This is a genomic window from Corynebacterium ulceribovis DSM 45146, assembly GCF_000372445.1.
Lineage (GTDB): Bacteria > Actinomycetota > Actinomycetes > Mycobacteriales > Mycobacteriaceae > Corynebacterium > Corynebacterium ulceribovis.
Genome location: NZ_AQUY01000001.1, coordinates 1 through 114,843, shown reverse-complemented (window position 1 = coordinate 114,843; position 114,843 = coordinate 1). Strand labels below are relative to the sequence as shown.

The 114,843-nt window shown below is 59.4% G+C and carries 107 protein-coding genes, 2 tRNA genes, 1 other RNA gene and 2 pseudogenes (1 of these 112 only partly in view); 47 read left to right on the top strand and 65 right to left on the bottom strand.

The window, feature by feature from the left end; all coding sequences use genetic code 11:
* The 6 genes from A3EC_RS10785 to A3EC_RS0100535 all read right to left on the bottom strand — a co-directional run.
* A protein-coding gene (locus A3EC_RS10785; RefSeq protein ID WP_018023206.1) for a catalase crosses the window boundary here: on the bottom strand, window positions 1–1,437 show its 5' portion. The gene continues 540 nt to the left of window position 1, outside the view; only the first 1,437 of its 1,977 coding nucleotides appear in the window; the start codon lies at window positions 1,435–1,437; the stop codon falls past the left edge of the window.
* Between the two features lie 187 nt (window positions 1,438–1,624).
* On the bottom strand, window positions 1,625–1,726 hold the full coding sequence (locus A3EC_RS12640; RefSeq protein ID WP_003855542.1) for a 30S ribosomal protein bS22: 102 nt from the start codon (window positions 1,724–1,726) through the stop codon (window positions 1,625–1,627).
* 183 nt (window positions 1,727–1,909) lie between these two features.
* Window positions 1,910–2,101, bottom strand: a complete 192-nt coding sequence (locus tag A3EC_RS0100550; RefSeq protein ID WP_018023205.1) for a helix-turn-helix domain-containing protein — start codon at window positions 2,099–2,101, stop codon at window positions 1,910–1,912.
* Window positions 2,102–2,412: 311 nt separating this feature from the next.
* The gene (proC, locus tag A3EC_RS0100545; RefSeq protein WP_018023204.1) at window positions 2,413–3,213 is read right to left on the bottom strand and encodes a pyrroline-5-carboxylate reductase; all 801 of its coding nucleotides are present in this window, start codon (window positions 3,211–3,213) and stop codon (window positions 2,413–2,415) included.
* Window positions 3,214–3,294: 81 nt separating this feature from the next.
* A complete protein-coding gene (locus A3EC_RS12240; protein ID WP_018023203.1) occupies window positions 3,295–4,515 on the bottom strand; it encodes a hypothetical protein in 1,221 nt (406 codons plus the stop codon).
* A 57-nt stretch (window positions 4,516–4,572) separates the two neighbouring features.
* Window positions 4,573–5,499 (bottom strand): Ppx/GppA family phosphatase, encoded by a 927-nt coding sequence (locus tag A3EC_RS0100535; protein WP_083879954.1) that lies wholly within the window; start codon window positions 5,497–5,499, stop codon window positions 4,573–4,575.
* 34 nt (window positions 5,500–5,533) lie between these two features.
* Here A3EC_RS0100535 and A3EC_RS0100530 point away from each other — a divergent pair, with 34 nt between their 5' ends.
* Entirely contained in the window at window positions 5,534–6,550 is a 1,017-nt protein-coding gene (locus A3EC_RS0100530; protein ID WP_018023201.1) for a DUF3109 family protein, read from the top strand.
* Here A3EC_RS0100530 and A3EC_RS0100525 read toward each other — a convergent pair.
* The 5 genes and pseudogenes from A3EC_RS0100525 to mshA form a co-directional block, all read right to left on the bottom strand.
* On the bottom strand, window positions 6,532–7,221 hold the full coding sequence (locus A3EC_RS0100525; protein WP_018023200.1) for a response regulator transcription factor: 690 nt from the start codon (window positions 7,219–7,221) through the stop codon (window positions 6,532–6,534). The two genes, A3EC_RS0100530 and A3EC_RS0100525, sit on opposite strands and share 19 nt — an antisense overlap.
* 7 nt (window positions 7,222–7,228) lie before the next feature.
* The gene (locus A3EC_RS0100520; RefSeq protein ID WP_425386765.1) at window positions 7,229–8,392 is read right to left on the bottom strand and encodes a sensor histidine kinase; all 1,164 of its coding nucleotides are present in this window, start codon (window positions 8,390–8,392) and stop codon (window positions 7,229–7,231) included.
* 115 nt (window positions 8,393–8,507) lie between these two features.
* Window positions 8,508–9,260: a phosphoglyceromutase gene (locus A3EC_RS13125; protein ID WP_026162034.1), complete on the bottom strand. Its 753-nt coding sequence runs from the start codon at window positions 9,258–9,260 to the stop codon at window positions 8,508–8,510.
* Between the two features lie 147 nt (window positions 9,261–9,407).
* A pseudogene (locus A3EC_RS13120) lies at window positions 9,408–9,794 on the bottom strand (type III secretion system chaperone family protein); the annotation flags it as partial.
* Window positions 9,795–9,796: 2 nt separating this feature from the next.
* Entirely contained in the window at window positions 9,797–11,086 is a 1,290-nt protein-coding gene (gene mshA, locus A3EC_RS0100510; RefSeq protein WP_018023197.1) for a D-inositol-3-phosphate glycosyltransferase, read from the bottom strand.
* A gap of 94 nt (window positions 11,087–11,180) precedes the next feature.
* Here mshA and A3EC_RS0100505 point away from each other — a divergent pair, with 94 nt between their 5' ends.
* Window positions 11,181–12,914 (top strand): long-chain-fatty-acid--CoA ligase, encoded by a 1,734-nt coding sequence (locus A3EC_RS0100505; RefSeq protein WP_018023196.1) that lies wholly within the window; start codon window positions 11,181–11,183, stop codon window positions 12,912–12,914.
* Window positions 12,915–12,964: 50 nt separating this feature from the next.
* Here the strand turns inward: A3EC_RS0100505 and A3EC_RS0100500 are convergent, their stop codons facing one another.
* Window positions 12,965–14,047: a UDP-N-acetylmuramate dehydrogenase gene (locus tag A3EC_RS0100500; RefSeq protein WP_018023195.1), complete on the bottom strand. Its 1,083-nt coding sequence runs from the start codon at window positions 14,045–14,047 to the stop codon at window positions 12,965–12,967.
* 56 nt (window positions 14,048–14,103) lie between these two features.
* Here A3EC_RS0100500 and A3EC_RS0100495 point away from each other — a divergent pair, with 56 nt between their 5' ends.
* Genes A3EC_RS0100495 through A3EC_RS0100485 form a run of 3 tightly spaced genes read left to right on the top strand, consistent with a single transcriptional unit; the run spans window position 14,104 to window position 16,539 of the window.
* Complete coding sequence (locus tag A3EC_RS0100495) at window positions 14,104–14,598, top strand: DUF2505 domain-containing protein (protein ID WP_026162032.1); 495 nt, start codon at window positions 14,104–14,106, stop codon at window positions 14,596–14,598.
* A 54-nt stretch (window positions 14,599–14,652) separates the two neighbouring features.
* A complete protein-coding gene (locus A3EC_RS0100490; protein ID WP_018023193.1) occupies window positions 14,653–15,468 on the top strand; it encodes a class I SAM-dependent methyltransferase in 816 nt (271 codons plus the stop codon).
* Between the two features lie 27 nt (window positions 15,469–15,495).
* The gene (locus tag A3EC_RS0100485; protein WP_156812786.1) at window positions 15,496–16,539 is read left to right on the top strand and encodes a hypothetical protein; all 1,044 of its coding nucleotides are present in this window, start codon (window positions 15,496–15,498) and stop codon (window positions 16,537–16,539) included.
* Here the strand turns inward: A3EC_RS0100485 and A3EC_RS12235 are convergent.
* Window positions 16,520–17,260: a hypothetical protein gene (locus A3EC_RS12235; protein WP_018023191.1), complete on the bottom strand. Its 741-nt coding sequence runs from the start codon at window positions 17,258–17,260 to the stop codon at window positions 16,520–16,522. The two genes, A3EC_RS0100485 and A3EC_RS12235, sit on opposite strands and share 20 nt — an antisense overlap.
* A gap of 45 nt (window positions 17,261–17,305) precedes the next feature.
* Here A3EC_RS12235 and purU point away from each other — a divergent pair, with 45 nt between their 5' ends.
* Window positions 17,306–18,211: a formyltetrahydrofolate deformylase gene (purU, locus tag A3EC_RS0100475; RefSeq protein WP_018023190.1), complete on the top strand. Its 906-nt coding sequence runs from the start codon at window positions 17,306–17,308 to the stop codon at window positions 18,209–18,211.
* A 3-nt stretch (window positions 18,212–18,214) separates the two neighbouring features.
* Here purU and A3EC_RS0100470 read toward each other — a convergent pair whose 3' ends face one another.
* From A3EC_RS0100470 to A3EC_RS0100460, 3 genes are read right to left on the bottom strand one after another with little or no spacing between them, the layout of a single operon-like run.
* Window positions 18,215–18,523, bottom strand: a complete 309-nt coding sequence (locus tag A3EC_RS0100470) for a DUF2516 family protein (RefSeq protein WP_018023189.1) — start codon at window positions 18,521–18,523, stop codon at window positions 18,215–18,217.
* Window positions 18,520–19,401: a hypothetical protein gene (locus tag A3EC_RS0100465; RefSeq protein ID WP_018023188.1), complete on the bottom strand. Its 882-nt coding sequence runs from the start codon at window positions 19,399–19,401 to the stop codon at window positions 18,520–18,522. Before A3EC_RS0100465 ends, A3EC_RS0100470 begins: the two co-directional genes overlap by 4 nt.
* A gap of 32 nt (window positions 19,402–19,433) precedes the next feature.
* Window positions 19,434–20,750, bottom strand: a complete 1,317-nt coding sequence (locus A3EC_RS0100460) for a DUF445 domain-containing protein (RefSeq protein WP_018023187.1) — start codon at window positions 20,748–20,750, stop codon at window positions 19,434–19,436.
* 111 nt (window positions 20,751–20,861) lie between these two features.
* Here A3EC_RS0100460 and A3EC_RS0100455 point away from each other — a divergent pair, with 111 nt between their 5' ends.
* Entirely contained in the window at window positions 20,862–21,068 is a 207-nt protein-coding gene (locus A3EC_RS0100455) for a hypothetical protein (protein ID WP_018023186.1), read from the top strand.
* A 118-nt stretch (window positions 21,069–21,186) separates the two neighbouring features.
* On the opposite strand, the gene A3EC_RS0100450 is transcribed toward A3EC_RS0100455, so the two are convergent.
* From A3EC_RS0100450 to A3EC_RS0100415, 8 genes are all read right to left on the bottom strand, one after another.
* Window positions 21,187–22,758 (bottom strand): HNH endonuclease signature motif containing protein, encoded by a 1,572-nt coding sequence (locus tag A3EC_RS0100450; RefSeq protein WP_245532911.1) that lies wholly within the window; start codon window positions 22,756–22,758, stop codon window positions 21,187–21,189.
* Window positions 22,759–23,192: 434 nt separating this feature from the next.
* Window positions 23,193–23,519: a hypothetical protein gene (locus A3EC_RS0100445; RefSeq protein ID WP_018023184.1), complete on the bottom strand. Its 327-nt coding sequence runs from the start codon at window positions 23,517–23,519 to the stop codon at window positions 23,193–23,195.
* A 9-nt stretch (window positions 23,520–23,528) separates the two neighbouring features.
* Window positions 23,529–24,278, bottom strand: coding sequence for a succinate dehydrogenase/fumarate reductase iron-sulfur subunit (locus A3EC_RS0100440; protein ID WP_018023183.1), 750 nt, complete (start codon window positions 24,276–24,278; stop codon window positions 23,529–23,531).
* Window positions 24,278–26,290 carry a fumarate reductase/succinate dehydrogenase flavoprotein subunit gene (locus A3EC_RS0100435; RefSeq protein ID WP_018023182.1) on the bottom strand — a complete coding sequence of 671 codons (2,013 nt, stop codon included), beginning with the start codon at window positions 26,288–26,290 and terminating at the stop codon, window positions 24,278–24,280. The genes A3EC_RS0100440 and A3EC_RS0100435 overlap by 1 nt, the downstream gene beginning before the upstream one ends.
* 20 nt (window positions 26,291–26,310) lie before the next feature.
* Window positions 26,311–27,054 (bottom strand): succinate dehydrogenase cytochrome b subunit, encoded by a 744-nt coding sequence (locus A3EC_RS0100430; RefSeq protein ID WP_018023181.1) that lies wholly within the window; start codon window positions 27,052–27,054, stop codon window positions 26,311–26,313.
* Between the two features lie 211 nt (window positions 27,055–27,265).
* Window positions 27,266–29,737 (bottom strand): glycoside hydrolase family 65 protein, encoded by a 2,472-nt coding sequence (locus A3EC_RS0100425; RefSeq protein ID WP_018023180.1) that lies wholly within the window; start codon window positions 29,735–29,737, stop codon window positions 27,266–27,268.
* Window positions 29,738–30,451 (bottom strand): HAD family hydrolase, encoded by a 714-nt coding sequence (locus tag A3EC_RS0100420; RefSeq protein WP_018023179.1) that lies wholly within the window; start codon window positions 30,449–30,451, stop codon window positions 29,738–29,740.
* A gap of 168 nt (window positions 30,452–30,619) precedes the next feature.
* A complete protein-coding gene (locus A3EC_RS0100415; RefSeq protein WP_018023178.1) occupies window positions 30,620–32,827 on the bottom strand; it encodes a malate synthase G in 2,208 nt (735 codons plus the stop codon).
* 561 nt (window positions 32,828–33,388) lie between these two features.
* On the opposite strand from A3EC_RS0100415, the gene aceA reads away from it, so the two are divergent.
* Together aceA and ramB are read left to right on the top strand one after the other, a co-directional pair.
* The gene (gene aceA, locus A3EC_RS0100410) at window positions 33,389–34,681 is read left to right on the top strand and encodes an isocitrate lyase (protein ID WP_018023177.1); all 1,293 of its coding nucleotides are present in this window, start codon (window positions 33,389–33,391) and stop codon (window positions 34,679–34,681) included.
* Between the two features lie 158 nt (window positions 34,682–34,839).
* The gene (gene ramB, locus A3EC_RS0100405; protein ID WP_018023176.1) at window positions 34,840–36,267 is read left to right on the top strand and encodes an acetate metabolism transcriptional regulator RamB; all 1,428 of its coding nucleotides are present in this window, start codon (window positions 34,840–34,842) and stop codon (window positions 36,265–36,267) included.
* A 51-nt stretch (window positions 36,268–36,318) separates the two neighbouring features.
* Here ramB and lpdA read toward each other — a convergent pair whose 3' ends face one another.
* Both lpdA and A3EC_RS13225 read right to left on the bottom strand, forming a co-directional pair.
* Window positions 36,319–37,734, bottom strand: a complete 1,416-nt coding sequence (gene lpdA / locus A3EC_RS0100400) for a dihydrolipoyl dehydrogenase (protein WP_018023175.1) — start codon at window positions 37,732–37,734, stop codon at window positions 36,319–36,321.
* 147 nt (window positions 37,735–37,881) lie between these two features.
* Window positions 37,882–38,016 (bottom strand): hypothetical protein, encoded by a 135-nt coding sequence (locus tag A3EC_RS13225; RefSeq protein ID WP_281163670.1) that lies wholly within the window; start codon window positions 38,014–38,016, stop codon window positions 37,882–37,884.
* A gap of 397 nt (window positions 38,017–38,413) precedes the next feature.
* On the opposite strand from A3EC_RS13225, the gene A3EC_RS10770 reads away from it, so the two are divergent.
* The 7 genes from A3EC_RS10770 to A3EC_RS0100360 all read left to right on the top strand — a co-directional run bounded on the left by A3EC_RS10770 (window position 38,414) and on the right by A3EC_RS0100360 (window position 46,256).
* The gene (locus tag A3EC_RS10770; protein WP_156812785.1) at window positions 38,414–39,514 is read left to right on the top strand and encodes an alpha/beta hydrolase; all 1,101 of its coding nucleotides are present in this window, start codon (window positions 38,414–38,416) and stop codon (window positions 39,512–39,514) included.
* Between the two features lie 64 nt (window positions 39,515–39,578).
* Window positions 39,579–41,669, top strand: coding sequence for a prolyl oligopeptidase family serine peptidase (locus A3EC_RS0100385; protein ID WP_018023172.1), 2,091 nt, complete (start codon window positions 39,579–39,581; stop codon window positions 41,667–41,669).
* 31 nt (window positions 41,670–41,700) lie between these two features.
* On the top strand, window positions 41,701–43,080 hold the full coding sequence (locus A3EC_RS0100380) for a M1 family metallopeptidase (protein WP_018023171.1): 1,380 nt from the start codon (window positions 41,701–41,703) through the stop codon (window positions 43,078–43,080).
* On the top strand, window positions 43,068–44,294 hold the full coding sequence (locus tag A3EC_RS0100375) for a hypothetical protein (protein WP_040427860.1): 1,227 nt from the start codon (window positions 43,068–43,070) through the stop codon (window positions 44,292–44,294). Before A3EC_RS0100380 ends, A3EC_RS0100375 begins: the two co-directional genes overlap by 13 nt.
* Before the next feature lie 10 nt (window positions 44,295–44,304).
* Window positions 44,305–45,177, top strand: a complete 873-nt coding sequence (locus A3EC_RS0100370) for a glycosyltransferase (protein ID WP_026162028.1) — start codon at window positions 44,305–44,307, stop codon at window positions 45,175–45,177.
* 17 nt (window positions 45,178–45,194) lie between these two features.
* Window positions 45,195–45,905, top strand: a complete 711-nt coding sequence (locus A3EC_RS0100365) for a glycosyltransferase family 2 protein (protein ID WP_018023168.1) — start codon at window positions 45,195–45,197, stop codon at window positions 45,903–45,905.
* Window positions 45,906–46,256, top strand: coding sequence for a DUF2304 domain-containing protein (locus tag A3EC_RS0100360; RefSeq protein ID WP_018023167.1), 351 nt, complete (start codon window positions 45,906–45,908; stop codon window positions 46,254–46,256).
* On the opposite strand, the gene A3EC_RS0100355 is transcribed toward A3EC_RS0100360, so the two are convergent.
* The 4 genes from A3EC_RS0100355 to A3EC_RS0100340 form a co-directional block, all read right to left on the bottom strand.
* On the bottom strand, window positions 46,253–47,191 hold the full coding sequence (locus A3EC_RS0100355) for a GDP-mannose 4,6-dehydratase (RefSeq protein ID WP_018023166.1): 939 nt from the start codon (window positions 47,189–47,191) through the stop codon (window positions 46,253–46,255). The genes A3EC_RS0100360 and A3EC_RS0100355 overlap by 4 nt on opposite strands.
* 41 nt (window positions 47,192–47,232) lie before the next feature.
* A complete protein-coding gene (locus tag A3EC_RS0100350; RefSeq protein WP_051060960.1) occupies window positions 47,233–48,480 on the bottom strand; it encodes an MFS transporter in 1,248 nt (415 codons plus the stop codon).
* 154 nt (window positions 48,481–48,634) lie between these two features.
* On the bottom strand, window positions 48,635–49,507 hold the full coding sequence (locus A3EC_RS0100345) for an SGNH/GDSL hydrolase family protein (protein ID WP_156812783.1): 873 nt from the start codon (window positions 49,505–49,507) through the stop codon (window positions 48,635–48,637).
* 188 nt (window positions 49,508–49,695) lie between these two features.
* Window positions 49,696–50,271 (bottom strand): TetR/AcrR family transcriptional regulator, encoded by a 576-nt coding sequence (locus tag A3EC_RS0100340; RefSeq protein WP_018023163.1) that lies wholly within the window; start codon window positions 50,269–50,271, stop codon window positions 49,696–49,698.
* Between the two features lie 163 nt (window positions 50,272–50,434).
* Here A3EC_RS0100340 and A3EC_RS0100335 point away from each other — a divergent pair, with 163 nt between their 5' ends.
* The 3 genes from A3EC_RS0100335 (at window position 50,435) to A3EC_RS0100325 (ending at window position 53,831) form a co-directional block, all read left to right on the top strand.
* The gene (locus tag A3EC_RS0100335; RefSeq protein WP_018023162.1) at window positions 50,435–52,642 is read left to right on the top strand and encodes an MMPL family transporter; all 2,208 of its coding nucleotides are present in this window, start codon (window positions 50,435–50,437) and stop codon (window positions 52,640–52,642) included.
* Between the two features lie 88 nt (window positions 52,643–52,730).
* A complete protein-coding gene (locus tag A3EC_RS0100330; RefSeq protein ID WP_018023161.1) occupies window positions 52,731–52,937 on the top strand; it encodes a PspC domain-containing protein in 207 nt (68 codons plus the stop codon).
* 123 nt (window positions 52,938–53,060) lie between these two features.
* On the top strand, window positions 53,061–53,831 hold the full coding sequence (locus A3EC_RS0100325) for a sulfite exporter TauE/SafE family protein (RefSeq protein WP_018023160.1): 771 nt from the start codon (window positions 53,061–53,063) through the stop codon (window positions 53,829–53,831).
* A gap of 81 nt (window positions 53,832–53,912) precedes the next feature.
* Here the strand turns inward: A3EC_RS0100325 and A3EC_RS0100320 are convergent.
* Window positions 53,913–53,988: transfer RNA gene (locus tag A3EC_RS0100320), tRNA-Thr, on the bottom strand.
* 177 nt (window positions 53,989–54,165) lie between these two features.
* Between A3EC_RS0100320 and A3EC_RS0100315 the strand changes: the two genes are divergently transcribed.
* Window positions 54,166–54,879, top strand: a complete 714-nt coding sequence (locus A3EC_RS0100315) for a DedA family protein (protein ID WP_018023159.1) — start codon at window positions 54,166–54,168, stop codon at window positions 54,877–54,879.
* A 13-nt stretch (window positions 54,880–54,892) separates the two neighbouring features.
* Here A3EC_RS0100315 and A3EC_RS0100310 read toward each other — a convergent pair whose 3' ends face one another.
* Window positions 54,893–56,146, bottom strand: coding sequence for a DNA polymerase III subunit delta' (locus A3EC_RS0100310; RefSeq protein ID WP_018023158.1), 1,254 nt, complete (start codon window positions 56,144–56,146; stop codon window positions 54,893–54,895).
* A gap of 64 nt (window positions 56,147–56,210) precedes the next feature.
* Here A3EC_RS0100310 and A3EC_RS0100305 point away from each other — a divergent pair, with 64 nt between their 5' ends.
* Window positions 56,211–57,737 carry an adenylate/guanylate cyclase domain-containing protein gene (locus A3EC_RS0100305; protein WP_018023157.1) on the top strand — a complete coding sequence of 509 codons (1,527 nt, stop codon included), beginning with the start codon at window positions 56,211–56,213 and terminating at the stop codon, window positions 57,735–57,737.
* Between the two features lie 18 nt (window positions 57,738–57,755).
* On the opposite strand, the gene topA is transcribed toward A3EC_RS0100305, so the two are convergent.
* Entirely contained in the window at window positions 57,756–60,809 is a 3,054-nt protein-coding gene (gene topA / locus A3EC_RS0100300; RefSeq protein ID WP_018023156.1) for a type I DNA topoisomerase, read from the bottom strand.
* Window positions 60,810–61,106: 297 nt separating this feature from the next.
* Window positions 61,107–61,310: a cold-shock protein gene (locus A3EC_RS0100295; protein WP_018023155.1), complete on the bottom strand. Its 204-nt coding sequence runs from the start codon at window positions 61,308–61,310 to the stop codon at window positions 61,107–61,109.
* 288 nt (window positions 61,311–61,598) lie between these two features.
* Here A3EC_RS0100295 and A3EC_RS10765 point away from each other — a divergent pair, with 288 nt between their 5' ends.
* Complete coding sequence (locus A3EC_RS10765; RefSeq protein ID WP_051060959.1) at window positions 61,599–63,986, top strand: DEAD/DEAH box helicase; 2,388 nt, start codon at window positions 61,599–61,601, stop codon at window positions 63,984–63,986.
* On the top strand, window positions 63,983–64,162 hold the full coding sequence (locus A3EC_RS0100285) for a hypothetical protein (RefSeq protein WP_018023153.1): 180 nt from the start codon (window positions 63,983–63,985) through the stop codon (window positions 64,160–64,162). Before A3EC_RS10765 ends, A3EC_RS0100285 begins: the two co-directional genes overlap by 4 nt.
* 10 nt (window positions 64,163–64,172) lie before the next feature.
* On the opposite strand, the gene A3EC_RS0100280 is transcribed toward A3EC_RS0100285, so the two are convergent.
* The 7 genes from A3EC_RS0100280 to ssd all read right to left on the bottom strand — a co-directional run bounded on the left by A3EC_RS0100280 (window position 64,173) and on the right by ssd (window position 68,993).
* Window positions 64,173–64,508 carry an Rv3654c family TadE-like protein gene (locus tag A3EC_RS0100280; RefSeq protein ID WP_018023152.1) on the bottom strand — a complete coding sequence of 112 codons (336 nt, stop codon included), beginning with the start codon at window positions 64,506–64,508 and terminating at the stop codon, window positions 64,173–64,175.
* Window positions 64,508–64,837: a TadE family type IV pilus minor pilin gene (locus A3EC_RS0100275; protein ID WP_018023151.1), complete on the bottom strand. Its 330-nt coding sequence runs from the start codon at window positions 64,835–64,837 to the stop codon at window positions 64,508–64,510. Before A3EC_RS0100275 ends, A3EC_RS0100280 begins: the two co-directional genes overlap by 1 nt.
* Window positions 64,837–65,043, bottom strand: coding sequence for a DUF4244 domain-containing protein (locus A3EC_RS0100270; RefSeq protein ID WP_018023150.1), 207 nt, complete (start codon window positions 65,041–65,043; stop codon window positions 64,837–64,839). The genes A3EC_RS0100275 and A3EC_RS0100270 overlap by 1 nt, the downstream gene beginning before the upstream one ends.
* A gap of 155 nt (window positions 65,044–65,198) precedes the next feature.
* Window positions 65,199–65,795 carry a type II secretion system F family protein gene (locus tag A3EC_RS0100265; protein ID WP_169331378.1) on the bottom strand — a complete coding sequence of 199 codons (597 nt, stop codon included), beginning with the start codon at window positions 65,793–65,795 and terminating at the stop codon, window positions 65,199–65,201.
* Between the two features lie 44 nt (window positions 65,796–65,839).
* On the bottom strand, window positions 65,840–66,664 hold the full coding sequence (locus A3EC_RS0100260) for a type II secretion system F family protein (protein WP_018023148.1): 825 nt from the start codon (window positions 66,662–66,664) through the stop codon (window positions 65,840–65,842).
* Window positions 66,661–67,902 carry a TadA family conjugal transfer-associated ATPase gene (locus A3EC_RS0100255; protein WP_018023147.1) on the bottom strand — a complete coding sequence of 414 codons (1,242 nt, stop codon included), beginning with the start codon at window positions 67,900–67,902 and terminating at the stop codon, window positions 66,661–66,663. The genes A3EC_RS0100260 and A3EC_RS0100255 overlap by 4 nt, the downstream gene beginning before the upstream one ends.
* Window positions 67,899–68,993, bottom strand: a complete 1,095-nt coding sequence (gene ssd / locus A3EC_RS0100250; protein WP_018023146.1) for a septum site-determining protein Ssd — start codon at window positions 68,991–68,993, stop codon at window positions 67,899–67,901. Before ssd ends, A3EC_RS0100255 begins: the two co-directional genes overlap by 4 nt.
* A gap of 150 nt (window positions 68,994–69,143) precedes the next feature.
* Here ssd and A3EC_RS0100240 point away from each other — a divergent pair, with 150 nt between their 5' ends.
* Together A3EC_RS0100240 and A3EC_RS10760 are read left to right on the top strand one after the other, a co-directional pair.
* Entirely contained in the window at window positions 69,144–69,671 is a 528-nt protein-coding gene (locus tag A3EC_RS0100240) for a VanZ family protein (RefSeq protein WP_040427858.1), read from the top strand.
* A gap of 240 nt (window positions 69,672–69,911) precedes the next feature.
* Window positions 69,912–70,763 carry an HAD family hydrolase gene (locus A3EC_RS10760; RefSeq protein ID WP_083879907.1) on the top strand — a complete coding sequence of 284 codons (852 nt, stop codon included), beginning with the start codon at window positions 69,912–69,914 and terminating at the stop codon, window positions 70,761–70,763.
* 39 nt (window positions 70,764–70,802) lie between these two features.
* On the opposite strand, the gene A3EC_RS0100230 is transcribed toward A3EC_RS10760, so the two are convergent.
* Window positions 70,803–71,600, bottom strand: coding sequence for a Fic family protein (locus A3EC_RS0100230; RefSeq protein WP_018023141.1), 798 nt, complete (start codon window positions 71,598–71,600; stop codon window positions 70,803–70,805).
* Window positions 71,601–71,701: 101 nt separating this feature from the next.
* Here A3EC_RS0100230 and A3EC_RS0100225 point away from each other — a divergent pair, with 101 nt between their 5' ends.
* Complete coding sequence (locus A3EC_RS0100225) at window positions 71,702–72,199, top strand: phage holin family protein (protein WP_040427936.1); 498 nt, start codon at window positions 71,702–71,704, stop codon at window positions 72,197–72,199.
* A 109-nt stretch (window positions 72,200–72,308) separates the two neighbouring features.
* On the top strand, window positions 72,309–72,923 hold the full coding sequence (locus A3EC_RS12230) for an alpha/beta fold hydrolase (RefSeq protein WP_211206055.1): 615 nt from the start codon (window positions 72,309–72,311) through the stop codon (window positions 72,921–72,923).
* On the opposite strand, the gene A3EC_RS0100215 is transcribed toward A3EC_RS12230, so the two are convergent.
* From A3EC_RS0100215 to nth, 4 genes are all read right to left on the bottom strand, one after another.
* The gene (locus A3EC_RS0100215) at window positions 72,920–74,140 is read right to left on the bottom strand and encodes a MarP family serine protease (RefSeq protein ID WP_018023138.1); all 1,221 of its coding nucleotides are present in this window, start codon (window positions 74,138–74,140) and stop codon (window positions 72,920–72,922) included. The genes A3EC_RS12230 and A3EC_RS0100215 overlap by 4 nt on opposite strands.
* A 14-nt stretch (window positions 74,141–74,154) precedes the next feature.
* A complete protein-coding gene (locus A3EC_RS0100210) occupies window positions 74,155–74,877 on the bottom strand; it encodes an NUDIX hydrolase (RefSeq protein WP_018023137.1) in 723 nt (240 codons plus the stop codon).
* 70 nt (window positions 74,878–74,947) lie between these two features.
* The gene (locus A3EC_RS0100205) at window positions 74,948–75,592 is read right to left on the bottom strand and encodes a TlpA family protein disulfide reductase (RefSeq protein ID WP_018023136.1); all 645 of its coding nucleotides are present in this window, start codon (window positions 75,590–75,592) and stop codon (window positions 74,948–74,950) included.
* 19 nt (window positions 75,593–75,611) lie between these two features.
* Window positions 75,612–76,403 (bottom strand): endonuclease III, encoded by a 792-nt coding sequence (gene nth, locus A3EC_RS0100200; protein WP_026162023.1) that lies wholly within the window; start codon window positions 76,401–76,403, stop codon window positions 75,612–75,614.
* Between the two features lie 146 nt (window positions 76,404–76,549).
* Here nth and glxR point away from each other — a divergent pair.
* Window positions 76,550–77,229: pseudogene (glxR, locus tag A3EC_RS10750) on the top strand (CRP-like cAMP-activated global transcriptional regulator GlxR).
* A gap of 109 nt (window positions 77,230–77,338) precedes the next feature.
* On the opposite strand, the gene A3EC_RS0100190 reads toward glxR, so the two are convergent.
* From A3EC_RS0100190 to A3EC_RS0100175, 4 genes are read right to left on the bottom strand one after another with little or no spacing between them, the layout of a single operon-like run.
* Window positions 77,339–78,154 (bottom strand): MBL fold metallo-hydrolase, encoded by an 816-nt coding sequence (locus A3EC_RS0100190; protein WP_018023134.1) that lies wholly within the window; start codon window positions 78,152–78,154, stop codon window positions 77,339–77,341.
* 29 nt (window positions 78,155–78,183) lie between these two features.
* Entirely contained in the window at window positions 78,184–78,684 is a 501-nt protein-coding gene (locus A3EC_RS0100185; RefSeq protein ID WP_018023133.1) for a RidA family protein, read from the bottom strand.
* Window positions 78,685–78,687: 3 nt separating this feature from the next.
* Window positions 78,688–78,852: a Sp36 family protein gene (gene sp36 / locus A3EC_RS13005; RefSeq protein ID WP_018023132.1), complete on the bottom strand. Its 165-nt coding sequence runs from the start codon at window positions 78,850–78,852 to the stop codon at window positions 78,688–78,690.
* Between the two features lie 25 nt (window positions 78,853–78,877).
* Complete coding sequence (locus A3EC_RS0100175) at window positions 78,878–79,228, bottom strand: WhiB family transcriptional regulator (protein WP_018023131.1); 351 nt, start codon at window positions 79,226–79,228, stop codon at window positions 78,878–78,880.
* A gap of 155 nt (window positions 79,229–79,383) precedes the next feature.
* Here A3EC_RS0100175 and A3EC_RS0100170 point away from each other — a divergent pair, with 155 nt between their 5' ends.
* Window positions 79,384–81,609: a transglycosylase domain-containing protein gene (locus tag A3EC_RS0100170; RefSeq protein ID WP_018023130.1), complete on the top strand. Its 2,226-nt coding sequence runs from the start codon at window positions 79,384–79,386 to the stop codon at window positions 81,607–81,609.
* On the opposite strand, the gene A3EC_RS0100165 is transcribed toward A3EC_RS0100170, so the two are convergent.
* Complete coding sequence (locus A3EC_RS0100165) at window positions 81,606–82,073, bottom strand: GatB/YqeY domain-containing protein (RefSeq protein ID WP_018023129.1); 468 nt, start codon at window positions 82,071–82,073, stop codon at window positions 81,606–81,608. The genes A3EC_RS0100170 and A3EC_RS0100165 overlap by 4 nt on opposite strands.
* Window positions 82,074–82,150: 77 nt before the next feature.
* Between A3EC_RS0100165 and A3EC_RS0100160 the strand changes: the two genes are divergently transcribed.
* The 10 genes from A3EC_RS0100160 (at window position 82,151) to A3EC_RS0100110 (ending at window position 92,268) form a co-directional block, all read left to right on the top strand.
* Window positions 82,151–83,050 carry a metallophosphoesterase gene (locus tag A3EC_RS0100160; RefSeq protein WP_211206062.1) on the top strand — a complete coding sequence of 300 codons (900 nt, stop codon included), beginning with the start codon at window positions 82,151–82,153 and terminating at the stop codon, window positions 83,048–83,050.
* A 1,683-nt stretch (window positions 83,051–84,733) separates the two neighbouring features.
* Window positions 84,734–87,568 carry a DUF4040 family protein gene (locus tag A3EC_RS10745; protein WP_156812782.1) on the top strand — a complete coding sequence of 945 codons (2,835 nt, stop codon included), beginning with the start codon at window positions 84,734–84,736 and terminating at the stop codon, window positions 87,566–87,568.
* Window positions 87,565–88,005 carry a sodium:proton antiporter gene (locus A3EC_RS0100145; RefSeq protein ID WP_018023125.1) on the top strand — a complete coding sequence of 147 codons (441 nt, stop codon included), beginning with the start codon at window positions 87,565–87,567 and terminating at the stop codon, window positions 88,003–88,005. Before A3EC_RS10745 ends, A3EC_RS0100145 begins: the two co-directional genes overlap by 4 nt.
* Before the next feature lie 11 nt (window positions 88,006–88,016).
* On the top strand, window positions 88,017–89,558 hold the full coding sequence (locus tag A3EC_RS0100140) for a monovalent cation/H+ antiporter subunit D family protein (RefSeq protein WP_040427930.1): 1,542 nt from the start codon (window positions 88,017–88,019) through the stop codon (window positions 89,556–89,558).
* Window positions 89,559–89,957, top strand: a complete 399-nt coding sequence (locus tag A3EC_RS10740) for a Na+/H+ antiporter subunit E (RefSeq protein WP_018023123.1) — start codon at window positions 89,559–89,561, stop codon at window positions 89,955–89,957.
* 2 nt (window positions 89,958–89,959) lie between these two features.
* Window positions 89,960–90,229, top strand: a complete 270-nt coding sequence (locus A3EC_RS0100130) for a monovalent cation/H+ antiporter complex subunit F (protein WP_018023122.1) — start codon at window positions 89,960–89,962, stop codon at window positions 90,227–90,229.
* Window positions 90,230–90,568 (top strand): monovalent cation/H(+) antiporter subunit G, encoded by a 339-nt coding sequence (locus A3EC_RS10735; protein ID WP_018023121.1) that lies wholly within the window; start codon window positions 90,230–90,232, stop codon window positions 90,566–90,568.
* Between the two features lie 122 nt (window positions 90,569–90,690).
* Complete coding sequence (locus A3EC_RS13000; RefSeq protein WP_018023120.1) at window positions 90,691–90,867, top strand: hypothetical protein; 177 nt, start codon at window positions 90,691–90,693, stop codon at window positions 90,865–90,867.
* The gene (locus A3EC_RS12995; protein ID WP_342661860.1) at window positions 90,864–91,535 is read left to right on the top strand and encodes a pilin N-terminal domain-containing protein; all 672 of its coding nucleotides are present in this window, start codon (window positions 90,864–90,866) and stop codon (window positions 91,533–91,535) included. The genes A3EC_RS13000 and A3EC_RS12995 overlap by 4 nt, the downstream gene beginning before the upstream one ends.
* 124 nt (window positions 91,536–91,659) lie before the next feature.
* The gene (locus tag A3EC_RS0100110) at window positions 91,660–92,268 is read left to right on the top strand and encodes an RNA polymerase sigma factor (RefSeq protein WP_018023118.1); all 609 of its coding nucleotides are present in this window, start codon (window positions 91,660–91,662) and stop codon (window positions 92,266–92,268) included.
* Between the two features lie 63 nt (window positions 92,269–92,331).
* Here A3EC_RS0100110 and A3EC_RS0100105 read toward each other — a convergent pair whose 3' ends face one another.
* Together A3EC_RS0100105 and A3EC_RS0100100 are read right to left on the bottom strand one after the other, a co-directional pair.
* A complete protein-coding gene (locus A3EC_RS0100105) occupies window positions 92,332–93,378 on the bottom strand; it encodes an aspartate-semialdehyde dehydrogenase (protein WP_018023117.1) in 1,047 nt (348 codons plus the stop codon).
* Between the two features lie 66 nt (window positions 93,379–93,444).
* Window positions 93,445–94,710 (bottom strand): aspartate kinase, encoded by a 1,266-nt coding sequence (locus tag A3EC_RS0100100; RefSeq protein WP_018023116.1) that lies wholly within the window; start codon window positions 94,708–94,710, stop codon window positions 93,445–93,447.
* Between the two features lie 123 nt (window positions 94,711–94,833).
* Here A3EC_RS0100100 and A3EC_RS0100095 point away from each other — a divergent pair, with 123 nt between their 5' ends.
* From A3EC_RS0100095 to A3EC_RS0100075, 5 genes are all read left to right on the top strand, one after another.
* Window positions 94,834–95,676 carry a DMT family transporter gene (locus A3EC_RS0100095; protein ID WP_040427856.1) on the top strand — a complete coding sequence of 281 codons (843 nt, stop codon included), beginning with the start codon at window positions 94,834–94,836 and terminating at the stop codon, window positions 95,674–95,676.
* A gap of 234 nt (window positions 95,677–95,910) precedes the next feature.
* A complete protein-coding gene (leuA, locus tag A3EC_RS0100090; RefSeq protein ID WP_018023114.1) occupies window positions 95,911–97,704 on the top strand; it encodes a 2-isopropylmalate synthase in 1,794 nt (597 codons plus the stop codon).
* Between the two features lie 28 nt (window positions 97,705–97,732).
* On the top strand, window positions 97,733–98,794 hold the full coding sequence (locus tag A3EC_RS0100085; protein ID WP_018023113.1) for a DNA polymerase III subunit epsilon: 1,062 nt from the start codon (window positions 97,733–97,735) through the stop codon (window positions 98,792–98,794).
* Window positions 98,795–98,822: 28 nt separating this feature from the next.
* Window positions 98,823–100,169: a MurT ligase domain-containing protein gene (locus A3EC_RS0100080; protein ID WP_169331377.1), complete on the top strand. Its 1,347-nt coding sequence runs from the start codon at window positions 98,823–98,825 to the stop codon at window positions 100,167–100,169.
* A 1-nt stretch (window position 100,170) separates the two neighbouring features.
* The gene (locus A3EC_RS0100075) at window positions 100,171–100,926 is read left to right on the top strand and encodes a type 1 glutamine amidotransferase (protein WP_018023111.1); all 756 of its coding nucleotides are present in this window, start codon (window positions 100,171–100,173) and stop codon (window positions 100,924–100,926) included.
* Between the two features lie 33 nt (window positions 100,927–100,959).
* Here A3EC_RS0100075 and recR read toward each other — a convergent pair whose 3' ends face one another.
* From recR to ffs, 6 genes are all read right to left on the bottom strand, one after another.
* Window positions 100,960–101,625 carry a recombination mediator RecR gene (gene recR / locus A3EC_RS0100070; RefSeq protein ID WP_018023110.1) on the bottom strand — a complete coding sequence of 222 codons (666 nt, stop codon included), beginning with the start codon at window positions 101,623–101,625 and terminating at the stop codon, window positions 100,960–100,962.
* A gap of 2 nt (window positions 101,626–101,627) precedes the next feature.
* Window positions 101,628–101,942, bottom strand: coding sequence for a YbaB/EbfC family nucleoid-associated protein (locus tag A3EC_RS0100065; protein ID WP_018023109.1), 315 nt, complete (start codon window positions 101,940–101,942; stop codon window positions 101,628–101,630).
* Between the two features lie 121 nt (window positions 101,943–102,063).
* Window positions 102,064–104,754, bottom strand: a complete 2,691-nt coding sequence (locus tag A3EC_RS0100060) for a DNA polymerase III subunit gamma and tau (protein WP_018023108.1) — start codon at window positions 104,752–104,754, stop codon at window positions 102,064–102,066.
* A 23-nt stretch (window positions 104,755–104,777) separates the two neighbouring features.
* The gene (locus A3EC_RS12220) at window positions 104,778–105,410 is read right to left on the bottom strand and encodes a suppressor of fused domain protein (RefSeq protein ID WP_018023107.1); all 633 of its coding nucleotides are present in this window, start codon (window positions 105,408–105,410) and stop codon (window positions 104,778–104,780) included.
* A 33-nt stretch (window positions 105,411–105,443) separates the two neighbouring features.
* The gene (locus A3EC_RS0100050; RefSeq protein ID WP_018023106.1) at window positions 105,444–106,715 is read right to left on the bottom strand and encodes an aspartate aminotransferase type Ic; all 1,272 of its coding nucleotides are present in this window, start codon (window positions 106,713–106,715) and stop codon (window positions 105,444–105,446) included.
* Window positions 106,716–106,840: 125 nt separating this feature from the next.
* Window positions 106,841–106,937: signal recognition particle sRNA small type (gene ffs / locus A3EC_RS12630), an RNA gene on the bottom strand.
* Window positions 106,938–107,048: 111 nt separating this feature from the next.
* Between ffs and A3EC_RS0100045 the strand changes: the two genes are divergently transcribed.
* A tRNA-Ser gene (locus tag A3EC_RS0100045) sits at window positions 107,049–107,134 on the top strand.
* A gap of 48 nt (window positions 107,135–107,182) precedes the next feature.
* Here A3EC_RS0100045 and A3EC_RS0100040 read toward each other — a convergent pair.
* From A3EC_RS0100040 to gluQRS, 5 genes are all read right to left on the bottom strand, one after another.
* On the bottom strand, window positions 107,183–108,103 hold the full coding sequence (locus tag A3EC_RS0100040; protein WP_018023105.1) for a cation diffusion facilitator family transporter: 921 nt from the start codon (window positions 108,101–108,103) through the stop codon (window positions 107,183–107,185).
* Window positions 108,104–108,188: 85 nt separating this feature from the next.
* A complete protein-coding gene (aqpZ, locus tag A3EC_RS0100035) occupies window positions 108,189–108,896 on the bottom strand; it encodes an aquaporin Z (protein ID WP_425386764.1) in 708 nt (235 codons plus the stop codon).
* Between the two features lie 140 nt (window positions 108,897–109,036).
* Entirely contained in the window at window positions 109,037–110,533 is a 1,497-nt protein-coding gene (locus A3EC_RS0100030; protein ID WP_018023103.1) for an AMP nucleosidase, read from the bottom strand.
* Window positions 110,534–110,557: 24 nt separating this feature from the next.
* Entirely contained in the window at window positions 110,558–111,010 is a 453-nt protein-coding gene (locus A3EC_RS0100025) for a flavodoxin family protein (RefSeq protein ID WP_018023102.1), read from the bottom strand.
* Entirely contained in the window at window positions 111,007–111,897 is an 891-nt protein-coding gene (gluQRS, locus tag A3EC_RS0100020; protein WP_018023101.1) for a tRNA glutamyl-Q(34) synthetase GluQRS, read from the bottom strand. Before gluQRS ends, A3EC_RS0100025 begins: the two co-directional genes overlap by 4 nt.
* A gap of 61 nt (window positions 111,898–111,958) precedes the next feature.
* On the opposite strand from gluQRS, the gene A3EC_RS0100015 reads away from it, so the two are divergent.
* Window positions 111,959–112,681, top strand: a complete 723-nt coding sequence (locus tag A3EC_RS0100015) for a queuosine precursor transporter (RefSeq protein ID WP_018023100.1) — start codon at window positions 111,959–111,961, stop codon at window positions 112,679–112,681.
* A 123-nt stretch (window positions 112,682–112,804) separates the two neighbouring features.
* The gene (locus A3EC_RS0100010; RefSeq protein WP_018023099.1) at window positions 112,805–114,070 is read left to right on the top strand and encodes a Fic family protein; all 1,266 of its coding nucleotides are present in this window, start codon (window positions 112,805–112,807) and stop codon (window positions 114,068–114,070) included.
* A gap of 23 nt (window positions 114,071–114,093) precedes the next feature.
* Here A3EC_RS0100010 and A3EC_RS0100005 read toward each other — a convergent pair.
* Window positions 114,094–114,843 (bottom strand): tRNA-guanine transglycosylase (locus A3EC_RS0100005; RefSeq protein WP_018023098.1); only part of this gene is annotated, 750 nt, incomplete at its 5' end.

Here is a 114,843-nt window from a genome sequence, read left to right as displayed (position 1 = left end):
CTGCTCTGCTTCACTCAAGGACCGGTAGAACAAGGTGGCCTGCGAGAAGTGGTCGTCGAAACTCTTGGCTTGCTGCCGTGTGAAGTGCGCGTCTCGAATTTCCTGCGGCACTTCGATGAGCTTGGCCGCAGAATCATCGCCGGCGATAACCGGGCAGCCGCCGCTAATCGAGTTTGGGTTATACGGCTGGTTGCTGTGCACTGCGCTCTGGTGCATGCCGTCGCGGAAGTTGTCGTTGATTGGGGCATGCGGTCGGTTAATTGGCAGCTGGGAGAAGTTTGGCCCGCCAAGGCGCGACAGCTGCGTATCCAGGTAGGAGAAGAGTCGGCCCTGCAGCAAAGCGTCATTGGTGAAGTCAATACCGCGGACCACATGGCCTGGGTGGAAGGCCACCTGCTCCGTTTCGGCGAAGTAGTTGATTGGGTTACCGTCCAGCCGCATTGTGCCGATGATCTGGACTGGGGCAAGTTCTTCTGGCACAAACTTCGTTGGGTCCAAAAGGTCAATGCCTTCGAACTCTTGCTCTTCATTGTCTGGGAATACTTGGATGCCCAATTCCCATTCCGGGAAGTTGCCAGCTTCAATGGCGTCGGCGAGGTCGCGGCGGTGGAAGTCTGGGTCCATGCCGCCGGCAAGCTGCGCTTCTTCCCAGGTCATGGAGTGCACGCCGAGCTTTGGCTTCCAGTGGAACTTCACAAGGGAGGTTTCACCCTGGTCATTGATCAGGCGGAAGGTGTGAATACCAAAGCCTTCCATCATTCGCAGGGACCGAGGGATACCGCGGTCGGACATATTCCACATGGTGTGCGCAGTGGCTTCGGTGTGGAGCGTGACGAAGTCCCAGAAGGTGTCGTGGGCACTTTGTGCCTGCGGGATTTCCCTGTCTGGGTGTGGTTTACCGGCATGGATGATGTCGGGGAACTTGATCGCGTCTTGAATGAAGAAGACTGGGATGTTGTTGCCAACTAGGTCGAAGGTGCCTTCGCTGGTGTAGAACTTCGTGGCAAACCCTCGGGTGTCGCGGACGGTGTCCGCCGAGCCGCGGGAGCCGAGCACAGTGGAGAATCGGACGAAAACATCCGTTTCCACGCCCTTTTTCAAAAAGCTTGCGGCAGTGAGTTTTTCAGCGGCGCCGTTGGCTTTGAACACACCATGCGCACCTGCACCGCGGGCGTGAACGGCGCGTTCTGGGATTCGTTCGTGGTCAAAGTGGGTGATTTTCTCTCTGAAGTGATGGTCTTGCAGCAGAATGGGGCCGCGTTCGCCCACTTTGAGTGAACTATCGGTGTCGGTGATTTCAGCGCCTTGCGCGGTGGTGTGGACCGTTCCCTGCTCCCCTACGTCTGTCGGGGCATTGTGCATAGGGCAGCCAGTCGGCGTGTATGGCTTTGGTCCGCGCTGGTTTGGCTTCGGAGTGTTGGTATTTTCAGTGGACATCGTTTTCTCCCATCGCTTGGTCAAAGTGGATTCGGCGTTGGTTCTTCGGTCTAACTGTCGACCAGGGCACCTTTTTAATTGTGATGCCGATCCTAGGGAAAAACTTCGATGTCTGCTTTTAGGTGCGAAAACAAAATCCCGCCGACCCTTGCGCAGGGTGGCGGGATGATGTCAAAAATTTGGGAATTTACTTGCCCAATTTCCGTCGCTGAACACGGGTGCGGCGCAGCATCTTGCGGTGCTTCTTCTTGGACATGCGCTTGCGGCGCTTCTTAATGACGGAACCCATAGTGGACTGCTCCTTGGATTGGGGACAATGTGACCGCGACTGGGAGCCGAACGGGTGCGATGGCACGTCGCGGATTAGCAATGGGTTCCATCATAACGACGGGCAGGGTGAGAACAAAAATTCCCTACCCGATTCGACTGCGGAACCCAACTACAGAACGTCAACTACGACGCCGTGGAGGGGCTATCCAGCGTCGTAGAAAGATGCGTCGAGGTATTCCTTCACAGCGGAGTCATGGACGCGGAAAGACCGACCGACACGCACTGCTGGCAGTTCACCAGAATGCACAAGCCGGTACACAGTCATCTTGGAAACCCGCATGATTTCCGCGACTTCTGCAACGGTTAGAAATGTTCCACTGTCCTGCTTCGCCATAAAAAATCAACCCTTCAACGCAAATGCGCGCTGCAGGCTTCCCCTCCCGCAGTGCTTGACACGCATGTGCTTCTATCACCATACCGGGAATCATGGGGCAGATGCGACCTCTGGGACGAACGGCAACGAAATTACACCAATGTAACCCCATGTGGGCGGGGTGAATAATTGTGACAAATGTGGCATCAGAAAGAGAGAAAGCTGTGACTTCCAGCCGGTTTTCCCCGGCTCGGGCGCACAGCAAGCCCGTCAGGTCACAATCACGCAACGATAGCCGCAGTTGCGCGGATAATCGTCAGCGGCGGACCGTCCTATTTCCCAGCAGCCTTGCGGTAGCACGCCTCCATGGCATCTGCGAACGCCGTCCGCACTCCGCTCCGCTCCAGCTCGCGCAGCGCCGCCGCAGTCGTTCCACCTGGCGAAGTGACGTTCACCCGTGCCTGCACTGGGTCCAAGCCGGATGCCAGCAGCGCGCCAGAGCCCTCCAACGTACGCGAAGCCAATGCAGTCGCCACATCTCGCTTTAGGCCCATGTTCACAGCAGAATCGATCATCGCTTCCACGCACAGGAAGAAGTACGCCGGCGCGGAACCCGCAACCGCCGTCGCAACATCGATGTCTGATTCAGGCAGCACCTCGACGTAGCCCACCTTCTCCAGCAGCTCTGTCACGCGTGCAACTTGATCCTTCGACGCGAACCGGCCAGGCGACACAATACTGACGCCCTTACCGACCAGCATCGGAGTATTCGGCATCACGCGAATCAGCGGCGTACCTGCGGTGCACTCGCTTTCCATAGCGCCCAGTGTCATGCCAGCTGCCATTGAGACGACAATGGTGTCCTTGTCGTTGTCTTGCACAGCTGCAGCAATCTCATCCAGCACGGGGACAATGCCATACGGCTTCACAGCCAAAAAGACGACATCTGCTTCCTCAGTGGCCTGCAAATTGTCTTGGATGGCATGTACACCGAACTGTTCCTTCAGTTCCTTGGAACGTTCTGGGCGACGGTTTGTCACATAGATCTTGTCCGGATCGATACCGCCGTTGATCAGCCCTGCGGTCAGAGCAGTTCCGATTTGTCCACACCCAATAATGGCAATTTTTTGCATGCCTTCAGGGTGCCATCTAGCCGCCAAGATTTCGAACTAGCGCGGCGCCGTGGCGAAAAACTCCTGCTGAGTTGACGGAAGTTACGCCAGTAGCGCAGGACCGAAAGTGATTGCAGCACCGGCAGCTGCAGCCATCAGCATGGTCAAAATGTCGCGCTCACGGCGCAGCACCTGAACCACCGCCATCAACAACACGATTACCGCAATAGCCAGGGCCACGACCAACCACACTGGTGCAGATTCCCACAGCTTTTCGAAGCCCAAGAAGATACCGGCACCAATAGCCAACCCAACGATGACTTCACCAATGAGAACTGGCCAAGAAATGGCGTCATCCTCATCGTCTTCGGCGTCGTCGTCCGCGCCCTCGTAGTCTTCCTCGTCATAGTCCTCGTCGTCGAAATCCCCGTCGTAGTCTTCGGCTTCGAGGTCCTCGTTGTAATCTTCGTCGTAATCCTCGTACGCGTCGTAGTCCTCGTCATCGAGGTCCTCGTCAACGTCTGCGGCCTCATCGACATCAGCATCCACCTGGGCAGGCACGGTCAGCCCCACCGGCTCGTCGGTGGCGTCAGCCATGTCAGGAACGGTTGGGAAAACTTCAGTCTCCCCAGATTCGAGCTTGTCGACGGATACTTCCCCAGGAGCCTCAAATGGAGGCATCTCAGGGTCAGCGGCGGTAACCGCCTCGAAAGAAAACGTGATGTCGCCGGTAGCATCATCAACATCGACTTCCCGCGGAGCCGCCGGGATAACAAATGGGATGGAGTCGGTGCGCGGGTGCGACTCAGCCTCAAGTCGCTCCTGTGGAGCCGCTACTGCTTCAGCCTCCGGCTCTAGCTCAGCTTCCGGTTCTGGCTCGGTTTCCGGTTCAACCTCGGCGACCGGTTCTGGCTCAGAAGCAGGTGCGACTTCTGATTCCACAACCTCAGGCTCAGCGTCAGCTTCTGGGGCGAGTTCCTCCGCGACTTCGTCAGAGGTCTCTTCTTCGGAGGCCTCTGCTTCAGCAGGCTCGGCAGCAGGTTGTTCCGCAGGCTGTTCAGCTACCCCCGGTTCAGACACCGGCTCCGAGACAGCAGGTGCTCCCGACTCCCCCGCAACGTCAACAAACTCTTTGTCTCCCCCATCGGAATGGGCAGCGGCACTGCGGTCTCGGACAACCGGAATCGAACCAGTGAGCTCGCTAACCGAAATGCCGCCCTCCTCCAAGCTGCGACGGCGACGACGGCGTGGACGATCAGACCGAGTCTTACCCTCTTGCTGGGCACGCGCCAGCAATTCGGCGACTGTTAGCTTCTCGCTCATACGTCCTACACCTTTCTCGATTAACGGCCACCCGCGCAGACGGCTATTAGGTCTAGCTTAGTATCCTCGGTCGATTCGGCGAAGGATAACACCCTCACGCAACGCCCACGGACAAATTTCCAGCTCCTCCAAGCCAAGCGCACGCATACTCGCCTCCGCAACCAACGCACCGGCAACAATCTGGTGCGAACGGTTCTGGCTCACACCTTCAAGCTCCGCACGGTCAGCCGCAGTCATCCGCGAAATAAACGCAATCAACTGGCGCAAACCTGCAGCTGTGAGCGTACGGCGCACCCGGGGACCAGCCGCACTCGGCGCTGCACCCGTCAACCGCGCCAACGTCCGGAAAGTCTTTGACGTCGCAGTTGCCCGGTCCCCCGGACCCAAATTCCGAATATTACGTGCCGCTTCAAACAGCTCAGCGTCGATAAAGTCACGCAGCGCATCAATCTTCTTCCGCGACGGCGGATCGGTATCAAACCACTCATGGGTCAGGCGGCCAGCACCCAGCAGCAAGCTATATGCCGCATCTGGGTCCTCATCCGAGCCGGAAGTCAGCTCCAAGGAGCCGCCGCCAATATCGAGGTTGATAATGCGGCCGGCAGACCAACCAAACCAACGACGAACCGCCAAAAAGGTTAAGCGGGCTTCGTCCTCACCGGACAGAATCTCCAGCTTAACGCCGGTATCCTTCTCCACCGCCGCCAAAATCTCCTCACCATTCGCGGCATCACGCACCGCAGAAGTAGCAAAAGAGATCATTTCCTGACAACGCATCGAGCCCACCAAATCGGCGGCCTCCGCAACAGCGCCGGTGAGCTTTTTAATGCCCACCTTCGTCATCGCACCCTCAGAATCGAGGTGCTCTACCAGCTTCATCGTGGTCTTCGAATCGCTCATCGGAGTTGGGTGACCGCCCGGACGCGCATCCACCACAACCAGATGAACAGTATTACTGCCCACATCCAATACACCTAGTCGCACGGTCACCAGATTAGACGCTATACCCTGGGTAAGTGTGAATGCACCTGCGCAAAACGACGATCTCACCCCAGAAGACGGCCAAACCGGCACCGAAACCGATACCCCGGACACCAGCCGGCCACAGGCCCCATCGCAGTGGGAAGTGACCCCAGACTTCGACCGCGAATGGCTGGAATTCACCAACCCAGAAGACCCACTGCACCTCATCACCGTTGATTTGACCTGGCTGCTCTCCCGCTGGCAATGCGTCTTCGGCACCGAAGCCTGCCCCGGCATCGACCACGAACTACCCGAAGTAGGCTGCTGCACCCACGGCGCATTCCTCACCGACGAAGATGACCGCGACCGGCTCATCGACAACGTCCGCAACATGGTCGCCGACGGCGACTACTGGCAGAACAAACCTAAAACCACCCAGGCCTACTTCAACGCTATCGACTCCGACATCCTCGACGAGCCCTTGGAACCATGGCTGGTCTGGGACGAATTGGCTGACGACGCCGGCGAAATGGAACCTGCCCTCAAAACTGTCGTCAAAAAAGGTGCCTGCATTTTCCATAATGACCACACCGGCCCCTTCGGTCGTGGCTGCGCACTGCACCAATGGGCCATCGACAAGGGCCTCCTCCTGGAAAAATCCAAGCCAGAAGTGTGCTGGCAAGTGCCGCTGCGCCGCCTCGAAGACTACGAAACCCGGCCTGACGACGTCGAAGTCCTACACACCACCATCACCGAGTATGACCGCCGTGCCTGGGGCTCCGGCGGCGAAGACTTCGACTGGTGGTGCACTAGTTCCCCGCAGGCACACGTGGGCAAAGTCGCGGTGTATCAGTCCATGGAGTCCGAACTACGCGAACTCATTGGCGACGCAGCCTACGACTACCTCGCCGAACAGTGCCGCAAACGCGAAGCGATCGCGAAAGAACTGAACGCTGCGACAAACGGAGCCATCGCCCCGTCCGGGTACCCGCTACTCGCTGTCCACCCAGCCACCCGGGAACAAGCCGAGCAGCCAGGTCGCCGACAGAAGAACTACTCCTCGAACTTGTAACCGAGGCCACGCACCGTAATCAGGTGCTTCGGGCGCGACGGGTGCTCCTCAATCTTCGAGCGCAACCGCTTAACGTGCACATCCAAAGTCTTGGTGTCGCCGACATAATCAGCGCCCCACACCCGGTCAATGAGCTGACCGCGGGTGAGTACCCGGCCGGTGTTACGCAGCAGGAACTCCAGCAGATCGAATTCCTTCAGCGGCATCTGCACCGGCACACCATCAACTTCGACAGTGTGCCGCTCGACGTCCATCCGTACTCGGCCAGATTCCAAAACGTCATCAAGCACTTCTTCGGTCATCTCTGGATCGCCGCCGCGGCGCAGCACCGCACGGATCCGGGCAATCAGCTCCCGGGACGAATACGGCTTAGTGACGTAATCATCAGCGCCAATTTCCAGGCCGACAACCTTGTCAATCTCCGAATCGCGGGCAGTGACCATAATGACCGGCACCTGGGAGCGCGTCCGCAGCTGCTTACACACCTCGGTGCCGTTCATGCCAGGCAGCATCAGGTCCAAAAGCACAATGTCAATGGGAACTCGGTCGAACTCACTCAAAGCAGTGGGGCCGTCCAACGCCACGTGGACTTCAAAACCCTCTTTACGAAGCAAGAAAGCCAATGGGTCCGCAAGCGATTCTTCGTCCTCAACGATTAGAACGCTAGTCATTAACAGTTCATCCTCTCGACACAGCCTGGCCATCCCGGTCACTGATTGGCAGTTCCAGCGTAAACGTGGAACCGGTCCCAGGCCTACTCCACAGCTTAATGGCTCCGCCGTGATTAGCTGCGACATGTTTAACAATTGCCAGCCCAAGGCCGGTGCCGCCAGTCGCCCGCGACCGTGCCTTGTCCACTCGGAAGAAACGCTCAAACACTCGCTTCTGGTCCTCCAGGGAAATACCGATACCGCGGTCCGTCACCCGAATGCCCACCGTGTCACCGTCGACAATGCGGCGGCTCACCGTCACCGGGGTCTGCTCCGGCGAATAGTTAATCGCGTTCGTAATGAGGTTCGCCACTGCCGTCGCCAACAGGGCCTTATCACCGCGGACATACACCCCAGTCGGCTCGTCGGCGGTGATCTCAATGCCGGCGTTCTCCGCCACCAGTTGGCACCGCGATACTGCCTCATCCACCACGTCATCCACACTGACTCGGTGCATATCCGGAAGCGGTTCCGCGCCCTGCAACTTCGACAAGGAAATCAGCTCGGTGATCATCTTCGACAGCCGCTTGGACTCTCGGACTAGTCGGCCGCCGAAGTACTCCACTGAATCTGCGTCATCCTTCGCCTCCATCAGCGCTTCAACCAGAAGGCTCATCGCACCGACCGGAGTCTTCAACTCGTGGGACACATTCGCCACAAAATCTCGCCGTGCAGCTTCCATACGCACTTGCTCAGACTCATCGCTGGCGTACAGCACCACATAGCGGTCATCAGTAATTGTCAGCGGCATCGCAAAACCCGCCACCGCCACCGGTGGCCGCCCCACCCGCCGCGTCGAAATCGTCAAATCAAACTCGCGGCTTTCCTGGTCGGAAAACACCCGGGAAGCCACATCCCACGCCTTCGCATTCAAATTGCGTTCGTGCACTAAGCCCAGCTCATGCGCGCTCGGGTTAGACAGCAGCACATTCCGGGCAGAGTTCACCACCGCCACCCCAGTTGGGGCACCTTGGATAGCCAAGTGCAGGACTTGGGCAATGGTGGATACTCGGTTTTCGGCAGCCCGGTCCAGCAGCATTTTCTGCTGGTGTCGGCGATAAAACATCACCACCAGCACAAACACCACTGATGAGGCGGCGAACCCCAAGAAAAAGGCGAGATAATTGGACACAGTCCCTACATTCTCCGTCGCTGCGGTCACAAACTGCACAAAAAAGACCCGGCCCGGTGACGGCGATCACCAGGCCAAGGTCTTTAACGGTTCCGGCTAGCAGCCCAAACTGAAACTACTTACCGCCCTGCGCCGCAACCGCAGCAGCGCCAGCAGCGGCAGCTTCAGGGTCCAAGTAGACACCCTTGCCGCCCTCATTCAGCACCTTGCCGTCTGCGCTGATGTCGTAGCGCAGTGGAATACCAGTTGGGATGTTCAAGCCAGCGATGTCCTCATCGGAAATGCCTTCCAGGTGCTTGACCAGCGCGCGCAACGAGTTACCGTGCGCTGCAATCAGCACAGTTTCGCCAGCCTTGGCGCGAGGCAGAATCTCTTCCTCGAAGTACGGGATGAACCGCTTGACCACATCGAGCAGGCACTCGGTGTTTGGCACTTCGTCCAGGTTGGCGTAGCGCGGGTCATGAGTCTGCGCGTAATCGTTATCCGCGTCGATAGCTGGCGGTGGGGTGTCGTAAGAACGACGCCACAGCATGAACTGTTCGTCGCCGAACTCTTCCTTAATTTCCGCCTTGTTCAGACCCTGAAGCTTGCCGTAGTGGCGCTCGTTCAGACGCCAGTCGCGCACAACTGGAATCCACAGGCGGTCCATCTCATCCAGCGCGATGTGTGCGGTATTAATCGCACGACGCAGCAGGGAGGTGTACAGCACGTTCGGGTAGATCTTTTCGGTCTTGAGAAGCTGGCCCGCCTTCTTCGCTTCTTCAATGCCCTTTTCGGTCAAAGCGACATCCACCCAACCGGTGAATTGGTTCGAAGCGTTCCAAACCGACTGGCCGTGTCGCAGCAGAATGAGTGTTCCTTGAGTCATACCTTCAATTGTGCCATTGCTTTTGCTTTCGTGGCTGGACAAGTGCGTGAACTCCGCCAAGTTGCGAGTAGACTCCCCCCGTTCGGTTCGCCATTGCCACTCATTGCGAATCGAAGTGGCAAAACCCTTCGCCAAAATGAGGTTGAAATCGCGATCTGCAGCCTCCAACACCTGCCCCAACAGCGAATCCAACGCCGCCGTTGACACCGGCCCAGGCACATGCCCGACCAAATAAATATCACCAAGCGCATCCAAGGTGTACCCCACACCGAACAGGTTCCGATTGCGCTCCAGCAGCCACCGGTACACCTCGGCAAAGTTCTCCTCGGGCGCCCGGCATACGAAGGCTTCCGCACGGAGCGCGGTAGGGGTAGGCGTCAATAAGCACAGGGTTTTGAGCTTTTTGACGCCCGGAAGCACCACAACCGCACTGTTATCGCGAACCTCGAAGTCAACGCCAACCTCGTCTAGTTGCGCGGACAACTCCGACAAAGCTGCCGACGGGTCAAACCCCGCAGAAGGTGAATCAGCCATGGCTACGCCCCCACCCCATTCCGATCGCGCTGATGACGCTGATCAGCGCACTGCTCCGCGCCGTCATACACCCGCTCCAACATGTCCACCGATTTCTCCCAACTGAACTGCTGCGCATGCACCGGTGCCTGCGTCGCCATCTGAATCCGCAGCTCATCGTTCTCCAAAATGCGTTCCAAAGTGTCGGCCCACACCAGCGGATCGTGACCGGACACCAACAAACCGGTTTCCCCGTCGCGGACCGCCAAGGTCAAACCACCCGTGCGCGTTGCCACCACCGGCGTGCCCGTGGCCTGCGCCTCCATCGACACCAACCCGAAGGATTCACTGTGGCTCGGCATCGCCACTACATCGGCGGCCTGGTACACCGTGACCAGCTCCTCGGCCGGCCGTGGTCGCAGGAACCGCACCACCCCATCAAGCTTCAGCTCCCGGGCCAACTCAATGTATTCATCCGGCCGTTCCAACCCATTGCCCGACGGGCCACCGCACAGCACCACCTGCAGATTGCGGCACGGATCGCGACGCATCAGCTCCGCCGCGGCCTTCAGCAACACATCCGGGCCTTTCAACGGCTGCAGCCGACCAACAAACGCCACCACCTTCGCATCCAATGGGATGCCCAAGGCCCGGCGCGACCGTTCGGTATTACGGTTCGTGCCCGGGGTGAACAAGCTCAAATCGACGCCGGGTGGCACCACCGAAATACGCTCCGGCTCCGCGTCATAGTGGTGCACCAACATCTCCGTCTCATCGGTGGTGTTAACCACGAGGCGGTCCGCATTGTCGACAATTTGCTGCTCACAGATGCGACGTGACTCCGGCTCGGGCTTATCGCCGACCGCGCGATTCAGGTTCTTCACCGCGGCCAATGTGTGCGCAGTATGAACCCACGGCACCTCCCATAGGTCGCGCAGTAACCAGGCAACCTGCCCAGAAAGCCAATAGTGGGAATGAATCGTGCAGTACGGGGCAGTCTGTTCCCGCCGAATGAAATCGATAATGCCGCCGGTAAACGCCGTCAGCTGCGTGGATAGTTCATTCTTGGACAGGCCCTCATATGGCCCGGCCACAATGTTGATAACCCGCAGATTTGGCTCCACCGTCACCACTTCCGGCTGGCTCGGCCGGGTGGCGCGGGTATAAATGTCCACCTCAATCCCACGGCGAGCTGTTTGCCGGGCAGTATGCAAAATGTACACATTCATCCCGCCCGCATCACCGGAACCGGGCTGCTCCAACGGTGAAGTGTGCATGGAAATCACCGCAAGTCGGCGCATCTTGGTGCTCATGTCTCCCAGCTTTCCCGGCAGTGAGGGGATTACGCAACTCTATTGCTACCGAAAGTACTACCCTAAGAATTAACTGTTAACGAAAGGTACTGCTTTGGGAGCTTACGAAAACCGCGCGTGGTTGGAACTATATCCAGAATGGACACCACATTCCCTGAACTATGACGACACCACCCTGGCCGACCTCTTCGACGGAGCGGTCACCCGCTATAGCCACCGACCGGCCGTGTACTTCATGGGTGCCCAACTCAGCTACGCCCAACTCGACGAACGCGTTCGACGCTTCGCCGCCGGCCTACGTGCCCTCGGGGTACGCCGCGGTGACCGCGTTGCCATCGTGCTGCCGAACTGCCCACAGCACGTCATCGCCTTCTACGCCTGCCAAAAAATCGGTGCCACCGTCATCGAACATAACCCGCTGTACACCGCACACGAACTGCGCGGGCCATTTGAAGACCACGGCGCACAGGTCGCCATCTTCTGGGATAAGGCGGCACCAGTGGCGCAGGAACTGCGCCAAACCACCAACCTGGAAACCATCATCTCGGTCAACATGATTGAGGCGATGCCGCTGCTCAAACGCACCATGCTGAAGCTGCCGATCCCGAAGGTAGCGGCAATGCGCGCGCAACTGTCGAAGTTCGCCCCGAACACCATTGCATTTAGCAGCGTCGAAGGTGATGCCTGCGGCGGCGACGGCCGCGATGTCGTTACCGACCCGCAGATCAGCGCCGACGATGTCGCCCTGATTCTGTACACATCCGGCACCACTGGCCAACCAAAAGGTGCGCAGCTCACCCACCGCAACCTCGTGGCCAACTGTAACCAGGGTCTGGCGTGGGTGCCGAACCTTGGCGACGAGGCGGAACGGCTGCTCGGCGCCCTACCGTTCTTCCACGCCTACGGCCTGACCATGGTGCTGACGTTGTCGCTGCTTGTTGGCGGCGAGATGGTGCTGCTGCCAACCCCACGGATCGACCTCATCCTCGACCTGATGAAAAAGCACCCACCAACGTGGTTGCCGGGTGTGCCGCCGCTGTACGAAAAGATCATTGAAGGCGCCGAAGAAAAAGGGGTCTCGTTGCTGTCGGTGCGCAACGCCTTTTCTGGTGCGTCCACGCTGCCGGTCAGCACCGTGAAAAAGTGGGAAGATGCCACCCACGGACGTCTCGTCGAAGGTTATGGCCTGACCGAGACCGCCCCGGTTGCCCTGGGCAACCCGATGGATGGCAACCACCGGCCGGGCTACGTTGGCCTGCCATTCCCGGACACTGAAGTGCGGATTGCTAACCCAGACAACCTTGACGAAACCATGCCGGATGGCGAACCGGGTGAAGTGCTGCTGCGCGGCCCGCAGGTGTTCAAGGGCTACCTGAATAATGAAGCGGAAACTGCCCGCGCTTTCCACGGCGATTGGTTCCGCACCGGTGACATGGGTGTGCAGGAGCCAGACGGGTTCGTGCGGTTGGTCTCGCGCATCAAGGAAATCATTATTACCGGTGGGTTCAATGTGTATCCGGCCGAAGTCGAAGAGGTGCTGACCGACCACCCAGACATTGAAGATGCCTCTGTGGTTGGTCTGGAGTGCTCCGATGGTTCGGAGAAGGTTGTCGCGGCGATTACGCTGCGCGAAGGCGCCCGACTCGACCCGGAAGGGCTGCGCGATTACTCCCGCACCATGTTGACCCGCTACAAGGTGCCGCGTGCGTTCTACCACTATGACGAACTGCCACGCGACCAGATGGGTAAGGTCCGCCGCCGGGATATTCAAACGCTGCTGATGGAGACCCTGCAGGAAGCAGGCACCACCCCCGACGACATTCACTAGCGTCGAGGGTATTCACTAGCGCTGGGGTCTCTAGCGCCGAGGGGCAGACGCTAGTCAAGTGTGACCCCGACCCACACTGGTTCGGGGTGCAGCTCCACCCCAAATTCCCGACGCACCCCATCGCGCACCGTCCGCGCCAACGCAACTAAATCCGCCGTCGACGCCCCGCCGCGATTGGTCAGCGCAAGCGTATGCTTCGTCGACAACCGCACCGGCGAATCGGCCCCCGGATAGCCCTTGGCAAACCCGGCGCGTTCAATCAGCCAGGCCGCCGACAGCTTCACCTGTTGCCCATCGGCAGGGTAGACCGGCATAAACTCCGCGTCGTGCTTATTGACGATGTGAGCGACCCGCGACCGGACGGCTTCCGCCTCCGCTTGATTGGCGAGCACCGGGTTTGTGAAAAAGCTCCCGGCGCTCCAGGTGTCCTTGTCTTCGTCAACAAGCACCATGCCCTTGCCATGCCGCAACGCCAACACTGTCTCGCGGACCTGGCCCACTGGGCGGCGGTCCCCACCTTCGGCATCGAGTCGGCGGGCAAGTTCGCCATAACGCAGCGGCACCGACAGCCCATCAGTGGTCAGTTGGAATCGCACCGCAAGGACCACTGCGCGGCCAGTGAACTTCAGATTTGAGTAGCGGTAAGACAGCTCCAAAGAATCTGGGGTCACCCACTCCGTGGCCCCAGTTTCGCGGTTATAGAGCAGCACTTCAGCAAGTACCGCGGACACTTCCGCCCCGTAGGCACCCACATTCTGCACGGGCGTGGCACCGGCCGAACCCGGAATTCCGGAAAGGCACTCCAAACCGCCCAAACCTGCCTGCACTGTCGCGGCGACTACCGCGTCCCACTCCGCGCCGGCATCAACTTCCACGACCCCGGTTTCGGCATCAATATCCAACGCATCAGCTGTGATATGCAGCACAACTAAATCGGTGACATCATCAGCGACCACCAAATTCGAACCACCACCGACAATCAACGTGCGGATACCGCTGTCGTCGAGGATCTGAGTAACCGCCGCGATAGCCTCACGGGTAGCGCATTCAATGACCGCCCGCGGAACGCCACCCAACCGTAATGTTGTCAGGTCAGCAAGGGAAAGGTCGTGGCGCAGCGTCACTCCGGACATGCCGGAAAATTGCTTATTCAGTGTAGTGCTCACCCCTTTAACGTTAGTATGAGCTCATGGCTACGCATACAGACATTCAAACTACGGTCTCTTCCCCAGCAGCTGACGTGCACGCAGCACTGACGTCCCCAGAATTCTGGACCTACTTCGCACAGAACCTCTCCACCACTCCAGGCGAGGTCAACGAGTTCAACAACACCGACGACGGCGTTGAAGTTGTGCTCTACGAAATCATGGCAAAGTCCATGCTCCCAGAAAACGTCCAGGCACTCATCAAGAACGACCTCAACGTCAAGCGCACCATCCGTTGGACCGGCCTGAGCGGCGACGCAGCAAGCTCCGTTGTCGAAGCCGAAATCAAGGGCGCACCAGTGTCCTACAACGGCACCCAGAAGCTCTCCGGCGCCGAAGCCACCACCATTGACACCGAACTCGACGTCTCCGTGAACATCCCATTCATGGGCGCAGCCATGGAACCAAAGGTCGTCGACGCCCTGCAGCAGCTCTACGCCCGCGAAGCAGAAGTTATCGCCGAGTACCTGGCCAAGTAGTCCGCTACCCAACCAGCTGTACCCAACGCAACAGAAATAAAGAAGCACTGACCGGTGGCCGATCACGCACATAACCTGCGAATGACCGGCCACCGGTCTTTTGGTCCCGTCGGCGTGATCACGCGCGGCACCACCAACATCAACCGACTACGGCGCTGCGACCGCTGGGTGGCTGCCCACCCGCGCATCCAAGCACTACTACGCAACGCCGACCGCCCCCACGCCGTCGACGTTGGCTACGGCGCCAGCCACACCACCACCTGCGAATGGGCCGAGTGGCTCCGCACCATCCGCCCCGACATCGCCGTCACCGGCCTAGAAATCGCCCCCGAACGCGTCCTGCCGCCCCGCAACGGCGTCAACTTCGCCCTCGGCGGCTTCGAACTCGCCGGCCTCCAACCGCACCTAGTCCGCGCCTTCAACGTACTACGCCAATACGACGTCGCCGACGTCGAAGCAGCCTGGACCGAAATGCAAACCCACCTCGCACCCGGCGGCCTCATTATCGAAGGCACCTGCGACGAACTCGGCCGCCGCAGCACCTGGCTACTTATTGACGAACAAGGGCCCCAAACCCTCACCCTGGCCTGGGACCCCTTCGACGTAAACCGCCCCTCCGACCTAGCTGAACGCCTGCCAAAAGTCCTCATCCACTGCAACGTCCCCGGACAACCCATCCACGAGTTATTGCAAGCCGCCGATATGGCATGGGACCACAGTGCCGGCTGGGCACCACACGGGCCACGCGTGCGATGGCGCCAAGCAGTCGAGCAGCTACGCGCAAATGGATGGCCAATCGAACGCCAACACCGCCGATTCCGCGACAACTTCCTGACAATCGCATGGTCAGCAGTGGTGCCGGTGGCATGATCCGCGTTTTTGTTCTTAACTAGCAATGTGACTTTTAACAACGACCCATCGAAGCGTCCTTATGGTGCTCCGGACTGGCTAGGCACAACGCCACCGCCAGAAACTCCAAATCCGACCGAAGCTATGCCCAAGCAAGGGTTCGGACATGCTGGGTTCGGCCCCTCACAGGGAAACTATGGGCAACCAGGGCCACAGCAGCCGCCGCAATCGCAGCAGCCCCACGGGGTCGGCCCTGCACAACCCAACCGCAGCAACCACAACCGGCCGCCTGACCAGTACGATTCCCGGCCGCAGCCACCGAAGAAATCCCGCAGCATGCTGCCAGGCTGCCTAATCAGCATCCTGGTGGCCGTCGTGGTCATTCTTGGCGCCGCCGAATTCGGCACCCGATGGGTACTGAACTCCACTGTGAAACAGGCCATGGTTGAAACCGCGAAAACAGAAGGCGTAGACATCAACCGCGACGATGCGGAAGTGACCTTCGGCCGCAGCTCCGTCCTCCTCGGATTCACCCAACGTGAACTAGGCACCGTCAACGTGAAAACCCCATCCACGCTGAAGCTAGAGAACGACGCCCAAGGCACACCAAAAATGACGGGCACGCCGAAAATGGACATCAAGATTAAAGACCTCGGCATTAAAAACCTTGATGACCCAACCTTCGGCGAACTAGACCTCAACCTGCTGATGAGTGACCAGAACCTGCAGGACATGATGGTGGCCAGCGCCGCCGAATCCGACCTAGGGGCAGCCGGCAAACTCATCGAAGTGACCGATGTGACCAGCGACCAAGGCCAAGGCACCGTCGATGTCGAACTCACTGGCGGACTCGCCACCATCACCTTCAAACCGACAGTGAAAGACGGGCAACTGCTGATGGACGTCGAAAACGTTAACGTCGTCGGCATTTCTCTCGGCGAAGAAGTTGCCAAAGCCCTCGGTGACGAGTTCTCCAAGAATGCCGCCCAACTGAACAACGGGCTGAAGTTCACAGATGTGCAGGTCGAAAGCGGTCAGCTTGCCGTGAGCCTGCACGGCACCGACCTCACGCTCAGCCAGATACAGAGCTAGGGTCTGGAAGCGCCAACACCCCCACGCCCGCAGCCGCGTAATTCTCCGCGGCCTGCGGGTTTTTTGCTGCCACACCGGCAGTGCTGCCTGCCTGGCCGATAGTGCCACCTGTCTCGCCAACAGTGCTGCTTGCACCGCCTGCGCTGTCCACCCGAAGGCCAATACTCGGCGGCAACACCGCCTTGACCGCCGCACACAAAGCCACCGCAACATCTGCACCATCGCTGCGCAGCAACGTGATCCCATCCGCGCCAGCAGGCACCACAGATTGCACCGCAGCCGCCACCTGCCGAGCTGCCGCGTCGCCGTCACTTGGCAAACTCGCCACATCAACCCCTAACGTCAGCAACAACGGGCTTGGCACAGCTTGCCGCAACGTCACTGCCTCCGAAAGCAACGCCGTCGCATCACCCGCTGCCACCGCCGCCGGGTTCAACACCACCGTTACTTCCTGGGCCCCACTGTCCACGCTCAGCCGAGCCTCCGACGCTTTAACCAAGGTGTGGTGCGCCCCAGTTGGCCACCCCGCGACCGTCGAAATGGGAACTGCCGCACCAGTTTCGGCATGCAGCTGCGTGTGCAAACTATTCGCCACTGTCAGCATCGTCGGCAACACGCACACTGCCCGCGCATCCACCGCCGCCGCCAACGCGATGGCATCGCCAATCTGATCTGCGGTAGCGGTCGGGGTCAGCTCGCGAACGTCAAAAAGCAAAGTCATGCCTAAATGGTACGTTGCGCACCGTCTTGACTAGGATAAATCGCCATGACCGTTTCCCCACTCGCACAACCGCTAGCTGCACCGCAGGAACACCAGTACGTCCTGACGCTCGGCTGCCCAGACTCCACCGGCATCGTTGCCAAACTGTCCAACTTCCTCGCGGAAATCGGCGGCTGGATCACGGAAGCGCACTACTTCTCCGACGCGGAATCCGGCTGGTTCTTCACCCGCCAATCCATCCGCGCCGACGAACTCGGCATCTCCCTAGCCGAGCTACGCGAAGGCTTCGGCCAGCTCGCCGAAGAACTCGGCCCCAATGTCACCTGGAAAATCAGTGACACCAACGTCCTCAAACGCGGCGTCATCCTCGTCACCCGCGAAAGCCACTGCCTGCAGGACCTCCTCGGCCGCATCGCCCAAAACGACTACCCAATGGACGTTGCCTGCATCATCGGCAACCACCCAGACTTGGAACCCCTCGCCCGCGCGCACGGCGTACCATTCCACCACATCCCATTCCCAAAGGATGCCGTGGGCAAGCGCCGCGCCTTCGATGCGGTCGCCGAACTGGTCAATGCCGAAAACCCGGATGTCATTATCCTGGCGCGCTTCATGCAAATTCTGCCGCCTGACCTGTGCGAAATGTGGTCCGGCCGTGCCATCAACATCCACCACAGCTTCCTGCCATCGTTCATGGGCGCCCGCCCATACCACCAGGCGTACAAGCGTGGTGTGAAGCTCATCGGTGCAACCTGCCACTACGCCACCCAAGACCTCGACGACGGCCCAATCATTGAGCAGGACGTCATCCGGGTCTCCCACAAGGACACCCCGCAGGACATGGCCCGTCTAGGCCGCGACGCCGAGAAGCAGGTGCTTGCCCGCGGTGTGCGCTGGCACCTCGAAGACCGCGTGCAGGTCTACGGTAACCGCACCGTGGTGTTCAACTAGCGGCTACAGGCCGCCGGTGCCGTCCAGAATGTCACGGATCTGCGGCCGCACGTCGGTCCACCACAGGCCGATAAATACCGCACCGATAATTGGAATCATCAGGCTGATTTGGCCGAGCAGCGGAATGCCGATGCCGAACCCGGCAAGCACGCCCGTCCACGCCCACTTGCTCATCCGGTCGGCCACATCATAAGCGTCTGGCCGCGTCGCAGCGGCCATCACCGCGCCGATGAGGCCCAATAGCGCCACCATCAGCGTCAGCACGAATTCCAGGTAGACCGGACCTGTCATCGCGAATTGAATGATGCTCACTCAGTGTCCTCTTCTTTCTCAGGGGCAGTGTCCGCAGCACCAGTGTCGGCGTCAACGTCGCCGCCCTTATTCTCCTGATTCGCAGTGTAGTTGTCGTTGTTGTTGCGTCGGTTCATCAGCTCATCCGAGGCGACAAACAGCACCTGCTTCGCTAGGCGTGCCGCTTCGACGCCAACTTCCGCCCAGCTCCGCTTCATATGGTCAACCATCGCCTCGGTTGGCGGGTACGCAGTCCACTCAAAGTCCGACTCTTCTGCATAATCGGTATCCGCATAGTCACCGTAATCCGCGTCAAGGAAGTCCCGCGGATCAAAGTCCTCCGCCCAATCGTCATCGTCCTCGGTCGGCACATCGCCGACGAACCGTCGCCCCGCCAGTTCCTTATAGAGTGCTTCCGCCGACGTCCGGAAGGAATCGGCAAGGCCGCGAAGTTCACTGTTTTGAAGCTTTTTGACGAAACGATCCAGCCCCTCACCAGGGTCCATCCGATTCACGGCATTGCCGCCCTCAAGGCGCAGCTGCTCCTCCAGCTGGCTCATGGCCTTCTTGAAAGACTCTTTCGCCTCGCCCAAAGTGTCTGCCAGCGCAGCGCGACCAGCTTCCACCTCATCACGCTCCTCGGGCACCGTCATGTCAGAGAAAGTCCCGTCGTGCGCAGCTGCGTCAGCGTTCGGGGTGTCGTCACCGTCGTCCGTGACGACGGTGTAATCGTCAACAAGCCCATCGTTCCGGCCGGTAGGCTTGGCGCGGTTTTCTGGATTCAAACCGTTCTCATTGATGATGTCCACAATGCGGGCGCCGGTGCCGAGCCAGGCAGCCAGCGGCGTGCCGAAAAGGTCGAATGGTCCGAATTCGTTGCGTCCGTAGTTGTTTGACATGGCTTCTCCTCTGCGGAAATGAAACACGGGAATTAAACAAAAAGCAGTTCAGACAAGGTGTAAATCAATAGACCCGCAAGCGCCCCCACCACTGTGCCGTTCACGCGGATGAACTGCAGGTCGCGGCCAACCATCAACTCAATTTTGCTGGAAGCTTCCTGCGCGTCCCAACGTTCAACGGTGTCAGTGATCAAGGTCGTCACCTCCCCACCATAGTTACTTGCCAGGAACCTGACCGCCCCTTCCACACGGTCATCAATCCGCGCACGGAGCTCCGCGTCCGACTGCACGCGGTGCCCGAAATTACGCACCGCTTCCGTCAGCTTGGTGCGCAGCATCGAATCCGGCTGCTGGGCCTGCTCAATCAAACTGGCACTCGCCGAATCCCAAATCATGCCCGGCGCGTCCTGAGCCGCCTTCGACCCCAAGAAATCAGCCTTCAGCGACTCGACCCGCTCAATGGTCTTCGGGTCCGACTGCAGATCCTCCGCGAGCCTATCCAGCCACGCCCGCAGTGCCTGTCGAGCCTCGTGATTTGGGTCCGTCTTTACATGCCACGCCCAATCAACGAGCTCCCGGTGCGCACGCTCAGCAACAAACTCCTTCGCAAACTTCGGCGCCCACGACGGTGCCCGTTCCCCCATCACCCGGTCCAGCAGCCCACCAGCCCCCTGCGACTTGCGGTACAACCACTCCGACAATTCTTGGATAATCGGCTCCGTGCGGCCCTCCGCAATCAGCTGCTGCAGGATTCGACCAGCCGGCGGGCCCCATTCCGGTTCCGCAGCGCGGTCAATAATCGCGGCCTTAATCACCACTTCCGCGTCCTGCTTATTGACGGCAGCAAGGGCATTTGCCGTGAACCGACCAGCCTCGTGGGAGACTCGCTCAGCATTACCCGGAGTAGTCAGCCACGCACCACCCTTCTCCGCAACTTTGGCAGCGCGAATCTTCTCCACGATCAGTTCTGGGTTCAGGAAGTTCTCGCCGACGAACTCCGCCAACCCAGTACCAACGCGGTCCTTATTCTTCGGCAAAATCGCGGTGTGCGGAATCGGAATGCCCAACGGGTGCCGGAACAGCGCAGTCACCGCGAACCAGTCCGCCAAAGCACCGACCATGCCAGCCTCCGCCGCAGCGCGGACATAACCAATCCAGGCAGCAGGATGTTCTCCTTGGCCAGTCGCACGGACCTGCAAGAAACGGCAACCCAAATAGATCAGGGTAGCCAGCACCAATAGCCCGGTAGCGAAGAACTTTGCGCGGCGGAGCTCTTTCCGCTTGCGGAGCTCAGTTTCGGTCGACGGGCCACGGAACGTGCTCGAAGTTGGTGCAGAATTGACGGTCATTCTTCCATTATTGCGCTAAACGTCAGCCAAAGGGATTGTCAGCATATCTGCTGTAGGTGATCGGTATGCTTGGAGCATTTTTGATAATTCAGTTCAGAAAGAGGACGAGGCGTGCAGGCAATTGCTCCATATGACTCCATCACCGCGGCAGTCTTCGTACTTATTGCACTTTCGTTCATCAGCGCACTTATCGTTCTGACGCTGCGCAAGCACAGCAGCCCGTGGGCAGCACTCGGAGAGTTCGTCGTTATTTTGACGTTGCTCTTTGTTGGTCCAGTCTTCTACTTACTCTTCGGCGCTAAAGAGTCCCTGCATTAGCAAAGCTTTTGTGTTTGCCGAGCTTTTCGTTAACCGAATTGTCTTGCACCTTCTTGTGGATCACCAGTAGCAGGTAACCCGTTTGGCTACCTGCATTGTCCACGCATATCGCGAGCTATCAGCCCGCCGTACCCTTCCCTGGACCTTCTTCTGGGCGTTTTCCAGAGCTTTTGCCCGGCGTTTTAGGTTGAGTTCTCCGGAACGAAAACCCTTTAGTCTTTTCTCCCGGCTTGGGTGCTTTCATCGCCCCAGGCGGTGGCACATATCCTGGCGCTTGCCGCACGGTCGGCCCTGTATTGAATTCCGGCGGGTGGGCGCGGCCGTCTCCGTCGACGTAGATGCTGCCCGACCCGAAGTTTGTATCCGCCGTTCGCGGCGACATGTGCCGACGATATTTCGCACGCCTCGTGTCATCGTGTTGACTGTGATGCACTCGGCATAGCGGCACTAGGTTCTCAATATCGGTACGCCCGTCCATGAGGAACGGGAGAATATGGTGGATATCGCACTTATCCATCGGCTGGTCACACCCGGGGTGTTGGCAGCCGCCATCCAGAATCTGCAACGCAACCCGCTGGTGGAAGTCAGCTAGGCGCTGCGCACTGAAGAGCTGCAAATCAATAGGCGCAACACCCTCGGTAGTGTCAATCAGGCTAAGAAGCATATTTTGACTGACGCCTAGCCGCAGTAGCTGCGGACCATTAAGTGGAATGCCGACGTTGGTGTTGAACTTCCTGCTCCACCATGGATTAGACCCGTCTGCGGTCGGTGTGAAGTCAGCAGCGTCAGCGACCGCAACAATGCTTGCCAAACCACCACGGTTACCGTTATTCCCATTGAACGCGGCTAGTGCGTCCTTCAGAATCTTGGTGAGCGCGTCTGCGCTTAGCTGCCCAAAAGTGCGCTTGTCGTCGGCTGCTTCCACCGGAGTGCCATAACCGCTTTTTGCGTAGGCACCCATCAGCTTGGCAAGCATTACGGAGGATGCAGCATCTAGGGTTCCTCGGATAGTGCTGCATCCATCTTGGTCTGGCGCACTAATAAAAAGGTTGCGGCGTCTTTGGTCAGCAAAGATATCTTCGGGAGTTCGAATAGCGTCGTTGGACTCGTCGACCAGCTCCCTGACCCTCGCCTTCACTTCTGAGTGCGTCAGGTCGCCGATGTCGGCGTAGACCTTTTCCTTAATGTCCTCACCGGTCATCGGACCGTTCGGCATCAAGTTACGCAACTGATCACGGATAACCGCGCGGGCATATATATCCAACTCCCCACGGGCAGTAGCTGCCCTAGCGGCGACTGCGTTTTCTGCACGCTGACGCTGTAGCTGCGCTGAAAACTCCTGCTCGGCAGCTTGCTCTTCAGCCGTCAATGATTCCTGCTCTGGCGCATTCGCTTGACCGTCAGGGCTCAGGGAGGCATGCGTATTGTCCGGTTCGATGTCTCCATCAAGCTCGGCGGCCTTCACCCGTTCTTTCGCATCGCGGTAGCTGATTCCTAACCGGTCCACTAAAAACTTCGCCGTACTGCGAGTACCAGAATCGGCAACTCCAGCTGGCGTAAGTAGTGTGTGCACCAAGTGAAGGTCCACAATGTTGCGCAATCGCATGACATCTTCAAACTCTTGTGCGACTTCCATTAAGTCCCAAAAGTTCATTCCTTCTTCGCCATCGCCATTGGCAATGGCATCCACGAACGCTTCAAGATAATGCTTCAGTGCGGCGAGGTGGGCATAGCATGAAGACTGGTCAACGGCGTCGGGGCAACTCGGAAAGCTGATACTGCTCCCCTTCAACCGAGTTCCGTTCAGATAGACCTTCGACATGCTTCACCTCCTCTAGCCACAATCCCCACTATCGCTTACATGTTCGATATTAGCAGGCGCATCAGACTATTCATGTCACAAATAGAACACATGTTCCCCAACTATTGGAGGCTATAAGGTGTCGAAAGAGTGAAGCACCGTGAGGTAGAGGTTGAGGGCCTCGCGGAGCGCATCAGGAATGCCCCATAACGTCACAAAGCCCTATGTCCTTAAAAACAAAGAAACCTGGCTGCTCGAAAGCAACCAGGTTCCCTGGAGGTGTGCCGATGACTCGGCGGACAAACAACTAGCGCACAGTAGCCCTAGTGCATTTCAGCCATTGGGTTTTCCTTGCGGTACTTCTTCACGCCACGGCGGCCGAAAACGACCAGAACGTAACCGATAACCCACAGGGTCACTGCCAGTGCAGCGCCAACAATGAGGTAGGACATCCCGTTTTCCTGGGAGCCGAGTCGGCCCGATGCGAAACCGAAGATGCCAATGCCGGAAGCAGCAATGCCAACCAGCACCAGGAACATACCTACCCACAGGCTCGCGGTCTGCAGCGAAGAGTGAGGAGCATCGAGGCTCTGTGGGATGTAACCCTCGATGTATTCAGGCTTCGGGTGTTGCTTAACTTCAGTAGACATGGTGTTTCCTTAGTCGTCCTTGCCGCGGAAAGCAGCGCGGGCACGTTCCTTGGTGATTGCCGCAACAGCAGTCAATGGAATACCAGCTGGGCAAACGTCTGCACATTCACCATACAGCGAGCAGTGACCGAAGTTGGTCTCCATCTCGTCAACCATGTTGCGGGCACGACGGCCACGCTCTTCCTTGCCCATAGGCAGCAAGGAGAGGTGAGTCAGCTTCGCGCCGGTGAACAGGTGCGCTGCGCCGTTAGGGCAAGCAGCCACACACGCGCCACAACCGATGCACGCTGCGAAGTCCAGAGCCTTCTCAGCGGTCTCGTGGTTCACGTGCAGGGTGTCAGCGTCTGGGGCGGTACCGGCCATAACCGAAACGTAGCCACCCTTCTGCATGACCCGGTCCAGAGCAGAACGGTCCACAATCATGTCGCGCACAACTGGGTACGCAGCAGAGCGGAACGGCTCCAGCTTGAGCCGGTCGCCATCCTTGAAGGACACCAAACGCTGCTGGCAAGCAGGCTTGTTCTTGTCCGGACCGTGTGGACGGCCGTTAACCAAGATGCCACAGGTACCACAAATACCTTCGCGGCAGTCCGACTCGAAGTAGAACGGCTCCAGGCCTTCTTCAACGCGGTTGGCGTTGATGTAGTCCAGCAGTTCCAGGATGGACATCTGTGGCACAGCGTCGTCGATGTCGACAGATTCGAAGTGACCTTCAGTTTCTGGGCCAGACTGACGCCAGATTTCCAAATGCAGTTTCATTACTTGTAGTTCCTTGTCTGCAGAGGCACTGCTTCGAAGAAGAGCGGTTCAGCGTGGCGAATGAAGCCTGGCTTACGTTCCCAAGCCTGGGACTTGTCAGCTGGCTCCCATGCGGAGACGAAGCACCATTCTTCGTCATTACGTTTTGCTTCGCCGTCTTCGGAAAGGTGTTCGTCGCGGTAGTGCGCACCACAGGACTCGTCGCGGTCCAGTGCGTCCACGCACATGAGCTCGCCGAGGTCCAGGTAGTCCGCAACGCGGTTGGTGTACTCAAGCTGGGTGTTCAGTTCGTCCAAGCCACCGGTGACGCGGACGTTCTTCCAGAAGTCCTCGCGAATAGCGCGGATTTCTTCAATACCCTTTGCCAGGCCTTCAGCGTCACGAGCAACGCCGCAGTACTTGTACAGCACTTCACCGAGCTGGCGGTGGAAGTACTCAGCGCCGTGCTCACCGTTGATGCTCATCAGGTGCTGCAGGCGGGTGCGGATGCGGTCGATAGCTTCAAGAGCCTCTGGCGCATCTTCTGGCAGGCGCTCAGTGCCCAGCAGTGGGCCAAGGTAGTTCGGCACAGAGAACGGCAGGGTGAACCAACCGTCAACCGATGCGGACAGCAGCGAGTTTGCACCCAGACGGTTTGCGCCGTGGTAGGTCCAAGAAGCTTCGCCGGCGACGAACAGACCTGGGATGGAGGTCATCTCGTTGAAGTCCGACCACAGGCCACCCATGGTGAAGTGGCAAGTAGGGGCGATACGCATTGGCGTGGTGTATGGGTCCTCACCAATGGCCTCTTCGTACATCTGGAAGAGGTTCGAGTAACGCTCCTGGACGGTGTCCTTGCCCAGTTCGTTGATGGCGTCGCGGAAGTCCAGGTACACCGAGTTGTGCATCGGACCAACGCCCAAGCCAGCGTTAATCTGCTGGGAGTTCGCACGGGACGCAATGTCACGTGGCACCAAGTTACCGAATGCTGGGTAACGGCGTTCCAGGAAGTAGTCGCGCTCGTCCTCAGGGATGGTGTTCGGGTCGCGGTCGTCCTTTTCCTTCTTAGGAGACCAAATACGACCGTCGTTACGCAGCGACTCCGACATCAGAATCGTCTTCGACTGCCAGGTCGAGTTCACCGGCAGACCAGTTGGGTGGAACTGAACGAAGGAAGGCGATGCCAGGTAAGCACCACGCTCGTACGCACGCATAATGGCCGACGCGTTCGAGTTCACCGCCAAGGTGGACATGTGGTACACGTTGCCGTAACCACCGGTCGCCAGAATGACAGCGTGCGCGGTGTGGGCGGTCAGCTCACCGGTGATCAGGTTGCGGAAAACCGCACCCTGGCAACGGCCGTCAGCGACGATGAGGTCGACCAGCTCGTTACGGGTGAACATTTCCACCGAGCCCAGACCAACCTGGCGCTGCAGTGCGGACGCTGCCGACAGCTGCAGCTGCTGGCCTGTTTGGCCACGGGTGTAGTAGGTACGGGAGACCTGCACACCACCGAAGGAACGGGTAGCCAGGGTGCCGCCGTATTCGCGAGCGAATGGCGCACCAATAGCGTTCATGTGGTCGATAACGCGGACCGACTCAATCGCCAAGCGGTAGCAGTCCTGTTCACGGGAACGGAAGTCGCCACCCTTAACGGTGTCCTTAACCAGACGCAGAGTGCCGTCGTTGTCCACCTTCTTACCGCGAGCGGAGTTCACACCACCCTGCGCAGCAATGGAGTGCGCACGGCGTGGAGCATCGTGGTAGGTGAAGGCCTTCACGTCGTAGCCGAGCTCGCCGAGGGCGGCGGCTGCACCAGCACCGGACAGGCCGGTACCGACGACGAGAATGCGGAATTTCTTACGGTTCAGCGGGGAGACCAAGTTGTAGTGGTCGCGCTGGTAGGTCCATGCTTCAGCGGAAGGGACGTTTGGCAGGTCAGCGTTCAGAACGGTGCCTGGCTTCACGTCAGCAACAACACTTGCTGGATGGACGAAAGCTGGGTGCTCCATGGTGGAGTTCTCAGTAGTCATTTAAGTATTCCCTTTCGACCTTAAAGGCTGAGCCAACCGAATTGGACGGCAAGTGGGATCGAGATGTTGCCTGCAACAACCAGGACTGGGACCAGGCCGGCCAGGAACAGCATGACCTGGCGCCAGCGCTTGCCGGTGATGCCGAAGTCAGAGGTTGCCAGCCAGATGCCGTGCGACAGGTGCAGCAGCAGCGCCAGGTTCGCCAGGATGTAGACGATTGCAACCCACAGGCGATCGAAGGAAGAAATCAGGTTTGCGTATGCTTCGCCGTGCTCAAACACAGCAGATGCAGCCGGTTCAACACCAATGGTCAGGTCCAGCAGGTGGAAGATAATGAACAGCAGCAGGATAACGCCGGTGATCAGCATCGACCGAGTGGTAAAGGTGTTCCAGCCACTAACCAGGTTGGTGCGGCGGAACTTACCACGGGACTGGCTCGAACGGCCGGTCAGCGCCAGTGCGCCATAAACGTGGATAATCAGGGAAGCCAGCAGGGTGATACGGAAAATCCACAGCATGCCTTCGCGTGGCAGCAGTGGTTCACCCACGGTCCGCAGGAATTCGGCGTACGCATTGAAGTGCTCTGCACCCATGTACACCTTCAAGTTGCCCACCATGTGGACAATGACGAAAAGCGCAAAAATCAGGCCGGTTACGGCCATCGCGAGCTTCAGCGCCCACGAAGGAAACTTTGGCCGCTCACGCAGCGGCGCTTCAGTAATCTTGCCGTGAGCGATTGCATCACGGTTTGTTTTAACAGTCATGGCACCTCCAGTGTCTCCATTACCTTACGACCGATTGGGGTGTCGAAACTACTTAGACCGCGCGGGGGTAGTCACACAATCTGCTGAACTGGGATTCTTATATACCCAGGTGGGGGGTAAGCGGTATCTGAGAAACACAGCGAAGGCGGATAGGCCACACAGTTTGGGGCTGTGTGGCCTATCCGCCTGCGTCAGGTCGCCATGAAAATGGTCACTTTAAAACGATGGTAATTGGGTCCTTATCGACGATCACTTCGCGGTCTCCCACCAAAATTGGTCCCACTCTGTGGTCGCCCTCCTCCACCACCAGTTCCACGGCGGTCCGGCGCACCGTCACGCGGATGCGGTTGCCGTGGATGGTGACGCGGTACACCAGGCTGTCCCATTCCTCCGGCAGGCATGGGTTGATGGTGAAGTTGCCGTTGTAGTCTCGGAATCCACCGAAGCCGTATACCAGCGACTGCCACACCCCACCGGCCGATGCCACGTGCACGCCGTCGGCAGCATTCTTGTGCAGGTTCGCCAAGTCCACGAACAGACCGCGAAGGAAGAAGTCCATCGCCTTTTGTTCATATCCCAACTCTGCCGCCACAATCGACTGCACCACGGCCGACAGCGAAGAATCACCCGTCGTCAGTGGGTCGTAGTAGTCGTAGTCGGCACGCTTTTCCTCCGCGCTGAACTGGTCGCCCCGCAAAAATAGGGCCAGTACCACGTCCGCCTGCTTTAGTACTTGGTGACGATAAATGGTCAGCGGGTGGTAGTACAGCAACAATGGCCGCTTTGGTCCGACTTCTGGGTCATCGTACTTCCAGTGCTCTCGGTCCAAGAATTCGTCATCTTGCGGGTGAATGCCGTGCTTCTCCGAAAATGGGATGTTCATCTTTTCGGCGGCTTCCCGCCAACCGGCGACTTCCCCATCTTCAATGCCGTACTTTTCCACCAATGCCTGCAAGTCAGCTGGCCGATCCTCACCCATCTGGCGGATCATCTCAGCAGCAATATACAGGTTGTACTGCGCCATCAGGTTGGTGTACAGGTTGTTGTTCACCACCGTGGTGTACTCATCCGGCCCAGTAACCGAGTGGATAGAAAACACACTGCGGTCACGATTAAAGAAGCCAAGCGACATCCAGAATCGGGCGGTGTCCACCAAAATGTCGGCGCCTTCATCCAGCAGGAAGTCAATATCACCGCTGGCGTACACGTACTTCATCAGCGCGTATACCACTGCTGCATCAATGTGGTACTGGGCAGTACCTGCTGCGTAGTAGGCAGAGGACTCCCAGCCAGAAATGGTGCGCCATGGGAAAAGAGCACCATTATGGCTGAGTTCTTCCGCACGCTCCCGCGCTGCTGGCAACATGTCATAGCGGAACCGAAGCGCATTGCGCGCATAGTTCGGGTTCGTGTAGCTCAAAAACGGCATGACATATATTTCAGTGTCCCAGAAATAGTGGCCGCTATATCCTGACCCCGTCATTCCCTTCGCTGGGATACCGCTCTTCTCGGCGCGTGCCGACGCCTGCAACAGTTGCCACAGATTCCAGCGCACTGCCTGCTGCAGCTCTGGCTGGTTCACAATCTCGACGTCACTGCGCTGCCAGAAGCGCTCCAGGAATTCGCCTTGCTCTTCGTACAGTTCCGCAAAGCCCATCCCTTCCGCGCGTTCAATCGTTTGGTCGCAGCGGAACATCAGCTCTTCTGGGCGTACATCCCGAGACGAGTGGTAGGAAACGTACTTCTCCAACCGGATTTTGGTGCCCTTTGGTGCCTGCAGTCGGTATTTCACCGAGGCCTTATCCCCGGACACTATTTCATGCACCCGCACCTTTGGCGCTTCTTCACCATCCGGCACGATGACCGTCAGCTGATTAGACATTGCGCACGCCAGCGTCATGCCCGAATGCGCGGTTTGGTACCCCAGCGTTGCGCTGCCTTCGCGCGGATTCTCCTGCAACCGCGGAATGAGCACGCGCTCTTCAATCTTTTCGGCACGCCGCGGGTCCATTTCCGCATCGACGGCACTAACCGCTGCTGATTTGAAGTCCTGGAATTCATCTTCACCGTCTTGGCGGTTCAAAATATCCGAAGACAGAATCACACCGGCTTCAGCGTCCAGCAGTTCCAGTTCCAAGCAGGCCAGCATCAGGTGCTTTTGTTCAAAGGACACCATCCGCTCAGTATTAATGCGGATATTCTTCCCGCCCGGCGTAATCCAGTGCATCCGTCGGCGCAGCACACCATCCCGGAAGTCGAGCGACCGCTCATAGTCTTCGATTTCCGCCGAACCGAGCCGCAGTGGCTCGTCATCGATGTACAACCGAATAGTTTTCGCATCCGGCGCATTAACAATGGTCTGTCCCCAGCGCGCCAAACCGAAGGCGTCTTCAGCATGTCGAATCGGCCAGGATTCGTGGAAGCCGTTGATATACGTGCCGTGCTCATACGAGTCGCGGCCTTCCACGGGGTTTGCCCGCACACCGATATAGCCGTTGGACAGCGCAAATAGCGTCTCCGACAGCCCGAGTGGCATCTTTTGTGGCTCGGTTTCCACCAGCCGCCATTCGTCAATCGGGTTGTTCTGACGGTCCATCAGGCCGCGCGGTGAAATCAGGTTGTGGTGGACGTCAGCACGGGTGGCTGGGTGCGGCCGGTGCCGAAGTTTTCGCGAAACTGCCATCTACACCAACTCCTGCAAATCGTTGACCACGATGGTTGCACCTGCAGCGAGCATTTCTTCGCGACCTGCGCCACGGTTCACGCCAATCACGGCCGCAAATTTTCCAGCTGCCGCTGCTTGCACACCGGAAATAGCATCTTCCACCACGACACATTCTTCTGGCTTCAGTTCCAGCTGGTCAGCGGCGTAGCAGAAAGTATCCGGCGCCGGTTTGCCCGGCAACCCGAGTTCTTGGGCCACCAAACCGTCAACAAGCAATGGGAACCGGTCAGCAATGCCGGCGGCTTCCAATACTGGCCCTGCGTTCTTTGACGAAGACACCACAGCTAGTTGCGGGCCGCCCTCCGACGCAGGGGTCAGGGAATCCAAGAAGGCGATGGAACCTGGGTACGGGTCGATTCCGTCGAAAAGCAGGTCGAGGAACATATCGTTCTTCCGAACACCCAGGCCAACAATGGTTTCATCATTGGCCGTGTCATCGGCATCGCCGTGCGGCAAGCTGAGGTTGCGGGACTTCAGCAACGCAGCAATTCCTTCATCACGGCGGCGACCATCCAGGTACGTGAAGTAGTCCTGCGGCCGGTAGGGCGTCACATCCTTTTTAGCCAGGTAAGCACTGAACATCTCTGCCCACGCCCGCTGATGCATTTCAGCAGTCGGGGTGAGTACGCCGTCCAGGTCGAATAGCACGGCTCGATAGTTATTGACGTTCACAGGTCGAATCCTTTCGTCCTTGCCCTAGGAGGTACTAACCACAGTAATGAAGTAGTCCGGTTCTGGCTGTGGGAAAGGATGAAGGAAGGTTGGGAACGGCAAAGCACCCGCCGCCAGCGAAGGTGTGAGGTTCGCTAGTAACGGGTGCTTATTGACGGAAGCGGGACCTTAGTTCTGGTCGATGCCTTCGCGCTTCTTGAACTCCAAACGAGCTGCGTGCAGCAGTGGTTCGGTGTAACCAGAAGGCTGCTCAGTGCCCTTGAAGATGAGGTCCTTAGCTGCCTGGAAACCGATCGACTTGTCGAAGTCTGCGGCCATTGGCAGGTAAGCAGCGTCGCCCTCGTTCTGGCGGTCGACAACCTCAGCCATGCGCTTGAGGGAGTCCATGACCTGTTCCTCGGTGATGACACCGTGGACCAGCCAGTTAGCCAGGGTCTGGGAAGAAATACGCAGGGTTGCGCGGTCTTCCATCAGGTCAACATCGTTGATGTCTGGAACCTTGGAGCAACCGACGCCCTGTTCCACCCAGCGGACAACGTAGCCCAAGATGGACTGGCAGTTGTTGTCCAGTTCGTTCTGACGCTCTTCCTCAGACCAGTCAGCGCCTGGTTCGCCCACCTTCGTGGCAGCCACTGGGATGGTCAGCAGGTCGGTGAAGGTGTCGCGACGGCCATCGACCATCAGCTTGTCCTGAACGCCGAAGACGTCTACCTCGTGGTAGTGGGTCGCGTGCAGCACGCCACCGGTTGGGGACGGAACCCATGCGGTGGAAGCGCCCTGCTTAGGCTGGCCGATCTTCTGCTCCAGCAGTTCAGCCATCTGCTCGGTCATGGCCCACATGCCCTTACCGATCTGAGCCTTGCCCTGCAGGCCGTGTGCCAGACCAGCGTCGACGTTGTTGTCTTCGTATGCCAGCATCCATGGGGCGGTCTTCTGGACTGCCTTGCGGAACATTGGGCCCGCCTGGATGGAGGTGTGGATTTCATCGCCGGTGCGGTCCATGAAGCCGGTGTTAATGAACACGACGCGCTCGGAGACTTCCTTGATGCAGGCGTCCAGGTTCACGGAGGTGCGGCGCTCTTCGTCCATGAGGCCGACCTTCATGGTGTTGCGGTCCAGGCCCAGCAGGTCTTCGACGTCACCGAACAGGGTGTTGGTGAAAGCAACTTCTTCAGGACCGTGCTGCTTTGGCTTCACAATGTAGATGGAGCCGGTGCGGGAGTTCTTGCGTGGGTTGTTCTGGTCCAGACCTGGGATTGCACAGATCGGGGTGATGACGGCATCCATGATGCCTTCGAAGATTTCTTCACCGTTGCGGTCCAGGATGGCTGGGTTCTGCATCAGGTGACCGACGTTACGGACCAAGTTCAGGGAACGGCCGTGCAGGGTGACTTCGTTGCCATCCAGGTCAGTGTAGGTGCGGTCATCGTTGATGGAGCGGGTCAGAGTCTTGTCGCCGCGCTGGAACTCGATGTGCAGGTCACCGACGTTCAGGCCGAGCCAGTTGGTGTAGCCCAGGGTCTTGTCGGCTGCGTCGACTGCCGCAACGGAGTCTTCCAGGTCCATGATGTTGGTGACGGCAGCTTCCAGGATGATGTCCTTGACGCCGGCCTTGTCGGTAGAACCAACTGGGGATTCTGGGTCGATCAGCAGCTGGATGTGCAGACCGTTGTTCTTGAAGTAGAGGGAGTCTGGGGTGGCAATGTCGCCGGTGTAGCCCACCAGAGCCTTTGGTTCGCGCAAGCCGGTTTCAGTGTCGCCGATGGTTGCCTTCAGCGCGCCGTCAACGATGGCGTACTTGGTGACGTCTGCGTGGCTGCCTTCCAGCAGTGGCAGTGCCTTGTCCAGGAAGTTACGACCCCAGGCAATAACCCGGTCGCCGCGCACCTTGTTGTAGCCCTTGACGTTCTTTTCAGCGCCGCCGTCTTCAGGGATGGCGTTGGTGCCGTACAGAGCATCGTAGAGGGAGCCCCAACGTGCGTTTGCAGCGTTAATGGCAAAGCGTGCGTTCAGCACTGGGACAACCAGCTGTGGACCAGCGGTGGAAGTAATTTCGGTGTCCACGTTGGCGGTGGAAACCTGGAAGTCACCTGGGTTTTCCACCAGGTAGCCGATTTCCTTCAGGAAGGCGATGTACTCGTCCTGCTCAGGCACACCTGGGTTGGCGCGGTACCAGTCATCGAGCTTTGCCTGGAGTTCGTCACGCTTAGCCAGCAGTTCCTTGTTACGTGGGGTGTGCTTTTCGACGAGGTCGCCGAAGCCCTGCCAGAATGCTTCCTTGTCTTCGATGCCCGCTGCTGGAAGTGCGGTGTCGTTGACGAAGTCGTACAGAACCTTGGCGACCTGCATGCCGCCGGCTGAAATGCGCTCGGTCATGGTGCTCCTATTCGTTACTTCTTTTAGCAATAAACGCGGTGCGTAGGTTGGCGCAGTCTCACATTCAGAGAAAAGCAGGACCAAGGGTCGCTAATGCCAACAAGCGCCGCCGCTGGCACCTAGCTTATGTGATCCAGCCAACGCCCTTCCATGTTTTTGGACACAGCGCACTTTTTCCTCCCCCCTCCCCCAATTCTTTCAACGTGAATACAAAAACTACATTCTGACCTGCAGGAATCAGTTTTTTAGTTCTATTGTTGTAATCCCGCAGTACAGTGGCACCTTTTTGAAATGGGGGTAGCCGACTTGGCAAGAATTTATTTGCAACCTTTACAAACTAACGGGGGTGATCCCGCGGAAATTCACAACTGCCTGACGCTTGACGTGCCCTTTTCGGTACAGCACAATGTGATTTACGGAACGGATGCCAGTTACGCAACGCTCAAGTAATTGGGTATAGGGATCTGCATCACGTTTAGCCGTGGTTTACCGCCTACCTCACGCCTCAGTAAGGTAGTTACCGGACACATATTAAGTTCACGCACTTTAGGAGTGACAAGCATGTCGAACGTTGGACAGGCACGTACCGCCGCAGAAATCCAGAAGGACTGGGACGAGAACCCACGCTGGGCACAGGTCAAGCGCGACTACACCGCAGAGCAGGTTGCTGAGCTGCAGGGTAACGTCATCGAAGAGCACACCCTTGCTCGTCGCGGCGCTGAAATCCTGTGGGAAGGCGTCAACGTCAAGGACGAAAGCTACATCAACGCACTGGGTGCCCTGACCGGTAACATGGCTGTCCAGCAGGTCCGCGCTGGCCTGAAGGCTGTTTACCTGTCCGGTTGGCAGGTCGCTGGTGACGCTAACCTCTCCGGCCACACCTACCCAGACCAGTCCCTGTACCCAGCAAACTCGGTGCCAGCTGTTGTTCGCCGCATCAACAACGCACTGCTGCGCGCTGACGAAATCTCCCGTGTCGAGGGCGACACCTCCGTCGACAACTGGCTGGTCCCAATCGTGGCCGACGGTGAAGCTGGCTTCGGTGGCGCACTGAACGTTTACGAACTGCAGAAGGCCATGATTCAGGCTGGCGCTGCTGGTACCCACTGGGAAGACCAGCTCGCTTCCGAAAAGAAGTGTGGCCACCTGGGCGGCAAGGTTCTGATTCCTACCCAGCAGCACATCCGTACCCTGAACTCTGCACGTCTGGCAGCTGACGTTGCTAACACCCCAACCGTCGTTATTGCACGTACCGACGCCGAGGCAGCAACCCTGATCACCTCCGACGTTGACGACCGCGACAAGAAGTTCATCACCGGTGAGCGCACCGCTGAGGGCTACTACCACGTTCAGCCAGGCCTGGAGCCTTGCATCGACCGTGCAAAGTCCTACGCTCCATACGCTGACCTGATCTGGATGGAGACCGGTACCCCTGACCTGGCTCTGGCTAAGAAGTTCGCTGAAGGCGTTCGCTCTGAGTTCCCAGACCAGCTGTTGTCCTACAACTGCTCCCCATCCTTCAACTGGTCCGCTCACCTGGAAGCTGACGAAATCGCTAAGTTCCAGAAGGAACTGGGCGCAATGGGCTTCAAGTTCCAGTTCATCACCCTGGCTGGCTTCCACGCTCTGAACTACGGCATGTTCGACCTGGCTTACGGCTACGCTCGCGAGGGCATGACCGCATTCGTCGACCTGCAGAACCGTGAGTTCAAGGCTGCTGAAGAGCGCGGCTTCACCGCTGTTAAGCACCAGCGCGAGGTCGGTGCCGGCTACTTCGACACCATTGCAACCACCGTTGACCCTAACTCCTCCACCACCGCTCTGAAGGGCTCCACCGAGGAAGGCCAGTTCTAAGGTTCACTCCTTGAACTGCCACTAGGTAAACCTAGGTTTTAAAGGCCGCTGTCTCCCGTTCGGGAGGCGGCGGCCTTTTGCGTAGTAAATTCTTCGCAAATTTCACCAATTTTCTGAAATTCCCAGCTATCTAGGTGAACTTTGCCTAAAATCGCGTTATGTCCAAGACTTTCGTTGGCTCTCGGTTGCGCCAACTGCGCCGCGAACGTGACCTCAGTCAAGCGGCCCTCGCGGCGACCCTGGGCCTATCTGCCAGTTACGTCAATCAGATTGAACACGACGTACGCCCACTGACTGTCCCAGTCCTCCTCCGCATCACGGAAACCTTCGGCGTCGATGCCACCTTCTTCTCGCATGACGACGACTCCCGCTTGCTTGCCGAGGTGCAGGACGTTGTCATGGACAAAGAGATCTGTCCCGCCAGCGTCGATGTTGAAGAGATCTCCGACATGGTGCGCAACTATCCATCGCTTGCCCGCGCCATGGTCGACGTGCACCGCCGATACCGGCTTGTGACCGACAAACTGTCACTGGCGACTGAAGAGCGGAACCTTGAAGGAAAGCCCGGCAAAGTAACCGGCGCCCAAGCGTTGTCGATGCCCCATGAGGAAGTCCGGGACTTTTTCTACGAACGACAGAACTACATTGACCCGCTCGACACCGCTGGAGAAAAACTCGCGGACGAACTGGGACTTGAAGCTGACCGGATGATCGAGGCCGAGGATATCCTCGCGAACAGGCTGTCCACTGAGCACGGCATCCGCATCGAGTACGCGACCACTCTCGGCGACACCCAGCACTATTTCGACCCACGGAGCCGCGTGCTGCACATTGCAGCACAGTTGCACCCAGGGCAGCGTGCATTCCGAATGGCCACCGAGCTGGGCTACCTCGAGGTTGGTCAAGAACTCGAGCACCAAGTGAGTCAGGGCCACTTCACCTCGGAGGACTCGAAGAAGCTCGCCCTGCGGAATGTTGCTTCCTATTTCGGTGCGGCACTGATGCTGCCTTATGAGGCGTTTCACACCAACGCAGAAACGCAGCGTTACGACATTGAGCAGCTGTCCCACATGTACGGCGTGGGCTATGAAACGATCTGCCACCGGCTGTCCACGATGCAGCGGCCTCAGCTACGAGGGATTCCGTTCACCTTCGTTCGTGTCGACCGAGCCGGCAACATGTCGAAACGCCAGTCCGCGACGGGTTTCCACTTCACCAATTCTGGCGGCACATGCCCGTTGTGGAATGTCTATGAAACTTTCGCGGTCCCCGGACGGGTCATGCGGCAGTTGGCACAGATGCCGGACGGACGCGGTTACCTGTGGATTTCGCGGACGGTGGAACACCACAACGCCGGTTTCTCCAGCCCCCGGAAGACCTTCGCCATCGGCTTGGGTTGTGAAGCCCGGCACGCCGACCGCACGGTCTATTCCGAAGGCCTGGACCTGACGGATATGAATGCAGCAACACCGATTGGCCCGGGCTGTCGTGTCTGCACCCGCGATAACTGCCCACAGCGGGCGTTCCCACCAATCCAAGGCGCCATTGATATTGAGCCGCACCGCTCCACGGTGTCGCCGTACTAAAAAACCAGGCACCTGCCTTAGCGCGGGTGCCTGGTTGTGGAGCGGGGAGGGCTACAGGTTAATCATGTGGCCTTCGATGCCGTGAACGGCTTCCTTAATGGTCTCCGACAGGGTTGGGTGAATGTGGACGGTACGTCCGATTTCACCGGCGGTCAGGTCCCACTTCTTCGCCAGAACCAGCTCAGGTAGCAGCTCCGAGACGTTCGGGCCGACCATGTGTGCACCGATGATTTCGCCGTATTCAGCGTCCGCAACCACCTTCACAAATCCGTTGGCTTCGCCGAGGCCTTGCGCCTTACCATTCGCGGAGAATGGGAAGGTTGCCACCTTAATTTCACGGCCAGATTCTTCAGCGCGCTTGCGGGCCTGCGCTTCGGTGTAACCGAAGGAGGCAACTTGTGGGTTACAGAACGTAGCGCGTGGCATGTCCATGTAGTCGCCGAGTGCTTCAGTTTCAGCGCCTGCGATGGTTTCCGCAGCGACAATGCCCTGGGCTTCTGCCACGTGGGCCAGCTGCAGCTTCGCAGTGACGTCACCGATGGCGTAGATGCCATCAACGTTGGTGCGCATGAAGTCGTCGATGGCGATAGCACCGCGTTCGGTGAGTTCAACGCCGGTGTTCTCCAGGCCGTAGCCCTCAGTGCGTGGCGCAAAGCCAACAGACACCAGAACACGGTCGACGGTCAGAGTGTCGGACTTCTTGCCGTCCTTGGACTCAATGTCCACTTCGACGGAGTCGCCGTTGTCGCGCACAGCGGTCGTCGCGTGGGCGGTCAGCAGCTTCACGCCCAGCTTCTTGTAAACCTTGGCGATCTCCTTGGAAATGTCCTCATCTTCGTTAGGAAGGACGCGGTCCATGTACTCGACGATGGTGATATCGACGCCGTAGTTTGCCAAAACGTAAGCAAATTCCATGCCAATAGCGCCAGCGCCGACGATAACCATGGAGTCCGGCAAATCGGAGTCAAGGATTTGCTCTTCGAAGCTGACTACGTTGCCACCAATGGTGACATTCGGCAGGGAGCGAACCACGGAGCCGGTCGCAATAATGCAGTTATCGAAGGTGATGGTCTGCCCAGCATCCTTACCCTCGGTAATCTCCATGGTCTTTGCGTCCTTGAATACGCCCAGACCGTTGATTTCCTGAATCTTGTTCTTCTTCATCAGGTAGTGCACGCCACCGACGATCTTCGAGGAGACCTTGCGGGAACGGTCATGAGCGGCGCCGAAGTTCATCGACACATCACCTTCGATGCCAAACAGCTTGGCTTCGTGGTTGATGGTGTGCGCCAGCTCGGCGTTCTTCAGCAGCGACTTCGACGGGATACAGCCGACATTCAGGCATACACCGCCCCAGTATTGCTTTTCGACGACAGCGACCTTCAGGCCGAGCTGCGCAGCGCGGATAGCGGCGACGTACCCACCTGGGCCGGCACCAAGGACAACGAGATCATAATGATTAGCCACGCACTCTAGCTTACGTGTGCAGCTAGTCGATTGTCTCCCTCAATCCCCTGTTTAGTATCTAGGAACTAAAAGAACGGCGCCCCAAGCGAGGGGCACCGCTATCCAGAGCGAACTGGTCGCAGCCTAGTGCGCGGAGGCGCACCCAAATTAGAAGACGCGCAGCAGGGACTTCAGCTGAGAGATACCGGAAGACCCACCGTGAGACAGTGGACCGAACACGGTGTTGTTCAGCATGACAAGGAACTCTTCGATAGCGATAACTGGGTTCATAAGTTTCTCCAAGGTTGAAAGATTAGGGGCGGCCAACTTGAACTCACCGGCCAAATACCACTCACTGAGAGTACCTCACCACCGAAATTATGTCAGTCCTGCCACTATGGTTTCGATTTTAGGGTGATTCCGCTGGACGAATGAGTAGCTAAGCACCTATGGTAGCTAAAGAATTGGTATGACTTCGTGAGCACTGCGGCAAGACCTCAGGCTCCACTTAACCAGCCAACATAAATCTCGGTTACTGAATCGTTAGCAATCTGCAACGTTTATCGGACCACATTCGATAAGCATTACAGATTCGCAACCCGGCAATCAGTTCCCGCCGCCCCGTTGTCCACCCGCATAAGAAAGCTGACATGAAGAGCCTCGTCAAAAAGCCCTTGCCACGGTCGCAGCCGCTGCAGTCTTGTCCGTCCCAGCCGTCGTCACCCCTGGGGTTGCCGGCGCTATGTCTCTGAGCCAGTACAAGTCCACTGCTGCCAACGCACGCGAAGCAAAGCTCGTCAGTGAGGGCGACATCAACTTTGTTGGCAAGGACTCCAACGGCAAAGCTGCCACCACCGGCTGGCGCGACGACGCGTTCCCAGTGGAATTCAAGAAGGGAATGAAGTCCGGCCGCGTCGTAGAGCTGTGGTACCACTCCCCTTCGATGAACCGCGACATCCCACTGCTGTGGCTGCGTCCGGATCCAAAGAAGGTTGACCAGAGCAAGCCAATGCCAACCCTGTACTACTTGAACGGTGGCGACGGCGGCGAGGGCCGCGCGAACTGGGTGTACCAGACTGACATCCTCAACTTCTTCAGCAACAAGGCCGTCAACGTCGTCATCCCGATGGCAGGTCAGTTCAGCTACTACACCGACTGGGTGAACAACAACAACAGCCTCGGCGGCAAGCAGAAGTGGGAAACCTTCCTGACCAAGGAACTGCCAGGACCACTGGAAAAGAAGATCAACGGTAACGGCAAGCGCGGCATCGAAGGTATGTCCATGTCCGGCACCAGCTCCCTGACGTTGGCAGCGCACAACCCAGGCTTCTACAACGCAGTCGCTTCCTTCTCCGGCTGCGCAGACACCGCAACTCCACTGGGTATCGCTGCCGTCAAGGCAACCTTCACCTGGGGTGGCCGTGGCGGCCAGGACGAACTGATGTGGGGCAAGCCAGGCAACGCTATCTGGCGCTACAACTCCGCTCTGCACCAGTCGCACAAGCTGAAGAACACCCGCGTGTACGTCTCCAGCGCAACTGGTCTGATGGGCCAGCATGACACCATGAAGAACTTCGATAACCCGCTGGGCGCAGGCTGGGTCCGTGCAGTCGGCGGCGGCATTGAGGCTGCTACCAACGCTTGCACCCACGACCTGAAGGTCAAGATGGACCGCGAAGGCTCCAGCAACAAGACTCACTTCGAGTTCCGTAACTCCGGTGTCCACTCCTGGCCTTACTGGCAGGACGATATGAAGAAGTCCTGGCGCACCACCTTCGGTCCAGCTTTCGGCCTGAAGTAACCTGCACGCAGTTGCGCTACCTGCTGCGCAACCATTTGACCCCATGTCGCTACGCTGTAGTGGCATGGGGTCTTCTTCTTCGCCGCACGCACTATCCGCCACAGCCACCGCTGCCATCACGGGCGCACCACCTGCATGGCTCGATGACATCGACGGCGACGATGCCCTCGGTTGGGCTACCGACTGGTCGGAGCGCACCACCACCGAATTCGCGAACCCAGAGTTACAAGATCGGCTACGCACCGCCCTCGACACCGATGACCGGATCCCGTTTCCACGCCGTCGCGGCGACTGGCTCTACAACTTTTGGCGCGACGCCAACCACCCCCGCGGCCTATGGCGCCGCTGCCCGGCCGACACCTACCTTGATGGGTCCCCGCAGTGGCAGGTGCTTATTGACGTTGACCAGTTGGCGGAGCTCGACCAAGAGAACTGGGTATGGAAGGGCGCCCATGTCCGCTATCCGGCATACGACCGAGCACTCGTGCGGCTGTCACGGGGCGGCTCCGACGCCACCATCATCCGCGAATTTGATATCGACACTGCAAGCTTCATCCCGGAATCCGCAGGTGGTTTCACGGTTCCCGAAGCTAAATCTGACGTCAGCTGGCTTGACCGCGATACTCTCTTGGTCGGCACAAACCTCGGCCCCGATTCGCTGACGGCTTCCGGCTACCCGCGCCAGATTCGCCGATGGGAGCGCGGTGCAGCGCTGGCTGACGCCGACATCCTCTTCACCGGCGAAGCCACCGATGTTGCCGTGGGCGCCTGGCACGATGCCACCGAAGGTTTCGAGCGCACCTTCATCGAGCGCGCCCTCGACTTCTACCGCTCACAACGATTCCTCGTCACCGACGACGGACTGCACCACATTGATCTGCCGGAAGACTGCGAATTCAGCATCCACCGACACTGGCTGGTCATCATCCCGCGCACTGACTACCTCGGAATCGCACCTGGGACCGTCGCCCTCATCGACTTCGCGGAGTTCCTCTCCGGAGACCGAAACTTCACAACAATCTTCTCGCCAACTGCGACAACGTCCTTCCAATCATTGGCCTGGACCAAAGATTTCTTAATCCTGACGCTCCTCAATAACGTCGCCACGCAACTAGTCACCCTGCACGTCGACACCTGGGAACCGGAACCACTGCCACTCGTCGGCGCCCTCGCCGCGCCCGCGACCACGAGCGTCATCGGCACGAACCCCACCACCGACAACGAAGTCTGGCTGGTCGGTTCCAGCTACACGCAACCAGCCACGTTGCTGCGTGGCAGCATCGACGGCGACCCCATCACCACGATTCGAAAAAGCCCCGAGCTTTTTGACGTAACCGGCTTGTCGACCCGCCAGCACACAGCTATCTCACAAGATGGCACCGCAATTCCGTACTTCATCACTGGCGCCTTCGACAACGAAGACACGCCAGATCGCACACCAACTCCGAAACCAACACTGGTCTCTGCCTACGGCGGCTTCGAAGTCTCATTGGTTCCCGGGTACTCCGCTACCTGCGGCATCGGCTGGCTGTCGCAGGGCGGCAACTATGTGGTCGCGAATTTGCGTGGTGGCGGCGAGTTCGGCCCCGACTGGCACACCAGCGTCACCGGGGCCAACCGGACAAAAATCTACGAGGACCACCAGGCGGTGCTCGAAGATCTAGTCACTCGTGGGTATGCCACCTCCGACCAGCTCGGGATCCGCGGCGGCTCCAATGGCGGGCTGCTTACTGCCGTGGCCCTGACTTCCTACCCCGAAGCTTTTGGCGCTGCCGTCAGCCAGGTTCCACTCATCGACATGCTGCGCTATCACGAGCTGTCCGCGGGCGCGTCCTGGATGGCCGAATATGGCGATCCGGAGGATCCGCAGCTCCGAGCTGTGTTGGAAAGCTACTCGCCGCTCCATAACGTCAATAAGCATTCGGTGCGGCCGTACCCACCAACTTTGGTGACGACTTCGACCCGCGATGACCGAGTGCACCCGGCGCATGCGCGGACATTTGCGTGGGCGCTCGCTGCGGCACATCAGCCGGTTGATTACTTCGAAAACACGGAAGGCGGGCACGGCGGCGCAGCAGATAATGCGCAGATTGCGCAGGTAGAAGCGCTGATCTATACGTGGTTGTGGCGGCAGATCGGTGGGCGCGGCGAATAGTGTCGGTGCCGCGGGATAAGCTGACAAGACAATGATTACTTCCTCCACCCCTGCGTCCCCGTTCCGGAATCACTACACCGGTATCGAGTTCAACCTGGGCTTTCGGGTCACCAAGTATGACCTCGACCTGAACTACCGTGTCCTGCCGAACTACCTGCAGGCCGAGGCCACGCTGCACATTGAAACCAACCTGGCCATCAAAGTGCTCACCCTCGACTTTGCGCACCACCTGCGGGTGGGGAAAGTGACCTGCAGCGCCGCCGGCGCCAACCCAGTGCGCGTGCAGAAATATTCGCACTCCGCACGCAAACTCCGCGTATACTTCGACCGAGTGGTCCAGCCGGACGAACTGCTCACCTTGACCGTGAAGTACGCTGGGTCGCCGCGGCCAGTGAAATCCCCGTGGGGCGAACTCGGCTGGGAAGAAACCGAATCCGGCTCACTAGTTGCCAGCCAGCCTATCGGCGCTGCCTCCTGGTTCCCGTGTGACGACGACCCAGAAGTCAAGGCGCGCTATAACTTTGCCATCACTGCCGACAATCCTTACACCGTGGTGTGCAACGGCATTCTGCTCGGCAAACACGCCCATGGTTCCCGCACCACCTGGCACTACACCGCCGAACATCCCATGGCAACGTACCTGGCATCCGTGGTGACCGGCGAATTCGAGGTGTGGCAACTGCCCGGCGCGCGGGTACCGGTATACATCTACTACCCGGCGAAACTGCGGGCCGGAGTCAAAGCTGACTTCGCCCAGCAGGCCGAGATGCTTGCGACCTACGAGGCACTTTTCGGCGAGTACCCATTCAGCCAGTACACCGTTGTGGTGGTTGAAGATGAGCTGGAAATCCCACTGGAGGCACAGGGCCTTTCGATTTTCGGGGCGAACCATGCCCGTGGCGACGGCAAATGGGAACGGCTCATCGCCCACGAGCTGTCCCACCAGTGGTTCGGCAACTCCGTCGGCCTCGCATCATGGCAGGACATCTGGCTGAACGAAGGCTTCGCCTGCTACGCCGAATGGCTCTGGTCGGAACGCTCGGGTGGGCCGAGCGCCGACGAAAAGGCCTGGAAGCACTACAACCTGCTGGCCGAAAAACCGCAGGACCTCCTGCTTGCCGACCCAGGCGCCAACGACATGTTTGATGACCGCGTTTATAAGCGGGGCGCAATGATGGTGCACGCCTTGCGCATTTTGCTTGGTGACGAAGCCTTCATTCGTTTGCTCCACCAATGGACCAGCGAGAACCAGCATGGTGTGGTTGACACAGTCGATATGCGCTCGTTGGTCAACCGAGTCTGCCGTGACGAAGGCATCGCAGCTAGCCACGCTGACCTACTGTTCACCCAGTGGCTGGGTCGGACTGAGTTGCCCCCGTTTCCGACTAAACTAACCCCGTGCGATTCCTAACAGCCGCGACAATCATTGCCGGAATTTCCGGCTTTGTGGTGATCATTGTCGCTGCGTGGGCGCTAGGCGCTGACATTGAAACCACCACTGAGTTCAATGCCTATTGGGGATTGTTCTTCGCTGCCACCGGTGTCCTCGGCGGCATTATGCAGGAAACTACCCGTGCAGTGTCGACCGCGCGGGAACAGAACACTACGCCGAGTGGAAATCCGACAGCTCGGCCGCTCTTGGTGGCCCTAGGCATCGGCGTCATTACCGCTGTTCTTATTGCTGCGTCGGGGCCACTGTGGATTGGCCAGCTCATGCGCACCGAACACGTCACCGGCATTGCGCTTTTGGCAGTCGGACTGCTGTCGTATGCCATTCAGGCGGCAGTCGCCGGAGTTCTATCTGGCTGCCAGCTGTGGCGCCAATACGCAACGATGATTGCGCTGGATTCTGGTGTCCGCATGGTTATCGCACTTGTTGCGTGGCAGGCGGGCTGGGGGCTACTCGCATTCCTTGTTATCACTGTTATTGGTGCTGCTTCGTGGCTGGTCATTGCCGCGACGTCACCGGAGGCACGGGTTGCGCTGCGCAGTCTCACCGATGTGCCTCCACGTACGTTCTTCACCCGAGTCGGCACCGCCATGGTCGCCTCTGGGGCCAATGCTGTACTCATCACCGGGTTTCCTACACTGGTGCGACTAACGAACCCGGATACCACCGGCCAAGCTGTCACTGCTGCGGCTGTCATTTACGCAGTCACGCTGACCCGAGCACCGCTGCTGGTGCCTTTGCAGCAGTTCCAGTCAGCGATGATTGTGCACTTCGTCAAGCACCGCGATACCCCACTGCGTGCGCTGATTCGCCCGCTAGGTTTCGTGTGGGCAGTAGGGCTGGTGGGCGCAGCTGGGGCGTGGCTAGTGGGCCCTTGGTTAATGGAGTTCTTGCTGCGGCAATCAGCGTTTGCTGTCCCCGGTTCTGTGTTGGCGATGCTCACAATTGGCGCGACCTGCACGGCATCGCTGATGGTCGCTGGTAGCGCCACCATTGCCTATGAGCGGCACAACCTCTATCTAGTCGGTTGGCTGGTGGCCACAGGGGCAGCAATTGGCTTGTTGCTGTTGCCATTGCCGCTGGCTACTTCCGCATCACTAGCCCTGATTGTCGGCCCACTTTTGGGTCTAGCTTTGCAAGGTGTCGGCATGCTGCGTACCTCTACCGGCGGCTAAAGTGCCAAGTGTGACTACTGCTACCTCACTAACCGCCCTAGTTACGGTCTATCACCGCATCGACCCGACGCACTTGCAGGCCGCTCTCGAATCCCTATGGGCGCAGACCCACATGGCTGACGAAGTAGTCATTGTCGAAGACGGCCCGTTGCCGGATGCCCTCACTGAAGTGCTTGATGACGCCTCCAAGCAGCATCCCGAGATGCGGCGGATCCGTTTAGCAGTAAACTCCGGCGCTGGCCCTGCTGCGGCCGCCGGAATGCGCACCATCAGCTCCACGCTGACTGCTCGACTCGACGCTGACGACATCGCTGTGCCTGAGCGTTTTGAGAAGCAGCTAGAAATATTTGAAGCGGCCGATGCCGCAGGGAAGCCTCTTGATGTGCTCGGGACTGCAGTTGCCGAATTCGACGACGCGGAAGTTGTCGGCGGGAAAACTCCGGAAGAAGCTATCGTTGCGGTTCGGTCCTTGCCAGAACGCCATGAAGCAATCAAAAAGTACATGCGGATCAACTCTCCGATAAATAACCCCTCCTCGATGCTTCGAACCGAGTCGGTACTGTCTGCTGGAAACTATCGCAATGTGCCGATGATGGAGGATTACGAACTATGGGCGCGGATGCTGGCGTGCGGATACCGTTTCGAAAATCTGCCGGAACCGTTGACCATGTTTCGCACCTCAGAAGCTGTATTTGATCGGCGCACAGGACGCGATTTATGGCGGTCAGAATTGCAGATGCAGCGGTATTTGTTGCGCTACCAAATCGTCAATAAGCCCCGGGCAGCGTTTAACTTTGTGGCGCGGATGGGGTACCGAATCCTGCCGCGGGGGGCAGTGAAAAGCCTATACCGGCGGCTGTTCCATAAGAATTCCACGAACTGAACTAGAGTAAAGCCATTATGAGCACCCCTGCCAACTCGAACTATTCAGACACCTGGCTGATTGTTCCGTGCTACAACGAGGGGCAAGTCATTCGGGAAGTCCTTTCGGATGCCTTGCAAACCTTCCCGAATATTGTCGCCGTCAACGATGGTTCTGCGGATAATTCCGCCGCCGAAATCCATGCTGCCGGTGCGCATTTGGTGAATCACCCAGTCAACCTTGGCCAAGGCGCGGCCATTCAAACCGGTGTTGAATACGCGCGGATGCAGCCAGGCGCACAGTACTTTGTGACGTTTGATGCCGATGGCCAACACCAAGTCAAAGACGTCAAGCGGATGATCGAGCGGCTACGCACCGAACCGATTGACATTGTGGTGGGTACTCGTTTTGGCCGGCCACGCAGCGCTGACGACCAGGTGCCCCTGATTAAGCGCATCGTGTTGAAAACCGTGGTGTTTTTGTCGCCACGCACCCGCCGCTTGGGGCTGACGGATGCACATAATGGCTTGCGTGCGTTCAACCAGAAGGTCGCGCAGGAGCTGAACCTGCGGATGAACGGTATGAGCCATGCTTCCGAATTTGTGCACACCATGGACCAAAAGAAATGGCGGACTGCGGAAGAGCCAGTCGATATTCTGTACACCGAATACTCGATGTCGAAGGGACAGTCGCTGATTAATGGCATCAACATTCTGTCCGACGAGTTTGTGGCGCGGAGGTTGCCGTAAATGATTCTCATTCAACTGCTGCTCATCGCCGCGGCTGCGCTCCTCGTGGTTTATTTTCTGTCCAGCCGACGCCGCGCTCGCACGAAAGCGTGGGTGAAAATCGGTTTTGTGATGTTCATCTTCGTCGTGATTTGGGCAGTGCTGCGGCCGGATGACCTCACGGTGGTGGCGAACTGGGTCGGCGTTGCACGTGGCACTGACTTGCTGCTCTATGTGCTGGTCGTGGCATTTATGTTCACGACGCTGTCCACTTATATTCGTTTCCGTGAGCAGGAACTGCGCTATGCCCGCCTCGCGCGTGCGGTAGCGCTGCAAAACGCAGTCGAGCCGGAAACGCAGCCGAAAGCTTAGTTGCGGAAATACGCCACGGTCCGGCGAATGCCTTCAGCGATGTCCACTTGTGGCTCCCAATCAAGCACCTCGCGGGCGCGGGTTGCGTCGAGCGCTGAGCGTGGCACATCACCTAGTCGGGCGGGCGCATAGTCAGGATTGTCTGCGGCGTCTGCTGCGGCGGCTACCAGGCTGTGCAGTTGGCGGTCCGTGGTTTCCACACCCGTGCCGATGTTGAACCGCAAACCATTGCAGTCGTAAGTTGCGGCGCGGTAAAACGCATCCACAACGTCGCCAACGTACACATAGTCACGGGTGTTATCGCCCGCACCAAAGACCTTAGTTGGCGCCCCAGACAACAGATTCTGGCTGAAAATGGCCACGACACCGGCTTCCCCGTGTGGGTCCTGCCGCGGCCCGTACACGTTTGCCGGAGCGATAATTGCCGACTCCAGGCCGTACAGGTGGTAGAAGCAGTTCAAGTACAGTTCCCCGGCGGCTTTTGCAGCGGCATAGGGGCTCATCGGATTCACTGGCGTAGTTTCGGCGACCGGTAGCTCACTTGGGGCGCCGTAGATGGAACCGCCCGACGAAGTGAAAACTACACGCTTTACTGCTTTTTGACGTGCGGCCTCCAGCAGCCGAACTGTGCCGAGAATATTCAGCTCCGCATCGCGTACTGGATCTTCAACAGATTTACGCACGTCAATTTGGGCAGCCAAATGGAAGATCACCTCTGGCTGGTGTTCTTCGAAGACAGCGAGCCAGTCAATGTCGAGGATGTCGGCCTGGATGAACGAGAACTTGTCTGGGTACGCAGCGGCCGCAGCATCCAGGTTCGTAAGCTTGCCGTGCGACAGGTCGTCAATAACTGTCACGGCATGACCTTCCGCTAACAGTCGGTCGGTCAAGTTTGAACCGATAAAGCCAGCACCACCAGTGACAAGAGTTCGCATAACCTCTAACACTAGTTGGCGGGCTGGCTATCGCGAAGAAGCTAGGCCGGAATGTTTCGCTTCGAGAAAATGAGGACGATAACCAGCGAGACTGCGGCCATCACCGCGCCGAAAGCAAACATGCGGGTGTAGGTGAAGAAATCATTGAGCTCGTGGAGCTTTTCCAGGATGGCGGGGAAGGCGAAGCCGATGTAAGCAATGATGTAGAAAATGCCAGTCAGGCCAGCCAAGTCGCTTGGGCCGGCAATCCGCTGCACTTCATTCAAGCCGTTGAACAGTGTCAAACCGTAACCGATGCCCAGCAGCACAACCACGACGAGGGACAAGCCGAAGGTGAGGTGCTCGTTGATGTAGGTGGTTGCGCTCATGGCAATAATCACCGCGATCATCGCGACGATGAGGCCACGCGCGCTCCCGCGGTCCACCAGATACGGAGCGAACTGCTGCGTGATAAAGCCAACGCCGAGGGCAACGATAGACATCAGACCGGCGTTAGCCAGTGGGTAGTCCGTCAAATGTGTGGTCAATGTCGGCATGATGGCGTAGGCCACACCGCCACACCCGAAGACCCAAGGCGCGGTAGTGGCGACCACCGTCAAAAAGCGCGGGTGCAGTACCGAAGGGGTACGGACGTCATGCCAAAAGGAGCCTTTAGTGCGCAGGTGTGCGCTTTGGCGGGTTTCCGGAACAGCAAAGAGCAGACCAACTGTGGTCAAAATAATAAGAATGTGGATGAGGTACGGCAGCTGGCCAGGCAACGGCAGCCACTGTGCCATCGCAGCGGCGCCACCTCCACCAAGAGCGAACCCCAGAGTCGACGCCATAGCTTGACGTTTCGCGCCGGACGTATCCTTCGCTGAAGGATCAAAAGGCGCCTGCGACAGTTCCTTCACCCACGAACCACCAACTGACATAGCGATACCAACTGCAAGCCCGGAAATGAACCGACCTAACGCCAGCAGTGGTCCGAAAGTCTGCCCCGAAGCCAACAGAATCGATCCCAGAACAATGAACACTGGGGCGAATAGCATGACGGGTTTACGGCCATACCGGTCGGATAGCGGGCCGGCAATCAGCAATGACGGCACCATGCCCAAGGCGTAGATGAACATCAGTGAGTTAATGAACACTGAGTCGAGAACATTGTCCTGGTGGTAAAACACCAACATGGGCGAAAACTGGTTTCCGCCCCATGAGATACCAAATACAGAGATGGCAACCCACAGCCATGACAGTTTCTGATTAGACCGCCCGCGCAGGGCCTCAGCGTTACTTCCGGTTCGCGACATACACACATCGTAACGGCAACCCACCGGAAGCTTTACATCTTCGTCACTTTCGCTCTGTACGCAAAAATCCAAGCAGGCTGCATGTTCGGTGTGCTTGAAGCACACGTGACTGCAGGCCTACTTGGATTATGGAATCAGTTTTTGCTGGGAAAGCTTAGAGCCGCGCCTTCACAATGTTTGCGATGCCTTGGTTTCCGCGGCTCGTCGGGTGAACTGGCATCCGGTCATTCTCGCCCGGAATATCCACGATGCCATGCACCCACTGGCGGTTCGGGTGGGCGCAGGTGCCGGTGTCTGGTCGCACCGTATTGACGTATTCATAGCCCAAGTGGGTGCCGCGGGAGGCAATCCGGTTGACGTTGTGCATCATTTCGCCGATGCCAGATGGAACACCGACATCCAAGCTCTCTTTATTCCCCAGCGCAATCGACGAGGTGCAGAGCAGACGGTCTGGACGGGTCACTTCTGGGTAGCCAACCACCATGATTCGAGCATTAGGTGCGACCCGCTTGATGCGGCGGATTGCTGAGCCCATGCGGTCATTCCAGCGCTGCTGGGTGGCAAATGCACCGCCGCCGGTAATGCCGAAGTCGCGGCCATTGAGTCGTGCTGGGTTCCAGCCTTCTGCCGCACCGACAGTGATTGTCACCAGACGAGTATTTGGGCCGATGATGCCGCGGCGTTTAGCTTGCTCAGCAAGGTGTGCCACACCTGGGCCCGCATGTCCGGAAACCGTCACGCCGTTGCAGGCGATGTTGGCGTAATTGCCACCGAATCGCTGGCGACCAATGCGGTCCACGTATGTGTCGGTGCCTTGGCCACAACCACCGTTAAAAAAGCCCGCGAACTGCTGCGGCACAGTTGGGTTTGCGGCGAAAGAGTCCCCCATACCGACGTAAGCACGGCCGCCTGCGGCGGATGCAGTTGGTGTGTTGACGATGCCAGAGAAGAACATCATCAGGGCCGCCAGAGCGGCTACGGCCCCAGCTGTTGTCTTCTTAACTGCGAGCACGACGTCAACCTCCACGTTGCTGAGCTAAAAGCGTGACTTGATTTTTGGATAAGAGCGTCAAAGGAAAACGCTAGCTTTTTGTAGGCTAGCTATCAGACCGGGATCTTTCTAGTCGGAAGTTTCCTACTAAAACATTTCGCTTAGAAAAGCAGTTCACACTATACCCACACCTGTGACTAATGAGTCAACAGTGACATAATTAGCTAAAGCTCAGCAGAGCATGCGGAGTCAATAACCGCACCGAAAGCCTGAGCGTAAAACTCATCCACCCGCTCCGACGGCGGCTGCTTCGTCGCCGCAGATACCAAGGCCTGCAGCGCCCGAACTACCACGTCGATTTCACTAACACCCAAGGCTTCCAACTCAATACGAAGCAAACGCTCAATCTCTTGATGCCCTCGGGCAATTTGCGCGCGCGACTCGTCGGAAAGCTCCATCTGCCCCAAGGTCGACAGCCATGCATGATCAGCGGCGCGCCCCTGGTTGACACTTTCTCGCGCCCATGCGATCGCGCGCTCACGATTGCCATCGCACTCCCCCATTGCGCGGGCAACTGATGCAGTCCACTCCGGAAACCCCCGAGTGGCCAAAATGGCAATAAGCTCATCTGCACCAGAAACATATCGATACACAGCAGTGCGGCCAATGCCCACTTGCCGCGCGACCGCCCCCAAAGTCAGCTCGCTACCGGTGCGCAGAATCTCTTCTGCAGCATCCAAGATGGCAGCCCATCGCATTTCACGATTCTGGGCGATGGTGCCACCAACAATGCGCGGCATTATGAACCTCCTACGCCCATAATTAAAAGAAATTGATGAGGCTGATCATAACCCGACCAGCACAGTTTGCAAAGGTCACCGCACAGTCACATACTGTTTTAGTAACGTTAGTGACACATGGTCACTTCCAATGTGACAGCTTGTCACCCCCTAAAGGAAACTGATGTTTAACGCCTTATTCGGAAATCGCAAACGTGCGCTCCTCACGGTACTGGCATGGATTCTCCTCATCGGAGTCATCACCACCCTCGCCCCAACCCTGAAGGACGTGCAGTCACCAGGCAATAACAATGCCCCAGAAACGTCCGCATCCGTCGCCGCCCAAAAAGCCCTGAAAGAACACTTCCCGGGCACTGACTCCCAGCCTGCCATCATCACCGTTCGTGGCGGGGAAGCGGAAACTCACAAAGCGCTAGACGCAATTGACCGCTCCCGCAAAGACAGTGACCGCTTCGGACCTTCGATCAGCACCGTGTGCACCAAGCCAGGCGAAAGCTGCATGCCCTCCGGAACTGACGGCATGGTCAGCGAAGATGGCAACACCCAACTGATTATCGTGCCGGTGCAGGGCGACCCGACGACCACCGAATACCGCGACGACATCAAAAAACTGCGCGAGAACATCGCAACAGCCTTTGACACCGACACCGATGGCCTGACCACTGACGAGTCGAAAGCGCATGTCACCGGTCCAGTCGGCATCATCACCGATACCGTCAATGTCTTCGCAGGCGGCGACATGACCCTACTGCTAGCCACCGTGTTGCTGGTTCTGGTCATCCTGCTCGCGGTCTACCGCGCCCCACTGATGGCGCTGCTGCCACTCTTCGCGGTCGGTATGGCTATGCGTTTGGCCGAAACTTTCGGCGCACTGCTGGCACAGGCCGGAGTCATTGAAATCTCCAGCCAGACCGCGTCGATTATGACCGTGCTGCTCTTCGGCGTCGGCACCGACTACGCGCTGATCATCAATGCTCGTTGGCGCGAATACCTCCGCACGACCGAAAACCACGCCGAAGCGATGGTTAAGGGCATGCGCAAGGTCTTTCCAGTCATCCTGTCCAGTGCCGGCACTATTGTGGCCGCAATGCTGGCACTCTTGGTGACCAAATCACCGACCTTGCAAGGCTTCGGCCCATACCTTGCCATCGGCGTGGCAGCCGCTTTCATTGCTGCAGTTACCCTACTGCCGGCACTGATGGTGCTTGCTGGTCGCGGCGCCATGTGGCCAACCAAACCGGAAAAGGGCCACGATTCCCGCTTCTGGACGAAGGTGGCAGACACCGTTGTTGCCCGTCCACGCGCCATCCTCGCCGGCACCGGCGCTGTGCTGCTGTTGTTCTGCCTAGGACTGGTCAACTACTCCGTGTCCTACAACATTATGACCAGCTTCCGCATTGACACGGACTCCGCCGCTGGTCAAAAGGTGATTGCGCAGGATCTGGGTGCCGGTGAAATCGCCCCAACAACCCTGCTCATCACTGGTCAGAACGCTGATAAGGCCGCAGAGGCTGTGGCATCCGAATTGCCAAAGCAGGCTGCAGACGATGTCACCCGCGCAGCATTCGAACCACGCATGGACGTCGCTAAGGACGGGGATACCGTCACGGCAGCCCGCGTGACCGTGGTCCTCAACGCTGACCCGTACGCCCACGAAGGCTTCCAGATGCTGGATACCGCCTTCGACAAGGCAACCGACATTGCGCGTGCAGCTGGTGGCGATGACATTCAGGTCCAAGCTGCCGGCGAAACCGCCACCACAGATGACACCCGTCAAGCCATTGAATCGGACATAAAGCTGCTGATCCCACTAATTTTCGGTGTCATTGCACTGATTCTGGGTGTGCTTCTGCGCAGTTGGGCAGCGCCGCTGTACCTCATTGTCACCCTGGCAATTTCCTTCGTCGCCGCCCTCGGCTTGGTTGCTTTCATTGCACTGACCTTGCAAGGTGACTCTGGCTTCGGCAGCCAGGTTCCGGTCTACGTGCTGGTGTTCCTCACCGCCCTGGGCGTTGACTACACCTTGTTCGTGATGGCTCGACTGAAGCAGGAGCTGCCGAACAAGACCATGATTGAGGCAATGCGCCAGTCGATTATCACCACTGGTGGCGTGGTCTCGTCTGCCGGCCTGATTTTGGCGGCCACCTTCGCAGTCCTGATGACTCAGCCAATCCGTGAGCTCTACCAGTTCGGTATGGCGATGGGACTCGGTATTTTGCTGGACACCTTCATCATTCGTCCGCTGATGGTTCCGGCCATTGTGGTTCTTCTCGGCGACAAGGCAATGGCCCCATCGAAGCCGGGTATTCCTGCCGACAAGGCTGACCAAGCAGTGGATACCGCTGACCAAGAAGAAGTTGTGGTCAGCTAATTCACAACAGTTGTTATCTAACCGCAGCCCAATTGGGTTGCGGTTAGACGCATACTTTTGGTGGAGAAAGTAAAGGAGGCATTTATCCATGGACAACACCCCTAAGCTTCAGCGCGAACTGCGTCGCAGCTCCACCCACAAGATTTTCCTCGGTGTCCTCGGTGGTTTCGCCGAAACTTACAACATCGACCCAACTCTGCTGCGCGTGGCTTTCATCGCATCGTTCCTGTTGCCTGGCCCCCAAATCCTGATTTACCTGGTGGCCGCACTGCTGATGAAACCGCCACTGTACTAATTCGTGCCTAAACGTGCCCGGCCCGCCGCGTGTCGACGTTGCGGGTCGGTGCCAGCACACGCTGGCACCGCCGGGATTGCCCGGTACACTCCCAGGTATTGCCACCTAGAGGAGTAGAAAACTATGACCACTGCCATCGCTGTCTTAGCGGGTGCAGTGGTCGGCGTGATCATGGGGGCCCTCGGAGGAGGCGGCGCCATCATCACCATCCCAGTGCTGGTGTACATCCTTGGCTTCGCCCCACATGAAGCCATCACAGCATCCCTCATCATTGTCGGAATTAGCTCCCTAACAGCACTGCTACCCCACGCCCGCATTGACAACGTGCGATTCCGACAGGGCTTGATTTTCGGTCTCGTCGGCATCGGCGGCTCGTTCCTCGGCAGCTTCTTCGGCGCCAGACTTTCCCCCGATCTCCTTTTCGCGCTGTTCGCCGGGCTCCTGCTGGTCGTCGCCGCAACCATGTTCCGCAAAGCACTGCGCAAACCGGCAGCAACTAAGCATGGGACCCCAACGTCAATAAGCCCCCACGTTTTATTGCTGCTGCTCGCCGGAACTGGGGTGGGGTTCCTCACTGGGTTCTTCGGTGTCGGCGGTGGTTTCGCCATTGTGCCGGCGTTGATGCTGGTGCTGGGGTTCTCCGCACCCGTCGCGGTAGGGACATCGCTGCTGGTCATTGCAGTCAACAGCGCTGTCTCCTTCGGGTTTCACGCAGCCGGTGGAGTGAGCGTGGATTGGTCGGTAGTGCTGCCATACCTCGTCGCCGCGATGGTGGCGTCCCTGGTGGGCGGCCGAGCGTCGCAGCGTCTGCCCGCAAAAGTACTGACCTTGAGCTTTGCGACGTTATTGGTCCTGGTCGCGCTATACACCGTGGTGGATCTCGTCGTGGCGTAGCGAGCAACCCGCGGGCAAAATGTGAGCAAAATAGGAAATAACCCCAAGTCTGAACTTAAATAAGTCCGTGACCTGGGGCGATGGAGCCGCCTGCGAGAATCGAACTCGCGACCTTCTCATTACGAGTGAGATGCTCTACCGACTGAGCTAAGGCGGCATACTCGGTGCACTTTACCGCAGCACTGCCACGCGCAGGAAATCAGCTGGATAACGCGGCAGCAGCGCCTCCGCCCGTGGAGTTATCTCAGGAACTTTAAATGCACAACTGTGGACGCAGCGACTACGCTGAAACAACGGCGCCCCACAGGGCGTGCAGTGGTAAGCAGGAGGCCTTGTGACCGACCAAATTGAACTCTGGATTGAAGGGTTCATCACCTCGATAATGTTCTATCCCTTGCTCGCGGGATTCATCGTTATCGATGCCGTTTTCCCCCTGGCACCGAGCGAATCGCTCATCACCCTGGCGGGCGCATGGTCTGGTTCCCGAGGCGTACCGAATATCTACGGCATTATCGGTGTGTCTGTCCTCGCTGCCGTAATCGGCGACAATCTCTGCTATTTCTTCGGCCGACGCCTAGAAAAGGTCATCCGCCGCTTCCCAGCAGATTCCCGTGCCGCCCGTGCCATCGAATGGGCCACCCGCAATATTGAAAAGCGGCACATGTCCACCATCATCATTGCGCGCTTTTTGCCATGGGCCCGGTTCATTCTCACGATTCTGCTCGGCTCGCACCGCTTCCCGTGGTTCCGCTTCTTCCTCATTGACACATTCGGCGTCATCTTGTGGGCTACCCAAGCCGCCCTCATTGGCTACATCGGTGGATGGCTGTTTAAAGACTTCCCACTGATTGGTATGGCCGTCGGTCTGGTTATTGCCGCCGTCGTGGGTTCGCTCATCGAGTGGCTACAGCGCCGGAAGGAACACCACGACCCTGAAGTCGACGCCGCGGTGCAAGCAGACATGGATGCCGCAGCCGCTGCGGAGAAAGACACCGCGAAGAAGGACAATCAGTCCAACACCCAGCGCGATAATCAGCGTGAAGAGTAGCGCGAACGAGTAGCTACTGCCCGACTCGGCAGATTTGCTGCAGCTGTCCCATCATCCCGTCGAGCGCTACCTCTGGCCGCACATTTCCACCCAACGACAGTCGAGTCTGTGTCACCGCGTCAATGCACTGCAGCAGCTGCTCTGGGGTATTGCGCCGCGCAAGCTCTGCCGCCGCCCGCCCGCGGTCTGGATTGTTCAGCGACGTCCGAGCCTGTGCCGCAGTCGCCACCACCAACGCATCCCGATACATGCTCAGCACGTCCAAGAGTGCAAGGTCCAAGAAGTCCTGCTCCGCGCGGCGCCGGCGGCGCTTCTGATCCTTTTGCAATTCGTCAATACGCCCCTTCGTTCCGCGCAGGGACGCCTGCACACCACGGCCGGTGGCGCCCATACCTAAGGACTGCTCCAGCTCCGCCAGTTCGCGTTCTTCCACCGGCTGCCACTGGCGCTCTGCTTCCTCCGCCGCGGAAGCAAACAATTCCGAGCTGTACAGGTAGGAACGCGCTGGTTCGTACACCACTTCCGGTAGTTTCACTGCCACCATCCGCCGCTGCCGGGACTCCTCATTGCGCGCTAATGCTCGCGCCCGGCCAATATGCCCCGAGGCGGCCGCGGCAGCCCACAACGCTTGGTCTTCGGTCAGCGGGTCCTGACCCGGCTGTGGTTTCTGCTGCTGTTCCGCCAGCAACAGGTCGGCAATGAAGTCGGCGCTAGGGCTAGGCACATACACATGCCGACAGCGCGAGCGCAGGGTCACTTTGAAGTCTTCCGGCGCGGTCGACGGTGCGGACATCAAAAAGACGGTGCGCTCTGGCGGTTCTTCCACCGATTTCAGCAATGCGTTGGCGGAAGGGTCGTTGAATCGGTCGGCTTCTTCGAAGAGGATGACTCGCCATGGTGCGGTTGTCGGCAGCGCGTAGGCCTGCTCAATAACTCGTTTAACGTCGTCGACCAGGTAGGTTTTGCCGCTCGGCATCATGTGCAGGAAGTCAGCGTGGGTGCCGCCTAGGACAGTCCGGCAGTCCTGGCAGGTGCCGCAGCCTACCTTTTCCGGGTTTTCGCACATGAGGGCCGCTGCGAAGGCGCGGGCGGCGATGGTGCGGCCGGAGCCTGGCGGGCCGGTGAAAATCCAGGAGTGCGTCATGGCAGCGTGGTCGGCGACAGACGCGGTACCAGCAACAATGCGGCGCGCGGCAGCTGCAGCCTTCTGCAGTGATTCGCGGACCTGCGGGCTGGAAATCTTGTCGAAAACCGATGGGGAGGACACCTGTTCAGCTTAGCGTGACCGATGCCGCAACCTCTGGTCTGGCTGAGGGGTTAAGCTATTGAGCATGCAAAAATTATGGAAGGAACTGAAGTGGCTCAGCTCGACTGTCTGGCCGCTTTACGCAGCCTCCATTTTTGTGTGTAATGCCATTGGTGCAGCGCTCGTCGCCCTGTTTTTAGGTGTTCTGCTGCCCATCAAGGCACTGGCGGGGCTCAGCGAAGTGCCACCGGCCATCATGGTGGCTTTGATTGCCTATTTTGTGTTGGCACTGGTGTCCGGCATCGCTACGACCTGGGCGTTCTGTCTGCCGATTATCCGCTGGCAGCACTCCCCGAAGCAGCACAAGGCCTCCACCATCCGCACGTTGGTCATCCGGATTCCGGCATACCAGGCGTTAGTTGGGTTGGTCATTTGGGGCTTTGGGACGGTTATGTTCACCGCGATTGCTGCGGCGCACCGGCCACGCCTTGGTGTGGTCGTCGGTGTGGTGTCGGTCGTCGGTGGCCTGATGGTGGCGTTGCTGACCTATCTGATTGCCGAACGGCTATTCCGCCCTATTGCCCGTGATGTGCTGCGTAAATACAGTCCAGAGTCCCTCCTGGAGCCGCCACTGATTCTGCGACTGCGTCTGACCTGGATTTTGACCACTATGCTGCCGGTGCTCGCGATGGTGCTGGCGCTGGTGGCCCAGGACGCTGGTTACTTCACCCCAGATGCGGCTGACCTGATGCCAACAATTGTGGCGCTGGCGGTCGTGACCATGATGACGGGGTATGTGGGTAACGAACTTGCCACCGCCTCCGTTGTGGACCCAGTCCACGAGCTGCAGGAAGCCATCAATGGCGTACGTCGAGGTGATACCAACACCCGTGTGGCCATTTACGACGGCTCCGAGATTGGTGTGCTGCAGGCCGGCTTCAATGAAATGATGCGGGGTCTGCAGGAACGTCAAAAGGTTCGGGATATTTTTGGCCGCTATGTCGGCGCGGAAGTCGCTAGCCGCGCGCTGGAAGTTCGACCGGAACTAGGCGGCGAGAACCGCGAAGTGGCAGTGCTGTTCGTCGACGTGGTTTCTTCCACAGAGTTCGCGGTCAATAACCCACCAGAGGTAGTTGTGGCGGCGCTGAATGAGTTCTTTGAACGTGTCGTGGACGTGGTGCACAGCAACCGCGGCATCATTAACAAGTTCCAGGGTGACGCAGCGCTCGCCGTATTCGGCGCCCCATTGGACCTAGACGACGCCGCTGGCCATGCGCTGGCTGCGGCTCGGGAACTGCGCAAGGAACTGCGTGGGCTGCGCCTAGACGCGGGTATTGGTGTTGCAGCAGGCAATGTCGTGGCCGGTCACCTCGGCGGTCACGACCGTTTCGAATACACCGTCATTGGTGATGCAGTGAACTCTGCCTCCCGTCTGACCGACATTGCCAAGCTCACCCCAGGTGGAGTACTCACCACCGCGGAAACGGTCCGCATGGCGAATAAGGAAGAACAGGCCCGCTGGACGGCCCTGAAGTCGGTGGAGCTGCGTGGCCGTAAGGAAATGACCCAGCTGGCCCGACCACTGCGCTCCACGTTGGCAGAGCGCAGTTAGCGCTTAGTTCGTTAGCGCCTAGTTCGTGGCCTTCCGGGCGGCAGCCTTCTTCGCTGCCGCGGACTGGCCCTTCGCCACAGTGCGGCTGGTCAAGTTCCGCGAAGCCGCCTTTTTCGCAGCTTTCTTGGCTGCCTTCTTAGCGGTTTTCTTCGCGGTAGTTTTCTTAGCAGCCTTCTTAGCCGTCTTTTTCGCAGCCTTCTTCCGCGTGGTCTTCTTCGCCCCGCCGTCAGCTGCCACCTTTGCGCGGCGCTCCGACAACAGTTCGCAGGCACGCGCATCCGTCATGGTTTCTGGCGTGTCACCGCGGCGCAGTGACGCGTTGGTTTCACCGTCGGTGACATACGGCCCAAAGCGGCCATCCTTAACGCTCATTGGCTTGCCGGAAACGTCATTGTTGCCCAGCAGCTTCAACGCCTGCGGCGCTGCCTGACGACCACGACGCTTCGGCTCAGCGTAAATCCGCAATGCCTGGTCCAAGGTGATGGTGAAGAGTTCTTCTTCCGACCCGATGGTCCGCGAGTCCGTGCCCTTCTTCAGGTACGGGCCATAGCGGCCATTTTGCGCCGTAATATCTTCGCCCGTTTCTGGGTCCTGGCCAACCACACGTGGCAAACTCAGCAGCTGCAGTGCCTCATCCAAGGTCACTGTTGCCGGTTCCATCGACTTAAACAGCGATGCGGTACCTGGCTTCAGCTTTTCCTCCACCAGCTCCTTCAGACGCTTTTCCTTCGCCTTCTCCGCAGTTTTGGTTTCCCAGTTCTTTGCCCGCTTACCTTCGGCAGCCCGCTGCTCATCTTCAGCTTTCCGCTCGGCAGCAATGACCTCAAGCGCGTCGGCTTCCGCGGTCTTCTGTTCGTCGTCACGCAAAAGCTCGGTGACGTACGGACCGAAACGGCCCTCCTTCGCCACAATTATGCGGCCATTGGCAGGGTTCGGCCCCAACTCGCGGCCGGACTGTGGGGTGGCGAGCAGCTTCTCCGCAGTCGCCAGAGTCAGCTCATCCGGGGTCATGGCATCCGGAATGTTGGCGCGTTCAACTAGGTCCGCGCCTTCGTCACCGGCGCCTGGAGTGACGCGCTGCAGGAATGGCCCATAGCGGCCAACCCGAATCACAATCGGGCGGTTCTGGTCATCGTCGAAAAGATAGAGGGAGTTGACCTGACGGGCGTCAATGGCCTCCAGGTTGCCTTCCACCAGGTGCTTCAGCCCACCGAGCTGACCAATGGCATCGGCTTCATTATCGGCAGTGTGGCCATCAGCATCACCGAAGTAGAAGGCGCGCAGCCACTTGGTGCGGTCCTCATTACCGGCGGCGATTTCATCGAGTTCATCTTCCATGTCGGAAGTGAAGTCGTAGTTCACCAGCTGGGTGAAGTTCTGCTCCAGCAGCCCGACCACCGCAAAGGCAGTCCATGATGGCACCAGTGCGTTACCGCGGGAGTAGACGTAGCCGCGGTCCTGAATGGTTTTAATAATCGACGCGTAGGTCGATGGTCGACCAATACCTAGCTCTTCCATCTTCTTCACCAGCGACGCTTCGTTGTAGCGGGCTGGTGGTTTGGTGGCGTGACCGTCAGCTTCGACCGAGTCGACAGTCAGCTGCTGCTGTTCCGATAGCTGCGGCAGACGCTTTTCAGCGTTGTCCGCAACCTTGCGGCCATCAGCGAAGTCGGTGACTTCCACGTAGGCCTTCAGGAAGCCGGGGAAGGTGATGGTGCGGCCGGTGGCACTGAATTCAACATCGTTGCCGGTGGTGGCGCTACCTGCGATGGTCACCTTCATGCTGGTGCCCTTCGCATCCGCCATCTGGGAGGCCACAGTGCGCTGCCAAATCAGCTCATAGAGCTTGAACTCTTCGGCATCGAGCTGCCCGGAAAGCTGACCCGGGGTGGCGAATGTTTCACCGGCTGGCCGAATCGCTTCGTGCGCTTCCTGCGAGTTTTTCACTTTGCGGGTGTACTGGCGCGGCGACGGTGCCACGTATTGCGCGCCATAAAGCTCGGTGGCTTGTTGACGGGCAGCGTCGATACCGGCCTTCGACAGCGATGTCGAGTCGGTACGCATATAAGTAATGTGACCGTTTTCGTAGAGTCGCTGCGCGATGCGCATGGTGCGCTCGGAAGTAAAATGCAGCTTCCGGCCAGCTTCCTGCTGCAGCGTCGAAGTCATAAATGGCGCGTATGGGCGGCGGGTGTATGGCTTTTCCTCCACCGACGCGACGGTCAGGGTGGCGTTCTGCAGGCCATCAGCGAGCTGCCGGGCAGCGGACTCGTCCACCACGATGACGTCGTCCGGCTTCTTCAGCTGGCCACGGTCATCAAAGTCCACACCGCGGGCAACGCGGGTGCCGTCCACTGCGGTCAGCTTCGCTTCGAACTTCGCTGGCTGGGTGTGGTCCGCGCCGGATTCGCCGGTATCTAGCTGGGCTGACAGATCCCAGTAGTCGGCGGAAATGAACGCCATGCGTTCGCGTTCACGTTCAACGATGATGCGGGTGGCCACGGACTGCACGCGTCCTGCCGACAGCCGTGGCATGACCTTTTTCCACAGCACCGGGGAAATTTCATAGCCGTAGAGCCGGTCCAAAATGCGGCGGGTTTCCTGCGCGTCGACCAAGTCCTGGTCGAGTTCGCGGGTGTTGGTTGCGGCTTCGATAATGGCCGGTTTGGTGATTTCGTGAAACACCATGCGGCGCACCGGCACTTTTGGCTTCAGTACTTCCAGCAGGTGCCAGGCGATAGCTTCGCCTTCACGGTCGGGGTCTGTTGCCAGCAGCAATTCGTCGACTTGCCCCAGGTACTTCTTCAGCTCGGTGACTTTTTTCTTTTTGTCCGGGCTGACGACGTAGAGCGCTTCAAAGTTCTTGTCGACGTTGACGCCCAGACGCGCCCACGGTTCCTTCTTGTACCGCGCTGGGATGTCTGCGGCGCCGCGGGGAAGGTCTCGGATGTGGCCGACGGACGCCTCAACGATGTAATCGTCGCCAAGATACGGCTGAATTTTCCGTGCCTTGGTGGCGGACTCGACAATAACGAGTCGCTTCTTGCCGTCGTGGACTGCGCTGTCTGACACTTTTTTCGTTTACCTACGTTCTGTCATCGAAGGTGAATATGAAGCACCATGCGTTGCGTTCTACCGCAGTTTTAACAGGGTTTAATCCATTACCGTACACATGGTTGTCCTTAGTGCAGCCTTCAAGGTGCCCATTTGGCCACAAAAGTACCTGTTGAGGCGGCTAATTTTTTCTTTTTCGGAAAGTCCCCGCCACGGCGCTTTATTTCGCCGCACATAGACAAAACGGCCCTACTCCAAGTGGAGTAAGACCGTCTCACATATTACTGAGGCTTATCGACAGCCTCAGCGAGTCAATTAAACGACGCGCACCTGCTGAGCCTGCTGGCCCTTGTCGCTTTCACCGAGCTCAAATTCAACCTGCTGGTTTTCTTCGAGGGTACGGAATCCATTGGTCTGGATTTCAGAGTAGTGAACGAAAACGTCTGCGGAACCATCCGCAGGAGCGATGAAGCCGTAGCCCTTTTCTGGGTTGAACCACTTCACAGTTCCCAATGCCATGCTGTTACTTCCTAAAAACTTGATACTTGTCGGCAGATACGATTTCATACCGCCGGGCCTAGCGATGCCCAGCCTCACGAGAGCGCTAATAGGTTGCGCCTACTAGTTATGCCCATAATGAAGATGCGCGCCCGCGATCTCCTATGCGAGCGTCAAAACACTGCGATCAGAAACTGCGACCGAGAAGTAGTGTTACACGTTTCGGCCGAAATTGATAGCGGTAAGCTGAAAAAATCCTAAAAGACCCCTAGATGTGTTAAATCACCGCGCACCGGACTGGAGGTTGCCATGACTACATTCGGGCGAGAACTGCTCCACTCCGTCGTCAACAATTACCCACGCTCCACTCTCACCCACGTCCGCGATATACCGGGCCGAGCGGGGAGCACTGCCGATTGGCCAAGCTGGGCCGACCCCGCCTTAATTCAGGGCTTATTGACGACGCGGGGCATCAACCAGCCGTGGACCCACCAAGCAACCACTGCCGAGTTGGCGTGGCAAGGAAAAGACGTGGTCGTCGCGACCGGCACCGCCTCTGGCAAGTCACTTGGGTACCAGCTGCCAGTGCTGTCGAGTATGGCTGCCAGCCCGACCACCAGCGCGCTATACCTCTCGCCCACCAAAGCTCTTGGCGCGGACCAATTATCGAGTATTCGGCGCCTCTGCGCCGAGATTCCGTCACTAAGCAATGTTGGGGTGGCAGCCTACGACGGTGACACTCCCATGGATGTGCGGCGGGCGATTCGGGACCAGGCGCGGTGGGTGTTTACGAACCCGGACATGCTGCACGCCGGAATCTTAAGTAATCATGAGAATTGGGGGCGACTGTTCCGGAACCTGCGCTGGGTAGTCATTGATGAATGTCACGCCTATCGCGGAGTGTTTGGCGCGCACGTCGCGATGGTGTTGCGGCGACTAGAACGCATTGCGCGGTTCTATGGCGCGGCGCCGACCTTCATTTTTGCGTCGGCTACCACAGCTGACCCGGCGAAACATGCCTCTCGCCTACTCGGGCGCGAGGTAGTAGCAGTTACCGAGGACGGTGCACCACTGGGGGCGCGGACGGTGGCACTGTGGGAACCAGAACTGCTGCCAACTTCGGGGCTGGAGTCGGTGACGGATATGCCAGTGCGGCGAGCAGCGTCGACGGAAGTCGCGGAAATTACCGCCGACCTGGTGTCAGAAGGGGCACGGGCACTGGTGTTTACTCGGGCGCGGCGGTCAGCAGAGACCGTGTCGATTGGCATGCGGGAGCGGCTGCGCAAGCTCGGCCGGTCGGATTTAGCGGGGCGAGTCGCCGCGTACCGGGCAGGTTATTTGGCGGAGGACCGCCGGGAGCTGGAGCGCCGACTAGATAGCGGTGAGCTAGTGGCGGTGGCGTCGACTAACGCACTGGAGTTGGGGATTGACGTCGGCGGGCTGGACGTGGTGGTGCAGGCTGGTTTTCCTGGCACCGTGGCGTCGTTTTGGCAGCAGGCCGGGCGCGCCGGGCGACGGGGGCAAGGCGCACTTGTGGTGCTAATTGCTCGGGATAATCCGATGGATACTTACCTGGTGCACCACCCTGATGCGCTGTTGGGCCGACCAGTTGAGGACAGTGTGTTTGACCCGACGAATCCGCATGTCGTCGCAGATCAGCTGTATTGCGCCGTGGTGGAACTGCCGCTTAGTGATGCCGATGTTGTGGCGTGGGGTGCAGCCGAATCGATGCAGCAGCTGGCGCAGGCGGGTTTGGTGCGGCATCGGCGGGATAAGTGGTTCCCGACAGATCCCGGCGATGACGTGGAGCCGAACCCACGGACAGCACATTCCGGTGTGAATCTGCGTGGAGGTGACGGCCAGGAAGTCGCCATTGTCGACGGCACCGATGGCCGAGTGCTGGGCACGGTGGATGAAGCCGCCGCGAAAACAAGTGTGCATACCGGCGCGCTCTACTTCCACCAAGGCAAGTCTTTTGTCGTCGATGAGCTGGATTTAGAGACCGGCCTGGCGCTGGTCCACGCCGAATCGCCGGAGTGGACGACGTGGGCGCGGGAGAACACTGATATCCGGGTCACCGGCATCCAACAGATGGTGGAGTATGCGCCTGGAGTGCGGGTTGCCATGTGCGAAGTTGATGTGACCCAGCAGGTTGTGGACTATATGCGCCGCCTGGACAATGGCGCGGTTTTGGATGTCATGCCACTGGATTTGCCGCCGCGAACGTTGACTACCAAAGCGGTGGCGTGGACGATGACGGATAAGCGGCTGCGGGACTGGGGCCTGACCGGTCAGCAGATTCCGGAGGCCCTGCATGCCGCGGAACATGCGGCGATTGGGCTGCTTCCCCTGTTTGCTACCTGTGACCGGTGGGATATTGGCGGGGTGTCGACTGCGCTGCATTTGGATTCGGGCTTGCCGACGATTTTTGTTTACGACGGACATCCTGGGGGCGCTGGTTTTGCGCAACGGGGCTTCGACCGCTTCACCGACTGGCTAACAGCGACGCTCGAAGCGGTCGAATCGTGTGAATGTACGGCTGGGTGTCCGTCCTGTATTCAGTCGCCGAAGTGCGGTAATGCGAACTCAATTCTGTCCAAGGAGGGCGCAATTAAGCTGTTGCGCGGATTGCTGGGGAAAAATTCTGGCATACCTGGAAGTATATTTGATACACAGCGTGAAATGAGGACACTATGAAGGCGACGATTTACCCGAACGCTGCGATTGTTGGGTGTCTGGGCGCTGCCAATGCAGTCTTCCTGGCCGCGCGAAACCAGTCGCTGGTCATGGGACTGGTGTTCCTTGCTGTGGCCATCGCAGTGGCTGCGCTGCTCAATGTGGTTTTTGCCCGGCGCGACAAGCAGAACAGCTAAAGCGGAACAGCTAGAGCGGGGCAGCCCGCGCGATTCGACTGCGCCCCGCGACGGTGGCTTGAACTTCAAGGCTTTCACCGTCCACAACACACCTGGTGAGATGTGCGCCATTGGCCTGTGCGATCTGTGTTGCCTCCAGGCAACCGTCACGGCCGTCGAGCAGTGCATAGGTCCCAGCAATGGCCGCCAAATCTGCTGCGTTTGCCGCCTTGCTGGAATCAACGAGCGCTTTGCTGGCCACAGCACCAACGGCGCACGCTGCGATGACAGCTGCGACCCCAAAGGCTGCCGTGACCGTGACGGAACCTTCGTCGTCAGTGGCTGCATGTCCAATTCGCCGGAGCATCAGTTCTCCTCCGTTGTCGGTTCGGCAACGGCAACAGCTGTGCTCTTGACGTCAACAAGCGGCATGGGTACCCGCACTTCGGCGGTGACACGGCCGCCACCAGAACGGACGCTTGCCTGCATCTTTGGGTGAATCTTGCTGGCGGCTCCGGCAGGGTTTGGTTCGCCACGGGCAGCCGCGCGGGCAATATCACGGGCCGCAGCGGTGGCGGCAATATGAGTTGCGACAGTGCTGAGACCGCCGAATGCCAACACCAGCACGGCGACCAGTGAGGAAATGCCGAATGCGGCTTCAACCGTGGCGGAACCTTCTTCCCCTGCAATAGCCATTACTTGGTGTTCAGCGCTCGCTCGATGATGGAGGTCAGCGCGTCCGAAATCTGGCCGCCGGTGACCACGGTGTAGAGCAACGCGCCGAACGCTGCCGCGGCGACGGTGCCGAGGGCGTATTCGACGGTGCTCATGCCGTCATCATTGGTATGGGCGGCTTCAATACGAGAGCGGATCAGTGCCGGAAGCTGGGTGATGGTGTTCATGAGGTGTCCTTTCAAAAGTTCTGGATTGTGAAAGTTGGTTGATGTCGATTCGGATTGAATGGCTAACGAGGGGCTAAGGTGGCGACCGCGGTGAGGGGGCCCGCGGCCGCCGCGGCGAAAGGTGTGCGCCTCTAGGGCGACGAATTCTTTGTGTTTCACCAGGTCAGCTCCATTGCTCCGGCCAAACCGATGACCGCTGGCACGAGTCCCAACACCACGAAGGCAGGCAGAAAACACAGTGCGAGTGGACCCGCGATAAGCACACCAGCGCGTTCTGCAGCAGCTTCCGCGGCATCGCCAGCGGCCGTGCGCTGCTGCGTCGCAATATCCGCGATGCCCTGCGCCAATGAGGCACCAGACTGCGCGGAGCGGCCCGCAAGACGACCGACCCCCGACCACCCCGCGGTAGCAGCGACCGGTGACCAGCTGGTTATCGTGTCCGCGCCGAGTTCCACCGAACGCGCCACCAGCATCAGCTGCGGTGCCACCGCCCCAGCGATCGGAGCCACAGCCCGCAGCGCCGCCGACACCGGCAATCCCATCCGGATACTGGCGGACAGCAAATCCATCGCTGCGGCATTCGCCAAGTGCTGCCCGGGCGATGTGTGCTGCCCACCGAGTGTGCTTGCAGTCTGTTTGAGCAGCCGCACAATCGGCGACTTCTCTGCCAATGACAGCTTCGTGGCGAGCGGCTGAGGCGCATCGCGCTGGGCAATTCGCCACCGCTGCACATACTGTGGCTGCGGCAGCATTAGCATCGCTGTGGCCAAACTCAGCCAGGAAAGTTCAAGTCCCATCATCCGAGTTCACCTGCCGATTCGGTGAGATGCACAGCCCAGACAAGTCCCGCCGACATGAAGGCCACCCCGACAATGAGAACTACAGAACCGATGCTGCTGAAGAGTAGAAACTCCACGGATTCAGTTCCCATTGCTTGGCCCATTGCGATGCCGAATAGTGGCAGTGCTGCCAAAATCCACATGGTGGTCCGCGGCCCAGCAAGCGACGCCATCAGTCGTTGTCGATGGTTATGCCGCGCGGTTAAGTCCGCGCTGAGCTGTTGAAATAGCTCGCCGAGGGACACCCCATGCTCAGTGGACATCACCCACAGGTGCCGCAACCGGCTGAGGTTCACTTCCGTTTTCTCGCCCGCCCGGTGATCAGTCCCAGCACCAGCCGCTTCCCCAACAGCAGCAAAGGCCTCCGCCCCTTGGCCCCAGTGCATGCGCCGCGCCGCCAAGGCCAACTCCGCCCCGACCGTGCCGCCTACGTCTTCCGCCGCCGCTGCAATCGCGGCTCGCGGCAAAGCACCCGCCCGCATATCAGCTGCGGCCAACTCCACGATTTCTGCAAGCTGGTCTTGAGCTTGGCGTCGCCGTTGCCCGCCGCGCTGCGTGAGCACTGCTTTGCTCACAGCCCACGTGCCAATTGCCCCGGCGACCAGCGGCAGCGCCCCAAGCCACACACCCGCCAAAGCTGCGACTGCCACTGCGGGCCACATCATCCGCCGCCGCTCCCGCGTTCGAGCAGTCACACCCAAACGCCGAGCCGGTTGCGCAGTCGGCAACGCGACAAGCGCTCCCGCAACCAGCATCAATGCCGCCCCCACCTGCCCATTCATGGTCGCACTCCCCCACGATCAGCCGACTGCCCATCGTCACCAAGCAGCGCCATCAACCGCGGCCACTGCGCGGTCCGGCCGCCATCAGCAGTCCATACCTGCGCCACCTCGACCGGCCGCCCATGCAGCACCCCAATCGCCGCGAGCCTTCGTCGCCCCGCGCGCCGTTCCATTGACAGAACCACGTTCACTGCTGCTGCGAGCTGTGCATGCACACTCGCCCGGTCCATATTCGCCATCGCCCCAAGCGCCTCCATCCGCGCCGGGATCTCCGCAGGTGAATTGGCGTGAATTGTCCCGGCGCCACCGTCATGCCCGGTGTTCAGCGCCGCCAACAAATCCGACACTTCCGCCCCTCGAATCTCCCCGACGATGATGCGGTCCGGCCGCATTCGCAGTGCCTGCCGCAGCAAATCCTGCTGCGTAATCTGACCAGCACCTTCCACATTCGCCGGCCGCGACACCAGCTTCACCACATGCGGGTGCTGCGGCTCCAACTCCGCGGTGTCTTCAATACAAATCAACCGTTCTGTCGCTGGTACTTCCCCGAGCAGCGCCGACAGTAGCGTTGTCTTCCCCGTTCCGGTTCCGCCCGTGACCAGGAAAGACAATGGCTTATTGACGATTTGGCGCAGCGTTTCCGCAATATCGGCGGGCACAGAGCCATTGGCAACGAGGTCCGGCAATGTGGTGGTCGCTTGGTGCAATACCCGCAGACTGATTTGGCAGTGCGCCCCCGCGGGCGGCGCCAGCAACGCATGCACCCGCACGCTGTGCCCGGCGCGAATCGCCCCAACCGGCAGGAAGCCATCTGTGTAGGGCTGCGCGTCATCAAGGCGGCGGCCACAGCTGGCGGCCAGACGAACGGCAAGTCGCCGGACCGCCTCGTCGTCAGCAAACTGGACGGCGGATAGCTCCAGCCCGTTTCCGCGGTCGAACCACACTTTGTCTGGCGCAGTGACCAGCACATCAGTAACGCGTTCCATCCGCAGCAGCGGGTCCAAAATGCCCGCTCCGGCGAGGTCTTGGCGCAGTTCTTTGAGCATGACCAAAAGGTCCACGTCGGATATGACGCCACCGGTTTCTTGGCGCACAGCGTCAGCAAGTTCAGCGGCACTCAAGCTGCCTGCTGTCCCGTGGGCAGTTCCGCTTGCCCCGCCGTCACTGCGCTGGGCGAGGCGGCGTCGCACTCGGTCCAGCAGCTCTTGGTTCGCTTCGCTCTTGACTGCTGCGCTCATGCCACGCCCGCTTCCGTCAGCAGCACCTCGGCCACCCGCGACAGCCCTTTAGTCGTCGGTTCCAGTCCGTCGAGCTCGGATTTATTCGCCAGCCCACGCACGGTAGGCAGGTCCGCAATGACCACCATGCCGGTGGCTGCTTCAATGTCGGCCCAGTTAATGCCACTGGGAGCTGGCCCACGAAGCACTGCCACTGGATCCGCACCTGCCGCACGCAGCGCGGATGCCGCATTCGCCGCCGCAGCGACCCCCGCTACCGTCGCTTGGACCACCACCGCATGCAGGCTCGACGACCGCAGGCAGTCCAGGCCCGCACCATTAGCCACACCGTGTTCTGCACCCGTGCTCATTCCAAGCTGCCCACCACGCGGAAAATCAATCACCGCCACTGCACCAGCCGCAGCCACTGACGACGCCACGGTATCTAGCGCGGCCGGTTCAATCCGCGTCGGCGCCTGCTGCCGAGTCCGCCCGGTCGCCAAAACTGGCAACCCACCGGCGGACTGCGGCACCGCGGCGAGCACATCCTCGGCGTCAATATGCCCACCGGTCAGCGACAAGTCTGCCCAGCGCAACCCCGGCTGTTGCTCCGCACCGAGCACCAAGTCAAGGCCAGGCCCGAGCCAATCTGCTTCAATGAGCAGCCGCTGCCCCGGCACAGCGGCCGCCACTGCACATGCCAGCGTGCTGGCACCGACACCGCCGGACCCCGGACTCACACCGATAATGTGCCCGTCCCCGAGCGCCACTGCACCCGGCCGCCCCAACTGTTCCACCAAGTCACCGGCTTCTGTTGGCAGCACCCAGCCACCGGCACACCCCAGACGCATCGCCGCTGGCCAATCCGGTTCCTGAGTGACGCCATGCACCAGCCATACGCGGTCACGCCGCGGTAGTGTCGCACGCGGCAGCAGCGCCAGCGCCCCAGGATCCACAAGAACCGCGTTCGCGTGACGCCAGTCCAGTTGGCTTGGGGTGTCCGGCTCGGCCCGAGTCGTCGAATAGCCTGCGGCAGCAGCGATGTGCGCGCAGTCTTCGGAGAGGTCTGGGTCTTCAATCAGGAGCAGAATGGTGTGGCGTTGTGCGGTCATGGCGCCAGTGTTGCTTATTGACGAAGCGATCCGGCGCGGCCAAACCCCGATTCGGAGAGCCACTGTGGATAACTCCACTACCGGCGAAAACCGTGGATAACTACCCCGCTCACGCGACTGGCACCGCCGCAGTCCCACTAGGCTTGCACTATGCAGCCTCTCAAAGTTCGCCTAAGTGCACTGGTTTACTACCTTCCTGTCATCCTCTTGTTGACCCTGCTCAAAGGCTACTTCGTCATCGGGCATCTGTGGCGCAAAGATGCTCATCATGTGCGCGAACTCCAGCTAGTACCCTTTAACGACTTCATCGGTGCTTCCAGCTGGTTCGGGCCGCTGTTCAACGCGGTGGGAAACATGGTGCTGTTTGTGCCGCTGGGGCTACTCGCTTACCAGCTCATCGGCAGCGTCAGGCGCACCATCTTTCTGGGCTTTGCGCTGTCCTTGGCCATTGAAACTGTGCAGTTTCTCTTCGCCCTCGGCATTTCTGACACCGACGACCTCATTCTGAATACTGCGGGCGCAGCCATTGGTGCTCTCTTGGCATCGAAGCTGCCGTGGGAACGGTTTTGGCGCTGGTCCTGCATTATCTTCGCGACCTTCATTTATGTGCTTTACCTGCTCGGTCCACGGCTGGGTTCGGAAGAAGCCATGGTCGAGGCGTTTGGTCTTTACCCCTAAGCAAAACGCCAGTTCAGGTAGCAAAAATTAGAGACGGCCCGCATCGGGGGGGGGATGATGCGGGCCGTACAAAACCCGGCCGAGGGGGGGGATTGGCCGGGCCGCCGGCCGCGCAACCATTTCTGGGGGGCCAGGCTGTTTTGAGTATTCCACGTACCCCACATTTCAGCAAGGGGTAAAACTTAACTTTCGCCAGGATTCTTATAGGCCACGCAAAGGCGGTGCCGCTAAGCTGTTCTCGTGACTACTTCAAGGCGAATCGCAGCATTCTTCGACCTTGATAAGACGATCATTGCGACATCTTCGGTACACGCGTTTAGTCAGTCTTTCATGGACGAAGGGTTCATCACCCCTGGTCAAATGGTGCGTCTCATTATTTCCAAGGTGATGTACATGCAGGTCGGCCATGACGACGAAGGCATCGACGACACCAAAAACCAGTTCCTGGAAATCATCGCGGGCTGGCCAGTCGCCGACATTCGCCGCATCATCGCCGAATCCATGACCAAAGTCATCACTCCGCTGGTTTACGCCGAAGCGCAACGCCTCATCGATTGGCATAAGGGACTTGGCCACGACGTCGTCATTGTGTCGGCGTCGTCGGTAGAGTTCGTCGAGCCCATTGCCCATGTGTTGGGCGTATCGACGACTATTGCTACCGAAATGGAAATAGTCGACGGGAAATACACCGGCAACATCACGCTCTACAACAAGGGCGAGGAAAAAGCTCGCCAAATGCGCAAACTTGCCCAAGCGCTCAACATTGATCTCGAGCAGTCCTACGCCTACTCCGATTCCATTGTCGACCTGCCAATGCTCCAAGCCGTCGGTTCTCCGGTGGCGGTCAACCCGGATAAGCAGCTGCGGGAAGCAGCCCAAGAAAACGAGTGGGATATCCGCGTCTTCGATAACCCGGTGCCGCTTTTTGAACGCACGTCAACACGCACCGGCATCGCCGGCGGAATTATTGTGCTTGGCATTATCGCTATCTCAATGTCGCTGGCAGTGCGTCGCGGTGTGAAGGAGCAGCGCCGCTGGTCACGCAGGCGTGCCCGGCGCAAACGCCAACAACACCTGCTCCGTCGCGGTTAACGAACACGGTTAACGAACGCGGTGAAAGAGCGCAGCTAACTAGCCGGCAGCATCGGCAATGGACCGTGCTTCCCGGGCGCCCTCACTCAGCCCCTGCAGGTGGAAGAGTAGCCACTGCCGCACCCCGTCAGCACCGCCATCACGGAACCCCGCGGCCAGCTCCTGATACTTCGCTGGGTTCCGAGACCACCACACCTCCGGCACCGCGAGGCCGCGCGGGTCCACGCCACTCGACAGCAGCACCAGCCGAGATGCCGCCCGGGCAACCATCCCGTCGTCCACGACAGTTCCTGGTTGCAGTGCCGGGTTTGATCCGCCACCAAACGGGGCAAGCGTCAGCAGTTCACCATGCACCACACCGGCCAGGATGGCGCCATGGACTTTGGAGGTCGTCACCATCCGGGCGAGCAGGTGCAAGCGCTCGTCAATAAGTCCAACTGGCAGGTTGGGGCGCTGTTGCGGGCGGCCGGCGTCGGGGGCTTCTGGGGCGCATACCGTCGCCAATTTCGCTAGCACCTGCAGCGGTGCTCGGTTCCAGGTGCGGACCGTTTCGCCAACGACTTCCGGCGCCAACAGGTCGTAGACGCGCAGGGATTGTGCGAGTACCGGGTCAGAAATTTCCCCGTCACTGGCCAGTGCAGCTGTGCCGCCGGAGAGCACCGCGGAGGAGCGAGCACCGCGCAGCACAGACTCGGCACCAGTCATGCCATGTTTGCGCAGGTTAACGCGATGGCGGTGGACTGCGCTAATGTCATCTGCAGCAGCCTGCGCCGCTGGCAGCACTCCATCGAGTTCCTCAAGTGGGGCTAATGGATCTGTTTCCAGTGGGTTTGTCATTCTTACATCTTGCACACATAAGCTGATTTCGTGGCAACATGGCAGGTAATCGTGATTCACACGCAGGAGGACTAGTTTTGAGCACCGAAAAGCCAAAGGGCATGTACACAACCGGCGCAGATGCATTCAGCCCGAAGGTGAACTCCATCCCGCTGAAAAACGTCGACACCCACGCACCAGGCGAAGCCAGCCTGGGCACCTTGGTCAGCGACGCCACCTCCCAGATTTCCAGCCTGGTCCGCGCTGAAGTTGAACTAGCGAAGGCCGAAATCACTAAGTCCGCCAAGCAGGGTGCTATCGGCGGCGGCCTCTTCGCTGTTGCCGGTGTCATTGCCCTGTACAGCTCCTTCTTTTTCTTCTTCTTCGCCGCGGAGCTGTTGGCCGAGTGGCTGCCACGCTGGGCTGCCTTCCTCATCGTCTTCGTCTTCATGCTGCTGCTAGCAGGCGCGCTGGCATTCGTTGGTCTGCAGCGAGTGAAGAAGGTCAAGGCGCCGGAGGCAACCATTGAGTCGGTCAACCGCCTATCCGAGGTGGTACCGGGGTCGTCTGCGCAGCGTCAGGCACAAGCCCGCGCGAACAACTCCGGCATGTTCACCTAGCACCCTGGCAGTTTCAGACAGTTCTGGACAGTTGGCTTTTTCTCCCCCAACGCCCCTTCCGCCACGTGACTCCTCACCTGTTGAGCCGAGTCCGTGGCGGGAGTTGTTTTTGGATACCCGCGGCATCCGCCTCCGCCTCACCATCGCCGGACGGGGCGATGCCGATACCGCCCCCTTCCTGCTACTCATCCATGACGCAGGTGGCTCCAGCGACGATTGGCACGCCGGTCAATCCGCTCTTGCCGCCGCCGGCTACTTCACCGTTGCGGTTGATCTGCGTGGCCACGGCGGCAGCGACCGACCGCCTTCCGGCTACGACATCCCCACCGCCGCAAGCGATATCCAAGGCATCATCCGCGCGTTCGGTGCCCCCGCCACCGTCTTGGGCTTGGCCCGCGAGAACACGTTCCCGCAGCTTCAGCCACATTCCCGCCCGCGGTTTTCCGACATGTTGGTGCGCTATCTTGCCGCCAAATTGCCACTCGATGTCCGTGCCCACGGCGTCGTCACGCAGCTGCCTAACCCCCTGCTGTGGCCGCGGGTATCCGACCTCCGCGCCCAGCTACCGGACCCCCTGTCCCCCGTCGACGGCGCCGCACGGTACGTCCGCTGGCTGCGACTATCCCGTCAGGGCCGCCAGTTAGTACGGTCGCTGCCACCTGCCCCATCCGTGCTTATTGACGATTTGGTGCGCCGCTCACCCGCGGCGCAACTGTCGCATTAGCGCGCGACACAACTCGCGGTACCCCGAGGCTCCGTCGCAGTCTTCCAGTACGGCAGGTTGCTATCTAGGTGGTCGAGCACCTGCTTGTTGGTCAGTACGTAGCCCATCTTGTTGTCCTCCATGGACTGACCAAACACCACACCAATCACTTTGCCGTCCAGACCCAACATCGGGCCACCGGAATTGCCTTGTCGGATGGTGCCGCGCACCGCGTAGGCTTCGCGTTCAATCCGGGTTTCACCGTAAATGTCCGGCCCGTCGATAATCAGACGGTTGGCCACGCGCCCTGCTTCGGCAGAAAACGGCCCGGATTCTGGGAAACCCATCACCACTGTTTCTGTGCCAGGATCCACTGGCGCCACCGGCATCTCCAGCGGCTTCAGCGGCAAATCTTCGGAGTGCAGCACCGCAATGTCTTGCTGCGGGTTGTAGTACACCACGGTCGCTTCGGCGACGCCGGCAACAGTTTCAATGGATACCTTGTCGGTGCCGGCCACCACGTGCGCATTAGTGATGATGGTGTTTGGCGCCGCCACAAACCCAGTCCCCTGCAGCAGCCGGTCACATTGCGGGGCTTCCCCCAGCACCCGAACCACAGATGAGCGCACCGCTTCGACCATCGCCGAGTTCACCGAGTTCGGGTTCGGAGGCCGATTATCCGACGGCTGGGTGGCGGTAGCATTCGGCGATGGAATCACCGGCATGCCCGATTCGTTCAGCATCTGCGCCAGATATGCCGGCACCCGCGCCGCCATTGGAGGCATCACTTGGCTGGTTGCCGCCAACATTTGGGAACCGCGCAGCGCGTCATTGAGCGTGCCTTGTTTGGTGGAGGCCAGCGGTACTGTCAGCATCCACACCACCACCATGGTTGCAACTACCTGCAGGACGGCGCCAAGCCCACTGTCTAACCCAACGACTTGTGGGGAACGGAACTTATTCGCTAGAAACTGCCCCGCCATCGTCGCCGCAGCATGGCCGACAAGCGCCAGTACCGCCACGCCAGCTAACCCGATGACGGGTTGCCAAGTCGGACTGTTGACCATGGCCATGGTGTACGGCGCGATGGTGATGCCGATGATGCCGCCGGCGACCAGACCAATCAGCGCGAAGAACGAGGTCAGTGCGCCGCGCTGCCAGCCGACGATGGCGGAGACTATCAGCAACGCCAAAATCACGGCGTCAACGATGTTGAATCCGAACAGTGTGCCGTCCATGTTGCTTTAGTGTCCTATTGGTTGAATACGCCGGGGATGCGTAGTTGGTCCATCGCTTCACCGTTTGCCGAGTCTGCCAGCACTTCCAGCAGGTCGTGATGAGTATCGGTGTTCCAGGGTAGTTCCCATCCTGCCTGGTGGATCAGTCCGTCCAAAATTGCGGCGGTAAAGCCCCATACGACGAAATCCCCCAGCCGGAATGCCGGTCCGTGGTAGTCGCCAGCGGCGAGCATCATCCGATTCGACGGTTCCAGCAGCAGCTGAAGCGGCACTTTCTCCACCCAGTCCGCTTCCTGCGGGCTCACGGCACTGATGGTCGATGGCTGTTGCCAATAGGCCAGCACTGGGTGCACATCGTGGTTGGTCCGCGGGATGTGGACTTGCGGCAGCGTCGCCAGCGGCGCCACCCCGGTGATATCCACACCGGTTTCTTCCCACGCTTCGCGCAGCGCCGCGGCTTGCGGAGTCGGATCAGTGTCATCGATCCGGCCGCCTGGGAAGGCAATCTGTCCGGAGTGTTTCCGCATGGTTGCTGGTCGGTGCAGCAGCACAACCCCGGCATCATCAGGTAGGTCCTCGGCTTGCGGCGCGCCACCAAACAGCACCAGAACGGCGGATTGTTTCGCGTTCGCTGCCCGAGTGCGCAGGTCCACGTGTCGACGGGATTTCGGCACCACGCCGCGCCGGGTATCGTCAATAAGCCCTGTTAACCACCCTGGCACCGGCATTGCGGTCATGGCCCACCTACCTTTCCTGCCTGTTAGGTTCTCGCTACTGCGTTCTCGCTGTTAGGTTCTCGCTGTGCGCTTAGCGCAATGCTTCATTAACAGCCTGCTCCAGTTCGGCTGCCGATGTGAAGGTCTTCGGGAATTTCGCCGCAACTGTGCCATCGGCGCGCAGCACAATGGTCTGCGGCACCACATTCGGCAGTTCCAACGCCGCCGCGAACCGACCGTCATTATCCAACCAGCTCGGCATCTTCAGCCCGACGGACTGCGCAAATTCAATGCCCTTTTTCGCATGCGCATTCTCATGCACCCCGACAACCGTCAGGTCGGAACGCTGCTGCTGCAGCTGATCAAACAGCGGCAGTTCATTCCGGCAAGGTGCACAATTCCACGCCCACACATTAATCACCGCAGGTTTGCCCGCCAGCGCCGTCTGCAGGTCAGTACCGTCCCCAGGCGCGCCGAGGCAGTCCATAGTCACCCCGGCCAGTGGTCCGCCTTCTGCGCTTATTGACGAAGTGGCGCTGCCTTCCTCCGGTGCTGGGCAGGCAGAAAGACCGGCGTCCATGTTGCTGGTCGAGTCCTCGGCAGCGGACTCGGTGCCGCCGGTGCCGCTTGGAGTGTCGGCGCTATTGACGGCGCGCAGCAGCACAGGCGCCAACGCCAGTAGCAACGCAAGGGCAAGCACAGCGCCGGCAATGGACATTTTCACGGTATTCGACATCGCTGAAAGTGTAGCCTGGCTAGGCAGTTTCGTCGGATTCCGCCAGCGCAAGCAGATGGTCACGGTCTGGTGATTTGAGCATTTTCGCCGCTGCTACGGGGTCGGTTGGCCCCGCCAGACCGTAGGAGGGGCAGTCATAGGCCAGCAAGCAGGCACCGCACGCAGCACGCCGGGCAAAGCACACCCTACGGCCGTGGAAAATGATGCGGTGCGAAAACATGGTCCATTCCCGTTTTTCAATCAGCTGGGCAATGGCATGCTCAATTTTCACTGGGTCAGTTTCTTCGGTGAGGGCTAGGCGGTGAACCAGACGAGCGAAGTGAGTATCGACAGTTAAGCCCGGTGTGTTGAACGCGTTGCCGAGGACAACATTCGCGGTTTTTCGACCAATTCCGGGGAGTTTGACCAGTTCGGCGAGCGTGTCTGGCACTTGGCCGTCATGCTCGGTGACTAGGGCTTGGCCGAGACCGATAAGGCTGTTGGCTTTGTTGCGGAAAAAGCCAGTTGGTCGGATAAGCTCTTCCAGTTCTGTGCGATCGGCTTCGGCGTAGGCCTGGGCAGTCGGATAGGCCGCGAATAGTGCTGGGGTGACTTGGTTGACGCGCACGTCGGTGCATTGGGCCGACAAAATGGTGGCGACGGTCAACTCGAGTGGGTTACGGAAATCGAGTTCGCAATGGGCGTCTGGATAAGCCATTGTTAACGTTCGATTGATTCGTCGCGCCCTGCGGGTGCGGCCTAACGGGGTCTCGGCCCCAGCGCTTGCAGGGTGTTTGCCTGGCAGTCGGCGGCGCCTCGGGGTGGTGGACATGTGAGCAAGTGTACCGGCGGGTTTGTGAGGGACTGCGATTACACATCCACGTTTCGGGGCAAAAGTAGATAGTCCTTCCCATATTGTGGCGCGTTTGACATAGACTAGTCGAAGGAATCACTTAGCTATGAGACGGAGATAACACCGTGGATGTACAGGAAATTCTGTCGCGTGCCGGCATTTTTCAGGGAGTCGACCAAAATGCGGTCGAGGCGCTGATTGGTCAGTTGGACACCGTCAAGTTCCCTCGGGGCACCACCATCTTTGAAGAGGGTGAACCAGGTGACCGTTTGTACATCATCGTTGAGGGCAAGGTGAAACTTGCCCGGCACTCCCCGGACGGTCGCGAAAACCTGCTGACCATCATGGGCCCATCCGACATGTTCGGTGAGCTGTCCATCTTCGACCCAGGCCCACGCACCTCCTCCGCAGTGTGTGTCACTGCGGTGCAGGCGGCAACGATGAACTCGGAACTGTTGTCGGACTGGGTTGGCCAGCACCCGGAAACTGCGCAGCAGCTGCTGCGGATGCTGGCACGTCGCCTCCGTAAGACCAACAACTCGCTGGCGGATCTGATTTTCACGGATGTGCCAGGCCGTGTCGCTAAGACGCTGCTGCGGTTGGCTGGCCAGTTCGGCACCCAGGAAGGCTCACACCTGCGGGTCACCCATGACCTGACTCAGGAAGAGATTGCGCAGCTTGTTGGTGCCTCCCGCGAAACGGTGAACAAGGCGTTGGCGGACTCTCGGTGCGTGGCTGGATTCGCCTGGAAGGCAAGTCGGTCGTCATCACTGACACTGAGCGGCTGGCTAAGCGCGCTCGGTAATCGTCACAAAGCTCAAAAGCCCTAACCGCGGAAAGAACCGCCGTTAGGGCTTTTTGTTGCCAAGTTATTGCCGGGTTGTTGCCCGTGCCGGCACCGGCAACGGGGCTACCTAGGCATCTGGGTGCTCAGCGAGGTATCGCAAGGTCACGCGGGTGGACTGCTCAGCTGCGCCGCGCAGCACAGGGTCCACGTCAGTGTAGATTTCGTCGACAATCTGGTTAACCGTGGCGTCGGCACCAAGCTTGGCCTGCGCAGCCTTCACCTGTTCAAGGCGCTGGTGGCGGCGGTCGATGTACTTGCGTGCCATTGGGGCCAAGTCCGGCAGCTCTGCGCCGTGGCCAGGCATGAGCGTGACACCTGCGCCACGCTTTTCCAGCATCTCCAAGGTTTCGATGTACTTGCCGAGGTCGCCATCGGTTTCCGAAATCATGGTGGTGTGGCGGCCAGCGATGGTGTCACCAGTGATGATGCCTTCCAGCGGGGTGCCCTCGCCACCGGTGTGGACGAAGAACAGTGCGGAGTCGGCGGTGTGGCCCGGCGCGGCAACAACCTCAATCTGTGGGGTGACGCCGTCCACGGAAATCCACTCGCCGTCTTGCAGCGGCGCGGCGCCGGCGCAGTACCGCGGGTCAACCGCGCGCACTGGGGCGCCGGTGAGCTGGCGGAGACGTTCAATGGCATCAGCGTGATCGTGGTGCCGGTGGGTAATGAGAATCAGGGCGACCTCTTCGGCGTGACGCGTCAGCACGTTGAGATGGCCTTCATCCTGGGGACCTGGGTCCACAATGATGCTGCGGGGGTCACCTTCCGCGCGCACAACCCAAGTGTTCGTACCTTCAAGCGAAGCGTAGCTCGGGTTAGGGCAAAGAATGACACCGACTGATTCAGTCACAGGACGTAGCTGGGCGTAGGCAGGATGCTGCATACCCAACAGTCTACGTCCTTTTGCTTTAGTTATGGGCGCTCGGCCGCAAGCTCAACGATAAGCTCGATTTCCACTGGGGAGTTTAGCGGCAATTCTGCTACCCCAACTGCGGAACGAGCATGCTGGCCGGCTTCGCCGAAAATTTCGCCAAGCAGCTCCGATGCCCCATTGACTACCCCTGGTTGTCCATGGAAGCCAGCAGCGGAAGAGACAAATCCAACAACTTTAACTACTCGAGCCACATTATCGAGCCCCACGAGGGAATCCACAGCAGCAAGCGCATTAAGGGTGGCGATACGGGCCTGTTCTTTGGCTTTGTCCACCGAAACGTACGAAGTGTCGGCGACATCAATATCAGTAGTGTCTGCAACTTTGCCGACAACCGGCAGTTCACCGTCGACAAACGGCAGCTGACCAGAGGTCCACACCTGCTGGCCGACCTGAATGGCTGGCACATAGGCCGCCACAGGGGCTGCAACCTGTGGCAATTCGATACCGAGTTCTTTTAGTCGTTCAAACCAGGAAGACATGCGTTACACATCTCCCATGGAGCGCTTCAAGTAAGCGACGTGATCCTCACCCGTTGGGCCAGGCAGCACAGCGACGAGCTCCCAGCCGTCGGCGCCCCACGTATCCAGAATTTGTTTCGTAGCGTGCGTCAGCAGTGGCACAGTGGCGTATTCCCAAGTCTTATTCATGCTGACTACCTTACGTGTTTACCGCTTAGCGCGACGCCAATTGCTCAGCGTAGTAATCGGCCCAGCTGGTGACCTCTGGGTGCTTACGCAGCAGGGCACGACGCTGGCGTTCCGTCATACCGCCCCAGACACCGAACTCGACACGATTGTCCAGCGCATCGGCGCGGCACTGCAGCACAACCGGGCAGTGGCGGCAGATGACCGCAGCCTGACGCTGCGCAGCGCCACGAACAAACAGTTCTTCTAGGTCGACTTCGCGGCAGTGCGCCTGGGTGACCCATTCCTGACGGTCGTAGAAGCTCTGCGCGTTCGGGACGTTTGGTTCCTTGTCGCCGTATGGGTTCGAAGATTGTGGGCGGGTAATGGATGCAGTCATGTCGGTTCCCTATTTTCTTACTGTCGCTGTAACAGACGTTTCATCACAATTTTTTTGTAAGTCTAATCACACAACTTTCCGGTTGTCGAGTGCGTCACATTTTAGGGGGTTGTATCAACTCTGCCCACAGATGGAAGTCACGTAGGGTAATACGCGTGAAACCAATTGCCGCTATAAAACAACTTCTCGCCGCAATCGCGGTTGGCGGAGTGTTAGTTGCCGCGCTCCTCTTCCCCGTCATCGGTGGCGCAGGTTATGCCTCCTCACGGGCAGCCGAAGCGCTAACGGCAGAGACAGCAGCCATTAACAATGGTCTCGTCCCGACCGTCAGCACCGTGCGTGACGCCACCGGAAAACCCATCGCTTGGCTCTATGACCAGTACCGAGTCGAAGTAGAGCCCGACGCCATCGCACAGCCGATGAAAGATGCGATCGTGGCAATTGAAGACCGTCGGTTCTACGAACACGACGGTGTCGACTGGCTCGGCACCATGCGCGCAGCCTTAGCCAACTTCACCGCTGGCTCCGTCCAACAGGGTGCATCCACTTTGGAGCAGCAATACATCAAGAACTACACCCTGCTGGTATCAGCAACTACCCCCGCTGAACAACGAGCAGCCACCGCGACAAGCTACACCCGAAAGCTCCGCGAAATCCGATTGGCACAAGACCTCGACGACCAAATGTCCAAAGAAGAGGTCCTCACGCGCTACCTCAATATTGTGCCCTTCGGCAACGGTGCCTACGGCATCCAAGCGGCAGCGCAAACCTACTTCGGAAAAGACGCTAAAGACCTCGAAGTTCCCGAAGCAGCAATGCTCGCCGGCATGGTGCAGTCTTCCTCCGCACTGAATCCATTTACGGCGGAAGAAGACGTCAAAAAGCGCAGAAACCTCGTACTGGACGCCATGGTGGCCAATGGGGCCTTGACGGAAGCTGGGGCCGCGCAACACAAAAACTCTGAACTCGGGGTTTTGGATAAACCGAAACGGCTGCCACGCGGCTGCATTTCGTCCGGTGACCGGGCATTCTTCTGCGACTACGCCCTGGAATACCTCGAATCGCATGGTCTGCCGTTGGAAGATATTCTCCGCGGTGGTTACGACATCAAAACCACCCTCGACCCGCAGGCCCAAGACTCCGTCAGCCGGGCGCTAGCAACCTACGCCGACCCGAAAGCAAAAGGCGTCGCGGAGGTAATGAACCTCATCGAGCCGGGACAAAACAGCCGACGCGTACTCGCCATGGGCTCATCACGCACCTATGGCCTCAACCAAAAGGACGAAGAAACCGTCCAGCCGCAACCACACGCCACCGTTGGGCACGGCGCTGGGTCGGTATTCAAAATCTTTACCGCTGCCGCCGCGCTGCAAAAAGGTGCGGGCCTGAATCAAACCCTGTCCGTACCGCGGCGCTACGAAGCGACCGGAATGGGCCACGGCGGCGCCGACAACTGCCCACCGAACACCTACTGTGTGGAAAACGCCGGCTCGTACCGCGACTCCATGACGCTGCAAGACGCGCTTGCGCACTCCCCTAACACCACTTTCGTGCAGCTCGCCGAATGGGTCGGTATCCCAGCCGTCGTAGACATGGCAGTAAAACTAGGGCTACGCAGCTACGACGACCCTGGCACCTACAACGGTGACATGTCCGTAGCGCAATACTGGAAAGACTCCAACCTCGGTTCCTTCACCTTGGGCCCAACAGCAGTGGATAACCTCGAACTATCCAATGTGGCAGCAACCCTGGCTTCCCACGGCAAATGGTGCGAACCAAGCCCAATCGACTCGGTGACCGACCGCGATGGCAAACCAGTGAAATTGAAAACCCCAGCCTGCGACCAAGCAGTCTCGCCGCAGTTGGCAGACACCCTGGCAGTAGGCCTGTCTAAAGATACTGTCAGCGGCACCGCCGCCGGGGCAGCTGGCACTGTGGGTTGGAGCGGACCGGTCGCCGCAAAGACCGGTACCACCGAATCGCACCAGTCGTCAGCATTCCTGGCATTCACCGGAAAACTGGCAGGCTCGACCTACATTTATAATGACTCCCCAACTGCCTCAGAACTGTGTGCCGCCCCGCTGCGCCAGTGCCCATCCGGCAACCTGTTCGGCGGTAAAGAACCAGCACTGACCTGGCTCAATGCTGTCGCGCCGCTGCTGCCGACCCACGGCGGAGCATCCCTGCCTCAGGCCGACCCGAAAATGCTTCACGGCACCCAACAACCATCCGGCGCGGTGGTACCGATCCCAGATGGCGGGTCAGATGGCGACGACGGCGATAGCTCTCGGCCATCCCGGGACCGCCGGCCACGCGGCGGACAACCACCACTGGTGATTGAAATTCCGGGTCTACCGCCAATTACCATTCCAAACGGTTAGCCCTGCAGGCGTGCGCGCACTGCTTCCGACAGCCGCTTGCCGTCCACACGGCCAGCGGCTTTGTCCTTTGCAGCCTTCATCACTGGGCCCATCGAGGCCATCGATGCGGGCTGACCGGAGTCTGCTTCGACTGTAGAGACAACGTCATCCAGCAGTGCGGTCAGCTCGGCGTCATCCAGCTGCTTCGGCTGGTACTTCTCCAACACAGCCACTTCTGCCAGTTCTGCCTCCGCCAACTCTGGGCGGCCATTCTCGGCGTACACATCCGCCGATTCACGGCGACGCTTAATCTCCCGGGCAATGACAGCCAGCACCTGCTGGTCATCGAGCTCGTGCTTCGCGCCGGAGGTCTCTTCGGTCTGCAGTGCGGCCTTGAGCATGCGCAAAGTGCCAGTGGTGACCTTGTCACGTGCTTTCATCGCTGCGGTCATATCGGAAATGATGGTCTGTTTCAATTCACTCATGCTGTCAGGATACGTCCCCAACGGCAGCAATATTCGAAAGCGACACCTGCATGTAGCCTAGGAACGTGTCTAAATTCCTGCGCCCTGTCTTAGCTGCTACGGGCTTGTCCGCCGCATCCGGCGCCGCAGCCTTGGCGTACGCCCACTATGTTGAGCTCAATGCTTTCCGCGTACACCACATTCAGCTACCGGTACTGCGCCCCGGCGCGGGCACCCTAAAAGTACTGCATATTTCGGACCTGCACATGCTCCCCGAACAACGCGCTAAGCAAGCGTGGGTCGCGGGACTATCTGCCCTCAAACCGGATTTGGTTGTCAACACCGGCGATAACCTCGGCGACAGTAAAGCAGTGCCAGCAGTGCTCCGCGCATTGGATCCGCTGCTGCATGTGCCCGGCCTGTTCTGCTTCGGCACCAACGACTACTTTGGCCCACGCCCAGTGAACTGGCTGAAGTATCTGACCGGGAAGAAGCGGAAAGTTTCTGACGAAAAGCTGCCGTGGGAAGGCATGCGCGCCGCTTTCATTGAGCATGGCTGGCAAGACGCCACCCATCAACGGCTCAATTTCAAAGTTGCCGGGGTCAATGTTTCCGTCGCCGGTGTCGACGACCCCCACCACGACCTTGACGACTACGACCAGATCGCTGGCCAGCCGCACCCCGACACTGACCTAGCAATCGGCCTGACGCACTCCCCAGAGCCGCGGGTCCTAGACCGCTTCGCTGAAGACGGCTACAACCTTGTACTCGCAGGTCACACCCACGGCGGGCAGGTTTGCCTTCCTGGCGGTAAGGCCATTGTCACCAACTGTGGCATTGACCGTTCCCGCGTCGCTGGTGTCTCCCGTTGGACTGAGCGCACCTGGCTGCACGTCTCTAACGGCCTGGGTACCTCCAAGTACGCGGCTATCCGCTTCTTCTGCCCACCGTCGGCAACCATGCTGCACCTGGTAGAGCGCGAAGCGCCCCAGAACTAGCCGCCCAGCGCCCAGCCCATCCAGCGCGCGAGTCATGCGCCGCTGCTACTCCTCGTTTTCTGGGCGGCCGAACATCACCAGGACCGCTTCAGAGACGACGGCCAGGACCGCCAGCACCCCGACGCCAATCCACACCAGCGGTCCGCTGGTGGCATTGCCAATCGCAGTCAGTGCCATCGTTGGGTAATGCAACGGCATCAACGCCGCTGCTGCTTGTGCTGCTTCCGGAATATCTGTCGCCATGCTGGTCCTCCACACCACTCCGACGATTCCTACTTGCAAAATCGAGCCAATCGCCACCAAATAGCGGCCGGTTGTCTTTCCAAAAATTCGTTGGCTTGCGGCCGTCATTAAGCCCGCGGTGAGTGCTGCCAACACCACAACGCCGACGCCGGCCAGCCCACGCTGCCAGGTGAAACCTTCCGCCACAGCGAACAGCGCCACGGACGCCACCGCCGCAACCACCGCGGTCACCGCGCCTGCGACAACCACCCGCCGCGGCCACGACCGTGCAACCTGGAACAGGCCGCGCAACCAGTCACTGCTCCACAGCAGCGCCGCACCGAACATCGCCAACGCCGCAATCAGCACCGCAATCGTCGGGGCGAGCGCCGCTACCGCACCGGTGTCAGCCTCGNCATCCCCACCCGCGCCGTCAGCAGTCCCACCATTTGCCGCATCGATCTGGTTGGCCGTTGGCACAGGTAGCGCACGTTTAGCCTCCGCAATCTTCTGGTCAGTGTTGGTCACCTGCCGGTCGACGGTCACCAGCCCATCCCGCAGGTCCTTGGTACCGGTGTGCAATTCCGCCATGCCAGTGGACAGTTCCTTCGCGCCCTTCGCGGCTGAGTAAATGCCATCGTGGTACGGCGCGCCAGGGTCATTGAGCTGCGACGCCAGCTCCTTCGCACCCGATTTCAGCTTGTTCGCCTGGTCAACCGCGTTGGAATCAATGCCCTGCGTCGCAATCTGCTTCTTCACCCCAGCAAGGTCCTTGCGCAGCTGTGGGGCGCGCGGGTCCTTACTGTCTTTGAGCGCTTTGTCAGCTTCATCAATGGCGCCAAGCACCGCCGTTTGTGCAGCAACCAACCCGGTCAACCCATCAACCATGGTGTTCACGCCGTCGGAGACACTTTTCGCGCCGGTGCCTAGCTCCCCGGTGCCGTTTTGTAGCAGCGTCAGCCCGTCGGACAGTTCCTTCGCCCCGTCCTTCGCAGTTTTGGCGCCCTTTTCCAGTTCCACGGCGCCATCTTTCGCAGCGCCGGACCCAATTTTGGCGAACCCAGCTTCGGTCCCGGCAGCGCCCGTTGCCCGGCGCGCGTCCTGGATTTGGTTGACGTCAACGTTCATGCCGCCTGCACCTGGCGCGGCGACTTGCTCCCCCTCAGCACTCCCCCATGTGGCTGCGATATTAGCGTTACTGCCCCACAGATATCCCGCGCCGACTGCCAACGGCAGCAGCATCACCAGCAGTGCTGCTACTGCTTTCAGGCTTGTAGAGCGGGGACGACGCGCACCGGGTGTTTCCTCGGCGGCGTCTGGGACATCAGCTTCGCTATTTTCGGTGGCCATACCATAAGAAGCTAGTGACGTAGTTGACTAAGGGCTGTCAGGCGCGCCCAATATCACGGCTGGTAGCGTGAATTAGTGCTTAGTTAACAATGGAAAGATGGTGCCACCACTGTGACTCTCCTTAGTGTCCCAGCATTGGTTGCTCTGGCACTGATGCTATCTCCCATCGCTGCGCGCATCTTAGGTCGAGGGGCTGGTTGGCCCATAGTGGCCTTTTTTGTTGCTGCGCTCGTTCAGCTGGCTCGGCTCACTCCGACTGCTAGCTCTGCTCCAGCGACATGGGAGCAGCGTTGGTTCCCGTTAGTTATCCCCGGCCCGCTGGCGGATTCTGACATTGCCATTAGTTTCGCTTTCCGCGCGGACCCACTGTCCCTCGGTTTTGCGATGCTGGCGCTAGGGATCGGCTCGGCCGTCTTCATCTATTCCACGTTTTATCTGCCCAAGCGGGACGGTGCCGTCAGTTTCTACGTGCTGATGACCACCTTCATGCTGGCTGTGGTCATGTTGGCACTGGCCAATGACATCGTCCTGATGTTCATTGCGTGGGAATTGGTCTCCATCTGCTCCTTCCTGCTTATCGCCCGCGCGGGCAGCGGCGGCGAAGCAGGCGCCATGCGCACCCTCATCATCACGTTCTTCGGTGGGTTACTGCTGCTTGCCGCGGTTGCGATGACCATTTCCCTGACCGGCACCACGGTGCTTGTTGACGTTTTGGGCTCCTCGCAATGGGCTGAGCATCCGGAAGAAACCACGATTATTGCTGCGCTGATTGCGCTGGCAGCCTTCACCAAAGCTGCACAGTTCCCTTTCCACCCGTGGCTGCCGGAAGCGATGGCCGCCGCTACCCCAGTGTCGGCGTTCCTGCATGCGGCCGCAGTGGTCAAAGCTGGTGTGTATGTCCTGCTGCGGTTCTCGACGGTGTTTGCTGACAATGTGGTGTGGCAGGGGCTGCTTATTTGCGCCGGTATGTTCACCGCGGTGATGGCCGCGCTGTTTGCATTGCAGCAAACAGATCTGAAACGCCTGACGGCGTACTCGACGGTGTCACAGCTCGGGTGGATTGTGGCAACCATCGGCATTGGTACCCCATTTGCGCTGGCAGCAGCCGTGGTGCACACCTTGTCGCACGCCCTGTTTAAGTCGTCGCTCTTCATGTTGGTCGGCGTCATTGACCATGAGACCGGCACCCGTAATATCCGCCGGATCGGTTCGGTCTGGCGACAGATGCCGTTCACCTTCGGTGCCACCGTCATCGGTGCCGCGTCGATGGCTGCGGTGCCGCCACTTTTCGGCTTCCTGTCGAAAGAAGGCATGCTCACGGCGTTTAACACCGGCGGATTGTCTGGCATGTGGACGGCAGTGCTGCTGGCCGTTGCCTTCATTGGTGCCACGTTAACGTTTGCGTACTCGGCTCGCTTGGTTATCGGCGCGTTCATTGACGGTGACCGCGATATGAGCCATGTTCATGAAGCACCGGTGCCACTGTGGCTGTCCGCTGCGCTGCCAGCTTTGCTGTCGGTGCCGCTGGTGGCAGTGGTCGCGGTACTGGATAAGCCAGTCGATGCCATTGTCGGTGCCATCGCCGCTGAGTCCCCGCAGACGCATCTTGCGCTCTGGCACGGCATTAACTTGGAACTTGGGTTGTCTCTGCTTGCGATTGCCGCCGGCATTGGCTTTATTGTGGCGCGCAGTGTCGTCGATAAGGCGATTGAAGGCCGCGAACTGCTACCAACCAATGGTGCCAAGGTCCTCGCCGCCGTCGAACGCCAGGCCAGCCGTCTTGGTGCGGTACTGAATAAGCCGACCGAGTCGCTGCAGCCAGCGCAGTTCTTGGCACCAATTTTGTGGTCCATCATTGCGCTGGGCGGCGTGGTGCTGTGGGGCGTCGGAACCGAGCAGGTTATCGACGGTGTACCTATTGCGGAGAAGGTCGCAAACGTCGACCGCTGGTGGGATCTGGCGGCGCTAGCTGTCGCTGCCGTCGGTGTATTCGGGGCGGTACGCAGCCTCACCCGACTGAAGGCCATCATTATGGTGTCCATTTCCGGTGTCGGCGTGACTTTGATGATTCTTTTCCTCGGCGCGCCGGACGTTGCCCTCACCCAGTTCATGGTGGAGGTGCTGGTCACCGCACTGATGATGCTGGTGGTTCGCCGCATGAGCCCAGAGTTCCCGACACCAAGCAAGAACCAGCGCATCTTCGCTGCCGTCACCGCCATCGCCATGGGTGTCGTAACCTTCGCAGCGGTCTGGGGCCTGACCGGGCGCACTGGCCGCAATGAAATCGGTGAATGGTACCTGGCCAACACGCTGGACATTTCTGGTCAGCCGAACATTGTCAACGTCATTTTGGTGGAGTTCCGTGCATTCGACACCCTCGGCGAACTCACCGTGCTGGGCTTCGTCGGTGTGGCAATTGCCGCAGTGGTCTCTTCCATTCCGCGCGGCCAGATGGAATTTGTGCCAGTGCCAATGAAGCAGCCAATGCTGGGCACCTTGCCGTTGGTGCAGCTTATGCGGATTTTTGGTCCGATCCTGATGATTGTGTCGGTGCTGATGTTCCTGCGCGGTCACACCCAACCAGGCGGCGGCTTCAATGCAGCACTGGTGGCGTCGGCCGGGTTGGCATTGATTTACCTGGCTTCTGACCGCGACGAACCAGTAATGCCAAAGTTCCCACCGGAGTGGTTCATCGGGGCCGGTGTCAGCTTGGCGGTGTTCTCCGGCGTGTTCGGCCTAGCCAAGGGCAGTTTCCTCATGCCATTGCACGGCACAGTCGGGCCGCTGGAGTGGAATACCGCGCTGATTTTCGACCTTGGCGTCTACTTCGCGGTGATCGGCATGTTCCTGACTGCCTTGAACTACTTGGGCGGTGAGGGTCGACCAGGTACCGACAAACCACTGAAACCGGCCCAACTTCCGCAGCTACAGGAGGTCGAGCAATGATTCTGGCGCTGTTAATTGCAGTGTTGATGGCCGGCGGCACATACCTAGTCATGATGCGCGGCATGGTCCGCATTGTGCTCGGCATGAGCTTGATTACGCATGCCGCGAACCTTCTGATTTTGTCGACCGGTGTGGGCGCATGGCGCGCCGAACCAGTACTCAATGGTGTGGATCCTGCGCAGGCCGCAGACCCACTGCCGCAGGCCTTCGTGCTGACCGCCATCGTCATCTCCATGGCGACGACCGCCTGCATGTTGGCGCTGTCGGGGCTGGGCCGGTCGGATGACGCCTTGAAACTGAGTGACAAAGAATTGGTCAAAACTGAATTGGACCTGCGTGGTCGCCGGGCGGGTCGCCGCATTGTCGACGTCCCAGAAGAGACTCAGGCACAAGGACAGACACAAGGACAGGCGCAAGCAACGGAGGGCAAGAAGTGACACCGACAGCTATTGGTCAGCTCCTGCCGCTGTTCCTGGCCGTACCCATTGTGCTGGGCGCCTTATCGACGGTGTTGCGCAGCCTCGCGGCGCGCCGTCTACTGCTGGTCGGCACTCCCCTGCTGAGTTTCCTCGGTGCCGCCGGCCTACTGGTGGCACACCAAGAGCATGGCACCATCGCCCATGCCATCGGCAACTATGCCGACGGGATTGCCATCCCCTTTGCCTCGGACTCCTTTTCCGCGCTGATTATTCTGACCGCTTCCGGCGTGGTGTTCTGCGCCAGCTGGTTCGCCATCGCCGCCGGTGAAGACGAAGCCCGCTTCTTCCCAGCACTGGCACTCATGCTGCTCGGCGGCGTGAACGCTGCCCTGCTCACCGCGGACTTGTTCAACTTCTTCGTGGCCATGGAAGTGATGCTGCTGCCGTCCTATGGCTTGATTGCCATGTCCGGCACCTGGTCGCGCCTGTCCGGCTCCCGAGTGTTTGTCATTGTGAACCTCTTCGCCTCCACAACACTGCTGGCGGGTGTGGTGTTGGTGTATGCCACTGCGGGCACCGTGAATATGGCAGCGCTCGCCCATGCGGCCCGCGGCAACGGCCCAGTCACCGTGGCCATGGGTATTGTCATGCTGGCGCTGGCAGTGAAGGCCGGTATGGTGCCGCTGCACACGTGGTTGCCACGCACCTACGCGGGCACATCCGCTACCGTCATGACGCTCTTTTCTGCCATCCACACCAAGGTCGCCTTCGTGCTGATGTTCCGACTAAGCGTCCTGATTTTCGGCCTCGACCCACGCTGGACCTGGCTCGTCATTGTGCTGATGTCCATCTCCATCATCGTCGGTTCCATTGGCGGTATGGCTGGCCGCACTATCCGTGAGGTGCTTGCCTACCAGATGGTCACCGGTATGCCGCACATTCTGATTGTGCTGGCTTTTGCTACTTCTGGCGGCGATTTCGCGCGCGCTGCGCTAGCCGCTGGTGTGCTCTACGCGGTGCACCACATGGTGACGATGGGTTCGCTGCTGCTGACCTCTGGCGCGATTGAAGAGACTTATGGTTCGGGCAATTTGCATAGTGTCTCGGGCATTATGCACCGCGATCCGTGGGTGGCTGCGGTGTTCGCGGCTGGCGCGTTTTCGCTGGTTGGTTTGCCGCCGATGTCGGGCCTGTGGGGCAAGGTGGGCATTATGATTGCCGCCGCTGAACCTGCGGACATGCGCAGTTGGGTTGTTATTACCGTCATTGTGATTGGTAGTTTCTTCTCGCTGTTGGCGATGATTCGCGTGTGGCGTGAAGTGTTCTGGGGTCGGCCAATGCAGAAAGTGAACCCCGGCTTGCGGATTCACCCAGCGTTGTCGGCGCCTGGCGCGTTGCTGGTGCTGGTGTCCTTCGGCATGTTCCTGCTGGCTGGTCCAGTCTCGGATGCAGCCGCCGACGCTGCGGAAGCGTTGATTAACGTTGATGGATATGTCGCGGCAGTTTTCGATAACCCGGACGCGGCGATTGCGGTTCCGGAACCACAGCCTGAAACTGGAGGTGCGAGTTAAATGAAGCTGACCACCGCCTTCACCTATTTTCCATGGCTAGCGAAAGAAATTGTGGTCGCCAGCGTGCAGACCATGGCCATGTTGTTTAATCCTCGTCGGACGTATGACCCAGTCGTGGTCAAGGTGCCACTGCGGCTGAAGCAGGACAGCGAAGTGGCATTGTTCGCGTTGTCCATCACCATGACTCCAGGCACGTTGACCTGCACTACCGCCGCCGATGACCATGGCCGGTATTTCTTGGTACATGCGGTCCAAGGCCAGGATATCGCGGCGCTTGCGGATTCCTTCGCCGACATGGAGGAGCGCATCAATCCGGATATTCGGGCTAAGGCTCGGCCGGAGGTCTCGGTGCTTCCGGAGTATCAGCGTCCATTTCATTCGTCGCAGGAAGGTGCGTAGCAATGCATTGGCTTGATGTTGTAATTGCAATTGCCGCGGTATGTGTGGCCACCACCATGCTGGTCGGTGCCATCACTGCGGTGCGCACGAAGAAACGCAGCATTGTCGCAGTGCTGCCGGACATTGTGCTTTTCCCAGCAGTGGGCCTGTTCTTGCTGTTCAGCTTGCAGACCCACTCCAATGTCACCTACGACATTGCCCTGTTGTCGGGTGTGTTGGCTTTCGTATCCACGTTGGCTACTGCCCGCATCCTCACGAAAGGCGGCCGTTAAATGCTTATTGACGGATTGATTGCATTTTTCGTGGTTTTGGGAACGATTCCGATTGTCGCTAGTGCTATCGCGGTTGTGCGGCTGCCCGATGGTCTGTCGAGGGCGAATGCCATGGGGCTGGTGACTGTCGCGGGTCTGCCGAATTTCATTGTGGCGAACCTCATTCGAGATGCCGCGGATAACACCTTGGGCTGGGGCGGTTTATTGTCCGCCATCGTCGCGATTATCGGTCTACTTGCGGTTCTTGCGACGGGCTCGACGATGATGGCTCGCGCGCTGCTGACAGAAGAAGCGCCCGGCGCACTTGCGAAACCCGAAAAACGTGCCCGAAATTCATAACTTCGGCCAATATTCATTTTTGAACACCCTATTTTCAAGTTATCCTTAAATGCATATTAGATAAGAGGGGCACCTTCTCGGTTTCCGGTGCCGCACTCTGCGTGGAAGGTATAACGAACAAAATGACCCGCAAAAGTGTCAGCCGTGCAGGCGCCACCCTTGCCTGCCTAGCGATGCTTTCCGTTGGTGCGCCCACTGTGTCAGCGAAAACCATCACCGGCAACACGTCGCCGCAGGACCACGAAAAAGCGGCGAGCTTGCTTATGAGCGCACGGCAGACTGTGGCGATGTTGATCTGATCGTCGTTAAGCCCACTGGCGGGAATGAATTTGATAACCCGCAGACAATAGGCCAGATTGCGGATATTGAATTTACGGCGCAAAAGCTCGCTGGATATGACCTGACCACCGCCGAAGGGTGGAAAAAGGCCCGAGCTTTGACCGAAAAGGAAGCTGAAAAGGGCCCATTTGACGGCGACAAGGTTTCCGCGCGGACGGACGCGGAAGGCAAAGCCTACTTCCAAGGCCTTGAGGTTGGACTGTACTTGGTGAAGGAAGTTGTTCCGAAGAATCCGCAGGGCGCGTACAAGCAGTCTGTGCCGCTGCTCATTACCTTGCCGGTTGGGTTTAAGGGGTCAACGGATGATCCGAATCCTCGCTGGGACTGCCGCGTCGAAGTCAACGCGAAAGTGAACAAGCCGGGTACGCCACCGGGCACACCGGAGGTGCCGCCGAAGACGCCACCAAACACACCGCCTAAGACCCCGCCGTCTACCCCGCCACAGTCGACAGTGCCACCGACCCCAAGCACCCCGAAGGACGGTACCTCAAACAATGGGATCCGCGGCGTCATTGCACGAACTGGTATCACCGCGCCGAGCGTGTTCATCGGGTTGGGTCTCCTTTTGATTGCAGCTCTGGTGCTAGTACTGCGCCGGAAGAAGAATGCTGACGAAGGCGATGCGTAGTCGCTGACTGCCGGTGCAGTTTTCGACTTAAGACGAGCACGCTGTCTCACCTTTTGGGGGTTGAGGAGCGGGCTTTGCGCTGCAGTTTCTTGGGCAATATATGGGATCTTGATACCCTAGCCGGGTGAGCAACAGCGCAGAACATGATGAACAAGTCACCCGCCTCGCCCTCAAGGCCGGCCGGGGCGACCGTGCTGCGCTGACCGCTTTTATCCGCGCTACCCAGCAGGACGTCTGGCGACTATTAGCGCACTTGGCCGACACGGACCAAGCTGACGACCTCACTCAGGAAACCTATTTGCGCGTCATGTCAGCTCTGCCTCGCTTCGCCGGCAGATCCTCCGCTCGCACCTGGATTTTGTCGTTAGCCCGACGGGTTTGGGTGGATTCTGTGCGCCATGACATGGCGCGGCCACGTAAATCGATCACTCAGTGGGAAGACGCCACAGATGCCACCGCAAATACGAGCTCCGCTCAGTGGGCGGACGTGGTTGATGCCCGGCTGCTGCTCAATGACCTCGACGAGGACCGCCGCGAAGCACTCATCCTGACTCAAGTACTGGGCTATTCCTACGCGGAGGCAGCAACCATTGCTGGGGTGCGTGTGGGCACAATCCGCTCCCGTGTTGCCCGAGCCCGCGCTGACCTAGTGGAAGCCACGTCTCGTGACGCTGACTCCGGTTCGGAAGACGACAAAGGCGACGGCCCTCGCCGTCGCCTTCGCGTTGTCTAAGCCGGGGATGTCACCCCAGCACTCAGCAGCTCGCTCAGGCAGCCAGCAGCCTGAGCTGAGCAGCTAACTGTTGACCAGCAGCTCTGCAATCTGCACGGTGTTCAGCGCTGCGCCCTTGCGCAGGTTGTCGCCGGAAACTACCAGCACCAGACCACGGTTATCATCCACGGTGGAGTCCTGACGGATTCGGCCCACCAAGGAGTCATCCCGACCAGCTGCGTTCAATGGGGTCGGCACGTCGACAACCTGGACGCCGGGGGCGTCCTTGAGCAGTTCAGTAGCCTGCTCTGGGGTCAGTGCGCGGTCAAACTCAGCGTGAATGGTCAGGGTGTGACCGGTGAACACTGGCACACGGACGCACGTACCGGACACCTTGAGCTCTGGGATATCCAGGATGCGGCGGGATTCATTCCGCAGCTTCTGTTCCTCGTCGGTTTCGCCAGTGCCATCGTCAACAAGCCCACCGGCCAGCGGAACCACGTTGAAGGCGATTGGCTCCACGTACGGCCCCAAATCCTCGGCGGTCAGGGCGTCACCTTCGTGAACTAGGGCGCGCAGGTCTTCCTCGTGGGCAACAATGCCCTGCGCCTGCTTGACCAAGGTATCCACGCCAGCCAGACCCGAACCAGAAACTGCCTGGTAAGAGGAGACATGCAGCTTCACCAAACCAGCGGCCTCATGCAGTGGCTTGAGCACTGGCATCGCAGCCATGGTGGTGCAGTTCGGGTTCGCAATGATGCCCTTAGGGCGGTTCAGACGGTGCTCTGGGTTTACCTCAGAGACAATCAACGGCACCTCAGGGTCCTTGCGCCATGCCGACGAGTTATCCACCACAGTTGCGCCGGCGGCAGCAAAACGTGGCGCCTGCTCGCGTGACAGTGTGCCGCCTGCGGAGAACAAGGCGATGTCAATGCCAGCTAGGTCCTCGTCGGAGGTGGCGGCAACGTCTTCCACAACGACATCTTCGTCGCGGTACTTCAGCACCTTGCCTGCAGAGCGGCTGGATGCGAACAAGCGCACCTTATCTGCCGGGAAATTACGCTCTTCCAAAATGGCGCGCATGACGTGGCCCACCTGACCGGTGGCACCCACAATGGCAATCGTGGTCACAAGGCCCTCCCAAGGCTCAACTGTTGACGGTTAGAAACCTCAGGATAGCGCCCGAGGTGAGTTTTGTTAACGGCCGGTGCCTGCGTAAACAATCGCTTCGGTGTCACCGCCGAGGCCAAAGGCCTTGTGCAGTGCGCGAACGGCGTCGTCGACGGCCTCTTCGCGAATCAGCACGGAGATCCGGATCTCGGAGGTGGAAATCAGCTCAATGTTGATGTCCTGCTCCGCCAACGCTTCGGTGAAGGTTGCGGTCACACCTGGGTGGGACTTCATGCCGGCACCAACCAGGGACACCTTGCCGACCTGGTCGTCGTAGAGGATGTCGCCCCAGTTGTTGGCTTCCTGCAAACGGGTCAGCAGTTCCATGGCGCGTGGGCCGTCGGCACGTGGGCAGGTGAAGGTGATGTCGGTGGTGTTGTCTTTCAGGCTGGAGACATTCTGCAGCACCATGTCGATGTTGATTTCGGCATCAGCGAGGGCGCGGAACACCACGGCGGCTTTACCGGCTTCGTCTGGGATGCCCAGAACGGTGATTTTCGCTTCAGTGACGTCGTGCGCCACACCAGTCAGAACTGCTTCTTCCACAGGAATATCCTCCATTGAGCCGGCCACCAGGGTGCCGGGTTCGGTGCTGTACGACGAACGGACGCGCAGCGGGGTGTTAGTAGAACGGGCGTACTCCACAGCACGGAGCTGCAGAATCTTGGAGCCAACGGCTGCCATTTCCAGCATTTCCTCGAAGGAAATCTTGTCCAGCTTCTGGGCGTCCGGCACAATCCGCGGGTCGGCGGTGTACACGCCATCCACGTCGGAGTAAATCTCGCAGACATCTGCCCCCAGTGCCGCTGCAATGGCCACTGCGGTGGTGTCGGAGCCACCGCGTCCCAAGGTGGTGACATCCTTGGTTTCCCGGTTCACGCCTTGGAAACCGGCGACCAGGCAGATGTTGCCTTTGTCGAGTGCTTCCCGGACTCGGCCTGGGGTCACTTCAACGATGCGGGCGTTGCCGTGGCGTTCGGTGGTGATGACACCGGCCTGGGAGCCGGTGAAGGACTGGGCGTGGGCGCCAAATGATGAAATCGCCATGGCCACCAGTGCGTTGGAGATACGCTCACCGGCGGTCAGCAGCATGTCCATTTCGCGGGCGGGTGGGACTGGGTTCACCTGGTTGGCTAGGTCCAGCAGTTCGTCTGTGGTGTCCCCCATGGCGGAGCACACGACGACCACGTCGTTGCCTGCCTTCTTGGTTGCCACGATTCGTTGTGCGACACGGCGGATTCGTTCTGCGCTTTCCAGCGACGAACCACCATATTTCTGTACAACCAATGCCACGTTGCATGCCTCCTCTTATGTGCTGGGCAACATTCTAGCAACGGGAGTGCTGCGCAACACGGCTAGCTGGCCACACGCGCCCTGCGCGAGTATTTGGAGTGGGATTCCAGTAGCCTGAATTTTGTGTCCGGAAACGTCTTAGCAGTGCTGTTTGCACTCGCATCTGCCCTCACCATTGCGTGGGGCACCGTTGTACGGCACCGGATTGCGGAAGAGGCTCCTCAAAGTGGTTCGGGAGCCATTTTGACGGCGATGCGTCGACCATTGTGGTGGGCGGGGATGTCAACTGCAATTATCGCCTATGGCCTGCAGGTGGTGGCACTGGGTTTCGGCCCCCTGCTGATTGTGCAACCCATCATGGTGATGTCACTGATGTTCACCTTGCCGCTGTCGGCCCGCTACGATGGCCGCCCCATCACTTTTGATGAGATGTTTTGGGCCTCCATCTTGACGGTTTCGGTATCGGTGCTGGTGCTTTTGGGCCGACCCGCACCGGGCATTGATCATCCGCCGCTGCAGCGTTGGGTGTTGCCGATTGCGATTGGTTGGGGAATTTTATTCGCGATGGATCGTTTCGCCCAACGTCAGCTCCGCCGCGAGCGCGCCCTCATCTTGGGTCTGGTCACTGGCGCGATGTTTGGCTATGTGGGCGTGTTTTCCAAAGCCGTGGCTGACATTTTCGTGTTGTACGGACCTTTGGGCTTGTTGACGAATTGGGAGACCTACGCGCTCCTTATCAGCGCAACTCTGGGCACGGTGGTCCAGCAAAGTTCCTTTAACGCTGGGGCTTTGAAGAATTCGCTACCGGCAATGAAAACGGGTGAACCAATTGTGGCGTTTGCTCTGGGTTATATCGTGCTGGGCGAGAAATTCCAGGCAACGAACCTGGAGTGGCTGTGGATGGCGTTGGCGCTGGCGGCGATGATTGTGTCGACCTTTGCGTTGTCTCGTCGCAGCATCGGTTAGCGCAGCTGCAATTATCCGTTTGTGCCCCGAATTTGGGCGGGTGTAATTGCGCAAACTTTGCCGCGAGTTTGTTACCTGCGCTACAGTTATCGCTATGAACCGCGTGCAGCAGCTGAACCAGCTCCTTCTGTGCCGCGGCGGGGCTCGGAACTAATTGACCGGCACCTCGTCGCGGGGTTTTGTTATGCCGGTCTTCACTAGACCAATTTTTCAAAACTTTCCGAAGGAAGCCCCATGACCCCGAACGACGCTTTTATTTCCGCTCCTGCACAGATCAACACCCCAGCTGGTGATATCCCAGCGGACCAGCCTTCGTGGAATAAGCAGCGCCCATCGCAGATGCCGGTGAAGAAGTACCTGCAGTACCGCGAAGAAGTCGAAACTTTCGTGCTGGAGGACCGCACCTGGCCAAACAAGGTCATCGAAAAGGCGCCGGTATGGTGCGCTGTTGACCTGCGTGACGGTAACCAAGCACTGATTGACCCAATGTCGCCGGAGCGTAAGCACCGGATGTTCCAGCTGCTGGTGGAGATGGGCTACAAGGAAATTGAGGTTGGTTTCCCATCCGCGTCGCAGACGGACTTCGACTTTGTCCGCCAGATCATCGAAGGTGGCATGATTCCGGATGATGTCACCATCCAGGTTCTGGTCCAGGCACGCGAACACCTGATTCGCCGCACCTTCGAGGCTTGCGCTGGCGCAAAGAACGTCATTGTGCACTTCTACAACTCCACCTCCATCCTGCAGCGCCGCGTGGTGTTCCGTAAGGACAAGCCGGAAATCAAGAAGATTGCTACCGACGCTGCGCAGCTGATTAAGACCATTGCTGCGGACTACCCAGACACCAACTGGCGCTGGGAGTACTCGCCAGAGTCCTACACCGGCACCGAGGTCGAATTCGCCCGCGAGGTGGTCGATGCAGTCACCGAGATCATGGAACCGACCCCGGACAACCCAATGATCATCAACCTGCCGTCCACCGTCGAGATGACCACCCCGAATGTCTACGCAGACACCATTGAATGGATGGACCGTAACCTGGCTCGCCGCGATTCCATCCTGATTTCGCTGCACCCACACAACGACCGCGGCACTGGTGTGGCCACCGCAGAACTGGGCTACATGGCTGGCGCCGACCGCATCGAAGGTTGCCTATTCGGCAATGGTGAACGCACCGGTAACGTCGACTTGGTCACTCTGGGCCTGAACATGCTGACCCAGGGCGTCGACCCGCAGATTGACTTCTCCGACATCGACTACATCCGCCGCACCGTCGAGTACTGCAACCAGCTGCGTGTTCACGAGCGCACCCCGTACGGCGGCGACTTGGTCTTCACCGCGTTCTCCGGTTCCCACCAGGACGCCATCAACAAGGGCTTCGACGCGCTGGAGGGCAACATCTGGGAGGTTCCTTACCTGCCAATCGACCCGAAGGACCTGGGCCGCACCTACGAGGCAGTTATCCGCGTGAACTCCCAGTCCGGCAAGGGTGGCGTGGCGTACATCATGAAGACCGATCATGGTCTGCGCCTGCCACGACCAATGCAGGTGGAGTTCTCCGGCATTGTGCAGGCAGTCACCGAGGCAGAGGGCGGCTCCATTGAACCGAAGGTGATGTGGGATATCTTCGCCAACGAGTACCTGGATCGCACTGCCCCACTGGAGCAGGTCTCGGTCACGGTGGACTCCACCCGCGCGGAAGCAGACGAAACCCGGGTGTCCGCACAGGTCATCTATGACGGCGCCGAGCGTCGCATCACTGGTGTCGGTAACGGCCCGCTGGCGGCTTACGCCAATGCGCTGGAGGAATTGGGCGTTGACGTGGAGATTCAGGAGTACACCCAGCACGCCCGTACGTCTGGTGATGACGCGGAAGCTGCTGCCTACATTCAGGCGGAAGTGAAGTCTGCAGCCGGCACGGAGCGGGTCTGGGGTGTGGGTATTGCCAGCTCCATCACATATGCTTCCTTGAAGGCAATTACGTCGGCGGCTAACCGTGCGCTGACCCGCGATAATGTGACTGTATAACGGCCACTGCACCATGATGGATAGGTAGATGTCAGAACTGACCCCGGAACAGCGGCGTGAGCTGCAGCAACAACGTCGACGCGAACGCGAAGCGGAAGTTGCTGCCACCCCGTTTGCCGCGGTCAGCATCCGCACTACCGGCATCCACCCCGCTACCGGACGTTTGTTGTCCATGGCGGTTGTTTTGCTTGACGACGAATTGGAACCGTCCCGCGAATGGCATGCCATTTTCGATGCCGGAACTGACCCGGGACCAGCTCATTTACATGGCTTGTTGCCTGAAGATTTAGCGGATAAGCCTAAATTTGGTCGGCTTCTTCGGGAGCTGAACCGGCTGCTGGATGGTCGTACCCTCATTGCCCACGATGCGCCATTGACCTGGGGTTTCTTGGTGTCGGAGGCGAATCGTGCCCGAAAAGCGGCTCACCATGGCCGCAACCGTAACCGGAATCGGAACCGCCGGCGCCGCTCGATTGGGCACACCCCGAAGCCAGCCGCGATCGTCGATACGCTGGCGACGGCTCGGGGCGCTGATATGTTGCTGCCGGATACGCGACTGCGTGGTGTTGCACTGCATGCTGGCCTTGATGTTGAGGGGCCTCGCGCCACCGTCGAAAGAGCGCAACGCAGCGAGAAGGAAACCACAATCTCCGATGCCCATGTCGTCGCCAAGCTCTATGCAGCGCAACGGCAGGCAGGCGCAACGATGGTGACCTACGCCGCGGACAATATGCGGCCGGACCGGTTTGGTTTGCAGCGTTCGGCGGTGCGGGTCGATGCCATGGAGGCGCCGCGGCCGTATATCAATCCGGGTCGGTATGAGCCGGGCACGAAACTGCAGGCCGGTATGGAGTTTGTGGTGGCGCCGGAAATTGAGGCGGACCCGGATGAGATTATTGGGGCGGGCGCGGCCGCTGAGCTGGTGTACAGCGAGAAAGTGACGCGGCAAACGTCGGTGCTGGTGTGCAATTCCACTACTGACCTGCGGGGAAGGGCAATGCACGGCAAGCGGAAAGGCATTCCATTGCTAGCTGATACTGCCTTCCTTTCGCTCCTTGATGACGTAAAACCGGGCACGCCAGCGGAGTAGGCAGCCAAGTCGGTTTATGCTGGAGGCCATGACCGACTCTTCCAACATGAGCTTGCGTGGGCGACTCGCGTCGCTGACCGGCCGTGCGGCAACCTGGGCTTCGCAGAAAACTGGCCGTGGTTCCGGCGGCATGATCGGTGGGCTGATCGCTCGCCGTCTCGACCCGAATATTCTGCCGCAGCTGGCTGGCGACACCCCAGCGGTGATTGTCACCGGTACAAACGGCAAATCCACCACGACCCGGATGCTCGCCGCGGCGATGCGCACCAGATTTACGGTTGCCACCAACGACGGCGGCGACAATATGGACGAGGGTGTCATTTCGGCGCTGATGGCGGCCAGCAACCCGGAATACATTGCCGTGGAAGTCGATGAGCTGCACGTTCCCCGGATTTCGCAGCAGCTGAACACTAAAGTCATTGTGCTGCTGAACCTGACCCGCGACCAGCTGGACCGCGTCGGGGAAATCAACAAGATTGAACGCACCCTGCGCGACGCAATCAACGCCTGCCCAGAGGCCACCGTGATCGCCAACTGTGACGATGTGATGGTCACATCCGTGGCTTATGACCATCCGAATGTGGTGTGGGTGTCGGTGGGCCGCGGTTTTTCCGGCGACGCGACCAGCTGCCCACGTACCGGGTCGGCGATTATGCACACCGGTACGGGCACCTCGTTGGATTGGTACGCCACCAAACCGCTTCCTAACGGGGAGATGTTCCGCCGTCCGAAACCGCAATGGCGGATCGATGACGTGGGAATTCACCGCGATACTGGTGTGGCAATGCCTCTGGAGCTGCAGCTGCCGGGCCGGGCGAACCGCGGTAATGCGGCACAGGCGATTGGGGCGGCTGATGTGCTGGGCATTCCGGTGGAAGATGCTGTCGATGCGGCGCAGTCAGTCAGTGACGTTGCAGGCCGCTACTCCACGCTCAATATCGGCAACCACGATGTGCACATGCTGCTGGCGAAGAATCCGGCTGGTTGGCAGGAAGCGCTCGCCATGCTGGACCGCAGCGCTGAGGGCGTGGTCATTTCGGTCAATGGCCACATTGCCGACGGTGAGGACCTGTCCTGGCTATGGGATGTGAAGTTTGAAGATTTCGGTGACACGAAGGTGGTTGCCGCTGGTGAGCGCGCCACCGACCTTGCGGTCCGCCTGACTTATGCGGGAATTGAGCACACTGTGGTGGCCGATACGTTGGATGCGATTCGGTCCTGCCCGGCGGGTCGGGTGGAAGTGTTGGCGAACTACACCGCCTTCCGGGACTTGCGGCGAGCAATTTTGCGGGCTTCTGATGCGCACCGCGGCCCGGCTGAGCGCAGTTCACTGAGCAACCCGTTCCAGAAACCATCGACCGCTGAGGAGGCTTAAAGTGACTGCCCCTGATCTAACTATTGGTTTGATTCTGCCGGATGTGCTGGGCACCTACGGCGACGATGGCAATGCCCTAGTTTTGCGGCAGCGCGCCCGAATGCGCAGCCTGACCGCGGAGATTCTGCAGGTGAACCTGGGTGAGCCGGTACCGGAGACTGCGGACGTGTACTGCGTCGGCGGTGGCGAGGATGCTGCCCAGGTCCTGGCTGCGGAGCATCTGCTGGCCGATGGTGGTTTGGTGCGCGCTGCGAATGCGGGCCGACCGGTGTTGGCGATTTGTGCAGGGTTCCAAGTGCTGGGTGCGAGTTTCCATGCCGCCGGCAAGCTTGTTGACGGTTTGGGGCTTATCGACGCCACGACGGAGTCACTTCCCGAGCGGGCCATCGGTGAAATCGCCACTGAACCGCAGCTCCCGGGTGTTACCGAGGTGCTGTCTGGTTTTGAAAACCACCGTGGTGCAACGGTGCTGGGTTCGGATGCGACGCCACTGGGTCATGTCACCCGCGGGATCGGCAACTCGGATGTCGCCGGTGTCGATGGCGTTCGCGGTGAAGGCGCACTGCAGGGCAGTGTGATTGCTACCTATATGCATGGCCCGGTACTGGCCCGGAACCCACAGCTGGCGGATGTGCTGCTGGCGCAGGCCATGGGTGTGGATGTGTCTGAATTGGCGCCGCTGGATTTGCCGATTATTGACCAGCTGCGCCATGAGCGGCTGACATCGGTGCCGCGCCCGGACTCCGAGCGGCACTAGCGCAGGCGCGGCGCATAGCCGCCGCTGTCCCCGCTAGAACAGTGCGGTGCGGCCGGAGAGCGCGCGGGTGAGCGTGAGCTCATCGACGTACTCGAGGTCGCCGCCCATGGGCATGCCGGAGGCCAACCGGGTGACTTTCAGGCCTGGGAAGTCGCGCAGTAGCCGCGCGAGGTAGGCGCTGGTTGCTTCGCCTTCGGTATTCGGGTCCGTCGCGACGATCACTTCGTGAATGTCTGGCGCGGGCTGTCGTTTCGGGGTTCCGTCGTCAGCGAATTCGCCCGGGACGTCAACGTCATCAAGCACCCCACCGATGCGCTGGAGCAGCGTGCGGATGTTCAGCTCATTTGGGCCGACACCTGCGAGCGGGTCCAGTGCGCCACCGAGTACGTGGTAGCGCCCGCGGTATTCGCCGGTGCGTTCCAAAGCTTCGATGTCTTTGGGTTCTTCGACGACGCAGATGACGGTGGCGTCGCGGGAGTGGTCGCCGCAGTAGCGGCAGACGTCGCCGTCGGACACGTTGCCACAGATGCGGCAGAAGCTGACGCCTTGGCGTACCGCTCCGAGTGCTGATTGCAGCCGGTCAATATCTTCCGGCGGGGTGTTCAGCAGGTGAAATGCGATGCGCTGGGCGGATTTTGGACCGATCCCAGGCAGGTGGGATAGCTCGTCGATGAGGTCCTGTAGTGGTCCTTCGAACAAGGCTAGAAACCGAGGCTGCCCAGTCCGCCAGCCAGTGGGCCCATCTTTTCTTCAGCCAGCTGCTGCATCTGTGCGGATGCGTCTGCGAAAGCACCAATGACCAGGTCCTGCAGGGTGTCGACATCTTCTGGGTCGACCACGCCAGCGTCAATCTTCACGTCGGTGACGCGGCCATCACCGGACATGGTGACCTTCACCAGGCCGTTGCCAGCCTGACCGGTCACGCTCGACGCGACGATTTCAGCCTGCGCAGCCTGAAGCTGTGCCTGCATCTGCTGTGCCTGCGCCATGATGGAGTTCATATCTGGCTGGTTCATGGTGGGTCCTTCCACGGTTCGTTGTAAGTCGTACTTTTGTTGTTGGCCAGTTTACCGGCCTTGTCAGTCAGCGAGTTGTGCCCCGCCGAGTTACCTCGGTTCGGCACGCGCCCAGCTGGGGTTACATCGGTTTCGCGCCAAGCTCCCGCGCAAGCAGATCCATCGCAATTTCCCGGCCGGTGCGGTGGTCGTACGGCCCTGGCTTGCTTGCCGACGCATACATTTCGTCAATTTCGGCATTGCGGCGCTCTTCCTCCGCCGCGCTGTCCTGCCCACGGCCCGGTGCATTGCCCGAAGGACTGCCTGACGTACTGTTGCCCCGGCCAGCGCCTGGGTCGGGAAAGCCGGGCTCAAAGTCAGGTTCCGGCGGCAGCGGCACCTCATCAAAGTCGTCTGCTGGCTCCGGCGGCAATGGCGTACCGTCCCCAAAGGCATCGGACCTGCCCTGCGCCGCATCCTGTGGCTGCTGAGCCGCCGTCTGCGCACGCATCCGTTGCTCCGCAAGCGCCGCCCGTTCGGCCTTCTCCCGCTTCTGCGCGGCCTCCGCTTCCTCCCGCAGGCGTCGTTGCGCCGCCTGGAATGGCGTTTCTTGGGGTTGGTGCTTTTCGACGTTTTGGACCATCTGTCGCGTCACTGCCAGCACATCGGTGGCTGGTGGCGCAGGTGGTGCGGGTTGTGGCGCAGCCGGCTTGGGCTGTGGCGCTGGTGGTGCGGGTTGTGGTTCTGGTTCCTCAGGCGACTCGTCATCACCATGCTGGCCACCGTGGCCACTACCCCGCTGCTGGGACTGCCCACCAGATTCCCGGGAAGCGCCGCCAAAACCATGCGCAACTGGGTCGGTTCCCACCACACAGGTCACCGGGATATCAATTCCAGTGACCTGGAGAATGGAGTCACGAATCGCGGTGGAATTGTCTGGGGTATTGAGCCGTTGCACCAGAGCACCAGTGTGGTGCCCGATGGTCAGCTGGTCATCTCGAATACCGAGAGGTACAGCTTGGGCGGCAATAATGCCCGTGACCTTCGAACGCTGCTGCAACGCACTGAGAATGTCGGTCCAAGCCCCGCGGATGCGGCCCAGCGAATCACTATCACCATTGGATAGCGTCAAGTCAGCCTGCTGAGACTCCGGCTGCGGTTCCGGGGTCGGCTGTGGTTGCTGCTGTGGCTGCGGTTCCGGTTCAGCTGCAGGTCGCGGTTCCGGCTGTGGTGTTGGCTCCGGTGTCGGCGCCGTTGGCGCTTGCTTGCCAGATAGGCGTGCCATGGCCGCCAAGCCTGCCGCTTCGGCGTCCGAGACTTGCCGTTCAGCAGGAATCGACGCCGATGTAGCTTGCGCCGCAGCCGGGCCGCGCTGAGCCGGTGGTGTTTGCTGCGCAGGAGCTGCAGCCACCGTAGCTGCTGGCTGAGCAGACGATGGCTGCACAGCGTCTTGTTGCGCGGCGTTTTGCTGAGCGGCAGTTTCCGCTGCTTTGCGTTCCCGCTCCCGGACCACCGATGGTCGTTCATACTTTGGATGCGGCGGCTTCTGCTCTGACTGATCGTCAGGGCTAGCTGCACCAGTGTACGTACCAGCTGTCGCGTCAGTTGCTGCACCGGCAGCACCAGCGCCCGTCCCGCCAACTCCACCAGCCCCAGTCTGGCCAATGCCGCGTTCCAGCTGCTCAATGCGCTGCTGTATTGCCTCCATCGTGCCTTCAGCCGCAGGCAGCATCATCCGGGCACACAGAATTTCTAGCAACAGCCGCGGCGAGGTTGCCCCACGCATCTCTGGCAGACCTTCCGCCACAATCTGGGCATACCGCGTCAGCGTCGCATCACCCATAGATGTTGCTTCAGCCTGCAGTTGCTCCCACTGGTTTTCCGGCGCATCAACCAAGCCTTCATCGAAAGCTGTCGGCACAGCGCTAATCACCATCAGGTCGCGCAGCCGGTCCAACAGGTCCATGGCAAAGCGGCGTGGGTCGTGCCCAGCGTCAATAACTCGGTCAACCACACCGAACATATCGGCGCGGTTTCCGCTTGCGAGGGCGGCCACTGCGTCATCAAGCACTGCGGCGTCGGTAAAGCCCAACAGGGACGACGCCAACTCATAAGTGACGCCTTCCGAGCCAGACCCAGCAACCAGCTGGTCAAGCAGGGACAGTGAGTCACGCGGCGAACCGCCACCGGAGCGAATCACCAGCGGGTAGGCGGCATCTTCCACCGGTACACCTTCGCTGGCAGCCACCCCAGCCAGCAGCCCGCGCATATCCTTCGGCGCCAGCAGACGGAACGGATAGTGATGGGTGCGCGACCGAATCGTCGGCAGCAGTTTATGCGGCTCGGTCGTCGCGAAAATGAAGATGAGGTGCTCCGGCGGCTCCTCCACAATCTTCAGCAGCGCGTTAAAACCGGACGCGGTAATCATGTGCGCCTCGTCAATAATGAAGACGCGATACCGCGACTCCGCGGGCGCATACATCGCCTTTTCCCGCAGGTCACGCATGTCTTCCACACCATTGTGGGAGGCGGCGTCTAGCTCCGTGACATCCAAGTTGCCGACCGCGCCCGGCGCGAGTGCCCGGCACGATGGGCACACGCCGCATGGTGTCGAGGTTGGGCCTTCGACACAGTTCAGGCTGCGGGCCAGAATTCGGGCGGACGAGGTTTTACCGCAGCCACGCGGGCCTGAAAATAGGTAGGCGTGATTGATGCGGTTGGGATTGCCATGTTCATCACGTGCATCCAACGCTGCAGACAGCGGTTTGGTCACATGTTCCTGGCCAATGACTTCCGCAAAAGTCGACGGTCGGTACTTACGGTAAAGAGCCACGTGAACAGCCTACCGGGGCTGGGCTACACCGCACTCGGGCGGTGTAAATCAAGCAGGTCCGCATTCGCTTCCGCCAGTTTCTGCTGCACCGCACCCAGCCCACCAGCCTGCGGGTCGGTCGCCAGTTCAAATTCGGCGTCCGTCAGCGGCACCACCTGCAGCATGGTGGTGATGCGCTCAACCGAATGCGGGTTCTCCTCGGCTTCTTCTGGGGTCGCAAGCTCGCCGGTGGCCTTCTCCGTGATGCGCGGCACACCATTCGACCACACCCACGGGACAACCAATGCGACATGCTTCGTCGTTGCCTCTGGCCACACGTCGGCAATTGCGGAAGGCAGCATCGTTCCGGGTTGGATTGTGCGTTGCCCCGCAACGTCAACAAGCAGCTTGGTGACGTTGCCCAGCACCTGGAGCAGCTTATTGTCCTGCTTGTGCCCGGCGATAAAGATCTCGGAGCGGACAGCGGCATCGCCTGCGGTGACCATCCCGGAGTCAATGTCGGCGGCGCCAATGGTGCAAACGACTTGGTCGGAGCCGTCTTCGGTGAGTGGGAAGACGGCAAAGTTCAGGTCAGACTCGGAGTCGGTGGCGGTGAGCAGTTCGGGTTCGCCTGGGAACAGTTGGGTCACCCAGGCGGTGGTTTCGTCGCGCTTCATGCCACCACGGTACGTGCGAACCCCAGTTCGCGACTAGCCCGAGAACTTTTCGGCAGCAGCCAGCAGCACGCAGGTGGCGAAACCTTCCATTGCCAGTTCCAGTTCGGCAATCGGTGGCATCGACGGGGCCAGGCGAATATTGCGGTTGTTTGGGTCCTGCTTCTGCGGGAAGGTTGCGCCAGCACCGGTCAGCGCGATGCCAGCTTCCTTTGCCAGTTCCACCACACGGGAGGCAGTGCCGTCGACAACATCAACAGAGATGAAGTAGCCGCCAGTCGGACGGGTCCAAGTAGCAACCTCGTATTCAGCAAGGCGCTTATCCAGCACCTCCAGCACGCGGTCGAACTTTGGTGCGAGGGACTCAGCGTGGCGGCGCATCTGGGTACGCACTCCGTCCGCATCACCGAAGAACTGCAGGTGTGCCAGCTGGTTGACCTTATTTGGTCCAATACCGCGAGTACCGGCGTACTTCGCGTACCAAGCCAGGTTCTCCTCGGAGGTCGCGAAGAAGGCGACGCCGGCACCAGCCAGAGTGATCTTCGAGGTCGACGTGAAGACCCATGGACGGTTCGGGTTACCGGCTTCGGCAGCCATCGCCAGCACGTCGTAATTCTGTGGGAACTCGTCGGTCAGGGTGTGCACGGCGTAGGCGTTGTCCCACACCACGCGGAAGTCTGGCGCGGCGGTTGGCATCGACATGATGCGGCGGCAGACTTCTTCGGAGTAGGTGATGCCGGTTGGGTTGGAAAACACCGGTACGTTCCACATGCCTTTGATGGCTGGGTCGGAGGCAACCAGCTTTTCCACCATGTCCATGTCCGGGCCGTTTTCGTCCATACCGACGGTGATCATTTCAATGCCGAACTGTTCGGTGATGCCGAAGTGACGGTCATAGCCTGGTACTGGGCAAATCCACTTGAGCACTGGTTCTTCGCGCCACGGGCGTTCGGAGTCATTGGTGCCGAACATCATGGCCCACTGCACACAGTCGAACTCCATGTTCAGGGACGAGTTATCACCAGCGATGATGTTCTTGGCTGGTAGGCCAATGGCTTCGGCCCATAGTTCGCGCAGTTCTGGCAGACCGTTGAGGCCACCGTAGTTGCGGGTGTCCACGCCAGATGGAGTGGCGTAATTCGCGCCCGGCAGGGCAAGCAGCGCGTTGGAGAAGTCGAGCTGTTCGGCGGAAGGCTTTCCGCGAGTCAGGTTCAGGCTCAGGCCTTTGGCCTTGAGTTCTTCGTAAGATTTTGTGAACTGTGCTTTGAGCTGTGCTAGCTCTGCTGACTCATACGATTCGAGCTTCATTAAATTCACCCTTCTGTGCAACGTCGTGCATTGCTCGCTGTGCCGCACCGGTCCGGTACGAATGCTTCAGCTTCCAATATAGGGGTGATTGCTTTTTGACGAATAGGCCGAGGGCCCTTTCTAAAAATAAGGGGACCCCACGCACCCGCCAGAGCTCGCTGACCCTTGCTGCATTCCTGCCCTGGGGGAGTTCACAAGATAGACGCCGCGTGGGGTCCGGACTCCCACTTTAGCCGAGTGCTCCCCAGTCAAGTCAAACCAGCAACTGACCAGCGGATTTGGTAAATCAAGTGGGGGTTAATGTAATGTTCTTCTCCGGAACGCTAATTCCATGGAGGATTCGACTAGCGGCCTATGTCACACGCCTGGAACGCGTGCGGGGTTCACGCCCCTCGTGGGTTCAAATCCCACATCCTCCGCAGTAAAAATCCCCGCTCACGCCGAGCGGGGATTTTGCATTTGCAGCATCAGCAGATTTTTTCATGCCCGACATGCGAGCCTTCTTCCAGCTGAATGGTGGAATGCTCAATGCCGAATTCGCGAAGTTTCGCCTGGGCAGCGTCGAGAATGTCACAGCCAGCTTGGTGCTGCTCCGCCAGAACTAGGTGGCAAGTGGCCAGCGGCTCATTGCCATCGGTACTCCAAATATGGAGATCGTGGACGGATGCCACCCCAGGCAATGCTTCCAGCTGCCGGGTCACTTCCCCAGTGTCAATGGTGGCGGGAGCGTGGTTGAGTAAAACGGCCACGGAATCCGTCAATAAGCGCAGGGCGCGCGGAAGGACCAACGCCGCAATCAAAAGTGAGGCGATGGCGTCGGCGGCGGTCCACCCGGTGAAGTAAATGACACCGCCGGCGATAATGACCGCGACTGATCCCGCTAGGTCGGAGAGGACGTGCAGATAGGCGCCACGCATATTCAAACTGTCGTGCTGGTGTCGCATCAAAATAGCCGCCGAAATGGCGTTAGCGATTAAACCGATGATGGCGACGATGAGCATCAGGCCAGTGTCGATCTCGTGGTCGCCGCCAAAACGGCCGAGCGCGCTGACCACAATCCACACGGACGCTGCGATGACAGTGGCGGCGTTGACGACTGCAGCAATGACTTCCACGCGGCGGTATCCGAAGGTGGCGCGAGCGGTGGCTGCGCGGCGACCAATCAGGATGGCGACTAAGGCGATCAGCAGGCCGGTGGAGTCCGACAGCATATGCATCGCGTCGGAAAGCAGCGCCAACGAGCCAGAGAGCAGGCCGCCGATGACCTGGGCGATGAAAATTGTGGCGGTCATCGTGAGGGTGACCAGCAGCGCCTTCAGGGAGCCAGATGGCGCATGGGAGTGACCGTGCTCGTGACCGTGACCGTGGGCGTGCTGTTCGGCGTTCATGTTGCCAGGTTAGCGACGCACCCCAGAAAAAGAAAACCCACCCTGAACTGGGAATTGTTCCCAATTCGGGCGGGTGAAGAACAGCTTAAGCCTCTGCTGGCTCGCCGATTTCTTCCAGCACGTGGTCGGAGTCATCTGGGAAGATAATGCCGTAGGACCAACCAGCCAACGCGGCACCAACCAGCGGCGCTGCGATGAACGCCCACACCTGCATCAGCGGGTCGGTGCCAGCAAACCATGCCACACCGAGCGAACGAGCTGGGTTCACCGAGGTGTTGGAAATTGGGATAGACACCAAGTGAATCAGGGTCAGGGCCAGGCCAATCGCAACCGGGGCGAAGCCCTGCGGGGCGCGGCGGTCAGTGGAACCGAGGATGACGAAAAGGAAGATCGCGGTCAGCACGGTTTCCGCGAGCAGCACCGCACCGAGGGAGTAGCCGTCTGGCGACAGGTCGCCGTAGCCGTTGGTGGCAAAACCGGATTCGACAGCACTAAAGCCCTGCTTACCGGAAGCGATCACGTACAGCACGCCACCGGCAGCGGAAGCACCAAGGGCCTGGACCAGCATGTATGGCAGCACAGCCTTAGCTTCGACGCGGCCTGCGAGCACTGCGCCAAGGGTGACAGCTGGATTGAAGTGGCCGCCGGAGATGTGGCCGAAAGCGTAGGCCATGGTCAGCACGGTCAAACCAAAAGCTAGGGCGACACCGAGGAAGCCGATGCCCATATTGACGTTTTCGTTGCTAGAGGACAGGACGGATGCGGCGAAGATTGCACTACCGCAACCCCCCAAAGACCAGAACGAAAGTTCCGACTGCTTCGGCCCAGAGACGGACAATCATGCTGTGATGCATGGTGACTCCAAAAGTCTTAGGTTTCAGTGACAAATCAAACTTTATGTCACTTCCGCCACTCCTGCAACGGCTGCTGTGGTTAGCGCATCGGCACTTCCCGCAGCGTACGACGCAATTTCCGGGTGTACAACAACGCCGGGTCATCCGACAATTCCTCACACGCCCGCACCGCCACCATCAGGTGCGCCCGCTTCGACCGCAGGTAAAACTCCCGCGCCGAACCCGGCAACTTAGGCACATGGTGCAATGGCAAATCCGACACACTCAGCAGCGCCGCATACGGCACCCGATAGCGGTACCCATTCGTAGCCACAGTGCAGCTTTCCATCTCTAGGCCAATGGCAGTCGAACCACCGAACAGCTCCGCGATGCCCGTCGGGGTCTCCCATTCCCAGTTCCGGTCGGCCGTCGACAAAATAGTGCCAGTACGCACACTGCGCCGGTACTGTTCCCCTTCCAACTGCGCGTTTTCCTCAATGGACCGAATCAGCGCACGCTGCAGCTCCGGGATCGGCGGGATCGGGGTGGTCAGCGGCACAATTTTATCTAGCACCGCATCTTTGCGTTCATAAGCATTGGCCAGCAGCAAATCCCCCAGCCGCATCCGGCCATCCAACCCGGCACAGTGCCCGATCATGATCCAGCACTGCGGCCGCAGCACCGCCAAGCAGTCCGTAATCGTCTTCGCATTTGACGGCCCCACACCGATATTGACGATGGTGACGCCGGTGCCGTCCTCATCAGTCAGGTGATACGCCGGCATTTGGTACTTCGACTGGTTCGCGTGCACCGCCGCGTTCGTCGGGAAGGTGTCTGGGTCACTTGCCAAATCCACCCGCATCCCTGGCCCCACCAGCGCTTGATACTTCGCCAGCCGCTCATCCGACCGGCCGAGCGCGTACTCCACGAATTCTTCGGTATGCAGTGCGTAGTTGGTGAACACAATGAACTGCTGAATGTCCTCCACCGAAGTGCCGGTGTAGTGCTCCAACCGAGAGCATGCCAAGTCCACGCGCTGCGCTTTGAACAAGAACAGCGGCCGGTCCGGTTCCGGCGCACCCGGAACCCGCTCCTCGATGTAACCAGTATCGGCAATCCGGTCGTCAACAGCAGTCAAGTCAATTGGCGTGAACCAGGCGCGTTCATCTGCACCGGCTGGGCCCTCGCCACTGCCTTTAATCTCCGCGTAGTCCGGCAGGAACTCCACTGGGATCGGCTGGTCCGACACCCCAATTTCAAAGGTGACGTCATTGTTTTCCCGCAGCGCCGTCAGCTGCTCCGCCAAGTAGTCGTGAAACATCCGCGGCCGCGTCAGCACCGAGCGATACGTTCCTGGGTACTCAATGAAGCCGTTCGCCAGCGATGAGTCCAGCGGCGGCACCTTCTCCACGTTCACCACGATTTCCGGGTAGCACACCTGCACGGGCTCCTCCGGCAATTCCCCATCCCGGTAGGACTGATATTTCTCCGCCAGGTACTGCGTCGATGCGTCGTAGATGTCGGCTAGCTGCGCAATCGCTTCGGCAACGTCGGTGGTGGACAAACGAGGAAAATCAGGCAAAGTTGCGGCGGTCATGCCTTCTATTGTCCGCGAGTTTTCCTAAAGTGCCAGTGCTGCGCACACATTGCCGCCCAGCTCCTCCGCCGCAGCAAGCCGCTCCTCGGACACTTCCCCAACAAACACCAGTGGCTCGGCGACTTTTTGCCATTGGTAGCCAGTCGTAATCGATTCCATCGCTTTTTCCGCGCCAGTGGTATCCATCCCGCCGCGAATCCAATAGCTAAACGGCCGCCCAACGGTCTCATCCTTGACCTGCATGAATGTGCTGTCGAAGAAGTGCTTCAGCGCCCCAGAAATGTACCCGAAATTCGCGGTGGTGCCCAGTAAATAGCCGTCGGCTGCCAGCACATCGTCGACGGAAGTGTCTAACGCTTCCTTCACCTCCACCTCAATGTCCATGGCGGCGCCAGCTTCTTCCGCACCGGCGATTGCCGCTTCCGCCAGCGCTTGAACTTTCTCCGTTGGTGAATGATGGACAATCAGCAGCTTCATGGCCGCCAGACTACTGGTTCTTTCGGCAGGCGGGACAGGTTCAGCTCAGAAAGGTCATACACCCCCGCAAACCCAATCGACTCGGCAATCCACCCAATCACATCCCGCACCCGCGCTGGGTCCAGCTCCTCCCCGGCAATATCGCGCAACGTCACTGCCCCATCGCGTTTAGCGAGCCGTTTTCCGCCCGGCCCAAGCACCAACGGCACATGCACGTACTCCGGTTCGGGCAACCCCAACAAATGGGCCAGCGCCGCCTGCCGAGGCGCCGACGACAACAAATCATCCCCGCGCGTCACCTGATCCACCCCTTGAGCTGCATCATCGACAACCACCGCTAGGTTGTACGCCCACATCCCGTCGGCCCGCCGCAGCACCATATCATCGTCCACATCACCGGAGTAACTGCCGGCATACCGGTCCGTCACCGTCCAGTTGGTTACCGGAGTTTTGAGCCTTATTGACGCTTTCCTACCGGCTTTCCGGCGCTCTTCACGCTGGTCAGGGGTCAAGTTCCGGCAGGTTCCTGGATAGTGCCCAGGAATTGCGTGCGGAGCGGAGGCGGCTTCTTGAATCTCCCGGCGACTGCAGAAACATTCGAAGGTTAAGTTGTCGGCTTGTAACCGTCGCAAAGCATCTTCATATAGGCCGTACCTTTCGGACTGCCGCACCACCTCACCGTCCCAATCCAAACCAATCGCAGCGAGGTCAGCGAGCTGGCGGGCTTCGAATTCGGGTTTGGAACGCTGGCGGTCAATGTCCTCAATACGCAGGATGAAGCGGCGGCCGGACGTGCGGGCAGCGAGCCACGCCAGCGCGGCGGTGCGCAGATTGCCGAGATGAAAGTCGCCAGTGGGGCTGGGGGCGAAACGTCCGGTCATGGTCATATCTTCCACTGTAGGTTCGCGCCAGGTTTCAGTTGTGCAGTGGCGGCTTTAAACTACCTGCATGTCGAAACTCGAAAACGGGTCTGGGCAGGGCGTAGCTGAGGCTGCGTCCGGAAACACCCAGAACTCACAGCCACAATTTGTTGACCTGCCGAAATCCATCTACCCAATCCTCTTCGGTATCTTCACCGCGGTGCTGCTGGTCAGTGCCATCACCGCCTCCAAGGGCGTGCAAATCGGGCCGCTGGTCACCGACGGCGCCTTCTTCCTCTTCCCTATCGCCTACGTCTTTGGTGACGTGCTGACCGAAGTCTTCGGTTTCCGCGCCGCCCGCCGCGCCATCTGGACCGGTTTCGCCGCACAGCTGCTGGCCACCGTCTCCTTCTGGATTGCCATTGCACTGCCGGCTGCTGACTTCTACGAATCGCAAGACGAATTCGCCCTGATTCTGGGCAACATCCCGCAGATTGTCGCCGCGTCGCTGGCTGGTTACCTGGTCGGTCAGATGCTGAACGCCTGGGCGCTGGTGAAGATTAAGGCCAAGACCGGCGAAAAGTCGCTGTGGGCCCGCCTGATCGGTTCGACCGTTGTTGGTGAATTCGCCGACACTTTGATTTTCTGTGCGATTGCTGCACCCGTCATCGGTATCGCTACCAGCAGCGACTTCGCGAACTACGTCATCGTTGGTTTCCTGTGGAAGACCGCACTGGAAGTTGTGCTGCTGCCACTAACCTACCCAATTATTGCGTGGGTCAAGCGCCTAGAAGGCTACCCAGGTAAGTAGCTGTGGGGCCCCACGAGCGCACCCGATTGGATAAGCGTTATCTAGCGCTAGAACCGGGTTTGATGATTGGATAAAGGTTATCCAATCATCAGCCGGTCATCTAGAAGCAGAAAGGCGCTATCCATGCCTCACTATGTGAGCCAAACTTGGACCCCTGCCGACGGCAGCGGTATCCCGCGCAGCGACAAACGCGGCGGCGAGTTCTTCGCCTTTTTGCCAGACACCATTTCAGACGCGGCGATGGCTATCGAACCGAAGCTTTCCCAGCGCGCCGCCGACATTGAGCGCCAAATTATCGCGCTGAATCGCCGCGAAGGTGCCGGTCAGCTGGAAAGCATCGCCCGGCTACTCATGCGTTCTGAGGCGATCTCCTCCTCGCGAATCGAAGGTATCGCGCCAAACGTGGACAAAGTCGTCCTCGCAGAACTTGCCCAAGAAGAGGAAGTCCGAGGATTCAAAGAAAGTGCAGAAGCAGTTGCCCGGAACCTGCAAGTTCTACGATCTGTCGAAAGCGCCTTTGCGACCGTTCCTGCGATCACGCCAGAACTGCTTTCTCAGTTCCAGACGGAACTGCTCGGTGCTCGTCCAACGGTTCCTACCGGCCTTCGCACCATTCAAAACTGGATTGGCGGTTCACAACGGACACCAATCGGCGCAGAATTCATTCCGCCACCGCCACAAGAAGTCTCCCGTCTCGTCGCTGATCTTTGCACTTATCTGAATGGCGCCACTCACGGTGCGCTCATCCAAGCAGCGATCGTGCATGCACAATTCGAAACCATCCACCCATTTGCTGACGGCAATGGTCGCGTTGGCCGGGCACTAATCCACGGCACGCTGCAACGCCGTGGAATAACTCGGCAGACAATTCTGCCAATCAGCCTGGTTCTAGGTACCTGGTCAGAACGCTACATTGATGGCCTCACCAAATACCGCGAAGGCAATCTTTCTGCTTGGTTGGAAACATTCCTGGATGCGGCTGTCGAAGCAACGAAGCAAGCAAACCTCATCACTGACCAGTTGCTTGAGGTCCAATCGCAGTGGAAAGCAACTCTCGACGAGCACCGGAAGCGTCAGGGTATGCAGCGAGCACTGCGTTCGGACTCAATTGAGTTCAAGGTTCTTGCAGGGCTGCCCGCACACCCCATCGTCACTACCAAGAGCCTGGAACGTTTGTATGGCGTATCCAGCAGCAATGCACGAAAGGCGCTCGACAACCTAGCCGAAGTAGGCATCTTGCGAACCAAGGTTGTCGGTATCCGGGGCGCGGCTGGCTACTACGCCGATGATGTCCTTGACCTGCTGGACATTGCCGACCGTCAGCTCGCCAGCAGCCAGTTCGACACCCGACTCGCGCCGCCAACGGGTCGAGCAGTACCGCGAAGGTAGCTCACTATCCAGCTTCCTAACCGTCAGCGCTTACCCGCGGTGTACCGCCCCATGAAATCCTCGCGGAATTCAGCGAAGTCACCGTCAATAATCGCTTGGCGCATCCGGTTCACCAGCTGCCAAATGAACCACACGTTATGCGCAGAGCTCAAGGTGCCACCCAGCGACTCCTTCGCCTTCAACAGGTGATGAATGTACGCGCGGGTAAATCCTTCGGTCGGCGAATCCGGGAAAGTGTCATCAATCGGCCGGAAGTCTTCCTTGTACACCGCCCGCGACAACGTCGTCTTGCCGTAAGCGGTGTACACGGTGCCGCGCCGACCCAGCCGTGTCGGCGACACACAGTCAAAGGTGTCCGCACCAGCAGCAACCGCCGCAAATAGATCCTCCGGCTCCGAAATCCCAAGCAAGTGCCGCGGCTTGCCATCCGGCAGTTCCTCCACGCACCAGCGCAAAATGGTGCCCAGGTTCTCCTTCTCCAGCGCGCCGCCGAGACCATAGCCACCGAAGCCGCGCTTGCCCTCGGCCTCATATTCGTCGGAAAGCGCAACCAAACCCCGTACGGCTTGGCGCCGTAAATCTTCGTATTGTGCGCCCTGCACCACACCCCACAGCGATTGCAGGGGCTTATCGACGCGTTGTTCCGTCAACCGGTTATGTTCCGCCAANCANCGGTTAGCCCAGCCACGGGTACGTTCCACCGACTCGACCTGGTAATCCTTCGTTTCCACCAGGGTGGTCAGCTCGTCGAAAGCAAACATGATATCCGCGCC

Bases quoted from the DNA above. Each gene is read 5' to 3' on its own strand.
- A3EC_RS12640 (WP_003855542.1), bottom strand. From the start codon at position 1,726: ATGGGTTCCGTCATTAAGAAGCGCCGCAAGCGCATGTCCAAGAAGAAG.
- A3EC_RS0100550 (WP_018023205.1), bottom strand. From the start codon at position 2,101: ATGGCGAAGCAGGACAGTGGAACATTTCTAACCGTTGCAGAAGTCGCG.
- proC (WP_018023204.1), bottom strand. From the start codon at position 3,213: ATGCAAAAAATTGCCATTATTGGGTGTGGACAAATCGGAACTGCTCTG.
- A3EC_RS12240 (WP_018023203.1), bottom strand. From the start codon at position 4,515: ATGAGCGAGAAGCTAACAGTCGCCGAATTGCTGGCGCGTGCCCAGCAA.
- A3EC_RS0100525 (WP_018023200.1), bottom strand. From the start codon at position 7,221: ATGACTAGCGTTCTAATCGTTGAGGACGAAGAATCGCTTGCGGACCCA.
- A3EC_RS13125 (WP_026162034.1), bottom strand. From the start codon at position 9,260: ATGACTCAAGGAACACTCATTCTGCTGCGACACGGCCAGTCGGTTTGG.
- mshA (WP_018023197.1), bottom strand. From the start codon at position 11,086: ATGAGCACCAAGATGCGCCGACTTGCGGTGATTTCCATGCACACTTCA.
- A3EC_RS0100500 (WP_018023195.1), bottom strand. From the start codon at position 14,047: ATGTCCGGAGTGACGCTGCGCCACGACCTTTCCCTTGCTGACCTGACA.
- A3EC_RS0100495 (WP_026162032.1), top strand. From the start codon at position 14,104: ATGGCTACGCATACAGACATTCAAACTACGGTCTCTTCCCCAGCAGCT.
- A3EC_RS12235 (WP_018023191.1), bottom strand. From the start codon at position 17,260: ATGACTTTGCTTTTTGACGTTCGCGAGCTGACCCCGACCGCTACCGCA.
- purU (WP_018023190.1), top strand. From the start codon at position 17,306: ATGACCGTTTCCCCACTCGCACAACCGCTAGCTGCACCGCAGGAACAC.
- A3EC_RS0100465 (WP_018023188.1), bottom strand. From the start codon at position 19,401: ATGTCAAACAACTACGGACGCAACGAATTCGGACCATTCGACCTTTTC.
- A3EC_RS0100460 (WP_018023187.1), bottom strand. From the start codon at position 20,750: ATGACCGTCAATTCTGCACCAACTTCGAGCACGTTCCGTGGCCCGTCG.
- A3EC_RS0100445 (WP_018023184.1), bottom strand. From the start codon at position 23,519: ATGTCTACTGAAGTTAAGCAACACCCGAAGCCTGAATACATCGAGGGT.
- A3EC_RS0100440 (WP_018023183.1), bottom strand. From the start codon at position 24,278: ATGAAACTGCATTTGGAAATCTGGCGTCAGTCTGGCCCAGAAACTGAA.
- A3EC_RS0100435 (WP_018023182.1), bottom strand. From the start codon at position 26,290: ATGACTACTGAGAACTCCACCATGGAGCACCCAGCTTTCGTCCATCCA.
- A3EC_RS0100430 (WP_018023181.1), bottom strand. From the start codon at position 27,054: ATGACTGTTAAAACAAACCGTGATGCAATCGCTCACGGCAAGATTACT.
- A3EC_RS0100425 (WP_018023180.1), bottom strand. From the start codon at position 29,737: ATGGCAGTTTCGCGAAAACTTCGGCACCGGCCGCACCCAGCCACCCGT.
- A3EC_RS0100415 (WP_018023178.1), bottom strand. From the start codon at position 32,827: ATGACCGAGCGCATTTCAGCCGGCGGCATGCAGGTCGCCAAGGTTCTG.
- aceA (WP_018023177.1), top strand. From the start codon at position 33,389: ATGTCGAACGTTGGACAGGCACGTACCGCCGCAGAAATCCAGAAGGAC.
- ramB (WP_018023176.1), top strand. From the start codon at position 34,840: ATGTCCAAGACTTTCGTTGGCTCTCGGTTGCGCCAACTGCGCCGCGAA.
- A3EC_RS0100385 (WP_018023172.1), top strand. From the start codon at position 39,579: ATGGGGTCTTCTTCTTCGCCGCACGCACTATCCGCCACAGCCACCGCT.
- A3EC_RS0100380 (WP_018023171.1), top strand. From the start codon at position 41,701: ATGATTACTTCCTCCACCCCTGCGTCCCCGTTCCGGAATCACTACACC.
- A3EC_RS0100365 (WP_018023168.1), top strand. From the start codon at position 45,195: ATGAGCACCCCTGCCAACTCGAACTATTCAGACACCTGGCTGATTGTT.
- A3EC_RS0100360 (WP_018023167.1), top strand. From the start codon at position 45,906: ATGATTCTCATTCAACTGCTGCTCATCGCCGCGGCTGCGCTCCTCGTG.
- A3EC_RS0100355 (WP_018023166.1), bottom strand. From the start codon at position 47,191: ATGCGAACTCTTGTCACTGGTGGTGCTGGCTTTATCGGTTCAAACTTG.
- A3EC_RS0100350 (WP_051060960.1), bottom strand. From the start codon at position 48,480: ATGTCGCGAACCGGAAGTAACGCTGAGGCCCTGCGCGGGCGGTCTAAT.
- A3EC_RS0100340 (WP_018023163.1), bottom strand. From the start codon at position 50,271: ATGCCGCGCATTGTTGGTGGCACCATCGCCCAGAATCGTGAAATGCGA.
- A3EC_RS0100335 (WP_018023162.1), top strand. From the start codon at position 50,435: ATGTTTAACGCCTTATTCGGAAATCGCAAACGTGCGCTCCTCACGGTA.
- A3EC_RS0100330 (WP_018023161.1), top strand. From the start codon at position 52,731: ATGGACAACACCCCTAAGCTTCAGCGCGAACTGCGTCGCAGCTCCACC.
- A3EC_RS0100325 (WP_018023160.1), top strand. From the start codon at position 53,061: ATGACCACTGCCATCGCTGTCTTAGCGGGTGCAGTGGTCGGCGTGATC.
- A3EC_RS0100305 (WP_018023157.1), top strand. From the start codon at position 56,211: ATGCAAAAATTATGGAAGGAACTGAAGTGGCTCAGCTCGACTGTCTGG.
- A3EC_RS0100295 (WP_018023155.1), bottom strand. From the start codon at position 61,310: ATGGCATTGGGAACTGTGAAGTGGTTCAACCCAGAAAAGGGCTACGGC.
- A3EC_RS10765 (WP_051060959.1), top strand. From the start codon at position 61,599: ATGACTACATTCGGGCGAGAACTGCTCCACTCCGTCGTCAACAATTAC.
- A3EC_RS0100285 (WP_018023153.1), top strand. From the start codon at position 63,983: ATGAAGGCGACGATTTACCCGAACGCTGCGATTGTTGGGTGTCTGGGC.
- A3EC_RS0100280 (WP_018023152.1), bottom strand. From the start codon at position 64,508: ATGCTCCGGCGAATTGGACATGCAGCCACTGACGACGAAGGTTCCGTC.
- A3EC_RS0100275 (WP_018023151.1), bottom strand. From the start codon at position 64,837: ATGGCTATTGCAGGGGAAGAAGGTTCCGCCACGGTTGAAGCCGCATTC.
- A3EC_RS0100270 (WP_018023150.1), bottom strand. From the start codon at position 65,043: ATGAACACCATCACCCAGCTTCCGGCACTGATCCGCTCTCGTATTGAA.
- A3EC_RS0100265 (WP_169331378.1), bottom strand. From the start codon at position 65,795: ATGCTGCCGCAGCCACAGTATGTGCAGCGGTGGCGAATTGCCCAGCGC.
- A3EC_RS0100260 (WP_018023148.1), bottom strand. From the start codon at position 66,664: ATGAATGGGCAGGTGGGGGCGGCATTGATGCTGGTTGCGGGAGCGCTT.
- A3EC_RS0100255 (WP_018023147.1), bottom strand. From the start codon at position 67,902: ATGAGCGCAGCAGTCAAGAGCGAAGCGAACCAAGAGCTGCTGGACCGA.
- ssd (WP_018023146.1), bottom strand. From the start codon at position 68,993: ATGACCGCACAACGCCACACCATTCTGCTCCTGATTGAAGACCCAGAC.
- A3EC_RS0100240 (WP_040427858.1), top strand. From the start codon at position 69,144: ATGCAGCCTCTCAAAGTTCGCCTAAGTGCACTGGTTTACTACCTTCCT.
- A3EC_RS0100230 (WP_018023141.1), bottom strand. From the start codon at position 71,600: ATGACAAACCCACTGGAAACAGATCCATTAGCCCCACTTGAGGAACTC.
- A3EC_RS0100225 (WP_040427936.1), top strand. From the start codon at position 71,702: ATGTACACAACCGGCGCAGATGCATTCAGCCCGAAGGTGAACTCCATC.
- A3EC_RS0100215 (WP_018023138.1), bottom strand. From the start codon at position 74,140: ATGGACGGCACACTGTTCGGATTCAACATCGTTGACGCCGTGATTTTG.
- A3EC_RS0100210 (WP_018023137.1), bottom strand. From the start codon at position 74,877: ATGACCGCAATGCCGGTGCCAGGGTGGTTAACAGGGCTTATTGACGAT.
- A3EC_RS0100205 (WP_018023136.1), bottom strand. From the start codon at position 75,592: ATGTCGAATACCGTGAAAATGTCCATTGCCGGCGCTGTGCTTGCCCTT.
- nth (WP_026162023.1), bottom strand. From the start codon at position 76,403: ATGTCCACCACCCCGAGGCGCCGCCGACTGCCAGGCAAACACCCTGCA.
- A3EC_RS0100190 (WP_018023134.1), bottom strand. From the start codon at position 78,154: ATGCAGCATCCTGCCTACGCCCAGCTACGTCCTGTGACTGAATCAGTC.
- A3EC_RS0100185 (WP_018023133.1), bottom strand. From the start codon at position 78,684: ATGTCTTCCTGGTTTGAACGACTAAAAGAACTCGGTATCGAATTGCCA.
- sp36 (WP_018023132.1), bottom strand. From the start codon at position 78,852: ATGAATAAGACTTGGGAATACGCCACTGTGCCACTGCTGACGCACGCT.
- A3EC_RS0100175 (WP_018023131.1), bottom strand. From the start codon at position 79,228: ATGACTGCATCCATTACCCGCCCACAATCTTCGAACCCATACGGCGAC.
- A3EC_RS0100165 (WP_018023129.1), bottom strand. From the start codon at position 82,073: ATGAGTGAATTGAAACAGACCATCATTTCCGATATGACCGCAGCGATG.
- A3EC_RS0100145 (WP_018023125.1), top strand. From the start codon at position 87,565: ATGATTCTGGCGCTGTTAATTGCAGTGTTGATGGCCGGCGGCACATAC.
- A3EC_RS10740 (WP_018023123.1), top strand. From the start codon at position 89,559: ATGAAGCTGACCACCGCCTTCACCTATTTTCCATGGCTAGCGAAAGAA.
- A3EC_RS0100130 (WP_018023122.1), top strand. From the start codon at position 89,960: ATGCATTGGCTTGATGTTGTAATTGCAATTGCCGCGGTATGTGTGGCC.
- A3EC_RS10735 (WP_018023121.1), top strand. From the start codon at position 90,230: ATGCTTATTGACGGATTGATTGCATTTTTCGTGGTTTTGGGAACGATT.
- A3EC_RS13000 (WP_018023120.1), top strand. From the start codon at position 90,691: ATGACCCGCAAAAGTGTCAGCCGTGCAGGCGCCACCCTTGCCTGCCTA.
- leuA (WP_018023114.1), top strand. From the start codon at position 95,911: ATGACCCCGAACGACGCTTTTATTTCCGCTCCTGCACAGATCAACACC.
- A3EC_RS0100085 (WP_018023113.1), top strand. From the start codon at position 97,733: ATGTCAGAACTGACCCCGGAACAGCGGCGTGAGCTGCAGCAACAACGT.
- A3EC_RS0100080 (WP_169331377.1), top strand. From the start codon at position 98,823: ATGACCGACTCTTCCAACATGAGCTTGCGTGGGCGACTCGCGTCGCTG.
- A3EC_RS0100065 (WP_018023109.1), bottom strand. From the start codon at position 101,942: ATGAACCAGCCAGATATGAACTCCATCATGGCGCAGGCACAGCAGATG.
- A3EC_RS12220 (WP_018023107.1), bottom strand. From the start codon at position 105,410: ATGAAGCGCGACGAAACCACCGCCTGGGTGACCCAACTGTTCCCAGGC.
- A3EC_RS0100050 (WP_018023106.1), bottom strand. From the start codon at position 106,715: ATGAAGCTCGAATCGTATGAGTCAGCAGAGCTAGCACAGCTCAAAGCA.
- A3EC_RS0100040 (WP_018023105.1), bottom strand. From the start codon at position 108,103: ATGAACGCCGAACAGCACGCCCACGGTCACGGTCACGAGCACGGTCAC.
- A3EC_RS0100030 (WP_018023103.1), bottom strand. From the start codon at position 110,533: ATGACCGCCGCAACTTTGCCTGATTTTCCTCGTTTGTCCACCACCGAC.
- A3EC_RS0100025 (WP_018023102.1), bottom strand. From the start codon at position 111,010: ATGAAGCTGCTGATTGTCCATCATTCACCAACGGAGAAAGTTCAAGCG.
- gluQRS (WP_018023101.1), bottom strand. From the start codon at position 111,897: ATGACCATGACCGGACGTTTCGCCCCCAGCCCCACTGGCGACTTTCAT.
- A3EC_RS0100015 (WP_018023100.1), top strand. From the start codon at position 111,959: ATGTCGAAACTCGAAAACGGGTCTGGGCAGGGCGTAGCTGAGGCTGCG.
- A3EC_RS0100010 (WP_018023099.1), top strand. From the start codon at position 112,805: ATGCCTCACTATGTGAGCCAAACTTGGACCCCTGCCGACGGCAGCGGT.